Here is a 115,343-nt window from a genome sequence, read left to right on the forward strand (position 1 = left end):
TCGCCGCCCTGGCCGGCCTCTTCGTGCGCGGCGTACCGGTGGACTGGACGCCGTGCCACAGCGCCGCCCGCACCGTCGACCTGCCCACCTACGCCTTCCAACGCCGCTACTACTGGCCGGAGCTGCCGAAGCCCGCGAGCAGCGCGCCTGGCGAGTGGCGGTACCGGGAGAGCTGGCAGCCCGTCGCCACCCTGCCCACCGGCACGCTCGCCGGGGCGTGGCGCATCGTCGCCGACCCGGCGGACCCGACCGCGCAGCGGCTGCACGACCTGCTGACCCGACACGGTGCCACCCCGGAGATCGGCGTCGCCGCGCACCTCACCGACGAGCTGGCCGGCATCCTGCACGTACCCTCGCGCACCGGCGACCTCGACGCCACTGCCGACCTGCTCGCCCTGCTCCACGCGGCGACCACCGCCGGGACCACCGCGCCGATCTGGACCGTCACCACCGGGGCCGTCACCACCGGCACCGACGGCATCGCGCCCGACCCCGCCCAGGCCGCGATCTGGGGCCTCGGCCGGGTGGCCGCCCTCGAACACCCCGACACCTGGGGTGGCCTCGTCGACCTGGCCGGCGACGTCACCGACCAGCTCGTCGCGGTCCTGGCCGGCAGCACCGGCGAGGACCAGGTCGCGGTCCGCGCCGACGGCCTGCACGCCCGACGCATCGACCGCGCCCCCAGCACCGCCGCCGAACCCTGGCAACCGACCGGCACCGTCCTGGTCACCGGCGGCACCGGGGCGCTCGGCGCGCACGTCGCCCGCTGGGCCGCGCACAACGGCGCGGACCGGGTCGTCCTGGTCAGCCGCCGGGGCCCGGACGCGCCCGGCCTGGACGCGCTGACCGCCGACCTGGCCGGGACCGACTGCCAGCTCACCGCCGTCGCCTGCGACGTCACCGACCGCGCCGCCCTCGCCACCCTGATCGCGACGCTCCGCGCGGACGGCACCCCGGTCCGCTCGGTCGTGCACACCGCCGGTGTCGCCCACCTGACCCCACTGGCCGGTCTGGACCCCACCGAGATCGGTGACCTCGGCGCCGCGAAGGTGCTCGGTGCCCGGCACCTCGACGAACTCCTCGGCGACGACCTGGACGCCTTCGTGCTCTTCTCGTCGATCGCGGGCGTGTGGGGCAGCGGGGACCAGGGTGGATACGCCGCCGCGAACGCGTACCTCGACGCCCTCGCCGCCCGCCGGGCCGCCCGGGGCCGCCCCGCCACCGCGATCGCCTGGGGCCCGTGGGCCGGCGGCGGCATGGCCGACGCCGACGTCACCGCCCACCTCGCCCGGCGCGGCATCACGGCGATGAACCCGACCCGCGCCACCGCCGCGCTGGCCCACGCCGTCTCCACCGGCGACACCACGGTGGTGGTCGCCGACGTGGACTGGTCACGCTTCGGACCCGCCTTCAGGGTACGGCGGGACAGTCCTCTGCTCACGCCGTTGCTCACCGACGCCGAGGACGAGCCGCAGGCCACCGACCCGGCCGGCGATCTCCTGGCCGGCCGCACCGTCGAGGAGCGCCGGGCGCACCTGCTGCACCTGGTGCGCGCGGAGGCCGCCGCGGTCCTCGGCCACGAGTCCGCCGACGCCGTCCCCGCCGACCGCCCGTTCCGGGAACTCGGCTTCGACTCGCTGACCGCTGTCGAGCTGCGCAACCGCCTGGCCGCCGCGACCGGCCTGCGCCTGCCCACCACCGTCGCCTTCGACTACCCGTACGCCGCCGTGCTCGCCGCCGAACTGGACACCCTGCTGTCCGGCGCGGACCGCGCGGCGCACACCGTCGCACCGTCCGCCGGTGTCCCCGACGAGCCGATCGCCATCATCGGGATGGCCTGCCGCTACCCGGGCGGCGTCGGCTCACCGGAGGACCTGTGGCGTCTCGTCGAGTCTGGCACCGACGCGATCGCCGGGTTCCCCGCCGACCGTGGCTGGGACCTGGACGCCCTCTACGACCCGGATCCGGACCAGCCCGGCGCCTCGTACACCCGGGCCGGTGGGTTCGTCGCCGACGTGGCCGGCTTCGACGCGGCGTTCTTCGGCATCTCACCGCGCGAGGCGCTGGCCATGGACCCGCAGCAACGACTGCTGATGGAGACCGCGTGGGAGGCCGTCGAGCGGGCCGGTATCGACCCCGCCGGGCTGCGCGGCGAACCCGCCGGTGTCTTCGTCGGGGCGTCCTTCTCCGGCTACGGCACCGGCGACCAGATCGCCGACGGGGTCGAGGGGTACCGGCTCACCGGCACGGCGGCCAGCGTCACCTCCGGGCGGATCGCGTACACCCTCGGCTGGGAGGGCCCGGCCGTCACAGTGGACACCGCCTGCTCGTCGTCGCTGGTGGCGCTGCACCTGGCCGTCCGCTCGCTGCGCTCCGGCGAGTGCTCACTGGCCCTGGCCGGCGGCGTCACGGTGATGGCCAGCCCGGACGCGTTCGTGGAGTTCTCCCGCCAGCGGGGCCTGTCCGCCGACGGCCGCTGCAAGTCGTTCGCGGCGGGCGCGGACGGCACCGGCTGGTCCGAGGGCGCGGGCATCCTGCTGGTCGAACGGCTCTCCGACGCACTCCGCAAGGGCCACCGCGTCCTCGCCGTGGTGCGGGGCACCGCTGTCAACTCCGACGGCGCGTCGAACGGCCTGACCGCCCCCAACGGCCCCGCCCAGCAGCGGGTCATCCGGGCGGCACTGGCCGACGCCGGTCTCACCCCGACCGACGTGGACGCCGTCGAGGCGCACGGCACCGGCACCAGACTCGGCGACCCGATCGAGGCGCAGGCACTGCTCAGCGCGTACGGGCAGGACCGCCCGACCGGTCGGCCGCTGTGGCTCGGCTCGGTCAAGTCGAACATCGGGCACACCGTCGCGGCGGCCGGTGTCGCCGGGATCATCAAGATGGTCATGGCGATGCGGCACCGGGTGCTGCCCCGCACCCTGCACGTGGACGAACCCACCCCGCACGTCGACTGGGCCTCCGGGGCGGTGTCCCTGCTCACCGAGCCGCAGCCGTGGCCGGACGCGGACCGTCCGGCTCGTGCCGCCGTCTCCTCCTTCGGCATCAGCGGCACCAACGCCCACGCGATCCTGGAAGCGCCCCCGACGCCGGAGCCGCAGGTCGAGCCGCCGGCCGCGCTGCCGGCCGCGCTGCCGGTGCCGGTGCCGTGGACGCTCGCTGCCGCCGAACCGGGCGCGCTGAGCGCCCAGGCCGGGCGGCTGCTGCCGTACCTCGATGCGGACCCGGTCGACCTGGGCTACTCACTCACCCGGCGCAGCTCCCACCCGCACCGGGCGGTGGCGTTCGGGCCCGACGCCCTGGAAGCGCTCACCGAGGGCCGGACGGATGCCGGCCTGGTCACCGGCGACGTGGTCGACGGCAAGCTCGCCTTCGTGTTCTCCGGTCAGGGTTCGCAGCGCCGGGGCATGGGCTTGGACCTGGCGTCGTCGTTCCCGGTGTTCGCGGAGGCGTTCGACGGGGCGTGCGCCGAGTTGGACCGGTACCTGGATCGTCCGGTGCGGGAGGTGATCGCCGACGGCGGCGAGCTGGATCAGACGGTGTACACGCAGTCGGCGTTGTTCGCGGTCGAGGTGGCGTTGTTCCGGCTGGTGGAGTCGTTCGGTGTCAGGCCGGATTTCCTGGTGGGGCATTCGATTGGTGAGATCGCCGCGGCGCACGTGGCCGGGGTGTTGTCGCTTGCGGATGCGGCGAGGCTGGTGACGGCCCGGGGTCGGCTGATGCAGGCGTTGCCGGCCGGTGGGGTGATGGTGGCGGTGCGGGCGACCGAGGCGGAGGTGTTGCCGCTGTTGACCGGCGGGGTGAACATCGCGGCGATCAACGGCCCCCGGTCGGTGGTGCTGTCCGGCGTCGCGGACGAGGTCATGGCCGTGGCGGCCCGGTTCGAGAAGTCGAAGCGGTTGCGGGTGAGTCACGCGTTCCACTCGGTGTTGATGGAGCCGATGCTGGCCGAGTTCGCCGAGGTCGCGGAATCCCTTGCCTATGCGTCGCCGCGCCTCCCCGTGGTGTCGAACCTGAACGGGCAGATTGCCGAGATCCAGGACGCCGACTACTGGGTGCGGCACGTGCGGGAAGCGGTCCGGTTCGCCGACGGCATCACCACCCTGGAGGGTCTCGGCGTCGCCACCTTTGTGGAGGTCGGCCCGGACGGGGTGCTGTCCGCGATGGGCGCCGACTGCGTGAGCGACGCGGTGTTCGTACCCGTGCAGCGCGCTGACCGGGACCAACCTGCCACCCTGCTGACCGCCCTGGCGCAGGTCTTCGTGCGCGGCGTCGCGGTGGACTGGACGCCGTGCCTGACCGGCGGGCGACTGGTCGACCTGCCCACCTACCCCTTCCAACACCAGCGCTACTGGCCCGCCGCCACGGTGACCGGCAACGGCGACGCCGTCGACCACCCGCTGCTCGGCGGCATGCTCACCCTCGCCGGCGACAGCGACGAACGGATCTTCACCGGCCGCTGGTCGCGGACCGCCCTGCCGTGGCTCACCGACCACCAGGTCGCCGGTGACGTCGTCGTCCCCGGCACCGCGCTGCTCGAACTCGCCCTCGCCGCCGGCGTCGAGGTCGGCTGTGACCGCGTCGACGACCTCGTCCTGGCCGCCCCGCTGGTCCTCGGCGAGCAACCGGTCGAGGTCCAGGTCCGCACCCGCACCGGTGACGGCGCCGGCCGCCGCGCCGTCACCGTCCACGCCAGCCCCGACGGCACCCGGTGGACCACCCATGCCACCGGCACCCTCAGCACCGCCGGGAACGCCGACGACGCCCCGCCGACCACCTGGCCACCCGCCGGATCCGAGGCGATCGACACCAGCGGCCTCTACGACGCCCTGCGCCGCCGGGGTCTCGACTACGGCCCCGCGTTCCGGGGGCTGCGCCAGGCCTGGCTCGGCACCGACGGCGCCCTGCACGCCGAGGTGGAGCTACCAGCCACTGTGGACGGCGGCCGGTACGGCGTACACCCGGCGTTGCTGGACACCGCCCTGCACCCACTCGGCCTCGGCGTGCTGGGCGACGACGACGGTCAGGCCCGGGTGCCGTTCGCCTGGTCCGGCGTCACAGTGCGGGCTTCCGGCGCGATCACCGCCCGGGTGCGGCTGGCCGACGCCGGCACCGACGCCGTCAGCGTCCACCTCACCGACACCCTCGGGCGGACCCTGCTGACCGCCGACTCGTTGGTGCTGCGCCGCTACGCCGAGCGCAGCGCCGGCACCGACGGCCTGCATCACCTCGACTGGATCCCGGTCGAGGCGCCCGGCACGTCCGACGGCACCGGGACCGAGGTGCTGCGCGTACCCGCCACCGCCACCGACGACCCGGTCACCGCCACCCATGCCACCACCACCGCCGTCCTGACCGCGCTGCGCGACGCCGTCGAGCGGGACATCCGACTCGCTGTCGTCACCAGCGGCGCGGTCGCCAGCCGTCCCGGCGACCCGGTCACCGACCTGGCCGGCGCAGCCGTCTGGGGCCTGGTCCGCAGCGCCCAGACCGAGAACCCCGGCCGGTTCCTGCTCATCGACACCGACGGCGACGACCGCCTGGACGCTGTCCTCGCCACCGGCGAGGAGCAGATCGCCATCCGGGACGGCGCCCTGCGCGCACCCCGCCTGGCCCGGATCACCGAACCCGCCGACGGTCACGACTTCGGCACCGGCACCGTCCTGGTCACCGGCGCGTTCGGCACCCTCGGTCGACTACTCACCCGGCACCTGGTCACCCGGTACGGCGTCACCGACCTGCTGCTGCTCAGCCGCCGTGGCCCGGACGCCCCGGAGGCCGCCGACCTGACGGCGGAACTCGCCGCACTCGGTGCGACCAGCACCGTCCTGGCCTGCGACCTGGCCGACCGCGACGCTCTCGCCGCGGCCATCGACGGCGCGGGCAGCCTGACCGGAGTCCTGCACATCGCCGGGGTGATCGACGACGGTGTGGTCACCGCGCTCACCCCGGAACGCCTCGCCGCGGTACTCCGGCCGAAGGTCGACGCCGCCTGGCACCTGCACGACCTCACCGCCGGGCACCCGCTGACCGCGTTCGTGACGTTCTCCTCGGCCGCCGGCCTGCTCGGCAGCCCCGGACAGGCGAACTACGCGGCCGCGAACGCGTTCCTCGACGCCCTCGCCGACCTACGGCAGAGGGCCGGCCTGCCGGCGTCCTCGCTCGCCTGGGGGCCCTGGGCCGCCGGGATGGCCGCCGACCTGGACCCGGACGCGGTCCAGCGGCTCAGCCGGGGCGGACTCGCCCTGATCACACCCGAGGACGGCCTCGGCCTCTTCGACGCGGCCGGCCAACACACCACAGTCGTCCCCCTCCGGCTCGCCTCCGGGCGGGCCGCACCGGCCGCCGTCCACCCGCTGCTGCGCAACCTGATCCGGGCCACGCGGCGAGGCGCCGCGCGGGCCGCCACCGGCGACGCGTCCCTGGTCCAGCGACTCGCCGCCCTGCGCCCGGCCGACCAACGGGAAGCACTCCTCGACCTGGTCCGCACCCATGTCGCGAGCGTGCTGGGCCACGGTTCGGGGCAGGCGGTCGCCCCCGGCAAGGCGTTCCAGGAGACCGGCTTCGACTCGCTCGCCGCGGTCGAGCTCCGCAACGGCCTGAACGCCGCCACCGGCCTGCGGCTGCCGGCCACCCTCGTCTTCGACCACCCGACCCCGGCCGCCCTCGCCGCCCACCTGCACGAGACGCTGATCGGCACCGAACTGCCCGACAGCCCGGAGGTCACCGCCTCCGGTCACGCCGACGAGCCGATCGCCATCGTCGGCATGGCCTGCCGCTATCCCGGCGGGATCAGCTCACCCGAGGACCTGTGGCGACTCGTCGAGACCGGCAGCGACGCGATCGGCGACTTCCCCGCCGACCGCGGCTGGGACGTGGACCGCCTCTACCACGCCGACCCGGATCACCCCGGGACCTCGTACACCCGGTCCGGCGGGTTCCTCGCCGACGCCGCCGACTTCGACGCGCCGTTCTTCGGGCTCGGCCCGCGCGAGGCGCTCGCCACGGACCCTCAGCAACGACTGCTGCTGGAGACCTCGTGGGAGGCGTTCGAACGGGCCGGCATCGACCCGGCGACCGTACGCGGCAGCCGCACCGGCGTCTTCGCGGGCGTCATGTACCACGACTACGTGTCCCGCCTGGACCCCGACGGCGACGAGGTCGAAGGTCTGCTCGGCATCGGCAACGCGGGCAGCGTCATCTCCGGTCGGGTCGCGTACACCTTCGGGCTGGAAGGCCCGGCGGTCACGGTGGACACCGCCTGCTCGTCGTCGCTGGTGGCGCTGCACCTGGCCGTGCAGGCGATCCGCACCGGCGAGTGCACGATGGCGCTCGCCGGTGGCGTCACGGTGATGGCCACGCCGGGCACCTTCATCGAGTTCTCCCGCCAGCGCGGTCTCTCCGCCGACGGCCGCTGCAAGTCCTTCGGCGCGGGGGCGGACGGCACCGGCTGGTCCGAGGGCGTCGGCATGCTCGTCGTCGAACGCCTCTCCGACGCCCGCCGCAACGGCCACCCGATCCTCGCCGTCATCCGGGGCAGCGCCGTCAACTCCGACGGCGCGTCCAACGGTCTGACCGCCCCGAACGGGCCCGCCCAGCAGCGGGTGATCCGCGCTGCGCTGGCCAGCGCGGGCCTGAGCACCGCCGACGTCGACACCGTCGAGGCGCACGGCACCGGCACCGTGCTCGGCGACCCGATCGAGGCACAGGCGCTGCTCGCCACGTACGGTCAGGATCGCCCCGACGACCGGCCACTGTGGCTCGGCTCGATCAAGTCGAACATGGGCCACACCCAGGCCGCCGCCGGTGTCGCCGGCATCATCAAGATGATCGAGGCGATGCGGCACGGCGTCCTGCCCCGCACCCTGCACGCCGACGACCCGTCGCCGCACATCGACTGGTCGGCGGGCGCGGTCTCGCTGCTCACCGAGGAACGGCAGTGGACAGTGCCGGACCGCCCGCGTCGCGCCGCCGTCTCCTCGTTCGGCGTCTCCGGCACCAACGCCCACGTCATCCTGGAAGCCGCCCCCGAACCGGCTCCCGTACCCCGACACGCGGGCAGCGGACCGAGCGCCTGGCCGCTCACCGCGGCCACCACCGACGGTCTGCGCGACCAGGCGACCCGGCTGTCGACCCACCTGGAGACCCACCCCGGGCTGGACCCCGTCGACATCGGGCACACCCTCGCCACGCGCGGTGCCTTCCCGCACCGGGCGGTGGCGTTCGGGCCGGACGCCCTGAAAGCGCTCGCTGAGGGCCGGACGGATGCCAGCCTGGTCACCGGCGACGTGGTCGACGGCAAGCTCGCGTTCGTCTTCTCCGGCCAGGGTTCGCAGCGCCGGGGCATGGGCCTGGCGCTCTGCGACACGTTCCCGGTGTACGCGCAGGCGTTCGACGCGGCCTGCGCCGAGCTGGACCGGCACCTGGACCGGCCGGTCCGCGACGTGATCGCCGACGGCGACGGCCTGGACCAGACCGTCTACACCCAGGCGGGATTGTTCGCCGTCGAGGTGGCGATGTTCCGCCTGGTGGAGTCGTTCGGCGTCATCCCGGACTTCCTGGTCGGGCACTCGATCGGAGAGATCACCGCCGCACACGTCGCCGGGGTGCTCTCCTTGCCCGACGCGGCCAGACTGGTCACCGCCCGAGGCCGCCTCATGCAGGCACTCCCGACCGGTGGCGTCATGGTCGCCGTGCGGGCCACCGAGGCTGAGGTGCTTCCGTTGCTGACCGACGGGGTGTCCGTGGCGGCGATCAACGGACCTCGGTCGGTGGTGCTGTCCGGGGCGGCCGACGAGGTCAACGCGGTCGCGGCCCAGTTCGAGAAGTCGAAGCGGTTGCGGGTCAGTCACGCGTTCCACTCGGTGTTGATGGAGTCGATGCTGGAGGCTTTCACCGAGGTTGCCGAGACGCTGACCTACGGGTCGCCGCGCATCCCGATCGTGTCGAACGTGACCGGGCAGGTCGCGTCGACGCAGGACGCTGCGTACTGGTCGCGGCACGTGCGGGAGGCGGTTCGGTTCGCCGATGGCATCACCACCCTGGAGTCGTGGGGTGTGAGCACGTTCGTGGAGATCGGCCCGGACGGGGTGCTCTCCGCGATGGGCGCGGACTGCGTCGCCGACGCGGTGTTCGTACCCGTGCAACGATCTGACCGCGACCAGCCGAGCACCCTGCTCACCGCGCTCGCTCAGGTCTTCGTGCGCGGCGTCGCGGTGGACTGGACGCCGTGCTACCCCGGCGGGCGGCTGGTCGACCTGCCCACCTACGCCTTCCAGCACCGCCGCTACTGGCCGGCGGGCCCCGCCGCCGCACGCCGCGACCGCACCGGCCACCCCCTCTTCGACACCGCGATCACCCTCGCCGAGGCGAGCGGGGAACGCGTTCTCACCGGCCACTGGTCGGTCGCGACAGTGCCCTGGCTCGCCGACCACCGGGTCGACGGCGCACTCCTGGTCCCCGGCACCGCGCTGGTGGAAGCCGCCCTGGCGGCCGGAACCGGCGACCGGCTCGACGACCTGGTCCTCGCCGCCCCGCTCGTCCTGGACGAGGCAGGTGCCCAGATCCAGGTACGGGTCGGCCCGGCCACCGACGACGGCCACCGCCCGGTCACCATCCACGCCAGCACCGACGGCACGACCTGGACCGCCCACGCCAGCGGCACCCTCGCACCCCCCGACCCGACGCCGGTCGTCCCGGTGGGCCGCTCGGCAGCCGCCGCACCACTGGACGTGGACGGGCTCTACGACGAGCTGCTCCGGCGCGGCCTCGACTACGGGCCGGCGTTCCAGGGCGTCCGCACCGCCTGGCGCGACACCGACGGCACAGTGCACGCCGACGTCGTGCTCCCCGACGAGGTGAGCGCCGGCGGTTACGGCATCCACCCGGCCCTGCTCGACGCCGCCCTGCACACCCTCGGCCTCGACGACCAGACCGCCGACGGTGCCGCCACGGTGCCGTTCGCGTGGTCCGGCGTCACCATCCACCAGCCCGGCGTCACGGCAGCCCAGGTCCGGCTCAGCGTCGGCGACGCCGTCGGGGTCACGCTGGCCGACGCCGTCGGCGACCCGGTCGTCTCCGTGGCCGCCCTACGGCTGCGGGCGTACACGCCGCCGTCGGTGCTGCACCGCCTCGACTGGACGCCGGTCGACCTGCCCGCCACCGGCGACCCCGAGACCGTCATCCTGCGCATCCCGGCGGACGGCACCGACCCGGTCGCCGCCACCCGCACCGCTACCGCCCGCACCCTCACCGCCCTCCAGTCGGCGATCACCACCGACACCCGCCTCACAGTGGTCACCGCCGGAGCCGCCCACGGCGACATCACCCACCTCTCCGGAGCCGCCGTCTGGGGTCTCGTCCGTGCCGCCCAGTCGGAGCACCCCGGCCGGTTCACGCTCGTCGACGCCGAGCCCGGCACCGGCGAGGCGGAGATCCGTGCCGCGGCGACAGCCGAACAGTCCCAGCTCGCCATCGGTGTGGACGGCGTCGTCACCCCCGTCCTCACCCCCTACCCGGCCGGCAGCGACGCGACCACCGGGCTGGGCACCGGCACCGTGCTGGTCACCGGCGCCCTCGGTGGACTCGGCCGGGTCGTCGCCCGCCACCTGGTCACCCGGCACGGCGTCACCGACCTGGTGCTGCTCAGCCGGCAGGGCCCGGACGCGCCGGGCGCCGACACCCTCGTCCGTGACCTGGCCGCCGCCGGAGCCACCGCGACAGTGGTGGCCTGCGACGCCGCCGACCGCACCGCGCTGGCCGAGGTGCTCGACGGCCTCACCGACCTGACAGCTGTCGTCCACCTCGCCGGGATGCTCGACGACGGAGTGGTCACCGCGCTGACCGAGGAGCGCGTCGCCACCGTCCTGCGCCCCAAGGCCGAGGCCGCCTGGCACCTGCACGAGCTGACCCGGGACCGGCAGTTGACAGCGTTCGTGCTGTTCTCCTCGGCGGCCGGCGTCGTCGGCGGCCCGGGGCAGGGCAACTACGCGGCCGCCAACACGTTCCTCGACGCGCTCGCCGCGTACCGCAGAAGGGCCGGCCTGCCCGGCACCTCGCTTGCCTGGGGGCCGTGGGCCGCCGGCATGGCCGCCACCCTCACCGAGGCCGACCTAGCCCGGATGGCCCGCACCGGCGTCCTGCCGATGACCGAGGCGCAGGCCCTGACCGCGTTCGACCTGAGCGTCGGCGCCGCCGAGCCGGCCCTGGTGCCGCTGCGACTCGACCCGACGGCCACCCCGGCCAGTGTGCCGGCGGTGCTGCGCGGCCTGCTGCGGGAGGCGCCGAAGCGCCGCACCAGCCGGCGCGGACCCGACCGTACGCTCGCCGAGCAGATCGCCTCGACCGACCCGGCCGCCCGCAGCGAGGCGGTGCTGACCGTGGTCCTCACCCAGGTGGCCGCCACGATCGGCGACGGGGGAGCGCACACCGTCGACCCGGACCTGGAGTTCACCGGTCTCGGGTTCACCTCGCTCGCGGCGGTCGAACTGCGCAACGGCCTCAACGCCGCCACCGGGCTCAGCCTGCCGGCGACGCTCACCTTCGACTACCCGACGCCGCGCGCTCTCGCCGACCACCTGCTGAGCACGCTCGCCCCGGCCCGTACCCCACGGCTGCTCGACGAACTGGCCCGGCTGGAGCAGGCGTTCGCCGCCCTGCTGCCGGACGACGTCGCCGAACTGGCCGTACGGGACGGCGTCGCGGCCCGGCTGAAGGCGCTCACCGGCCAGTGGGCCGAGGTGACCGGGGCGGAAGCGCCGGTCACCGAAACGCTCGACGAAGCCAGCGACGACGAGCTGTTCGCGTTCATCGACCGCCGCCTCGGCGCGTCCTGACCGGCTCGCACACTCTCTCGGACAGGTGATCCCCATGGCGAACGAAGATCGGCTCCGCGAATATCTCAAGCGCGTCACCGCCGAACTGCACGAGACCAGCGAGCGGTTGCAGCAAGTCGAGGCGCGGCACCGCGAGCCGATCGCCATCATCGCCATGAGCTGCCGGTTCCCCGGCGGTGTCGACTCCCCGGAGTCGCTGTGGCAGCTCGTCGACTCGGGTGTCGACGCCATCGGGGAGTTCCCCGCCGAGCGGGGCTGGGAGGTGGAGAAGCTCTACCACCCCGACCCGGACCACCCCGGCACGTCGTACACCCGGCACGGGGGTTTCCTGCACGAGGCCGGTGACTTCGACGCCGCGTTCTTCGGCATCTCACCCCGGGAGGCGCTGGCCACCGACGCGCAGCAACGCCTGCTGCTGGAGACGTCCTGGGAGGCGTTCGAGCGGGCCGGCGTCGACCCGGCCACGCTCAAGGGCAGCCGGACCGGGGTCTTCACCGGCGTGATGTACCACGACTACGCCGCGCTCGTCGGCGAGCTGGGCGACTCTGCCGAGGGTTCGCTGGGCACCGGCAGCACCGGCAGCATCGCCTCCGGGCGGATCGCGTACACGTTCGGCCTCGAAGGCACCGCCGTCACGGTGGACACCGCCTGCTCGTCGTCACTGGTCGCGCTGCACCTGGCCGCCCAGGCGCTGCGGCAGGGAGAGTGCGACCTGGCGCTGGCCGGCGGCGTGACGGTGATGGCCACCCCCGGAGCGTTCCTGGCCTTCTCCCGCCAGCGGGGCCTCGCCCCGGACGGACGCTGCAAGCCGTTCTCCGACGACGCCGACGGGACCGGCTGGGGCGAGGGCGTCGGCATGCTGCTCGTCGAACGGCTCTCCGACGCCGTCCGCAACGGCCACCCGGTGCTCGCCGTGGTGCGGGGGAGCGCGGTCAACTCCGACGGCGCGTCGAACGGCCTGACCGCCCCGAACGGGCCGTCCCAGCAACGCGTCATCCGCGCCGCGCTGACCAACGCCGGCCTCACCACCGCCGACGTCGACGCCGTCGAGGCGCACGGCACCGGCACCACCCTGGGCGACCCGATCGAGGCGCAGGCGCTGCTCGCCACGTACGGCCAGGAGCGACCCGCCGACCAGCCACTGTGGCTCGGCTCCATCAAGTCCAACATCGGGCACACCCAGGCCGCCGCCGGCGTCGCCGGGATCATCAAGATGGTCATGGCGATGCGCCACGGCCGGATCCCGCGCAGCCTGCACGCCGACCAGCCGTCCACCCACGTCGACTGGACCGCTGGCGCGGTCCGTATCGCCGCCGACAACCAGCCGTGGCCGCAGCGCCCGGGACCACGACGCGCAGGTGTCTCCTCGTTCGGGGTGTCCGGGACGAACGCGCACGTCATCATCGAGGAACCGCCGGCCACGGAGGTGCCGCCCCGGATCGATGCCGTCGCGCCCGTCCAGGTGCCGTGGGTGATCTCCGCCCGGTCGCCGGAGGCGCTGCGCGGGCAGGCGGCTCGGCTGGCCGCGATGACGGACGTCGACCCGGTGGACGTCGGGTTCACCCTGGCCGCCCACCGCACGGCGCACGCGCACCGGGCGGTCGTCTTCGGCCCCGACGAACTGGCGGCGCTCGCCGCCGGTGAGCCCGGCCCGGTCACCGGTTCGGTGGTACGCGGAAAGACCGCTTTCGTCTTCTCCGGCCAGGGCTCGCAGCGCCCGGGCATGGGCCTGGACCTGGCGTCGTCGTTCCCGGTGTACGGCGAGGCGTTCGACGCCGCCTGCGCCGAGCTGGACCGGCACCTGGACCGGCCGGTCCGGGAGGTGATCGCCGACGGCGACGACCTGGACCAGACCGTCTACACCCAGGCGGCGTTGTTCGCCGTCGAGGTCGCCCTGTTCCGCCTGGTCGAGTCGTTCGGTGTGACAGCGGATTTCCTGGTCGGGCACTCGATCGGTGAGATCGCCGCCGCGCACGTCGCCGGGGTGCTCTCACTGCCGGACGCGGCCAGGCTGGTCACCGCACGGGGTCGCCTGATGCAGGCACTCCCGGCCGGCGGTGTGATGGTCGCGGTGCGGGCCGGCGAGGCCGAGGTGCTGCCGCTGCTCACCGACGGGGTGTCGGTCGCCGCGATCAACGGCCCGCGCTCGGTCGTGCTGTCCGGCGCCGCCGACGAGGTGACCGCAGTTGCGGCGCACTTCGAGAAGTCGAAGCGGCTGCGGGTCAGCCACGCGTTCCACTCGGTGCTGATGGAGCCGATGCTGGCCGAGTTCGCCGAGGTCGCGGAATCCCTTGCCTATGCGTCGCCGCGCGTCCCGGTGGTGTCCAACGTGACCGGGCAGGTTGCCGCAGTGCAGGACGCCGACTACTGGGTGCGGCACGTCCGTGAAGCGGTGCGCTTCGCCGACGGCATCACCACACTGGAGAGTCTCGGCGTCGCCACCTTTGTGGAGATCGGCCCGGACGGGGTGCTCTCCGCGATGGGCGCCGAGTGTGTCTCCGACGCGGTGTTCGTACCCGTGCAGAGATCTGACCGCGACCAACCTGCCACCCTGCTGACCGCCCTGGCGCAGGTCTTCGTGCGCGGCGTCGCCGTCGACTGGACGGCGTGCTACCCCGGCGCGCGCCGCGTCGACCTGCCCACCTACGCCTTCCACCACCAGCGGTACTGGCCGGTCGGCACCGGCACCCCCACCGGCGGCGGCACCGGCCATCCCATGCTGGACACCGCCATCACCCTGGCCGGCGCGGACGAACTCGTCGTCTCCGGCCGGTGGACCGTCGCCACCCACCAGTGGCTCGCCGACCACGCCCTCTCCGGGACCGTCGTCGTCCCCGGTGCCGCCCTCGTCGATCTCGCCCTGGCCGCCGGCGACCGGGTCGGCTGCGACCGCGTCGAGGAACTCACCACCGGCATCCCGCTCACCATCGGCAGCGACGCCGTGCACGTCCAGGTCCGGGTCGGCGCGCCGGACAGCGACGGGCGTCGCCCCGTCGGCATCCACGCCAGCCCGGACGCCGAAACGTGGACCGAGCACGCCCTCGGCGTCCTCATGCCGGGTATCGGCGCGGCGAACCCGCCGCCGAGCGCCTGGCCGCCGCCCGGCGCGACCGCCGTCGCCCTGGACGGCCTCTACGAGGCCTTCGCCGACCGCGGCCTGCGCTACGGCCCGACGTTCCGCGCGCTGCGCGCCGCGTGGCGCGACCACGAGCAGGTGTACGCGGAGATCACGCTCGACGAGCTTGTTCCGGTCGAGGGCTTCCCGCTGCACCCGGCGGTGCTCGACGCCGCCCTGCACGCCATCGGCGCCGCCGACCTGCTACCCGCCCACGCCGACGGGGCCAGCGTGCCGTTCAGTTGGTCCGGCGTCACCCTGCACGCGACCGGCGGCGCGGCGGTCCGGGCCCGCGTCCGCAGCCTCGACGCCGATTCCGTCCGGCTGGACCTGACCGACACCGCCGACCAGCCGGTACTCACCGTCGACCGCCTCGTCCTGCGTCCCCTCACCACTCCCACCACGGGCACCGGCGTCGACGCGCTGTTCCACCTCGGATGGCTCCCGCACACGCCGTCCGCCGCCCCCGTCACCGGCCCGGTCGTGATCCACCGAGTCGAACCCGCCGACGGCGACGTCGTCACCGGCACCCACCACCGCACCGCCGCCGTCCTGGAGACCCTCCAGTCCTGGCTGGCCGCCGGGCCGCAGGACGGTGAGCGGCTGGTCGTCGTCACCATCGGTGCGGTCGCCACGGCCGGCGAACCGGTCACCGACCCCGGGGCCGCCGCCGTCTGGGGACTCGTCCGGGCGGCCCAGTCCGAGCACCCCGACCGTTTCGTGCTGGTCGACGTCGACGGCACCGACGAGTCCGAGGCGGCGCTACCGAGCCTGCTCGCCAGCGGCGAGCCGCAGGCCGCGTTGCGCAACGGCGAACCGAGCACGCCACGGCTGACCCGGCCACCGGCCGGAACCCCGCCGCGCCCTCTCGGTCTGGCCGACGGCACGGTGCTGGTCACCGGCGCCACCGGTCAACTCGGCCGACTGGTGGCCCGCCATCTGGTCACCACCCACGGGGTACGCGACCTGCTGCTGCTGAGCCGCCGGGGCGCTGACGCGCCCGGCGCGGCGGACCTCCTGGCGGACCTCGCCGACCGGGGGGCGTCCGTGCGGATGGTCGCGGTGGACGTGGCCGACCGTGAGGCACTGGCCGCAGTGGTCGCCGGTGTTGCGGACCTGTCCGGAGTGGTGCACGCGGCCGGTGTGCTGGACGACGGGGTCCTCGCCGGGCTGAGCGCGGACCGTCTGTCGGCGGTGCTGCGGGCGAAGGTGGACGCGGGTTGGTATCTGCACGAGTTGACCCGGGATCGGCGGTTGTCGGCGTTCGTGGTGTTCTCGTCGGCGGCCGGGGTGTTCGGCAACGCCGGTCAGGGGGCGTACGCGGCGGGGAACGCGTTCCTGGACGCTCTGGCGCAGCACCGTCGGGGGCTCGGACTGCCGGCCGTCTCCCTGGCCTGGGGACCGTGGGCTGTCGGCATGGCCGCCGGCATCGACACCGCCGACCGGGAACGCCTCCTCCGGGGCGGCGCCCGCGAACTGACCGAGGACCAGGGTCTCGCGCTCTTCGACCGGGCAGCGGCCGAGGACGCCGCCGTCACCGTGCCCGTACGGCTCGACCTGCGCGCTGTCCGGGCGGCCGGGAGCGTCCCGGCGGTCCTGACACATCTGGTACGCGTCCGCCGTACCGCCGCCTCGGCTCCGCTGCGGGACCGACTCGCGAACCTCGGCCACGAGGCACGCCGCGCCGCCCTTCTCGACCTGGTGTCGTCGCGGGTGGCTGTGGTGCTGGGTCATCCGCAGGGGTGGTCGGTAGACGGTGCGCAGGCGTTCGGTGAGTTGGGGTTCGACTCGTTGACGGCTGTGGAGTTCCGCAACGGGCTGTCGGCGGCGACCGGGTTGCGGTTGTCGGCGACGACGGTGTTCGACTACCCGACCCCGGACGCGCTGGTCGAGCACCTGGTGGCCGAGCTGTCCGGGATGGTTGCGGCGGACACGGTGGTCGCGGCGGCCCACGCGGACGAGCCGATCGCCATCGTCGGCATGGCCTGCCGGTTCCCGGGTGGCGTGGACTCACCCGAAAGCCTCTGGCGGTTGATCGAGTCCGATGGTGAGGGGACAGGCGATTTCCCGACCGACCGCGGTTGGGACCTGGAGGCGCTGGCGCAGACGTCCCTGACCAGCCGGGGCGGTTTCCTGACCGAGGCCGCGGATTTCGACGCCGAGTTCTTCGGGATCTCCCCGCGTGAGGCCCTGGCCATGGACCCGCAACAGCGGTTGTTGTTGGAGACGAGTTGGGAGGCCCTGGAACGAGCCGGAATCGACCCACAATCGCTACGCGGTTCCGACACCGGTGTGTTCTCGGGATTGATGTACCACGACTACGCCGGCCTGGCCCAGCAGAGCCCCGACGGTCTTGCGGGTTTTTTGGGTACGGGTAATTCGGGGAGTGTGGTGTCGGGTCGGGTTTCGTATTCGTTTGGGTTTGAGGGTCCGGCGGTGACGGTGGATACGGCGTGTTCGTCGTCGTTGGTGGCGTTGCATTTGGCGGGTCAGGCGTTGCGGCGTGGTGAGTGTTCGTTGGCGTTGGCGGGTGGGGTGACGGTGATGGCGACGCCGTCGGCTTTTGTGGAGTTTTCGCGGCAGCGGGGGTTGTCGGTTGATGGTCGGTGTCGGTCGTTCGCGGAGTCTGCGGAGGGGACTGGTTGGTCTGAGGGTGTGGGTGTGGTGTTGGTGGAGCGGTTGTCGGATGCGGTGCGTAATGGGCATCGGGTTCTTGCGGTGGTGGCGGGGAGTGCGGTTAATCAGGATGGTGCGTCGAATGGTTTGACGGCGCCGAATGGTCCGTCGCAGCAGCGGGTGATTCGGTCGGCGTTGGCTGATGCCGGGCTCACGGGCGTTGACGTGGACGTGGTGGAGGCGCACGGCACGGCGACGGTGTTGGGTGATCCGATCGAGGCGCAGGCGCTCCTCGCCACCTATGGGCAGGATCGCCCTGGTCGGCCGTTGTGGTTGGGGTCGGTGAAATCCAACCTCGGGCACACGCAGGCCGCCGCCGGTGTCGCGGGGATCATCAAGATGGTGCAGGCGATGCGGCACGAGATCCTGCCGCGCACGTTGCATGTGGATGCGCCGACGTCGCAGGTGGACTGGTCGGCCGGTGAGGTGCGGTTGTTGACCGAGGCGCAGCCGTGGCTGGTGAACGGTCGCCCGCGCCGGGCTGGGGTGTCCTCGTTCGGCATCTCCGGCACCAACGCCCACGTCATCATCGAAGAACCACCGACCGTGCACACCCCCGCCGACGACAGGCCGGACGCCGCCGAGGTCGTGCCGTGGGTGTTGTCCGCCCGCTCACCGGAGGCGCTACGCGGGCAGGCCGCCCGACTGGCGTCGGTGGACGCCGACCCGCGCGACGTCGGCTTCTCGTTGACGTCGTCGCGGTCGACGCACGCCCACCGGGCAGTGGTGTTCGGGCACGACGAACTGGCGGCGCTCGCGGCCGGCGAACCCGGTCCCGTGGTCGGGTCGGTGGTGCGCGGCAAGACCGCGTTCGTGTTCTCCGGCCAGGGCTCGCAACGACCGGGCATGGGCCTGGACCTCCACGACACGTTCCCGGTGTACGCGCAGGCGTTCGACGCGGTCTGTGCCGAGCTGGACCGGCATCTGGACCGGCCGATCCGCGACGTCATCGCCCAGGGCGACGACCTCGACCAGACCGTCTACACCCAGGCGGCGTTGTTCGCCGTCGAGGTCGCGTTGTTCCGCCTGGTGGAGTCGTTCGGCGTCAGGCCCGATTTCCTGGTCGGGCACTCGATCGGTGAGATCGCCGCCGCGCACGTCGCCGGGGTGCTCTCCCTGCCCGATGCGGCGACGCTGGTCACCGCCCGGGGTCGGCTGATGCAGGCGCTCCCGGCCGGCGGGGTCATGATCGCCGTGCGGGCGACCGAGGCCGAGGTGCTGCCGCTGCTGACCGGTGGGGTGAACATCGCCGCGATCAACGGCCCCCGCTCGGTCGTGCTGTCGGGTGTCGCCGACGAGGTGACCGCAGTCGCGGCCCAGTTCGAGAAGTCGAAGCAGCTGCGGGTCAGCCACGCGTTCCACTCGGTGCTGATGGAGCCGATGCTGGCCGAGTTCGCCCGGGTCGCCGGCACGCTGAGCTACGAGTCGCCGCGCATCCCGGTGGTGTCCAACGTGACCGGGCAGGTCGCCGCAGTGCAGGACGCCGACTACTGGGTGCGGCACGTCCGCGAAGCCGTCCGCTTCGCCGACGGCATCACCACACTGGAAGGCCTCGGTGTCAGCACGTTCGTGGAGATCGGCCCGGACGGGGTGCTCTCCGCGATGGGCGCGGACTGCGTCAGCGACGCGGTGTTCGTACCCGTGCAGAGATCCGACCGCGACCAACCTGCCACCCTGCTGACCGCGCTGGCGCAGGCCTTCGTGCGCGGCGTCACCGTCGACTGGACGCCGTGCCTGACCGGCGGGCGGATGGTCGACCTTCCCACCTACGCCTTCCAGCACCGCCGCTACTGGCCCACGGCACCCGAGGCCGCCACCGACGCAGCCAGCATCGGGCTCGGGACCGTCGACCACCCGTTCTGGGCCGCCGTCGCCGACCTGCCCGAGCAGGACAGCCTCCTGCTCACCGGCCGGCTCTCCTCCCGCGCGCAGCCCTGGCTGGCCGACCACCTGATCGGCGGCACGCTACTGGTCCCCGGCGCCGCGCTGGTCGACCTCGCCCTGACCGCCGGCGAACACGTCGGCCTGAACCGCCTCGACGAACTCACCATCGAGGCCCCGATGGTCCTGCCGACCAGCGGCGGCACGCTGACCATCCGCGCCCTGGTCGGCCCGCTCACCGACGACGACCCGGCCACTCGACGGCGGGACATCACCCTCTACGCGCGCCCCGACGACACCGGTGAATGGCAGCGACACGCCACCGGCACCCTCACCGCAGTCACCGAAGCGGCGCAGACCCCCGGCCACTGGACACCGCAGGCGACCGAGGAGGTACCGGTCGACGGCGTCTACCCCGGCTTCGCCGAGGTCGGCTTCGACTACGGCCCGCACCTGCGCGGACTCCACCGGGCCTGGCGCCGCGACGGCGAACTACTCGCGGACGTGACCCTCGCCGACGACCTCACACTGGACGGCTTCCTCCTGCACCCCGCGCTCCTCGACGCGGCCCTGCACGGACTCGCCCTCGGCGTCCTCGACTCCGACACCAGCGGCCTCCCGTTCAGCTGGACCGGAGTGACAGTCCACGCCACCGGGGCACGCGCGGCCCGGGTGCGGATCAGCCCCGCCGGCGGCGACGCCGTCACCCTCGACCTGCGCGACGCCGAGAACCAGCCCGTCGCCACCGTGGACCGGCTCGTCCTGCGCCCCCACACGCCCACGACGAGCACGACGCTTCGCCCGTACCGGCTGGAGTGGACGCCGATCCCCCAACTGGACGTGCCCGCCGCCCTGCTCACCGACCACGCGGACCTGGCCGCGACGCTCGCCGCCGGCGACGTGCCGGCCGGCCCGGTCCTCTGGTACGCCGAGTCCGACCCCACCGCCGACCCGGTGACCGCCGCGCACACCGCCGCCGCCCGCACCCTGTCGGTGCTGCAGACCTGGTTGACCGACGACCGGCTCACCGGTGCGCGGCTGGTCATCGCGACCCGGCACGCCGTGCAGACCGGCGACGAACCGCTGACCGATCTCGCCGGCGCCACCGTGCACGGCTTGGTACGCAGCGCCCAGGCCGAACACCCGGACCGGTTCGTGCTCGTCGACATCGACGACGGACCCGGCTCGGTGGCGGTGCTCCCCGCCGCCGCCCACTGCGGCGAGCCACAACTGGCCATCCGCGGCGGCGTGGTCAGCGTCCCCCGACTCGTCCGACCCCCGGTCGAGGAAACCCGCCCGTTCACCTTCGGCACCGGAACGGTCCTGGTCACCGGGGCGCTCGGCACGCTCGGCCGACTCGTGGTCCGGCACCTGCTCACCGCCCACGGCGTACGCGACCTGCTGCTGGTCAGCCGCCGTGGCGCCGAAACCCCCGGAGCTGCCGAGTTCGTGGCGGAACTCGCCGACCTCGGGGCGTCCGCCCAACTGGTGGCCGTGGACGCCACCGACCGGGCAGCCCTCGCGCAGGTCGTCGCCGACACCCCGGACCTGTCCGGCGTGCTGCACCTGGCCGGCGTCCTCGACGACGGAGTCGTCAGCGGGCTGAGCGCGGACCGTCTGTCGGCGGTGCTGCGGGCGAAGGTGGACGCGGGTTGGTATCTGCACGAGTTGACCCGGGATCGGCGGTTGTCGGCGTTCGTGGTGTTCTCGTCGGCGGCCGGGGTGTTCGGCAACGCCGGTCAGGGGGCGTACGCGGCGGGGAACGCGTTCCTGGACGCTCTGGCGCAGCACCGTCGTGGGCTCGGACTGCCGGCCGTCTCCCTGGCCTGGGGGCTCTGGGCCGACGCCAGCGACCTGAGCGCCAACGCCGACCAACGCCGACTCGGCCGTGGCGGGGTGCTGCCGCTCACCGCCGAGCAGGGACTCGCCCTGTTCGACGCCGGCTGCGTGTCGCAACCGCCGGTCAGCGTGCCGATCCTCCTGGACCTCGCAGCGGTGGCCACCTCCGGCATCGTCCCCGCGCTGCTGCGGCACCTCGTCCGACCCGCGCGCCGGGTGGCCGCCGCCTCAACCGACCGGTCGTCGCTGCGGGCCCAGCTCGCCGACCTACCGCCGCACCAGCGACACGCCCACCTCCTCGACCTGGTGTCGTCGCGGGTGGCTGTGGTGCTGGGTCATCCGCAGGGGTGGTCGGTGGACGGTGCGCAGGCGTTCGGTGAGTTGGGGTTCGACTCGTTGACGGCTGTGGAGTTCCGCAACGGGCTGTCGGCGGCGACCGGGTTGCGGTTGTCGGCGACGACGGTGTTCGACTACCCGACCCCGGACGCGCTGGTCGACCATCTGGTGGCCGAGCTGACCGACGTGGCGGCGACGGAGACAGCTGTTCCGACCGGGCAGGCGGCGGACGAGCCGATCGCCATCGTCGGCATGGCCTGCCGGTTCCCGGGTGGCGTGGACTCACCCGAGGGCCTGTGGCGGCTGGTCGACTCCGAGGGCGACGGCATCGGCGACTTTCCCACCGACCGCGGGTGGGACCTGGAGGCCCTCTTCGACACCGACGAATCCCGGACGGACACCTCGTACACCCGCCGGGGCGGCTTCCTGACCGACGCCGCCGAATTCGACGCCGATTTCTTCGGGATCTCCCCGCGTGAGGCCCTGGCCATGGACCCGCAACAGCGGTTGTTGTTGGAGACGAGTTGGGAGGCCCTGGAACGAGCCGGAATCGACCCACAATCGCTACGCGGTTCCGACACCGGCGTCTTCGCCGGCCTGATGTACCACGACTACGGGCCATTCGCCCAGCAGAGCCCCGACGGTCTTGCGGGTTTTTTGGGTACGGGTAATTCGGGGAGTGTGGTGTCGGGTCGGGTTTCGTATTCGTTTGGGTTTGAGGGTCCGGCGGTGACGGTGGATACGGCGTGTTCGTCGTCGTTGGTGGCGTTGCATTTGGCGGGTCAGGCGTTGCGGCGTGGTGAGTGTTCGTTGGCGTTGGCGGGTGGGGTGACGGTGATGGCGACGCCGTCGGCTTTTGTGGAGTTTTCGCGGCAGCGGGGGTTGTCGGTTGATGGTCGGTGTCGGTCGTTCGCGGAGTCTGCGGAGGGGACTGGTTGGTCTGAGGGTGTGGGTGTGGTGTTGGTGGAGCGGTTGTCGGATGCGGTGCGTAATGGGCATCGGGTTCTTGCGGTGGTGGCGGGGAGTGCGGTTAATCAGGATGGTGCGTCGAATGGTTTGACGGCGCCGAATGGTCCGTCGCAGCAGCGGGTGATTCGGTCGGCGTTGGCTGATGCCGGGCTCACGGGCGTTGACGTGGACGTGGTGGAGGCGCACGGCACGGCGACGGTGTTGGGTGATCCGATCGAGGCGCAGGCGCTCCTCGCCACCTATGGGCAGGATCGCCCTGGTCGGCCGTTGTGGTTGGGGTCGGTGAAATCCAACCTCGGGCACACGCAGGCCGCCGCCGGTGTCGCGGGGATCATCAAGATGGTGCAGGCGATGCGGCACGAGATCCTGCCGCGCACGTTGCATGTGGATGCGCCGACGTCGCAGGTGGACTGGTCGGCCGGTGAGGTGCGGTTGTTGACCGAGGCGCAGCCGTGGCTGGTGAACGGTCGCCCGCGCCGGGCTGGGGTGTCCTCGTTCGGCATCTCCGGCACCAACGCCCACGTCATCATCGAAGAACCACCGACCGTGCACACCCCCGCCGACGACAGGCCGGACGCCGCCGAGGTCGTGCCGTGGGTGTTGTCCGCCCGCTCACCGGAGGCGCTACGCGGGCAGGCCGCCCGACTGGCGTCGGTGGACGCCGACCCGCGCGACGTCGGCTTCTCGTTGACGTCGTCGCGGTCGACGCACGCCCACCGGGCAGTGGTGTTCGGGCACGACGAACTGGCGGCGCTCGCGGCCGGCGAACCCGGTCCCGTGGTCGGGTCGGTGGTGCGCGGCAAGACCGCGTTCGTGTTCTCCGGCCAGGGCTCGCAACGACCGGGCATGGGCCTGGACCTCCACGACACGTTCCCGCGTTACGCCGAGGCGTTCGACGCGGCCTGCGCCGAGCTGGACCGGCACCTGGACCGGCCGATCCGCGACGTCATCGCCCAGGGCGACGACCTCGACCAGACCGTCTACACCCAGGCGGGATTGTTCGCCGTCGAGGTCGCGTTGTTCCGCCTGGTGGAGTCGTTCGGCGTCATCCCGGACTTCCTGGTCGGGCACTCGATCGGAGAGATCACCGCCGCACACGTGTCCGGGGTGCTCTCCCTGCCCGACGCGGCCAGACTGGTCACCGCCCGAGGCCGCCTCATGCAGGCACTCCCGACCGGTGGCGTCATGGTCGCCGTGCGGGCCACCGAGGCTGAGGTGCTTGCGTTGCTGACCGACGGGGTGTCCGTGGCGGCGATCAACGGACCCCGGTCGGTGGTGCTGTCCGGCACCGCGGACGAGGTCAACGCAGTCGCGGCCCAGTTCGAGAAGTCGAAGCGGTTGCGGGTCAGTCACGCGTTCCACTCGGTGTTGATGGAGTCGATGCTGGAGGCTTTCACCGAGGTTGCCGAGACGCTGACCTACGGGTCGCCGCGCATCCCGATCGTGTCGAACGTGACCGGGCAGGTCGCGTCGACGCAGGACGCTGCGTACTGGTCGCGGCACGTGCGGGAGGCGGTTCGGTTCGCCGATGGCATCACCGCCCTGGAGTCGTTGGGTGTGAGCACGTTCGTGGAGATCGGCCCGGACGGGGTGCTCTCCGCGATGGGCGCGGACTGTGTCTCCGACGCGGTGTTCGTACCCGTGCAGCGATCTGACCGCGACCAGCCGAGCACCCTGCTCACCGCGCTCGCTCAGGTCTTCGTGCGCGGCGTCGCGGTGGACTGGACGCCGTGCTACCCCGGCGGGCGGCTGGTCGACCTGCCCACCTACGCCTTCCACCACCAGCGTTACTGGCCGAGGCCCGGCACCCGGGCCACCAGCGCCACCGACGCCGCCTTCTGGGACGCCGTCGAACGTGCCGACCTCGACACCCTCACCCAGACCCTCAAGCTCGACGACAGCACCTCCCTCACCGCACTGCTCCCCGCCCTGGCCTCGTGGAGGCGCGACCACACCACCGCGCCACTGGGCCGCTACGGCATCGACTGGACCCCGCTACCGCAGGCGGGCACACCCAGCGGGACGTGGCTGATCGCCGAACCGGCCGGCGACACCCTCGTCTCGGACGCCCTGGCCACCACCGGCCTGGACGTGCGACGCGGCACGCCGGACGCGGAGACGATGCGGGACGTCACCGGTGTGGCCGTCGTGGTGGACGACCCCGCGCGGGCACTGCACGCCGTCCAGACCCACCGGTCGCTGACCACCGACATCCCACTCTGGCTGATCACGAGCGGCGCGGTGGCCGCCACCCCGCACGACCCGGCGCCCACCCCGTCCGCCGCCGCCGTCTGGGGCCTCGGCCGAGTCGCCGCCCTGGAAATCCCCCGCGCCTGGGGCGGCCTCGTCGACCTGCCCGCCGGCCGTGACCCGGTCGACGGGCGGGTGCTCGCCGCCGCCCTGTCCGGCTCCGCGGGCGAGGACCAGGTCGCCGTCCGCGCCGGGCTGCTCGCCCGGCGACTCGTCCCGTCGGCCGGCGCGGGGCGGCAGTGGCAGCCGCGCGGCACCGTCCTGATCACCGGCGGCACCGGTGCGCTCGGCGCGCACGGTGCCCGGTGGGCCGCCGGCCACGGCGCCGAGCACCTGGTCCTGCTCAGCCGCCGAGGTGAGGCCGCACCCGGTGCCGCCGAACTCCGCGACGAACTGACCGCCGCCGGGGCACGAGTCACGATCCACGCCGTCGACCTGGCCGACCGGGACGCCCTCGGTACGGTCGTCGCGGACCTGAACGCCGCCGGTGACCCGGTCACCGCGGTGCTGCACACCGCCGGCGTCGCCACCCGCGCCCCACTCGCGGAGCTGACCGCCGACGCCATCGCCGAGGTCACCACCGCCAAGGTGCTCGGTGCGACGCACCTGGACGACCTGTTCCGGGACACCCCGCTGGACGCCTTCGTGCTGTTCTCGTCGATCGCCGGTGTCTGGGGCAGCGGCGACCACGCCGCCTACGCCGCCGCCAACGCGGCGCTGGACGCCGTTGCCGAGCAGCGCCGGTCGCGTGGGCTCACCGCGACCTCGATCGGCTGGGGACCGTGGGCCGACGGGGGCATGGCCGCCGACAGCGCGGTGGACGAACAACTACGCCGGCGCGGCCTGCGCCCGATGGCCCCCGACCGGGCCCTGCGTGGGCTGCGGTCAGCGGTCGGCGACGACCGTACGAGCGTCGTCGTCGCCGACGTGGACTGGGCGACGTTCGCCCCGGCGTTCACCGCCGCCCGGCCCAGCCCACTGCTCGACGGTGTCCCGGAGGTCCACGCCCTCACCACCGAAACGGAGTCGACAGCCGACGACGGGTGGCGGGCCGGCCTGCTGGCGCTCGCCGGCACCGAACGGACCCACGCGGTGCTGGAGACCGTCCGGACCCACGTCGCGGAGGTCCTCCGGCTGGGGTCCTCGCACGCCGTCGACCCGGGCCGCTCGTTCACCGAGATCGGCTTCGACTCGCTGACCGGTGTCGAGCTGCGCAACCGGCTCGGCGCGGCCACCGGACTGCGGCTGCCCAGCACCCTGGTCTTCGACCATCCGACGCCGGAGGCGCTCGCCGCGTACCTGGAGGGCGAGGTCGTCGGGACCGCAGACCCGACCCCGGTCGCCGCCGTGACGGGTCGCACCGACGAGCCGATCGCGATCGTCGCGATGTCCTGCCGCTTCCCCGGCGGCATCGGCTCGCCCGAGGACCTGTGGCGATTGCTCGCCGACGGCGGCGACGCCATCGGCGGATTCCCCACCGACCGTGGATGGGACCTGGACGCCCTCTACGACCCGGACCCGGACGCCATCGGCACCACCTACGTACGCGAGGGCGGCTTCCTGACCGACGCCACCGAGTTCGACGCCGGGTTCTTCGGCATCTCGCCCCGCGAGGCGCTGGCCATGGACCCGCAGCAGCGGCTGCTGCTGGAGACGGCGTGGGAGGCGTTCGAACGCGGCGGCGTGCCGGCCGACGCGCTCCGCGGAAGCCAGACCGGTGTCTTCGTCGGCACCAACAACCTGGACTACGGTCCGCTGCTGACCGGTGAGCAGGAGGCCGCCGAAGGGTACGTCAGCACCGGCAACGCGGCGAGCGTCGTCTCCGGACGGATCTCCTACACCTTCGGGCTGGAAGGCCCGGCGGTCACGGTGGACACTGCCTGCTCGTCGTCCCTGGTCGCCCTGCACTGGGCGAGCCAGGCGCTGCGGCAGGGCGAGTGCGACCTCGCCCTGGCCGGTGGCGTGACGGTGATGTCCACGCCGGGCGCGTTCATCGAGTTCAGCCGCCAGCGGGGCCTGTCCGCCACCGCCCGCTGCCGGGCGTTCTCGGCCGACGCCGACGGGACGATCTGGGGTGAGGGCGTCGGCATGCTCCTCCTGGAACGCCTCAGCGACGCGGTCGCGAACGACCACCCGGTGCTCGCCGTGGTCCGGGGGAGCGCGGTGAACTCCGACGGCGCGTCGAACGGGCTGACCGCCCCGAACGGGCCGTCGCAGCAGCGGGTGATCCGCGCGGCGCTGGCCAACGCGGGCGTGTCCGCCGCCGACGTCGACGTGGTGGAGGCGCACGGCACCGGTACCAAACTGGGCGACCCGATCGAGGCCCAGGCGCTGCTCGCGACGTACGGGCGGGGCCGACCCGCCGACCAGCCGCTGTGGCTGGGATCGGTGAAGTCGAACCTCGGCCACACCCAGGCCGCCGCCGGTGTCGCCGGCATCATCAAGATGGTCGAGGCGATGCGGCACGAAACCCTGCCGCGTACGCTGCACGCCGACCAACCCAGCCCGCACGTGGACTGGACCACCGGTGCGGTGGCCCTGCTCACCGAGGAGCGGCAGTGGGCGCGGACCGGTGACCGGCCGCGTCGGGCGGGCATCTCGTCGTTCGGGTTCAGCGGCACTAACGCCCACGCCGTCCTGGAGGAGCCGCCGACCCGCAAGCCGTCCGTGCCTACCGAGCCCTCGCAGGCGCCCGTGTTGGCACTGCCGCTGTCGGCCCGTACCGGGCCCGCGCTCCGGGAGCAGGGCGCCCGGCTGCGGGAACGCCTCTCGGCGGGGGACGACCCGAGGGACCTGGTCCACTCGCTGACGACCACCCGCAGCCTCCTGGAGGAGCGCGCCGTGGTGGTCGGCACCGACACGGAAGCCCTGGTCGCCGGTCTCGACGCCCTGACCGCCGGCGCTGACCACCCCCGGGTGGTCACCGGCTCGGCGGTACGCGGGCGGACGGCCTTCGTCTTCTCCGGGCAGGGTTCCCAGCGGCCCGGCATGGGCCTGGCACTGGCCGACACGTTCCCGGTGTACGCGCAGGCGTTCGACGCGGCCTGTGCCGAACTCGACCGGCATCTGGACCAGCCGATCCGCGACGTCATCGCCGACGGCGACGACCTGGACCAGACCGTCTACACCCAGTCCGCGTTGTTCGCCGTCGAGGTCGCCCTGTTCCGTCTGGTCGAGTCGTTCGGCGTCATCCCGGACTTCCTGGTCGGGCATTCGATCGGTGAGATCGCCGCCGCGCACGTCGCCGGGGTGCTGTCCCTGCCCGATGCGGCGAGGCTGGTCACGGCCCGGGGTCGGCTGATGCAGGCGTTGCCGGCCGGTGGGGTGATGGTGGCGGTGCGGGCGACCGAGGCGGAGGTGTTGCCGCTGTTGACCGGCGGGGTGAACATCGCCGCGATCAACGGCCCCCGGTCGGTCGTGCTGTCCGGCATCGCGGACGAGGTCACCGCCGTGGCGGCCCGGTTCGAGAAGTCGAAGCGGCTGCGGGTCAGTCACGCGTTCCACTCGGTGCTGATGGAGCCGATGCTGGCCGAATTCGCCTCGGTGGCGGCGACGCTGACCTACGACTCACCGCGCATCCCCGTCGTGTCCAACCTGACCGGGCAGATCGCCGAGACGCAGGACGCCGCGTACTGGGTGCGGCACATCCGGGAAGCGGTCCGCTTCGCCGACGGCATCACCACACTGGAAGGCCTCGGTGTCAGCACGTTCGTGGAGATCGGCCCCGACGGGGTCCTCTGCGCCATGGGCGCGGACTGCGTCACCGACGCCGCCTTCGTCGCGGTGCAGCGCCCCGACCGCGACCAACCCACCACCCTCCTCACGGCACTGGCCAGCGCCTTCGTCCGCGGTGTCCCCGTCGACTGGGGACGACTGGCTCGGGGTGGCCGACGAGTCGACCTGCCCACCTACCCCTTCCAGCGCGTCCGGTTCTGGCCATCCCCGGTCGAACCGGTCACCGTCGACCCGGTGGACGGCGAGTTCTGGCAGGCCGTCGAGGACGGCGATCTCAGCCCGCTCGGCATCACCGGCGACAACGCCGATCTGCTGCCCGCCCTGACCGCCTGGCGTCACGAACGACGAGCCACCCGGGCCCGCGACTCGTGGCGCTACGAGGAGGCGTGGACCCCGACCGCCCAGACCACCACGACGATCGCCGGGACGTGGCTGGTGCTCGGCGACGACGCGTACCTCACGGCGGTCGCCGAAACCCTCGCCCGGCACGGCGCCGAGGTACGCGGCGTCCCGATCCTCGGCCCGGACCGGGCCGTCGTGGCCGACCAACTGCGCCTGGCCGCCGTCGGCGGCGGCCCGATCGCCGGTGCGGTCGCGGCCGGTGGCACGCCCGAGGCGGCGCTCGTCCTCGTCCAGGCCTACGCCGACGCCGCCGTCGACGCCCCGCTCTGGATGGTGACCACGGCGGCCGTCGCCACCGAGGCCGGTGAACCGGTCGACCCGTCCGCCGCGGCGGTGTGGGGCCTGGGCCGGGTCGCCGCCCTGGAACTGCCGAACCGCTGGGGCGGCCTCCTGGACGTGCCGGTGGACTGGACCGGCGACCATCTCGCCGCCGCGCTCGGCGGCGACGGCGAGGACCAGCTCGCCATCCGGGGTGACCGGGTGCTCGCCCGGCGTCTGCGGCACGCCAGCGCGCCCGTCGGAAGCTGGCGCCCGCGCGGCAAGGTCCTGGTCGTCGGCGACACCAGCGGCGACATCGCCCGGTGGGCGGCGGCCGAGGGCGCCGACCGGGTCATCGTCACCGAGAGCATCGCCGAGGCCGACGACGGCATCGTCACCGTCGAGTCCTGCGCCGGAGACGACCATGCCGCCCTGGCCGACCTGCTGGACCGCGTCCGCGCCGACGGCGTCGCCCTGACCGCCGTCGTCCTCGCCGACCGCTCGGAGCCCGCACCGGCACCCCTGACCGACACCACGCCCGACGCCTGGGACACCCCGGCGGTACGCCGGGCCCGGCACCTGACCGCCCTCATCGACGAGGACCTGGACGCGTTCGTCGTCTTCACCTCGGTGGCCGGCACCTGGGGCGGCGGCCTGCAGACCGCCGCGGCCGTGGCCGCCAGCACGCTGGAAGCGCTCGCCCAGCGGGCCGGGGCCACCGCGATCGCCTGGGGACCGTGGAGCGGAAGCGACGAACGTCTTCGCCGCCGCGGTCTGACCGCCCTTCCCCCGAATGCCGCCCTCGACGCGATGGCAGCCGCGGCGGGCACGACCGGCCGGGTCGTCCTCGCCGACGTCGACTGGCCCCGGTTCGCGCTCGCGTTCACCGGTACCCGGCCCAGCCGGCTGCTCACCGACCTGCCCGAGGTGCCCGTGTCGGCCGGCGAACAGCCGCCCGTCGGAGACGCCGGGGCCACCGCCGCGCTGCGCGACGAGTGGCGGCCCCTGACCGAACCGGAACAGCACCGCGCGGCTCTCGACCTGGTCCGCGGCACCGTCGCCGCCGTCCTGGGACACGGCACCCTGGAAGCCGTCCCGCCCACCCGGGCCTTCACGGAGCTGGGCTTCGACTCGCTCACCGCGGTCGAACTGCGCAACCGGCTCGGCCGGGTCACCGGCCTGAACCTGCCACCCACCGCCGCGTTCGACCACCCGACCGCGCAGGCCCTCGCCCGTCACATCCGGGACACCGTCATCGGCGACGGCCTGGACCTGACCGGCGGGCTCTTCGCCGAACTGGACCGCCTCGAAGCCGGCCTCGCCCTGTCCACACCGGACAGCACCACCCGGAGCCGGACCGTCCTGCGACTCCAAGCCTTCATCAACCGCCTCAACGACGTCGTCGAGCCGGTCACCGAGGAGGCACCCCCGCTCGAAGAGGCCAGTGACGAGGAACTGTTCGCCTTCATCCGCAGCGAACTCGGCCGCGCCTGACCGGGCCGGGCCAAGGAGGAACACTCATGACAGACGACTTCCCGGTTCCCGCCATCGAAGACTGGCAGCGGCTCACCCTGAGCGTGCTGCGCAAGTCCGGCAAGGCGGACGAGAACACCCAGGCGGGCGAGGCCGCGGACCTGCTGGCCACCACCACGTACGACGGCTTCCCACTGGCCCCGCTCTACACCTCGCACCACACCACGGTGCCGGACGGCCGGCCCGGGCAGGCGCCGTTCACCCGGGGCGGTGGAGTCGGCGGCAGGTGGGACGTGCGGACCGTGCACACCGACCCCGACCCGGTACGCACCGCGACGGCGGCCCGCGCCGACCTGCACGGCGGGGCGACCTCGCTGTGGCTGCGGGCGACGGCACCCGAGCAACTGGGCGAGCTGCTCGCCGGGATCCCCCTGGACCGTACCGGCATCGTGCTCGACGCCGGCACCGAGACCGACAAGGCCGCCGCCGCCCTGCTGGACGTGGCCAGCAGGCAGCACATCGAGCCCCGCGTGTTGCGGGGCAACCTCGGCGCCGACCCGTACGGGGCGTACGCGGCGACCGGCGTCGAACCGGAACTTCGGATCGCCGCGGAGCTGGCCGCCCAGTCGGTGACGGCGCACCCGGAATTGCGGGCGTTGACAGTCGACGCGACCACCTACCACGACGCGGGCGGCAGCGACGCCGAGGAGTTGGGTTGTGCGCTGGCCACCGGCGTCGCGTACCTGCGGGCGATGAGCGATCGGGGGATCCCGCTGACCAGGTCGCTGGCCCAGCTCGAGTTCCGGTACGCCGCGACCGCCGACCAGTTCGCCACGATCGCCAAGCTCCGGGCGGCCCGCCGACTCTGGCACCGGGTCACCGAGGTCGCCGGTGCCGAACGGCCGTCGGCGCAGCGGCAGCACGCGGTCACCTCGGCCGCGATGATGACCGCCCGGGATCCGTGGAGCAACCTGCTGCGGACCACGATCGCCTGCTTCGGCGCGGGCGTCGGCGGTGCCGGGGCGGTCACCATCCAGCCGTTCGACCTCGCCCTGGGGCGCCCCGACGAGACGGCCCAGCGGATCGCCCGCAACACCCAGATCATCCTGTTGGACGAGGCGCACCTGGATCGGGTCACCGACCCGGCCGGCGGATCCTGGTACGTGGAGTCACGCACCGAGGACCTGGCCCGCGCGGCCTGGGACTGGTTCACCACGATCGAGCGGGCCGGCGGCATCGGAACGGCGCTGCGCAGCGGTCTCGTCGCTGACCGGCTGGCTGCCACCTGGGAGCGCCGGACCACCCGGTTGGCCCGCCGGCAGGACGCGATCACCGGCGTCAGCGAGTTCCCCGACCTGGACGAGCAGGTCCCCGCCCGCCATGCCGGGTCACCCCCACCCGTCGGAGGCCTGCCCCGCCACCGGTACGCGCACCGCTTCGAGGAGTTGCGTCGCCGGGCCGATGGCGCGCCGACGCCGCCGCTGGTGCACCTGGTCGCGATCGGACGGACGTCCGACCACAACGCCCGGGTCACCTTCACCGCGAACCTGTTCGCCGCCGGCGGTATCCGCACCGTGACGACCGCCCCCGGCGACCCGGTCCCGCCCGGCGCGGTGGTCTGCCTCTGCTCGTCCGACCGGGTCTACGCCGAGCAGGCCGCGCCGATAGCGGCCGCGCTGCGGCAGGCCGGCGCGGCGACGGTCTGGCTGGCCGGGCGGCCCGGCGGGCATCCCGGCGTCGACGCCTACCTGTACGCCGGATGCGACGCCGTGCACGTGTTGGAGACCACCCTCGACGACCTCGGAGTGCCCCGATGATCCCCTCGTACGCCGACGTCGCGCTCGGCGCACCACCTGCGCCGAGCGGCCCGGCCGCGGAGCCGACCGACGTGTGGCAGACCCCGGAGGGGATCGGCGTCAAGCGGTTCTACACCGCCGACGACCTGGCCGGAGTGGACTTCCTCGACTCGCTGCCCGGCATCGCCCCGTTCGTGCGCGGCCCCTACCCGACGATGTACACCACCCGCCCGTGGACGGTCCGCCAGTACGCCGGCTTCTCCACCGCGCAGGAGTCCAACGCGTTCTACCGGCGCAACCTGGCCGGCGGGCAGAAGGGCCTGTCGGTCGCGTTCGACCTGGCCACCCACCGCGGCTACGACTCCGACCACCCCAGGGTCGCCGGTGACGTGGGCATGGCCGGGGTGGCGATCGACTCGATCCTCGACATGCGGGAGCTGTTCGCCGGCATCCCGCTGGACCGGATCAGCGTGTCGATGACCATGAACGGGGCGGTGCTGCCGATCCTCGCTCTCTACATCGTCACCGCCGAGGAGCAGGGAGTCACGCCCGAGCAGTTGGCGGGGACCATCCAGAACGACATCCTCAAGGAGTTCATGGTCCGCAACACCTACATCTATCCGCCGGAGCCGTCGATGCGGATCGTGGCGGACATCTTCGCCTACATCTCGCAGCGGATGCCCCGGTTCAACTCGATCTCGATCTCCGGCTACCACATGCACGAGGCCGGTGCGACCGCCGACCTGGAGTTGGCGTACACCCTCGCGGACGGGGCCGAGTACGTGCGTGCCGGCAAGACCGCCGGGCTGGACGTCGACGCGTTCGCTCCCCGGCTGTCGTTCTTCTGGGCGGTCGGTATGCACTTCTTCATGGAGGTGGCGAAGCTGCGGGCGGGCCGTCTGCTGTGGGCGCGGCTGCTGCGCGACGCCGGAGCGACCGACCCGAAGTCGTTGTCGCTGCGCACCCACTGTCAGACGTCCGGCTGGTCGTTGACCGCGCAGGACCCGTACAACAACGTGGTGCGGACCTGTGTCGAGGCGATGGCGGCCACCCAGGGCCACACGCAGTCGCTGCACACGAACGCCCTCGACGAGGCGTTGGCGTTGCCGACCGACTTCTCCGCCCGCATCGCCCGCAACACGCAGCTGTTGCTGCAGCAGGAGTCGGGCACCACCCAGGTGATCGACCCGTGGGGTGGCAGCGCCTACCTGGAGCGGCTCACCCACGACCTGGCCGAGCGCGCGTGGGGCCACATCCGGGAGGTCGAGCGGGCCGGCGGCATGGCCCGGGCCATCGAGCAGGGGTTGCCGAAGTTGCGGATCGAGGAGGCCGCCGCGCGTACCCAGGCCCGGATCGACTCGGGCCGCCAACCGGTGATTGGCGTGAACCGGCACCGGCCGGTCGTCGAGGACCCGATCGAGGTGCGCAAGGTGGACAACACGGCGGTCCGCGCCGAGCAGGTCGCCAAACTGCGCCGGCTGCGCGCCGAACGCGACCAGTCGGCCTGCGCCGCCGCCCTGGCCGCGCTCACCCGGGGCGCCACCGACCCGACGGCCAACCTGCTCGACCTGGCCGTCACCGCCGCCCGGGCCCACGCCACCGTCGGGGAGATCTCCACGGCCCTGGAGACGGCATACGGTCGGCACGTCGCCCACATCCGCACGACCAACGGGGTGTACCGCGACGAGGCGGGCGACGATCCCGGTGTCGCGCGGGCGCGTGCCGCAGCCGACGCGTTCGCCGAGCGGCGGGGGGTCCGCCCGCGCATCCTGGTCGCCAAGATGGGCCAGGACGGTCACGACCGCGGTCAGAAGGTCGTCGCCACGGCCTTCGCCGACCTGGGTTTCGACGTCGAGGTCGGCCCGCTGTTCCAGACCCCGGACGAGGTCGCCCGGCAGGCCGTCGACGCGGACGTGCACGTCGTCGGCGTCAACTCGCTCGCCGCCGGACACCTCACCCTGGTGCCCGCGCTGCGCGGGGCCCTGACCGCCCTGGGGCGTCCGGACATCATGATCGTGGTCGGTGGGGTGGTTCCGCCCGGTGACATCGCCGCGCTCCGCCGGGCCGGCGCCTCGGCCGTCTTCCCACCCGGCACGGTCCTCGCCGAGGCGGCGATGGACCTTCTGGAACGCCTGCTGCGCTGAGGTCACGCCCCGCCCGAGTACGCCGGTGGCCGCTCCCGCCCGGGAGCGGCCACCGCGCGTCGCGGCCGCGTCCACCTGCCGGGCGGGGCCGAGCGCGCGTCGCCAAGATCCGCGCAACCTCAGGGATCCTGCTGGCTCCCGCGTTGCGGAGGCAGCAACATCGGGGAAGTTGCTCGGATCTTCGGGCCGTCGCGGCGGCGAGCGGTGGCGGCGCGGGCGGCGGGGCGGCGCGGCGCGGGCGGCGGGGCGGGGCGGCGCGGCGGCGGGGCGGAGTTCAGCGGTGGGCGGCCAGGCGGCCGGTCGCGCGGGTCTTCGGGGCCACCGGGGCGAGCACCGTGATGGCGGTGACGACGAGGCCCTGCTCGGCCATCCACCGGCCGCTGAAGCCGCTGAGTCGCCGACCGTGCACCCACGGCCCGGTCACCAGCAGTGTGGCGGTGAACGTCCCGCTCAGCGGGTCGATGACGATGTTCGCGTCCTCGAAGTCGAGCCATCGCGCGGTCAGCGGGAACCAGGCCTTGTAGACCGACTCCTTGGCGCTGAACAACAGCCGGTCCCAGGCGACGCCGGGATGGTCCCGCAGCAGGACGGCGATGCGGTCCCGCTCCTCGGCCAGGGAGACGGCTTCGAGTACGCCGTTGGCCAGCGCCTCGTTGGGTTCGGCGTCGATGCCGACGGTGGTGACCTTCTCCTGCTCGGCGAGGACGGCGGCGCGGTAGCCGGCGCAGTGGGTGATGCTGCCGACCATCCCGAACGGCCACTGGGGCTCGCCCCGGGTGCCGGGCAGGACCGACGCGGGAGCGATCCCGATCCGTCGCATCGCCTGGCGGGCGCACCAGCGGGCAGTGGTGAACTCGCGGCGGCGCTTGTCCACCGCCTTGCGGACGACTGCCTCCTCCTCGGGGAAGAGCTCGGCGTCCGGCGGGTCCACGAACGTGTCGACGGCCGTCACGGCGCCGGGAAGAATGGACTCGATCATGGCTTCCTCCGCGCCGGAGAAACGGTTCCGGAGTCAGCGGCATCCGACCTGACGCAGTCGGGCGGCAGTGGCTGAATGCGGCTGACATTGGTCACGCTTCAACAGTATCGGCGCTGGTAGCCGCAGGGAACGAACGCTGCGGCTTTCACGGGCCGGGCTCGCCGGGCTAAGGGAGTGCCCTCGACGGCTAGGGGCCGGGCAGCGGGTGGGGGTCCGGTCGCGGGCCGCCGTGCCAGGGCTGCCGGCAGGGGTACGGCCCGCGATCCGCCCCGGGTCACTCGGCGATCTTGGTCCGGCCGGTCCAGGTGAACAACAGCGGGGAGCCGTCGCCGACGCGGCGCTCGAAGTGCTCGTAGCCGGCCAGGTAGGGCACCTTGATCTTCCCGTAGACGAGCTGCTCGACGCTGGCCACCATCGTGCGCGGAACGCCGTCCGGTCCACCCTGGAGGAACACCATCACGGGCTCGGATGTCGGTGCCATCGCCGGCCGGTCGAGCGTCAGATACTGCTGGGGCATCGGATCGTTCCTCTCCGCCAGGGAGCGTCGTTGCTCCCGAATCCAGCATGGTGGCGGCTCCGGCGTCGACACAGACCCCTAGTACCGCGGCGTGGCACGGGCGAGGTATCGCCAGGTGCGGAAGGTCGCGGTTCGTTCAGCTCTTCAGGCCGTGCTCGATCGCCTCGATGACGCGCGGTCGCAGGTCGGCCGTGCTGACGATGGCGTCGACCGAGCCGACCTGGACGGCACGTTGGATGCTGTGCACCCGGTCGAACTCGGCGGCCACCTCGCCCAACTTCTCCGCGCGGACCGACGAGCGCACCTCCGCGAGCCGGACGTTCAACGCCGTGCGCTGCGCGCCCGTCGCCCCCGCCACCTGCGCGTGGAGGTCCGCGACTCGCGGGTCCCGGGCGGTGCGGTCGTTCACCTCACCGGAGAAGACGACAGCCGCGGCCGGGGCGCCGCCGAGCACCGAGGCGAACGATCCCTCCAAGGCGAGGACTGTCATGTTCGGGTTCAGTGCCTTCGAGAAGACCACGAACGCCCCACCGTGGTAGCGGGAGATCACCGTGAAGACGATCGGCCCCTCGAAGTTGACGATCGCCCGGCCGATCTCGGCGCCGTACTCCAATTGGAGGTTGCGCATCGATTCGGGGGAGCCGTCGAAGCCGGACAGGTTGGCCAGGACGACGAGCGGCCGGTTGCCGGAGGCCGCGTTGATGGCCCGTGCCGTCTTCTTCGAGGAGCGGGGGAACAGCGTGCCCGCCGTGTAGGTGTCCGGGCCGTCGGTAGGCGGGAATCCGCGCCGGGGTACGGGCCGCGACTCGATGCCGATGAGGCAGACGGGATAGCCACCCACGTGTGCGTCCTGCACCACCGACGTGTCGGCGTCGGCCATCCCGGCCCAGCGTTCGAGGACGGGGTGGTCCTGGTCGGACAGGGCGCGCATGACCGTACGGATGTCGAAGGCCTTCTTACGGTCCGGGTTGTGGCCCGCCGAGAAGATCTGCCCGACGGTGGTGAAGTCGCTGCCGTCGACGGTGTGCGGGTAGTCCGACACATCCCGGTTCACCGGGTCGTCGGTGCCGGCCCGGCGAGGCCCGGTCTCCCCGGGTACGACGTAGCTGTGGTCGTAGTGCGCCATCAGCACGTCCCGGGCCGCCGGCAGGTCGGGCGCCCAGTACTGGGCCTGCCCGTTCGGGCCCATCACCCGGTCGTAGCCACCGATGCCGAAGTTGTCCTCGGCGGACACCCCACCGGAGAAGTCCAACGAGTGCTTCCCGGTGAGCACCATCGCGGAGTCCGGGGTCATCACCAGGATGCCCCTGGTGTGCATGAGCATCGTCGCCTCGGCGTTCCAGTACGGCTGGGCGCCCACGTTGATGCCGGCCACCACGATGTTGATCTCACCACCGGCCTGGGTGAACGTCACGACGCGCTTGAGCGCGGCGGCGACCCAGTCCATGTTCTCCGTCCCGGAACTCATCGAGATGCGGGCTCCGGCCGACAGCGCGAACCATTCGAGGGGCACCCGCATGGTCTCGGCCAGGTCGAGGGCGGCGATCACGCGGGCGCACTCCGGTTCGGAGAGCGCGCCCAGCGACTTCGTCGGATCGCCGAGCAGCACCACGCGGGTGATCCCCTCCGGGTACCGCTCGGTCGGGGTGGTCACCACGCCGGCGACGATGGCCGCCGAGTTCCTCCCCTTCGGCCGGTCGACCGGCACGAGCGTCCCGGACGGGTCGAGGTCGTACTCGGTGAAGCGGCCCAGCAGCCCGGTCAGCTCGTACGGGTAGGTGGTGCCGCGGCGTGCGGCACGCAGCACCTTCTGTCGGTAGTCGTCCAACGGTCGCACCGGTTCGGTGGACGGCGCGCCCACGTTCAGCCGTGCGCCATTGCCCGGATCAAGGGTGATCGTCACCGCCACGTCCTCGGCCGAGTGCGGCTGCCGGGCGATGAACTGCACCTCTTCCAGTCCGGCGCCGATGGTGGTGGGCAGGATCCGCTGGACCAGCGCGTTCAGTTCGTCGCGCGACAGGTTGGTGGGCGGCCAGACGTACATCATGATCCGGTTGGTGTCGAAGCGCTTGTCCTGCGGACGCCGCGCCTGGATGTCGCGGATCGCGTCCAGGGCCAGGGTGGTGGCCTCCTCCAGGGCGGGCAGCGCGACCAGCCGCCCGTCGGTTTCGCGCAGCGGGGTCAGGTCGCGGATCTGGCCCATGGCGATCAGCCGTTCGTCGGCCGGGTTGCTGTGCGCCACCGCCTTGAAGAGGTAGATCTCCTCGTCGGCCGAGGACAGCCGGGTCAGGTCGAAGTCGCGGAGCCGTTGCAGTTGCAGGCGCTGGGCGATCTGCGGGTGCAGGCCCCGGATCAGCCGGTCCTCGGTGAAGCCGGTCTCGCCGGGCCGGAAGGTGAAGTAGTGGTGCATGACCGCGCCGTTGGCGCTGGCCACGGTGGCGGTCACCCGCTCGACGGTCGAGGGCAGCGGCTGGTCCGCGAAGAGTTTCCCGAGCCGTTCCGCGATCGCGTCGTCGTCGTCGGGTTGGTCGCCCAACGCGACGTAGAGGTCGGCGACCAGCCGGGCCGGGGCGTCGGCGGCGAGCGCGGCGAGCGCGGCGAGGGTTTCCGGCAGCCGGGGGATGTCGGTGGCGCCCGCCACGACGTGGGTGGTGCCGTGCTCGGCGGTGATGAAGCCGCCCCGCGCGGTGACGGCCCGCAGTCCGCGGTTGCCGTAGTAGCGCCGGGTGAGCACCTCCAGCAGGGCGCCGTGCTCGGTGTGGCCCCGGCGTCGGATGCGCTGGCCGATGATCCGTACGAGGGGTTGCCGGCAGGAGACCATCCGTTGGACGCGTTCGGCCCGGTCCGGGGCGTCCGGGTGCTGGTCGAGGTGCCGCAGGTCGGCGCGGACCCCGGCGTAGTCCTCGGCGCGGGTGCGGCGCAGCAGCGGTTGGGCGTACCAGCGGAAGACCAGGCCCCGGGCGAGGTCGGCGACCACCGGGAAACGGACCTGGGTGGCCTCGACCAGTCGTTCGAGGACGATCCCTGCGGGTTCGCGCTGCTCACCGGCGGGTGCCGGTCCGGCGAGCAGGTGGCGCAGCACCTCGGAGACGACCGGGACCGCGGCGGCCATCCGCTGCTGGGCCAGGAAGATCCGGAAGACGGCGTCCTCCAGCTCCGGTGTCCGGTCGAGGCTGGTCACGCCGTAGTGGACGAGGACCCGTTGCAGGCGTGCCACGAACGTGGCGGAGACGCCGGCCCGTTCGACGTCGAGGCTCTGTAGGTAGCTGTGCAGGAACTCGCGCGGGGTGTGAACGGCGCTGCCCGGCTGGGCGTCAGAGGTCCGACGCGGCTTGTTACGGGCCAACTCCGCCAGGTTCGCGAAGATCGTCAGGAGGTCGAGCCAGGCCGTCGGCGGTTCGGTCCCCGGGGCCGGGTGGCTGATCTCGCCCGGGTCGACGTCGTAGCCGAGCAGGAGCGCGCGCAGATCGTCCAGGGCGTGTCTCGCCGATGTACCGGCCGGTGCCGTCGGGAGGTCGATCTCGACGGTCTCGACCGCACCCGGCGTCTCCTCGCCGGCGACGTCGGCAAGCGGTTCGAGGCGCATCAGGGGGGTGCCGGTCTCGACCTGGCTGCCGACCGAGACCGGGCACTCGCGTACCCGGGCCTTGAAGGGGGCCCGGAGTACGTTCTCCATCTTCATGCTCTCCAGCACCAGGATGGGTGCGCCCGCCTCGACCTCGTCACCGGCGGCGAGGGGAGTGGCGACGACGAGGGCGGGTGCGGGGGAGCGGACCACGCCGCCCTCGTCCCTGCTGACCCGGTGGGTGACGCCGTCGACCTCGACCGTGTGGATCGGCCCGTGGGTGGCGGTCACCAACCGGAAACGGCGTCCGTTGACCAGCATCTGCCCACGGTGCTCGTCGAACCGCTGCACCTGCACGTCCAGGTGGTGGACGTCGCCGCCCGCCGACAGGCCGACGCGGAACCGTTCCCGGTCCACCCGGGACACCGCGACCCGATAGCCGACGCCGCGCAGCTTGACGTCGAGCGGACGCCCGGTCTCGTGCCGCACCTGCGGTCGGCCTCCGTACGCGGTGGTGAACAGGCGTTGCCGGCTCACCTCCTCCTCGTCCTGGTACGCCTCGATGCCGGCCGCGGCGAGGGCGAGCGCCCAGTGCCGGTGGGTGACCAGGCGGCCCTCGGCACGGACCCGGTCGATCCAGCCGGTGTCGGCGGAGCCGTCGATCACCTCGGACTGGTCGAGCAGGTCCAGCACGAAGCTCTTGTTGGTGGCGCCGCCCTCGATGATGACGGTGGTCTCGGCCATGGCCCGGCGCAGACGACCGAGTGCTTCGTCGCGGTCCCGCCCGTACGCGATGATCTTGGCGATCATCGAGTCGAAGGCCGCCGGGATGCTGTCGCCCTCGCTGACACCGGTGTCCACCCGGATGCCCGGGCCGGCCGGCAGCGCGAGCCGCACGACCCGGCCGGGGGAGGGCGCGAAGTCGCGGTCCGGGTCCTCGGCGTTGAGCCGGGCCTCGATGGCGTGACCCGCCTCGACCGGCGTCGCACCGTCGAGGCGGCCGCCGCCGGCCACGTGCAGTTGGAGTTTGACCAGGTCGGTGCCGGTGGTGATCTCGGTGATCGGGTGCTCGACCTGCAGGCGCGTGTTGACCTCCAGGAACGCGAAGAGCTTCTGCGCCGGGTGGTACAGGAACTCGACGGTGCCAGCGCCCCGGTAGCCGACCGCCAGCGCGAGCCGTACCGCCGCCGCCTTGACCTCGGCCACCTGTTCCGCCGCCAGCACCGGCGAGGCGGACTCCTCGATGATCTTCTGGTTGCGACGCTGCACCGAGCAGTCCCGTACGCCGAGCGCCCAGGCGCCGCCCTGCCCGTCCGCGATCATCTGCACCTCGACGTGTCGGGCGCCGGTGACGAGGCGTTCCAGGAAGACGACGCCGGACCCGAAGGCCCGCAGCGCCTCCTGACTGGTCCGCTCGTAGGCGTCGGTGAGGTCCTTCGCCGAGTCGACCCGCCGGATGCCACGCCCGCCACCACCGGCGGTCGCCTTGAGCATCAGCGGATAGCCGATCTGTTCGCCAGCGCGAAGGGCGTCCTCCAGCGTGGCGACCTCGCCCCGGCTCCACGGGGCCACCGGCACCCCCACCTGCTCGGCGATCAGCTTCGAGCCGATCTTGTCGCCGAGCTTGCGCATCGCCTCCGCGCCGGGCCCCACGAACGTCACCCCGAGCCGCTCGCACAGCTCGGCGAACACCGGGTCCTCCGCGACGAATCCCCAGCCGACCCAGGCCGCGTCGGCGCCGGTCTCGACCAGGGCGCGCTCCAGCAGCGCGTGGTCGAGGTAGGGGCGGGTGGCCGCGGCGCCCAGCGGATAGGTCACGTCGGCCGCGCGGACGAAGGTAGCGGTCCGGTCCTCGTCGGTGTAGAGGGCGACCGTCTCGACCTGCTCACCCGACTCCGCGGACAGATCCCGTACGGCATGGATCAGCCGCATCGCGGCCTCGCCCCGATTGATGATCGCGATACGCCTGAACACCGGTCGACCCCTCCCCCGTCGTCTGCCGCTTCGACAGACGACGATTCCGAGTGACCCGCGCGCGTATCGCGGTACGGGCACGGCCGGACCGTAGCCCGCCTCCGGGGCCAGCGGACACCCCTAGCGCCTGTGTCGAAGCCCTTGGCCGGCCTGCGGCGGGCCCGGACGACGACCGGCTGCGTTGGATATTCGGCCGGATACAACACCGGTATCCGAACGAATATCCGCCTTGCCGGACCGCCGCCCGGACTCCGCCTCGGCTCGACCGAGGACTTCGACACAGCCCTAGCTTCGCCTCGCCCGGGAGGCCGCCCAGCGGGACGGCACCGAGGCGGCAGGGGTGTCGGGTGTGGTGGTGGAGCCGGCGCGGCCGGTCGTCTCCCGGTACGCCCCGGCGATCCCGGCCAGGCCGCGGCTCAGTTCCGAGCCGCGCACCCCGGCGTAGCCGACGACCAGCGCCGGCGGTCGGTCGTCGGCGCGCAGCGCGTAGAAGCGACCGCCTCGGACCAGTACCGAGCGACGCCGTGCCGCCCGCACCAGGGCCTCCTCGTCGCACCGCGCGGGCAGCACCAGGTACGCCTGCAACCCGTTGTGCCCTCCGAGCACTCTGCTGCCGGGCATCTCGCGGGCCACGAACTGGTGGACCGCCTGACGGCGCTTCTGGATGTCGGCCCCGAGTCGGCGAAGGTGCCGGTCGAAGGCGCCGGTGTCGATCAGCCGGGCCAGGGCGAGTTGCTCCAGGCTGGAGCACCCGATGTCCCAGCCGGCGCGGAGCCGCTCGATCGGCGCGGTGAGCGCCGCCGGGGTGGCCAGCCAGCCGAGGCGCAGCGCCGGCGCGAGGACCTTGCTGGCGCTGCCGGCGTAGATCACCCGGTCCGGGGCGAGGCTCTGCAGTGCCGGCATCCGATGCGCCGGGGCCACGAAGGCGGCGTCGAAGTCGTCCTCGACGATGTAGCCGTCGACCGCTTCGGCCCAGCCGACGAGCTGCTCCCGGCGTTGCGCACTGAGGGTGGCCCCGGTGGGGAACTGGCTGGCCGGGGTGACGAGCACGGCGCGTACCCCGCTCGCGGCCAGCGCGTCGACCCGGATGCCGTCGGCGTCCACCGGGAGGCCCACCGGGCGCAGGCCGGCGTCGGCGATGAACTCCCACTCGCCCGGGTGCCCCGGGTCCTCCACCCCGACGCTGTGGTGGCCCCGGTCGCGCAGCTGCCGGCAGAGCAGTGCGAGCCCCTGGGCGAACCCCGAGGTGATCATGAGGTGTTCGGGTCGGCTGCGGACGCCCCGCACCCGACCGAGGTAGCCGGCGAGGGTGTGCCGCACGACCGGGAGGCCCGACGGTGGGGCGTACCCCAGCTCGCGGTGGCCGGCCGAGGTGACCACCGCGCTGACCGCCCGGATCCAGTCCTGACGGGGGAAGGTGGAGCTGTGCAGGCCGCCGGTGCGCAGGTCCCAGACCGCCGTCGTCGCCGTGCGGTCGTCCAGTGTGAGCGCCGAGCCGCTGTCGGTTCGTGCCGTCGCCGCCACGGAGGTGCCTGAGCCGTGTTGTGAGACGAGGTACCCCTCGGCGCAGAGTTGTTCGTACGCCTCGACGACCACACTGCGGGACACCCCGAGGTCGACGGCGAGCTGCCGGCTCGACGGCAGCCGGGTGCCGGGACGAAGCGTGCCCTCCTCGATCTGTGTGCGAAATGCGTTACGGAGCCGCACTGCCAGCGTTTCACGCGATTGACCATCTATTGACAGGCTTAGATTCAGCGACAAGTGGTCCGCTCCGGCGTCGTTGAAGTGGTATGGACAGCATGATCCGTGCCTGAGGAAAGTGTTGGTCGGACGCGCAACCGCCCAGCTGTCGGCGAATCCGGGCGTACGTTCCGAGTATGTCCAATATGGACTTCGGCATCGTCGCCGGCCCCGGTGCAGGGGTGGTCGTGCGAGTCCTTTTGTGCTGGGGGGAAGAGTCCGACCTGCCGCGTCACCCGGCGGGGTCATCGCCAACGGGGGCGCGTGAATCGGGCTGCTCAGAGGGGGTTTCGCAGTGTCCTCATTGTCGGCCAAGACTGCCACGCGGCTCATTGGGTCGCATTCCGTGGCGGTGCGGCGTACGCCACCGACCAACTCAATTCCAATAGAAGTGACATCTGTCACACTGTCGCCAATCGATCCTTTGTCGCTCTACACGGCGCTCGCCGAAGTTCGTTCTTCGGACGATCTGTATCTCTTCGAAAGCCTGGACGGCCCGGCCCAGGACCGCCACGCTGCGGCCGTCGGCTGGGATGCTCTCGCCGAGCTGCGGTTCATCGCCGACCGGCTTGAGGTGATCTCCGCGGGGCCGCTCGGCGATGCCCTGGCGGCAGTGCTCACCGCCGTCCTGGGCGAACCGGTCCGGCACCGCGCCCAGCAACGGGTCTGGTCGGTCGCCGGGCCGTCCGAGGTGTGGGCCGGCGTCCGGGCCGTGCAACGGGCGTTCGCGGTGCGGACCACCGCGCCCACCGACAGCTTCGCCTTCGGCTTCCTCACCACCCTGGCGTACGAGGCCGCGCGGGACATGGACGAACTCTCCGTCGACCGGGTGGTCGACGACATCCCGCGCTGCACCCTCGTCCTGTTCCGGCACACCGTCTGGTGGGACCTGCGCGCCGGCACCGTGCGGCACCTCGCCGCCACCGGCCCGCACCTGCCGGAGGACACCACGGCCCCCCGGTTACCGGCCCTTCTCGCCGGGCTGCCCGACGTCGACCGGGAACTGCCGGCCGCCCCACCGCCCAGCCTGGTCCGGGACACCGTCGACGAGGAGACGTTCGCCGCCCGGGTCGAGCAGTGCCTGCGGCACATCCAGGTCGGGGACAGCTACCAGATCCAGATCGGCCACCGGATCGACGTGGAGACCACCCTCACCCCGCTGGAGGTCTACCGCCGGCTGCGACACCGCAACCCGTCGCCCTACATGTACCTCACGCCCTGGGCCGGCGGGACCGTCATCGGGGCGAGCCCGGAGCTGTTCCTCCGCATCGAACAGGGCCGGCTGGCGATGCGTCCGATCGCCGGCACCGCGGCCCGCAGCGCCGATCCGGAAACCGACCACCGGCTGGTGGCCGAGCTGGCGGCCAGCGAGAAGGAACGCGCCGAGCACGTCATGCTCGTCGACCTCTGCCGCAACGACATCGGTCGGGTCTGCGTGCCGGGCACGCTCAGCGTCGACGCGATGTTCGACGTCGAGCCGTTCGCGTACGTGCACCACCTCGTCTCCACCGTCTCCGGACAACTCGCCGACGACGCGGACGTCTGGGCGGCGATCTGCGCCGCCTTCCCCGCCGGCACCATGACCGGCGCGCCGAAGCTGCGGGCCATGGAGATCATCGACGGGCTGGAGGACGAACCCCGGGGTGTCTACGCCGGCTCGGTCGGCCTGGTCGACGTGCGCGGGTTCGCGGTGCTCGCACTCTGCATCCGCACCGCCGTGCACGACGGCCACCGCTACCGCACCCAGGCCTCCGCCGGGGTCGTGGCCGACTCCAACCCCGACGCCGAGTGGCGGGAGACGCTGGCCAAGATGAGCGCCACCTTCTGGGCCCTGACCGGTACGGAGCTGCTGCCGTGAAGGTCCTGCTCGTCGACGCGTACGACAGCTTCACCCACATCATCGACCAGTACCTGCGGACCCTCGGCGCGCGGACCGTGGTGGTCCGTTCCCGGTCGCGGAGCAGCGACGAGCTGGCCGCCCTGCGGCCGGACGCGGTGGTGCTCGGCCCCGGGCCGGGCCATCCCGCCGAGTCCGGGCACGTGGAGTTGGTGCACGCTTTCGCCGGCCGGGTTCCGCTGCTCGGTGTCTGCCTCGGTCACCAGGCGATCGGCCTCGCCTACGGCGGGTCGGTCGCCGTCGCCCGGCACCTGATGCACGGAAAGACGAGCGTGGTCGGCCACGACGGCCGGGGCGTCTTCGCCGGGGCGGCCGCCCCGCTCACCGTCACCCGCTACCACTCGCTCATCGTCGCGGACCCGGCGCCGCCGGCCTTGGAGGTCACCGCGCGGTCGTCCGACGACGGCTACGTGATGGGGGTACGACACCTGACCCTGCCGGTGGAGGGGGTGCAGTTCCACCCGGAGAGCGTGCTCACCGAGGACGGGCTACGCCTGTTCGACAACTTCCTGCGCGTCGCCGTGGCGCTGCCGGTGGCCGGATCGCCGGCGGCGGGAACGTCATGACCGACGACCAGTCGGCCCCCGTCGCCGTGGTCACCGGCGCGGCGGGCGGCATCGGCCGGGCCGTGACCGCCGCCCTGAGCGGGTCCGGGCACCGGGTGCTCGGCGTCGACGTCGAGCCGGCCGGCGACCCGGCGGCGTACGCCTCGCTGGTCGCCGACGTGGCCGTGCCGGAGCAGGTGGAGCAGCTCTTCGCGCGGATCCACGAGCGGTACGGCCAGCCGACCGTGCTGGTCAACAACGCCGGCGTCTACCACGCCCGGGACTTCCTCGACTACGACCCGAAGACGTACGCGCAGGTGCTCGACGTCAACCTGGGTGCCGCGTTCTTCTGCACCCAGGCGTTCGCCCGCACGCTGATCGCCGCCGGCCGCCCCGGCGCCGTGGTCAACGTCGCCTCGATCAGCGGGCAGTCCGGCAGCCCGGACGCGGCGTACGGGGCGTCGAAGGGTGCGTGCATCGCGCTCACGCGCAGCCTTGGCCGGGCGCTCGCCGAGCACCACATCCGGGTCAACGCGGTCGCCCCCGGCCTGGTCGACACCCCGATGGCCGCCCGGATCCCGGTCGTGCGTCGGGACGACTACCGCGCCCGGATCCCGGTCGGCCGGTTCGGCGTGCCGGCCGAGGTCGCCGCAGCCGTCGCCTGGTTGGCCGGCCCGGAGAGCAGCTATGTCACCGCGTCGGTTCTGGACGTCAACGGTGGCCTGCACTGACCTGCCTCACGGCCCGCCGCGACCGCACGGCAGCCGGCTCATTCCTGGAGAGGACCCGACCCATGTGGCTTCCGACCACCGGACCGGCGGCGGACTTCGCCGTCGACTACCTGGCTCTGCACACGGCGTTCTACGACCGCACCCTCGCCCCGGCCGACCTGGGGGCCTGGCGGGAACGGCAACTGCGCACGGTGCTCGACCAGGTGTCCACCGGCTCACCGTTCTACGCCCGTCACCTGGCCGACGTCGATCTGTCGACGATCACCCCGGCGACCCTCGACCGGCTGCCCTTCACGACCAAGACGCACCTGCGGCAGGAGATGCTCGACGTACTCAGCCGACCGCTGGCCGACGGGGTCTTCTTCTACGAGACGACCGGCACGACCGGCCGCGCGACGCCGTGCCCCCGCGACGGTCGGGAGGTGGTGGCCAGCAACGCCCACGTCACCGAGTCCTGGGCGTCGATCTTCCGCCACCACTTCGGCGACCACCCGCCCCGGATCGGGCTGATGGGCCCGACCGAGGTGCACTCCTTCGGCGACACCCTCGGTGACGTCGCCCGCAACGTCGGTTCGTTGAACGCGAAGATCTGGCCGTACTCGCCGGTGATCGGGTTCGCCAAGGCGTTGCAGCTGATGAAGGACCTCGAGCTGGAGGTGGTCTGCTGCACGCCGGGCGTGGCGATGATGCTGGCCAAGGCCGCCGAGCACTACGGCTACCGGCTGCGCGAGGACTTCGCGGTCAAACTGCTCTTCGTCACCGGCGAGATGTGCACCCCGGCGCTGGCCCGCAACCTGGAGTCCGTCTGGGGCGCGGACGTCTACAACATCCTGTACGGCTCGCAGGAGGCGTTCGTCATCGCCACCGCCTGCCGGAACAAGCGGATGCACCTCTCCCAGACCAACTACCTGATCGAGGTGGTCGACCCGGAGACCGGCACGTCGTACGGCTCGCGGGGCAGCGGAGAACTCACCGTCACCATGCTGATCGACGGCGTGAAGCCGCTGGTGCGGTACCGCACCGGCGACGCGGTGATCGTCGAGGCGTCGGACTGCGACTGTGAGATGGCCGGCGACCTGGTGCAGATCGTCGGCCGCACCCTGGACCGCATCGAGCTGGGCGGTCGACGTTTCACCGCCGGGCAGATCGAGATGGCGGTCCTGACCGGGGTCGTCGGCTCGGGTGGCTACCAGGTGGTGATCGACCACGACCCGGGCGCGGGCACCGACCGGCTGACGGTCCGGCTGGAGCTGCTCAAGGACCTCACCGACGACCCCGCCGGGGTGGCCGACGGGGTCCGGGAGCGGGCTGCCGCCGCGCTCGGCGTACCGGTCGAGGTGGAGCTGACCGACGGGCTGGACCCGATCGTCAGCACCGGTGCCTTCGTCAGTTGGAAGGCCGCCCGGATCGTCGACCGGCGAGTCGAGGTCGACCACGAGACCCGGGTGGCGCAGCGGATGGCGGGCAATCGTGGCTACACCACCTGAGACCGTCGCCGACGAGCGGGTGCCCGCGCTACCGGGGCCGCTCACCGACGCGTACGGGCGGCGCTGGCGCAGCGTGGTGGACCGGTGGGCGAGCCGGCCCGGCACGACACTGGCCACCCTCGGCCCGGCCGGGACGTCCAGTCACCTGACCGCGGCGTTCCTCGCCGAGCGGCACGGGCTGCGCATCGAGCTGTCCGACAGCTTCGACGCGGTGCTCGCCGCATTGGTCGAGCGGCGGGTCGACCAGGCCCTCGTGCCGAGCGCCTACCAGGGGCTCACCCGCTTCCACTGGCACCGCGACCTGCGGCTGGATGCCTACTTCGCGCAGGCGACGCCGGAGTACGGCATCGCCGCCCGGCCGGACCGCGAGCTGGACCCGGCCGGCGGTCAGCTCACTGTGGCCGCCCTGTGGGAGGTCCGGCGGATCTTCACCGACCTCGCGCCGCCGGCCCTGCGGGACCGCCCGGTGCGGTGGGTCGACGCCGACTCCACCCAGCACGCCGCCGAGATCCTCGCCGCCGACGGCGCCGACCTCGCGGTGACCAACGCGCCGGGGGTGCACCGCCACGCGCTGCGGTGGGTGGCCCTGCGGCCGGGCGCCGAGATCGTGTGGACCCTGTTCGGCCGCCGCTGAGACCAGACACCGAGAGAAACCGGAGTGACAGTCGTGTCCCGACGAACGTTGCTGCATCGCGCCACCGTCCAGGAAGGACTGGGCGTGGCCTCCCGACCGCACCACAGCGTGCTGCTCGACGGCGAGCGCATCGTCGCGGTGCTGCCCGAGGCGCAGGCACCCCTGCACGACCCGGACGTCAACGTCCTCGACCTCGGCGGCCGGACGGTCATGCCGGGGATGACGCTCGGCCACACCCACATCGCGTACCTGGACGTGCTCGACGGCCGGGAGATGCTGTTCAAGTACACGATTCCGGAGGTCACCCTCGGTGCCGCCGCCAACGCCGCCGCCATGCTCCGGCTGGGCTACACCGCCTTCGTCGGCGCCGGTTCGGTGTCCGGCATCGACATGGCGCTGCGCCGGGCCATCGACAGCGGAAAGCTGCCGGGTCCGCGGATCACTCCGTGCAGCCGGGACCTGATGGTGTCCGGCCCGCCGCAGCGGCGCAACCCGGGGGTCAAGCAACGCATCCCGAGCGACCTGATGCGGCTGGCCGACACCCCGGAAGAGCTCATCGAGTACGTCGACACCGAGGTCGCCCAGGGCGCGGAGATCATCAAGGTCTTCTCCACCGGAGACGACACCTTCCCCAACGGCCGGTCACACGAACTGCTGTTCACCGCCGAGGAGTTGGTGATCGCGGCCCGGGCCGCGCACGAGCGGGGAGTGAGGATCCGGGCGCACTCGCGTGGGTTGGACGGCATCCGCAACGCCATCGCCGCCGACGTCGACGTGATCGACCACGCCACGTACGCCGACGACGCCGCCCTGGAGGCGATCGCCGACCGCGGCATCTTCGTGGTGCCGAGCCTGCACCAGCCACACCGCCTGCTCACCGACGGGGTTCGGCACGGCAAGACCCCGGAGTACCTGGAGACGCTCGAGTTCCAGGCCGAGGTCGACAACACCCTGCGCATCCTGCCGCTGATGGTGCAGATGGGCATCCCGATCGTGGCCGGCGACGACTTCGGGTTCGCCTGGACCCCGCACGGCCGCTACGCCGAGGAGTTGGAGACGTACGTGACGATGGCCGGCATCCCCGCCCCGGTGGTGCTGACCTGGGCCACCGCCAACGGCGCGCGGTTGGCCGGTCGGGGCGACGAGGCGGGCACCGTGCAGCCGGGCCGGCTGGCCGACCTGGTGGTCACCGACGGGGACCCGGCCGAGGACATCACGGTGCTGGGCCGGCCGGAGGCGATCGAGATGGTGCTGCTCGGCGGTCGGGTGGTCGCCGGGGACGCCGCCCGTTACCGCGCCGGGCAGCCGATCGGGATGGCGTGATGCGCCGAGGCGTGCCCGTCGTCCCACTGCTGGCCGCCGGCGCGCCAACCCGTGCCGGCCGTTCCGACGATCAGCCACCGACCGCCGGATTGGCCTCACCGGATCACCCCGGATTGGCCACACCCGGTGGTCGGCCCGCTGCGTACGGTCGGACCGACAATCGGACCCGAACCCTACGAGGACCACGATGACCCAGCTCAGCGACGGTGTGGACACCCTCACCGTGCGCATCGACGACCGGGTGCTGACCGCAGTGCCGCACTACGTGCTCGGCGTGATCGCCGTGCCGGTGGTCGAGGTCGCTCCGGCGCCTCCCGCCGTGTCGACGCTTCTCACCGCCGCCGAGGACGCGCTGCACGCGGCCGGCCTGGACAAGGCCGGGGTGGCGGATCTGCCGGGCATCGCCGCGTGGCGGGAGGCGTACCGGGCGGTCGGGGTGAACCCCAACAGGTTTCCCTGTGCCGCCGAGTCGATCGCCCGGCGGGTCGCCAAGGGTGACCGGCTGCCCCGGATCAACGCCCTGGTCGATCTCTGCAACGCGGTGTCGCTCGGCGCGGCGCTGCCGGTCGCCTCGTGCGCGGTCGACGGCCTCGCCGACCTGGTCGTCCGGCCGGCCGACGGCACCGAAACGTACCTGCCGCTCGGCGCTCCCGAAGCCCCTGAGCAGCCCGAACCGGGTGAGGTCGTCTACGCCGACGCCGACGGGCGGGCCCACTCGCGGCGCTGGAACTGGCGGCAGGGCCACCTGGTCCGCACCGATCTGGGCCGGCACCGGCTGCTGCTCACCGTCGAGTCGGCCCACCCCGGTGGCCGGGCGGAGGTGGTGGACGCGCTCGCCCGGCTGGCCGGCGTCCTCGACGAACTGTCCGACGGCACGCGGCAGGAGGCGGTGCTCGACGCCACGGCGACCAGCGCCGTCCTGCGCACCGCCGGCCCGGTCGGCAGCGACAGTGGGAGCCGTTCGTGAACCGCGCGATCCTGGTGATCTACCGACCGGCCGCCGGCCGGTACGCGGCCCAGTTCCGCAGTGTGGTCGCCGCCGCCGCCGAGTTGGGCGTCGCCACCGTCGCGCTGCTGCCGACCGGGCAGCCGGCTTCCGAAGCGGCCGGGATGCCCTGCTACTTCACCGACCTCGACGACCGGGAGGCCGTTCGTGCCACGGTCACCGCGATCCTCGCCGCGCAGCCGGTGGAGCGCATCTTCCCGCTGTTCGAAGGCGACGTGCTCACCGCCGCCCACTGCCGGCGTGACCACGGCATCCCGGGTCTCGACCCAGAGCAGGCGCTGACCTTCCGAGACAAGAACGTCATGCACCGCAGGGCCGTCGAGGTGGGCGTGCCGGTGGCCCGCTCGTGCCGACCCGAGACGGTGGGCGCGGTCGCCGAGTTCGCCGCCGAGGTGGGCTGGCCGGTGGTGATCAAGCCGTACGCCGGCTGGGCCTGCGGCGACACGCACCGGGTGGACTCCGCCGACGACCTGGCCCGGGTGTGGCCGTTGGTCGCCGACGACCGCCACGACTACCGGGTGGAGGAGTACGTCCGGGGCGTCGAATACCACGTCGACTCGCTGCTGCGCGACGGTGAGGTGGTCTTCGACCAACTCTCCCGCTACACGTACTCGATCCTGGAGTTTCGCGACGAGCCCGGCGGCACGGTCTCCCGCAAGCACGACCTGACCCCGGCGGAGCGGCGCATCGTGGCCGCCAACGCCACCGTGCTGCGCGGCTTCGGGATGCGGACCGGTGTGGCGCACGTGGAGTTCTTCCTCCGCGACGACGGCGGGCTGGTCTTCGGCGAAGCGGCCGCCCGGGCCGGTGGCGGCTCGATCGTCCCCGCCATCCAGGCCGGGCGGGGGATCAACCTGGCCGGGGAGTGGTGCCGACTCGAACTGGACCCGGGGCACGTGCCGGCGGCCACCCTCGGCCCGGAGATCGGCACCGAATACCTCTGCTCCGACCGGTACGGCCGGATCACCGAGATCACCACAGCGGAGGATCTGCGGGCACTCGACTCGGTGCTCGACGCGGACGTGTGGAAGAGCGTCGGCGACGTGCTCGCCGTGCCGACCGCCTCCAACGACGTGCTCGGCTGGTACGTCTGCGAGGGCCGCGACTTCGACGACGTGCGCGCCCGGTTCAAGGTGATCCGGGACGCCTTCCAGGTGGTCACCGAGCCGGTCGGTGACGCGTGAGCTGGCTCGGCCGGTTCCGGGCGCTGCCGCGCCCGCTGCGGATGCTGGTCTACGCCTCCTTCATCAACCGGGCCGGCATGTTCGTCTTCCCGCTGCTCGCTGTCTACCTGGTGCAGAGTCGTCAGCTCAGCACCGGCGAGGCGGGTGTGCTGATCTCCGTCGGCAGCACCGGCCTGCTCGCCGGCAGCCTGCTCAGCGGCCCGGTGTGTGCTCGCGCCGGCCGACGCGCCGCGCTGGTGTCGAGCCTGCTGCTCAACGCGGTCGGCTACCTGGGTCTCGCCCTGCTCGACGGTCCCACCTGGACGTACGCGGCGCTGCTGTTCGTCGCGCTGGTCGGAATGGGGATGTTCGCCCCGGCGGCGAACACGCTGATCGCCGACCTGACCGAACCGGGCGAGCGGCCGTTCGCGTACACGGTCAGCTACCTCGCCAACAACCTCGGCATGGGGGTCGGCCCGCTGCTCGGCGGGATCGCGGCGGCCTACTCCTACCAGCTGATGTTCGCCGGGAACATCCTGCTCGGTCTGGTCGCGGCGACGACCATCTGGATGTTCGTACCGGCGGACACCCGGCGCGTGCCGGTGGCTTCACCGGTCGCCGGAACCCGTCGAGCCGGGCTGCGCCGCGACCTCGACGTGGCGGTGCTGGTGGTGGTCTCGTTCTGTTACGTCGCGCCGCTGATCGGCCTGGAATACACGCTGCCGCTCGCGGTCACCACAGTGCTGCACTCGTCGGTGGCGGTGGTCGGGGCGGTCTACACCATCAACAGCGTGGTCGTGGTCAGTACCAGTCTGCTGATCGAGAAGCGGATGAAGGCGTACTCGACCCGGACGCTGCTGATCGTCGCGGGCCTGCTGTGGTCCACCGGGATGGCCGTGCTGGTGTTCGCGTTCTCGCTGCCCGCCGTCCTGCTGTCCACAGTGGTCTGGACGTTGGGCGAGATCATCGCCTCGGTGGTGGTGCCCACCTACATCGCCGACCACGTCGAGGAGCACCGGGTCAGCGGTTTCATGGCCCTGAACGGTTTCGTGCTCAGCTCCGCCCGGCTGGTCGTGCCGATGGGCCTCGGCTTCGTCTGGCAGGCCGGTGGGCACCAGCCCGTCCTCCTCCTGCTCCTGCTGACCCCGGTGGTCGGCGTGGTCGCGTTCGCGGTGCTGCGGATGCGACCGGCTGCCCGGTCCGTGCCGTCACCTGCCGAGCCGGCCACCGCCAGTCCCTGACACCCACCCCTGGAAGAGGCCATGACCGCGACGAAGTTCGTGCTGCCCGAGAGTGACATCCCGACGACCTGGTACAACGTGGTCCCCGATCTGCCCAAGGGGCTACCCCCGATGCTGCACCCCGGCACCCGGGAGCCCATCACCCCGGCGGACCTCGAACCGCTCTTCGCCACCGGCATGGTCGAGCAGGAGTTCTCCACCGAGCGGGAGATCGACATCCCCGGGCCCGTGCTCGACATCTACCGGCAGTGGCGGCCCAGCCCACTGGTCCGGGCCCGTCGCCTGGAGCAGGCCCTCGGCACGCCGGCCCGGATCTACTTCAAGTACGAGGGGGTCAGCCCGGCCGGCAGCCACAAGCCGAACACCGCCGTCCCGCAGGCGTACTACAGCAAGCAGGACGGCGTGCAGCGGCTGACCACGGAGACCGGCGCCGGCCAGTGGGGCAGCTCGCTCTCGATGGCCTGTTCCTACTTCGGCCTCGACTGCGAGGTCTTCATGGTGCGGGTCAGCTACGACCAGAAGCCGTACCGGCGGGGCCTGATGGAGACGTTCGGAGCCTCGGTCACCCCGAGCCCGAGTGATCGCACCGGGGCGGGCCGGGCGGCGCTCGCCGCCGACCCGGACTCCAGCGGCAGCCTCGGCCTGGCCATCTCCGAGGCGGTGGAGGCGGCGATGAGCAGCGGCGGTGCGGCCAAGTACGCCCTCGGCTCGGTGCTCAACCTCGTGCTGATGCACCAGACGATCATCGGCCAGGAGGCGTTGCTCCAGTTGGCGATGGCCGACGACTACCCGGACATCGTGGTCGGCGCGGCCGGCGGCGGGTCCAACTTCGCCGGGCTGGCCCTGCCGTTCCTACGTCGGCAGTGGGGCGGTGGCCCGACGGTGCGGTTCGTCGCGGCCGAGCCGGCCTCCTGCCCGTCGCTGACCCAGGGCAGTTACGACTACGACTTCGGCGACACCGCCGGGCTCACCCCGCTGACCAAGATGCACACCCTGGGCCACGACTTCCACCCGCCGGCGATCCACGCCGGTGGGCTGCGCTACCACGGCATGGCCCCGATCGTGAGCGCGCTGCGGGAGATCGACCTGATCGAGGCGCGGGCGGTGCCGCAGACCGCCTGCTTCGAGGCCGGCGTGCTGTTCGCCCGCAGCGAGGGGATCGTGCCGGCACCCGAGTCCACCCACGCCGTGCGGGTCGCGGTGGACGAGGCGCTCCACTGCCGGGACACCGGCGAGTCGAAGGCGATCGTCTTCTCCCTCTCCGGACACGGCCACTTCGACATGCAGGCCTACATCGACTACTTCGCCGGAAAGCTGACGGACTGACCTCGCACAGGGGTGGGCGCGGTGCGGCGCCCAACCCGCGACGAGCACCGGGGGTGAAAGTGCACAGCGAAGCAGGGACCATCCTCGCCATCAACGGATCGGAACGGGTCGGCGGCAACACCGACCACGCCATCGCGTACGCGGGACGACTCATCGCCGAGCGGGGTGCCGTCCTGCGCACCATCCAGTTACGTGAGCACCGGATCTCGCCGTGCAGCCCGTGCGGCGACTGCAACAGCCGCACCCTGCCCTGCCAGCTGGACGACGACGTCCCCGCCCTGGTGGAGCAGATGACAGGCGCGGACGGGCTGATCTACGCGGCCCCGGTGCACGGCTTCGGCCTGGCCCACCTCATGCAGGTCTTCATCGAGCGCGCCGGCGTCGGCTACCTGCGCTTCACCCGTCCGCTGGCGGACAAGGTGGGCGGCATCATCGTCACCGGGCGGCGCTACAGCGACTCCTCAGTGCACAACCAGATCGTGAACAACCTGCTGCTCAACCGGATGATCCTGGTGGGCAGCGGGTTCCCCGTCCTGCTGCGCAACACCACCGGCACGCCCGGCCTGCACGACGCCGAGGGCGTCGACGCGCTGGAGCGGATGGTGCACCGGATGCTCGACATGGTGCAGCTGCTCAAACAGCACCAGCGGGTCGACGGCGCTCCGGTCCTTCCGCGGCGGGACCGCAACGAACGCGTACCGCGGCCCCGCCGCCACGATTCCGCCCCGACCAGAGGAGATATCGAGAATGTCCACTGAGCAGGTCGCCGCGCCGGTCGGCATCGACTTCCCGGCCACCGAGTGGGAGAGGTGGGACAAGCCGGGCGCCGAGGGGCGCGTCAAGATCTCGTACGTCGGGGGGCAGCGGCTGCGTCTGCTGGAACTGCCGCCCGGCTTCGACGAGCACCACTGGTGCCTGCGCGGGCACACCGGCTACGTCCTGCGGGGCGAGTTCACCATCCACTTCCGGGACCGGTCGGTGCCGTGCCGCCCCGGCATGGGGTTCGTGATCCCCGACGACGAGGAGCACCGGTCCCAGGGCAGCGACGCCGAGCCCACCGTCGTCTTCGTGGTCGACCAGGTTCCCCAGCCATGACCGACCAGCACTGGTTCGCGGCACCGGCCGGCTCCCCGCCGGCCGGTGCCGCCGACGGCCCGACCCGGATCGCCGAGCTGCGGGGCGTCATCGACCATCTCGACCAGCGGATCATCGCCCTGCTGGCCGAGCGTACCCGGGTGGTGCAGGAGCTGACCGCGCACAAGACGGACGAGGCGACAGTTCGATCACCCGACCGGGTGCGGCAGGTGCTCGACAGGGTGTCCGAACTGGCCGTGGGGAACGGCATGCCGCCCGAGGTGGCGGTCGGCACCTACCGTGCCCTCGTCGACGAGCTGACCCGGATGCAACTCGACATGCTGGCGGCCCGCCGTGCCGCCGCGTCGGCGGGGGAGGAGCGGTGAGCCGCTCACCCGTCGACCTGCGGCACGCCCTGGCCACCCTCGACCCGCTCCCCGGTGAGCTGGTCCGCGTCGCCACCGAGCTGCCGGCGCGGTTCGGCGTCTCCGCGCACTACGCCCGCTGGGCGGGCGCGCCCGCCGCCCCGCCCACCGGCGCCGGCCCGGCGGTGCTCTTCGACCGGGTACGCCCCGACCACGGTCCGACCCGAGCGGTGCTGATGGGCCTCTACGGCACCCGGCGTCGGGCGGCCGGGCTGCTCGGCTGCACACCGGCCGAGCTGCCGCACCGGCTGCTCGACGCGGTGGCCTCGCCCCGCCCGCCGGTGCCCGCACCCGACCCGGCCCGCTGGCCCCGCGAGACGCTGCCGGTGGACCTGACCGCGTTGCCGGTGCCGGTGCTCACCGACGAGGACGCCGGGCCCTACCTGACCCTCGGCGCGGTGCTCGCCACCGACCCGGACACCGGGGTCCGCAACCTGTCCGTGCACCGGATGTGCGTCCAGGGTCCGGACACGCTGACCATCTGGATGGTGCCCGGCCGGGACCTGGAACTCGCCTACCAGGCGGCGTTGCGTCGGGGGAGTCCGTTGCCGGTCGCCGTCCACCTCGGCCTGTGCCCGGCGGTGCTGCTCTCCTCCTGCTGCCCGACCTCGCTGGTGCCACCCGACCTCGACGAGCTGGCGGTGGCCGGTGCCCTCGCCGGGCAACCGGTGGAGCTGCTGCCCTGCCGCACCGTCGACACCGAGTTCATCGCGCACGCCGAGTACGTCATCGAGGGCGAGTTGCTGGCCGACCGGGCACCGGAGAGCCGGCACGGCACTGTCGCCACCCCGGAGTTCCTCGGCTACCAGGGCCGGGCGCATCCCGCGCTGCCGTTGATCCGGGTCACCGCGATCACCGCCCGGGAGAGCCCGATCCTGCAGGCCGTGTCCGGCCCCGGGCACGAACAGTCGGTGCTGCTCGGCTTCGGGATGGAGGCCGCGGTGCTGGACCTGTTGCGCCGCAGGGGCATGCCGGCGCTGGCGGCGCACTGCCACACGGCGGGCGGCGGTCAGCTCATGGTGGTGCTCCAGTGGCCGGCGAAGCGCGGCCCGGAGGACGACGTCGCGGTCCGCGTCGCCGCGGAGGCGGTGCTGGAGCAGTTCCGGATGGCCAAGCTGGTGCTGTGCGTGGACGACGACGTCGACATCGAGTCCGACCAGGACCTGTGGTGGGCGATGGTCACCCGCTTCCAGGCCGATCAGGACCTGCGGGTGCTTCCGGACCGGGAGGGCTTCCCGCTCGACCCGAGCCAGCACACCGGCTACTCCCCGTCGCTCTCGGCGGACGGGCGCACGGCGAAGGCGGTCTTCGACTGCACCGTCCCGTACGCCCAGCGGGAGCGGTTCGCCCGGCCCCGCTTCACCGAGCCGTCGATTCCCGCACCGCGGCGGCCAGCAGCGCCACGCCCTCGGTGATCCGGGCGGTGGGCAGCGCCGCGTACCCGATCAGGAAGGTCGGCTCGGTCGGTGGCCGGGTGACGAAGTAGCCCGAGGCCGGGTAGACCCGGACGTCGCGGGCGGCGGCGGCGCGCGCGATCGCCGCCTCGTCGGCGTCGGGCGCACCGCCCAGGGTCACCAGCACGTGCAGCCCGGCCGCCGTGCCGGAGATCCGCACACCCGCGCCGAAATGTTCGTAGAGCGCCTCGAGCAGCCGGGCGCGTCGCTGCCGGTAGAGGCGGTCCATCCGGCCGATGTGCCGGGCGTACGCGCCGGAGGAGATGAACTCGGCCAGTGCCTCCTGGGTCAGCGTCGGGGTCAGCCGGTCGGTGATCCACTTGACGCCGAGGAACGGCCGCACGAGGTGTGGTGGCAACACCGCGTACCCGATGCGCAGCGAGGGGAAGAGGGTCTTGCTGAAGCTGCCCACGTAGACCACGTCGGCGTTCTGCGGGTCGGCGGCCAGCGACGGAAGCCGCTCCTCGGCGAACGTGAACTCGTTGTGGTAGTCGTCCTCCAGCACCGTGGCGGCGTGTTCGCGGGCCCAGCGCAGCAGCGCTCGTCGCCGCCGCTCGGACATGATGAACCCGGTCGGGAACTGGTGCGACGGGGTCACGTAGATCAGGCGTACCCGGGACGGGTCGTGGCCGTGCGCGCGGACCTGGCGCTCGATGTCGTCGACCCGCAGGCCCTCCTCGTCGACGCCGACCGGCACCACGGCGGCCCGCGAGTAGCCGAAGATCTGCCGCAGCACGGTGTGGCTCGGGTCCTCGATGACCACCACGTCGTCCGGGCCGACGAGCAGCCGGACCAGGATGTCCATGGCCTGGGTGGCGCCGCTGGTCACCACCGTGTGTTCGCGGTTGGCGTCGAGTGCCCGACTGCGCCGCAGCAGGGCACTGATCTGGGTCCGCAGCGACGCCGCGCCCTCGGCCGGGCCGTAGCCCAGGGCGACGGCGTCGGCCCGACTCACCGCGTCGGCGAGCGACTGTCGCCACCGGGTCACCGGGAAGCTGGCCAGCGCCGGGGTGCCGTGCCGGAAGTCGTACGTACCGTCCGTCCGGTGCATCGGCGCTGGTTCCCAGGGCTTCCACAGGGGGCTGCCGGCGTCGGTGGGCAGCGGGGGCTCGGGCCACAGTGGTGAGCGGGCGGCGCGTTGGGTGGGTGGTGGCGTGTCGGTCAGCGCGCCGCTGACCCGGGTGCCGGATCCACGCCGTGAGGTGAGCACCCCGTTGGCGCGCAGCAGTTCGTAGGCCCGGGTCACCACGGTCCGGGAGACCCGGAGCTGGTGGGCCAGCTCACGGCTCGGCGGCACCGGATCACCGGGGCGCAGTCGACCGGTGCGCACGGACCCGCTGATCTGGTCGCAGAGCTGTTGCTGCAGCGGAACCGAACTGTCGCGGTCCAGTGCGACGAGAAGCTGGGACGAACTCACCTGCGCACGCACCCCCCGGATCGACGCTGGTGCCGAGTCTAGTCGCGCCACCTCCGGCCCCCTGTGGTCCACGCGGCGTGCCGCCGGGGCGGCGATCCGCGCCGGTCCGACAATCCGTCGCCGGGTCGGGGCGCTGGCCCCTCGCGGTCACCGGTCACGACAGCCGAGTTGGTCGCCGAGGTCGTTCGGGATGCCGAACGGGCTGCATTCCAGCGCACTGCCCTCGCCCAGCTTCTTCCACCCACCGCTGGTGTACTCGAACACCAGCAGGCCGTCGCCCTGCATGGTCGGGTCGACGGCGATCACCCCGGCGGTCGCCCACCGGTCTGCGCACTCGATGTGATCCGGGTTGATCCGGTGGGTGTCGCCCAGCCCTGACGCCCGGTGCAGGGTGGCCGCGCTTACCGGACAGGCAGCCCGGACGGTGGGTGTCGCGGGCGACGCGTTGCCGGTCGGCGACGCGGCCGAGGAGGCGGGCGCGACGCTGGGCGCGGGCGAGGTGGCGTTTCCGCTGGCCAGCGGAGCGGGCGAGGCGGTGGTGCAGGCCGCCAGGCCCGCCAGGACGGTGACGGGCACGAGGGCACGTAGCGCTGTCGGGGTCATCGGGTCCTCCAGTCCAGATGGATGGGTTTCCCGCTAGACGCCCTGCGGTCCGTTGTGGTTGCGGCCGACGGGTCAGCCCGAGTGTCGGCTTTTCGCGGCCGTACTGGTTGCCGGGAAGGCGTACCGTCGTGCCCGGCACCCGGCCGGCCCCGATCGTCACGGGTAGCGGGAGGTGTGGCGGAACAGGCCGAGCCGGTCCAGACCCACCAGGGCCAGGACGATCCCGGCCAGCAGCACCAACCACTGCTCGACCAGCGGGTAGAGCCGGACGACCCACCCTTGCGTCAAGGTCACGTCGTCGGTGCAGGTCACCTGGGCTGGCCCGGAGAACCACGGGTCGAGCCGGCGACCGTCGAGGTGCGGGCCCCGGTTGGGCCAGGACGGGACGTCGACCGTCCGCTCCGGCCCGCTCTCCGGAGTGACGGTGCAGGTGTGCGTGCCGCCGCGTACGGCGCTGGTGAGGTACGCCGCAGCGGTGCCGTCCCAGGTGTGGCTGGTGTCGACGGCACCGCTGCGGGCGTGACCCATCAGCGCCAGGCAGAGCGCCGCGAGCACGCCACCGAGCGCGACGAGCCCTCGGCCCAGCAGGGTGTTTGCCCGCTTCGACAGCGACCTCACCGCCACGGGCGCTCCTCGGACGACTCGTCGCCGTAGCCGGCCCAACCGCGGTCGGCGTGCGGCCGCTCGTCGGCGGGGTGGGACGTGCCCTCCTCGATCGCGGCGGAACGCGCGGCGGCGGCCAGGTCGTCCAGGTCGAGTCGTTCGGCCTGGGTACGGGCCCGGCTGAGGAAGCCCTGATAGTCACCGACGGTGAGCAGGTCGCGGGGACTGAGGTCGCCGTCGCGCAACTGTCGACCGATTTCCCGGCCGATCGGGTCAGGCCCGGAGGCCAACGACTCGTAGACCATCTGCCGTCGCCGGGCCTCGTCGCGCACGACAGCACCGTACGGGGTGCGGTCGACGGCGGCGAGGACGTCCGCCGGGGTGCTCGGGGTGTCGTTCACGTGGACAATCCTCTCCGAGGTGGGGTCAGCGGGGCAGCCCGTCGGGTGCCGGGGCCAGCACGGGCAACTCCCGCACGCTGGCCGCCATCCCGAAGTTGCCGACGGTGGCGGTGAAGGCGCTGGTCAGCGAGTCGGCGCGACCCACCAGATCCAATGCCTCCTTCAGGATGTCCCACATCTTGTATCCCTCGTACAGCGCTGCGGCTCCGAACGCGATGCCACCGACGACGGTCTCCGAGGTCGCGACGGCCGTGCTGGCGGTCACCGTGAAGATCATTGCAGCGTCGGCGAGGTCGGACAGCAGCGAGCCGAGAACCTTGCCGATCTCGAACATCGCCTCGGCTGTCTTGCGGTATTCGACGCCGAGCGCGCGCAGCGGGCCACCGGCGCTGTCGAGTTTGCGCGCCGAGTCGACCAGGTGCGCCTGGAAGGCGGTGGCCGCCTTGCCCTGCCAGTGCTGCTCGGCGCCGACGGCACCCCACCGGATGTTGTCGGCCATGCCGGCGAGGGCCGCGGCGAGACCGTCGAACACGTCCGCGCAGCCGCGCACCGCGGCCCAGTCACCCGCGACGGGTTTGACCAGCGACTCGTACGGGTCGTAGGCGCGGTCGCAGATGCCGAGCTTGGCGGCGAGCCAGGTGGCGCCCCAGATGGCGTCCCGGGTCAGCGACGTGGGGCTGGCCAGGTCCCACATCTGCGGCTCGAACTGGAACGCGTCGTCCTTGTTGTAGTCGGGCACCGGGCGCAGCAGCTGTTGCGGGTCGGCCCGGTCGGCGAACGGCGCGGGCAGGCTGGCGTCCCGGTAGAGGTCCGCGAACTCGGAGCGGTCCACCATCCAGGTGCGCCGGAATGCCTGGTCCAGCTTCTCGGCCGCCGCGGCGTCGGTGCGTTCGTAGTAGTCGAGCGACTGCCGCAGGGCCGTGCCGGTGTCGGCCGCCGTGTACTTCGCGATGTCCTCGACGAAGTCGCGAATGGCCAGCATGGCCGTCTCGTGCTTGCCGTTGATCCGGTTGATGAAGCCCGGCCCGTATTCCAGCGCGGTGTTGGCGTCGAAGTAGGTCAACCCGGAGCGGGCGTCCTCCCCGAGACGGTCGAACAACTGTGGAAGGCCGCGCAGCGCGGCCACGTCGACGTCGAAACCCATGAACAAGCCCCCGTGTACGCCGACCGGCAGCCCCCGCCGCCGGTCATCGGTGGGTACATCCTGCTGCAGCCGGCGACTCCGGTGGGGGCGCGGTGTCGAAGCCGGGGTGACCCGCTCAGGCGGTGCCCTCGGCGACGAGCCGTCCGTCGACGTAGGCCCTGACGTGTTGCGGCCGGAAACCCGCGAGGAACACTTTGCGCTCCTTCTCGATGAGCACCGCGTGTCGTTCGTCCTGCCCCACCACGAACTCGTACCGCTTGACCAGGTCGACTGACAGAACCCGCAGCTCCTGGTGGACCGGTCGACCGTCCACCAGGATCGACAGCCCGCCCCAGAACTTGTTGAACGAGAACGTCACCTCGTGCCGCTCGTGGACACCGACGTCGAAGTTGAGTTTCACCGACCCGATTCTGCCGTACGACCAGGGACGGCAGAGGCCCGCGAAGCGCAGCTGCGGGCGCCGGAGAATCCGCCCGGTGGGCGGTACATCCGATGTATGGGTACCTGCCCGTGTGGTCGGTGGTGTCTTCCAGTGACCCGGACGGGCTGGGCGACGCTGGTTTCCTTGCCGGCTTCCCGGCGATGTTGCATCGCTGCGCGGGACAGAGCGTGGCGTCTCGCTATGTATCGACCATTGCCGATTCTGTTGCGTCGGAGTAACCTTCGCGAAACACATCAGATGTCTGGCTGTCTCCGGGGCTGACCTCGGCCGGTCACTGCGGTCGCGGTCGATGCCAGCAAGCGGATCCCGACGACGGCTCCCATGGTTGTCCCGCTTCGGGTGGCCGGACCGGTCACCGTTTGGAGGATCGATGTCCGACCTGACTCGACGGCAGGCCATCAAGATCGGCGCAGCCGGTGCGGGTGGTGCTCTCCTGCCGCTGCCCTGGACCGCCGCGGCCCGCGCGGACGCGGTGGCACCGCCGCAGGTGCTGGCCGCCGGGGACCTCGCCCTCTGGTACGACGAGGGGGCCGGCACCGACTGGCTGCGCGCGCTGCCGATCGGCAACGGCCGGCTCGGCGCCATGGTCTTCGGCAACGTCGACACGGAGCGACTCCAACTCAACGAGGACACCGTCTGGGCCGGCGGCCCGCACGACCCCAGCAACCCACGGGGCGCGGGCGCGCTCGCGGAGATCCGGCGCCTGGTCAACGCCAACCAGTGGACCCAGGCCCAGGACCTGATCAACCAGACCATGATGGGCAACCCCGGCGGCCAACTGGCCTACCAGACCGTCGGCAACCTCCGACTCGCCTTCGGGTCCGCCAGCGGGGCGTCGCAGTACGACCGCACGTTGGACCTCACCACCGCCACCGTCACGACGTCGTACGTGCTGAACGGCGTTCGACACCAGCGCGAGGTGTTCGCCAGCGCGCCGGACCAGATCATCGCGATGCGGCTCACCGCCGACCGGAACAACTCGATCAGCTTCACCGCCACCTTCGACAGTCCACAGCGCACGTCGGTGTCCAGCCCGGACGGCACCACGATCGGCCTCGACGGCGTCTCCGGTAACCAGGAGGGCGTCACCGGCGCGGTACGTTTCCTCGCCCTGGCCAACGCCACCGTCACCGGAGGCAGTGTGTCCAGCTCCGGTGGCACCCTGCGGGTGACCAACGCCACGAGTGTGGTCCTGCTGATCTCCATCGGTTCCAGCTACGTCAACTACCGCAACGTCGGCGGCGACTACGCGGGCATCGCACGACAGCGCCTCGGCGCGGCGCGGGCCAACAGCTTCGACCAGTTGCGCAGCAGGCACCTCGCCGACTACCAGGCGCTCTTCAACCGGGTCACCCTGGACCTGGGCCGCACCTCGGCCGCGAACCAGACGACCGACGTGCGGATCGCCCAGCACAACAGTGTCAACGACCCGCAGTTCTCCGCGCTGTTGTTCCAGTTCGGCCGGTACCTGTTGATCTCCTCCTCGCGGCCCGGCACGCAGCCGGCCAACCTGCAGGGCATCTGGAACGACTCGCTGACCCCCTCGTGGGACTCCAAATACACGATCAACGCCAACCTGCCGATGAACTACTGGCCGGCCAACACGACGAACCTGGCCGAGTGCCACAACCCGGTGTTCGACATGGTCCGCGAGCTGTCGGTCGCCGGAGCGCGCACCGCTCAGGTGCAGTACAACGCGGGCGGCTGGGTCACCCACCACAACACCGACGCGTGGCGGGCCACCGCGGTGGTGGACGGCGCGTTCTGGGGCATGTGGCAGACCGGCGGCGCGTGGCTGTCCACCCTGATCTGGGACCACTACCTGTTCAACGGCGACGTCGAGTTCCTGCGGACGAACTATCCGGCCATGAAGGGCGCCGCGCAGTTCTTCCTGGACACCCTGGTGACCGAACCGACCCTCGGCTACCTGGTGACCAACCCGTCGAACTCGCCGGAGCTGAGCCACCACTCGAACGCCAGCGTGTGCGCCGGCCCCACCATGGACAACCAGATCCTGCGCGACCTCTTCGACGGCGTCGCGCGCGCGAGCGAGATCCTCAACGTGGACGGCACCTTCCGGGCCCAGGTCCGCGCCACCCGGGACCGGCTCCCCCCGATGAAGGTCGGCTCGCGCGGCAACATCATGGAGTGGCTCTACGACTGGGTGGAGACCGAGCCCAACCACCGGCACATCTCGCACCTGTACGGGCTGGCCCCCAGCAACCAGATCACCAAGCGCGGCACCCCACAGCTGTTCGAGGCGGCCCGGCGGACCCTGGCGCTGCGCGGCGACGACGGGACCGGCTGGTCGTTGGCCTGGAAAATCAACTTCTGGGCTCGGATGGAGGAGGGCAAGCGGGCGCACGACCTGATCCGCTACCTCGCCACCACCGCCCGGCTCGCGCCCAACATGTTCGACCTGCACCCGCCGTTCCAGATCGACGGCAACTTCGGTGCCACCGCGGGCATCGCCGAGATGCTGCTGCAGAGCCACGCCGGCGAGCTGCACATCCTGCCCGCCCTGCCGCCGGCCTGGCCGACCGGGAAGGTGACCGGCCTGCGCGGTCGCGGTGGACACACGGTCGGCATCACCTGGAGCAGCGGTCAGGCCACCGAGGTGCTCGTCCGACCGGACCGCGCCGGCACCCTCCGCCTGCGCGCCCGGATCCTGACCGGCACCGTCACGGTTGTCGACACCGCCGACGGCTCGGCGCCCCGGGTCACCCGGATCGAGTCGGATCTGATCGAGGTCACCGTGCAGGCCGGGCGCACCTACCGGGTCACCAGCACGGGCGTCGCCACGCCGACGTTGGAGCAGAGCTTCAGCAACCCCGGCATCACCAACGACAGCAACACCAACGTCGGCAACTTCGACGGTGGCGGAGCCAGCCTCTCCGCGCAGGCCCTCGCGCAGGCCGGGGCCAGCCCCGGCGCCACGATCAGCCGCAACGGGGTCACCTTCCGCTGGCCCAACGTCAGCCCCGGCACGGCCGACAACGCCATCGCCTCGGGCCAGACCATCGGCATCAGCGGCACCGGCAGCACGCTCGGCTTCCTGCTGACCGGCACGTACGGCGCGGTGTCCGGAACCGGGACGGTGGTGTACGCCGACGGCACCCGCCAGACGTTCACGCTGAGCTCGCCCGACTGGTACGGCGGGCCGCACTCCGGTGGGACCGCCGCCATCGTGTCCGCGTACCAGAACCGACCCAACAACGTTCGCCAGAACACCGCCGCCTGCATCTACTACGTCGGCGTGACGTTGCAGAGCAAGGCGGTGGCCCAGGTCGTCCTTCCCAACATCAGCGCGCGGCCGGCGACCAACGTACCGACCATGCACATCTTCGCCGTCGCGATCGGCGGCTGACCGGCAACGGGTCCCGGACGGCGGTGACCGTCGGTCACCGCCGTCCGGGCGGATGCGCCCGGCACGTACCGCAGCCACAGGTCGGAGCCGTGCGCGACGAGACCCGCCGACAGGAGGAGCCTGCGCAGTGGGCGGATGCCCGGCATGCGACGTCGGATACCGCGCGCGACGCGGATACCCGAGCGCGTGCGGCCCCGCCGGTGTTCTACTCGCTGAACTCTGTCACGGAGAGCGCCCTGTCCAGCCGGCCGGCGGCGAGGTCGTCGTGGCGGATCACGAAACTCCCGTGGTAGAACTCGTCGGCCAGGGGAAAGCGGGCGAGTGACAACCACTCGCTCGTCAGCCGGTGCTTCTCCTCCTCCACCTGGGAATACCACTTCGCCACCGGTATGACGATCTCGCCAGCCTTCTCGCGCCCCGCGAGGATCTGCTCGGCGATACTCGTGATCACCTCGTCGTCGGCATACCCGCCGATGTAGGCGCTGGCCAGCCCTTCGTTCGGCGGCCAGAGGTCGTCGGCCAGAGTGCGGAGTTCGTCCAGGTGCGGCAGGTCACGCTCCAGGTCGTGGTTCACCTGCTGCTGGAAGGGCGACAGGTCGTCCTCGTCCTCGTTCGTCCCGAACCAGTCGGGCAGCTGCGCGACGAGCGTGGCGACGACGTCGTACTGCTCGCCGACCATCTCGTGGTCGGTGGGTTGCTCGGCAACCTCGGTATCGGTGCCGGCGGGCACGTACACGACTCGCGCGTACCCCGGCTCCCTCGCCAGGTGGTCCTCCTCGGGGTCGAGAAAGAACAGCAGCGAGCCGTCCACCGGCAGGCCCGAGCCGTCGACTTCGGGCAGCGCCGCGCAGTCGACGGAGAAGATGAACGGCAACCGACTGGCCCCGGCGACCGGCCAGTCCATGCCCACCGGCAGCCGGGGCAACCCACCGAACTGCCCGACCGGAACCCCGCCCGAACCGCCGCCCAACCGGATCGACAGACGGAGGTGCGTGGTGAACCTGCCGATCTCATCGTCCGGGATGCCCACCTCGAGCGCTGCGGCACGGAACTTCCCCTGATGATCCATGGCCCAGCATGATGCCAGTTGCCGTCGCCCTGGCGTACCGGGAAGCGCACGGTCGGCTGGGCGAGGAAGATCGAGCATCGACGACGCGAGTCGTGACAGGATGGTCGGTATGTCTGCTCGCGCACTGAGCTTCGGGATGGTGGCGGAAGCATACGAACGGTACCGGCCCGGATATCCCGTCGAGCTTCTCGACCTGGTGATGAGCTATGCGGGTCGGCCGATTCGAACGGCCCTGGAGATCGGTGCGGGGACAGGCAAGGCGACACGGCTGTTCAGCCGACGGGAGGTCACGCTCACCGTGACCGAGCCGGACGGTGCCATGCTCGCCGAGCTGCGCAAGCACGTGCCGTCCCCCGTCCAGACGGTGCAGGCCGCCTTCGAGGACCTGCGACCGGGGGAGAGATACGACCTGGTGTACGCGGCCGCCGCGCTGCACTGGACGAAGGCGGAGGGCCGCTGGTCGCGCATGGCCGCGCTGGTGGAGCCGGGCGGCGTGTTCGCCTCGTTCGGCGCCCCGATCCAGCTGGCCGATCCGGCGGTGGCGGACGCGGTGCGTGCGGCCCGGGCGCCGTTCCTGGAGAGCGACGAGGTGCCGTCCCCCGACGGCACGCCCCCGGGGCACGCGATGCAGTGGCCGGGCACCGAGCTGCAACGGTCCGAGTGGTTCACCGACGTCCAGCAGGTGGTGATCGAGCGGCGTCTGACGATGAGCGCCGACGACTACGTCGGGCACCTGTCGACGATCTCGGCGTATCTCGAGCTGCCGACGCCGGAACAGGAGCAGGTCTTCCACCGGATCACGCAGGTCCTGCCCGAGACGGTCGACCTTGCCGCCGACATCATCGTCCATCTCGCCCGTCGGCGGCACGAGCAGTAGCGTCTCGACGCCGGCGGCTGCTCAGACCAGGAAGTTCTCCCGCATCCTCGCGCCCAGGTTGATCCCACCCACCGCGCGCGGGCCGGCCGGGTCGTGCACGCTGACGGTGTTGTTGCGGCGCATCAGCTCCCGCATCGCCGGCGGCAGCCGGGGCGGATCGTCCATGGCCGCGAGGATCTGCCCGGCGCTCAGGATCAGCCGGTCGGCCAGGGCGGCGGCGTCGGTGTCCACCCGCACCCGGCCGTACTCCCAGGCCGCGGTGGTGAGGTCGAGCACCTCGAACACGCGGGTCAGTAACGGGTTCGGGTCGGTCACCCGGTCGAGCCGCGGCGCCCGGCCGCCGACCACCGTGACAGCGGCGGCCACCTGCGCGTACGGGTGGAAGCCGCTCGGCAGGGCGAACAGTGGCCAGCGCAGGGCGTGTCCGGCCTCCACCCACAGCGGCCGGTAGTTACGACGGTGCACCAGGAGACGCCGGCCGGTCCGTCGGTGGATCTCGTGGGCCTGGGCCTGAAGGTCCACGTGGGCCTCGTCGGCGACCTGGCTCACGATTCGGGCTGCCACCACCAGGCCGTCGTCGCTGTCCAGCGCTGCGGTCAGCGCCGCGACCTGGTCCGGGAAACGCACCTGCGCGTGGGCACCGTAGCGGGACTGGACCTCGTGCAGCAGCGTCTGCTGTCGTCCCGGGTCGAGCTGGACCCGCCTACCGCCCAGCAACCGCCGGAGCCAACGCATGTCGCCTCGATTCAGCAGAGCCGTCGTGGACGGCGGCAATGCTAGTGCGTCGGCCCGCCCTGACGTTCCCAAGGGGGTTGATCGACGCCGTTGTCGGACACGGCGTTCACCGACGACGCGGCGCCACCAGCCCCGACTCGTACGCCCACACGACCAGTTGGGCCCGGTCGCGGCAGTGCAGCTTCGTCATCGCCCGGTTGACGTGTGTCTTGGCGGTCAACGGACTGATCACCATGCGCGCGGCGATCTCGTCGTTGGTCAACCCGCGGGCGACCAGCTCGACGATCTCCTGTTCCCGGGCGGTCAGCACGTCGCGTCCGGCCGCCGGCACGGCCGGCGGTGGGCCGGCCACGAACTCACTGATCAGTGTGCGGGTGACGGTCGGCGCGAGCAACGCATCACCGCGGGCGACGACGGTGACGGCGTGCAGCAGGTCGGCGGGGTCGGCGTCCTTGAGGAGAAAACCGCTGGCACCCGCGCGGAGGGCGGCGAAGACGTAGGAGTCGAGCCCGTAGTTGGTGAGGATCAGGACGCGGATCGCGGCAAGGTCGGGATCCGCGGCGATGCGCCGGGTGGCCTCGATGCCGTCGATCCCCGGCATCTGCACGTCCATCAGGACGACGTCCGGGCGCAGACACCGCGACAGGTGGACGGCCGAGCTGCCGTCGGTCGCCTCGCCGACGACCTCCAGGTGCTCCTCGGCGTCGAGCAGTGCCCGGAAACCGGCTCGCATCAGCGCCTGGTCGTCGACGATCAGCACCCGGATCATCGCCGTTCCTCCGCGCGGCGGGTGGTCATCGTGGGCCGTCCAGCGGGAAGGTGGCCCGTACCGTGAACCCGTGGTCGTCGCGCGCGGCGGTCCGCAGCGTGCCGCCCAGTGCGCTGACCCGCTCCCGCATGCCCCGCAGGCCCACCCCCGGGGTCAGGGGCTCGGCCGGAGACGCCTGGCCGTCGTCGGTGACCGCGACGGTCAGCTCCGCCGGTGCGTACTCCACCTGGACGTGCGCGGTCGCGGGGCCGGCGTGGCGGGCCACGTTGGTGAGGGCCTCCTGGATGACCCGGTAGCCGGCCTGGTCGACCTCGTCGGGCAGGTCCCAGCGCTGACCGGTGACGGTCACCTGCACCGGTACGCCGACCGCCCGGGTCCGCTCGGCCAGCTCGTCCACCCGGGCCAGCCCGACCCGGCCGCCGTCGGTGGGTGCGCGCAGGACGTCGAGGGTGGTGCGGAGTTCCCGCATCGCCGCACCGCTGGCCTCCTGGATCGCCAGCAGTGTGGCCGACGGCTCCTCGCCGTGCTTGCGGGCCAGGTGCACGGCGATTCCAGCCTGGACCTTGATCACGGAGATGCTGTGGGTCAGGGAGTCGTGCAGGTCGCGGGCGATGCGCAGGCGCTCCTCCCCGGCGCGCCGCAACGCCATCTCCTCGCGGGTGCGTTCGGCCTCGATCGCCCGCTGCTCGACCTGCTCCAGGTACGCCCGGCGCTGCCGGGCGACGAGCCCGGCGACGTTGGCCGCCACGAACCAGCCGAGCAGCAGGGCCGTTCGCTCGGCGACCAGTTGGCCCGGTCGGCCGGCCGGCGCCATCGCGATGTCGCGGGCCAGGAAGCCTCCGAGGAAGGCGAGGCTGGCCACGGCGGCGGCCCACCGGTGTCCCAGCCAGGCGGTGACGTAGACCGCGCCGAGAACGGGGAACGCGGCGGACACCCCCGGGTGCACCCGGAGGTGAACGGCCAGCATGGCGACGGTGACCACGCCCAGCGCCACCACCGGGTAACGCCGGCACGCCGCCAGGGCCGCCGCCATGGCCAGGACCAGGGCGACGTCGAGCACCTCGACCGTCGCGGCGTCCGGGGTGAGCACGGCGTTGCCGATCAGGAGGACGCCGAGGGCGAGACCGCCGAGGGCGTACGGGAGGTCACGGCGCATGGTCGCACTGTAGAACGGCCGTCGTCGGTGGAGCATCCCGCGCGCGTGGTAGCCGGGGCGTACCACGGACGCGGTATGAGCGGCGGGGCAAGTGTCTGCGGAGGCACGACGCTTTCCCGGCCCGTCGCCACGAGCATCGATCCCATGACGTACCGCTTCTTCACCCCCATGCCGACGAGAGCGGCCACCGGCCGCACGGCGGCCGTCTACCAACAGCTGCGCGACGACTTTCTCGGGCCGTTGCCGACCTTCCAGGCGCTGTCGGCCGTGCCGGAGGTGCTGGCCGCGACCTGGGCGCTGATGCGGGAGGCGCTGCTGGCCGGGGACGCGTCCCGGGTCGACCGTGAACTCGTCGCCGCGGCGGTGTCCCGCGCCAACCGCTGCCAGTTCTGCGTCGACGCTCACGTGCTGCTGCTGCACGCGTTGGGCGAACCGAAGCTCGCCGAGGCCGTCGCCCGGGGCGAGACGCCCCCCGAGCCGAGGCACGCCCAGCTCGTCCGCTGGGCGCAGGCGAGTCGCAGCCCCGGATCCGCCGACTGGACCAACCCGTACGGCCCGGAGGTCACCGGCACCCTGCTCGCCTTCCACTTCATCAACCGGGTCGTCTCCGCGTTGCTCGACCCCGATCTGCTCCCCGGCGGTCTGCAACGTTCCCCACTGGTGCGCTCGGTCGGGGGCCGGCTCTACGCCAGGGCGGCCCGGGAGCCGAAGGAGCCCGGCGGAAGCCTCCCGCTGCTCGACGTCGACGTGACGGCGGCACCCCCCGCCTGGGCGGGGGACAGCCCGGTGGGGGTCGCCTACGCGTCGTTGCGGAACGCCGCCACCGGGGGCGGGGAGCTGCTGGGCGACGTGGCACGCCAGACCGTCACGGCCACCGTGCGCTGGGAGGACGGCCGGTTCCCGGGTCGGCCCGCGGACTGGGCCGTCGACCTGGTCCGGGACGTGCCTGGCGAGGACCGCGTCGGGACGCGGATCGCGTTGCTGGCGGCGTTCGCACCCAGCGCGGTCAGCCAGGGTGACGTCGCACTCTGGCGGCTCTCCCACCCGGCCGACGCCGACCTCGTGCGGTTGGTCGCCTACGGGGCGATCACGGCCACCGATCATGTCGCCCGGGCACTCGCCTCGGCGCACCTCTAGGAGGTAACCCCCCGTGCGCAAGGCACTCGTCGTCATCACTGCGCTGTTGCTCGTCGCGTTCGCCCTGCAGTTCGTCTTCGCCGCCGTGGGCGGGTTCACGAAACCCACCGGCGACGACGCGTATGTGCTGCACAGCGTCAACGGCATGGTGGTCATCCCGATTCTTACCCTGCTCACCGCCCTGTTCGCCGCGCTGGCGAAGGCGCCGGGAAAGCTCATCGGACTGGCGATCCTGCCGATCGGCCTCGTCGTCCTCCAGCCGCTGATCGCCGTGTTGGCCGAGGCGTCCACCGACGCGTCGGGTGTCAGCACCCCGCTCGGCCTGACCATCGGTGGATTGCACGCGCTCAACGGAATCATCGCGGTGCACGTCGTGGTCGGCGTGCACCGGGGGGCGCGAAGGCTGGCCGGCCTGGTGCCGGCCGACGCCGGGGTGGCCGTCCGCGAAACGGAGCCGGCATGACCACCGGGTCGCTGCTCGTCGTCGACCTCGTGATCGCGGTCCTCGCGGCCGGTGCCTGGCTGGGTGGCGGCGCGGCGTCGGCCGCCCGACGTCGCCCGCTCGCGCTGGGGCTGGCGGCCGTCGCGCTGCTCGCCACGCTCGCCCGCGCGATCACGATCACCGCCCTCGCCCGCGCCGGTTGGTGGTTCGCCGCGGAGAAGGTCCTCATCGCCGCGCCCCTGTCGCTCGCGGCGGTGGGCGTCGCCGGCTCGCGGCTGCTGCGGGCCGCGGGTGACATCCGGGCCGTCGCGGTTCCGCTGCTCTTCGCCGGGTACGCCACCAGCAGCGCACTACTCGTGACGATCCTGCACGGCTACCCGGCGTCGGCGGGGGCGGGGCTGCTCGCGCTCGCCGGGGTCGTCGCGGCGACGGTGATCTCGGGACGTGCTCTCGGCGCGCGCCCGTCCCGGGCGGTGTCGCGGCGCGCCCTCGTGGTGGCCGTCGCGGCGCTGGTGACCGGAACCGGGCTGACCGTCGCCCCGGGCGGCGCGCCCGTCGTACCGCATGACCATGGTTTTTCGGCGGCCCGGATCGCCGACGAACCGACCCGGCGGTTCACCCTGACCGCCGGGACCGCCACGGTGGACGCGGGCGGTCGGAACGTCGCCGCCTGGGCGTTCAACGGGCAGGTACCCGGACCGGAGTTGACCGCCACCGTCGGCGACGTCGTGGAGGTGACGCTGCGCAACCGGGACATCGGACGTGGCGTCACAGTGCACTGGCACGGGTACGACGTACCGAACGACCAGGACGGGGTGCCCGGGGTGACGCAGGCGGCGGTGCGGCCCGGGCAGGAGTTCGTCTACCGGTTCCGTGCCGATCAGGCCGGAACGTACTGGTACCACACGCACTCGGCTTCCGATGTCGGCGTGCGGATGGGTCTCTACGGTGTGCTGGTGGTGCGACCGGGGCCGGCGACCGGCCTCGACGTCACGGTGCCGGTGCACACCCTGGCGGGCCGCCCGTTGCCCGCGCCGAGAGTGCAGCAGGTCGCGGCCGGCGCGCCGGTGCGGTTACGGCTGATCAACACCGACAGCACGACGCACCGGTACGCCCTGGCCGGGACCGCGTTCCGGGTGGCCGCGATCGACGGCGTCGACGTGCGGCGCCCGACGCCACTGGTCGAGACCGCCGTTCTGATCCCGGCGGGGGGCCGCTACGACGTGGTCTTCGACGCGCCGGCGAGCCCGGTGGCGCTGTTCGTCGACGGCCGGGCGGTGTACTCGACCGGCCCGGTGTCGACCGCGACCGGCGCCTGGCCGGTGTTCGATCCGCTCGGCTACGGCGCGACCGCTGAGGTGCCGTGGTCCCGGTTCGACAAGTCGTTCACCCTCGTTCTCGATCGGGGCATCGACCTGCGCAGACTGCTGCCGCGGTACGCCCACACCGTGAACGGCGCGGCCGACCCGGACATCCCACCCCAGGTCGTACGCCGTGGCGACGTGGTGCTGTTCACGATCGTCAACCGGTCGCAGGTCGTGCACCCGTGGCACCTGCACGGCCACCACGTGCTGGTGCTGAGCCGTGACGGAGAGCCGGCGGTCGGAAGCCCGCTGTGGCTGGACTCGTTCGACGTCCGTCCGGGTGAGGTGTGGAAGGTGGCGTTCCGGGCCGACAACCCGGGGATGTGGGCCAACCATTGCCACAACCTGGCGCACGCCGATGCCGGGATGACGCTGCATCTGATGTACTCGTGATCGCGGCTGCCGGTAGCTTTCTGGCATGACTACTGAGGACACCTTCCGTTCGGTGGCGATCGAGCGCACCAGCCTGGGCAACTACGTCGTGCGGAATGTCCGTGGCGGGTCGCTGTCGTTGGGCACCGGCGAGGACGGCAGTTTCACGCCGGTGGAACTGCTGCTGGCTGCCATCGGCGGCTGCACCGCGGTGGACGTGGACCACATCACCAGTCGTCGCGCCGAGCCGATCGAGTTCGCCGTCGCCGTCACGGGTGACAAGATCCGCGACGAGGCCGGCGGAAACCGGATGCGAAACCTGCGGGTCGAGTTCACCGTGACGTTCCCGGAGGGCGCGGACGGCGACCAGGCCCGTGCGGCGCTGCCCCGGTCGCTGCGGCAGTCGCACGATCGGTTGTGCACCGTCTCCCGCACCGTCGAGCTCGGCACTCCCGTCGTGATCGCCGAGGCGCCCGGGCCCACCGGAGACTGATCGTCGCTGACCACGGCTACTCAGGTCCGTGCGGTTCGTTCGGGCGAGGATGACGACATGCGTCGACTGCTGGTGCCACTGCTGATCGTCCTCGCCGCGGCGGTGGCGTGTGCCGACCCGAACGCCCGGCCGGGGCAGCCGGACGCGACGGTGGCGGAGCCGGTGCCCACCGAACTGCTGGCCGACGGCAGCGTCCCCTGGGCCGACCTGAAGATCACCGACGAGGACCTCAACGGCCGCCCCGCCGAGCCGAGGAGGCCGGCCAGCGGCAGTGAGCCGTGCCGTGCGCAGCAGCTGACCGGCCGGCTCACCAGCTGGACCCGGCCGGGCACCGGCGGTGAGAAGCCTCGCGGCTTCGACGCCGCCATCGGCAAGCTCATCGGCGAAGTGGACGTGCGGAACGCGTCGAAGAAGGAGTGCACGCTGCAGGGCGAGGTGCCCACCAGGATGCTCGTCGGCGGCCGCGAGGTCCCGATGCTCTACACCCATGGCATCGACGTGGAGGGCCGCTCCCGGGTGGTTGCCGTGCCGGCCGGTGGCCACGCGAGCCTGCGCGTGGACTGGTCCGGGCCGTTCTGCCAACCCCTCGGGCCGTTGGAGCTCGCGATCGAGCTGCCGCACGACGGGGGCACCCTGCGCGCGCCGGTCACCGCCGATGAGCGCCCGGGCTGTCCGCAGGGGGAGGGGGTCAACCCGAGCGCCCGGGCGACGTTGTCCGCCAGTGGGTTCACCGAGCCGGTGGCGGTGTCGGAGCCCCCGTCCTCGCCGCTCGACCAGCTCACCGTCGCCGTTCAGGGGCCGCCAACCGCCGCCGCCGGGTCGCGGGTCTCCTTCCGGGTGACGCTCGGCAACCCGACCGACGGTCCCCTCGCGTTGGACCCCTGCCCGGCCTACCTGATGGAACGGTTCTCGCTCGGCGACGCGACGAACGACGCGGTGAACTCGTCCCAGCTGTACCGGCTGAACTGCCGCCCCCGCACGCGGATCCCGGCCGGCGGCAGCGCGGTGTTCGAGATGGTCGCAGAGGTGCCGGCCTCGATGCGGGCTGGGCGCGAGCTGACGGTGACGTGGAAGTTCTATCTGCCGCACTACGTGCAGCGCGGCGGCCAGTTCGGGGTGCTCACCCTCACTGTCGGCTGAGGAGCGTCGTTCCGGGTCGGCCGCAGCGGGAAAGTCGACGGTCAGCGAGAAGCGGGCATAGATGTTGTTGATGGTATGGGAGCGCTCCCGTAACATACCCGACGCGGCCTGTTAACGCTCACAATCAGTCACTGAGCAGCGACCACCACCACCGGGTAGGCCGCCGTCCCGCGAGGAGGGTGCAATATGACCAGATCCAGAGCCACCAATGCCGGTCTGGTTGTGGCCGGCGTCGGTTTACTGGTGTCGTCGACAGTCGTCGCCGCGCTGCCGGCCGGCGCCGCGGCCGAGGGTTGTTCGGTGAACTACGCGGTGTCGTCGCAGTGGCAGGGCGGTTTCGGTGCCAACGTGGCGATCACCAACCTGGGTGATCCGCTGACCAGTTGGACGTTGACGTGGTCCTACGGCGCCGGGCAGACGGTGACGCAGGCGTGGAACACCACGTTGACGCAGAGCGGGTCGGCGGTGACGGCGAGGAACGTGAGCTACAACGGCGCGGTCCCGACCAACGGCTCGGTGTCGTTCGGTTTCAACGGCTCGTGGACGGGCAGCAACCCGGCGCCGACGAGCTTCGCTCTCAACGGTGTCACATGTACCGGTGGCACGACGCCGACCACGCCGCCGCCGACGACTCCGCCGCCCACCGACCCGCCGCCGACGACTCCGCCGCCGACCAACACCTGTGACCTGCCGTCGTCGTACCGGTGGTCGTCGACTGGTGCGTTGGCGCAGCCGAGGTCGGGTTGGGTGTCGTTGAAGGACTTCACCGTCGCCCCGTACAACGGTCAGCAGCTCGTGTACGCCACCACGCACGACTTCGGGACCAGGTGGGGTTCGATGAACTTCGGCCTGTTCACGAACTACTCGCAGATGGCTTCGGCCAGTCAGAACGCGATGAATTCGGGGACTGTCGCGCCGTCGTTGTTCTATTTCGCGCCGCGTAACATCTGGGTGTTGGCGTATCAGTGGGGTGGGCCGGCGTTCTCGTACCGGACCTCGACTGATCCGACGAACCCGAATGGTTGGTCGTCGCCGCAGACGTTGTTCAGTGGCAGTATCTCCAACTCGGGTACCGGTCCGATCGATCAGGCGGTGATCGGTGACGACCAGAACATGTATCTGTTCTTCGCCGGGGACAACGGTCGGATCTACCGGGCGAGCATGCCGATCGGGAACTTCCCGGGCAGCTTCGGGTCGAACTACACGACGATCATGACCGACACCACGAACAACCTGTTCGAGGCGGTGCAGGTGTACAAGCTGCAGGGGTTGAACAAGTACCTGATGATCGTGGAGGCGATCGGGTCGCAGGGCCGGTACTTCCGGTCGTTCACGGCGAGCAGCCTGGGTGGGTCGTGGACGCCGCAGGCCACCAGTGAGAGCAACCCGTTCGCGGGCAAGGCCAACAGTGGTGCGACCTGGACCAACGACATCAGCCACGGTGAGCTGCTGCGCACCAGCGCGGACCAGACGATGACCGTGAACGCCTGCAATCTGCAACTGCTCTACCAGGGTCGTTCCCCCAGCTCCGGCGGTGACTACGGTCTGTTGCCGTACCGGCCGGGTCTGTTGACCCTGCAGCGCTGAGCCGGGCCTGGTGACAGTGCGACGCTGATCCGTGGAAGGCGGGCCCGCGACGGACACTCCGTCGCGGGCCCACCCGAGCCGCGCCCAAGGCCGAGCCGGCCACCGAGCCGGAATCGACACGCGGTGTCCAGGCGGCCGCACGGGGGGCGAGTTTGGGATGATGCGCCGGTCGATCCACCTGCATCACCCGACTCGAAGGGACCCACGATGGCGAAGGTCATCTCCACGTTGTTCATCGCGGCCGACGGCGTGGCGGAAATCGATCCCGACTGGCACTTCCCGTACTTCGACGAGAACATGGGGCGCGCGGTCACCGAGGACTACGAAGCCGCCGACGTGCTGCTGATCGGCCGCGAGACCTACGACAGCTTCGCCGGCGCCTGGCCCGACCGCGAGGCCGCCGGTGGGGAGGACGCGCCGTTCGCCAAGCAGATCGGGGACCTCCGCAAGGTCGTCGTCTCGCGCCAGGCGTTGGACTTCTCCTGGCGCAACTCCGAGTTGATCCAGGGCGACCTCGTCGACGCCGTCACCGCGCTCAAGACCGATGCCGGTGTCCGCGGCATCCTCATTCCCGGTTCGATCTCGGTGGTGCAGCAACTGCTCGCCGCGGGGCTGGTCGACGAGTTGCGCCTGCTGGTGCACCCGGTTGCGGCCCGCAAGGGCCGCAAACTGTTCGACGAGGGCGATCCGGCGTACCACCTGCGCGTGGTGGCGACGGAGGCGTTCCCGACGGGTGTGCTGCGCGTGATCTACGCGCCGGCCGATGCCCCGACCCCGGCCGGCTACGACGACGTCAAGGGCCAGGTGCCCGAAGGAACTAGCTAGGCCGAGTGTGAGCGACTCAGTCGTCGCTCATGTCGGGCTTGCTCGCGGTCGTCGTGAGGGCGAGCGCGTCCAGGAAGTCGTCGAAGGCGCGGTCGGCGCGTGGTGTGTCGCCGGTGGCCTCGATGTCCGTTATGAGGCCGCGGATCACGGCCAGCACGAGGGTGGCGAGCTCGGGGCGGCCGATAGTGCGCAGGCCGTCCTCGAGCGGCTGCAGCCAGTCGGTAGTGGCCTCGCGCCGGAAGTTCGGCCACAACTGCTGTTCGGCGTCCTGGCGGAGTCTACCGAACATGCTGAGGTAGGGACGCCGCTCGGGGCCGGTCATGGCCTGCCACATGCGGCGCAGTGTGGTCAGGTAAGGCTCGTCCGACCTGGGGGTCAACAGGTCGCCGTAGAACTCGCGTTGACGCTGCCGCGCCCGGCGCAGGGTCTCGCGCAGCAGCGCGTCGCGCGTCCCGAAGTGGTAGATCAGCATTCGGGAGGAAACGCCCGACGCCTTCACGAACGGTTCGAGACGGTCGGGGAGGCCGTGGGCGAGCGCGTGGTCGACGCAGGCGTCGAGGATGCGGTCGCGGATCTCGGGTTGTTGGTGACGTCCCACCACCATACTTTTTCACGTAACTGGCGGTACGTCTAACGTTGATCCCAGCCGAAGAAGGAGGCAGAGATGCGAGTGGTATTCGTGCACGGTGCGTGTGTCCGGGACGGCGCCTGGTGGTGGCACCCGACCGCCGAAGCACTGCGCGAGCGTGGCATCAGCAGCGTCGCGCCGTCGTTGCCGAGCTGCGGTGAGGGCGACCGGCCCGCCGGTCCGAACGGTCCCGGCCTGCCGGAGGACGTCGCGGCGGTGCGGGCGGTGCTGGCCGCCGGCGATGAGCCGACGGTGGTCGTGGGACACAGCTATGGCGGGATCGTCGCGGCCGAGGCCGCCGCGGGCGTCGCAGCGATGAGGCACATGGTTTTCGTGTCGAGCTACCTGCCCGAGCCGGGCGAGTCGCTGTCCACCTTCGGGGCTCCGGAACCGCCGCCGTTCCTCGACTTCGACCCCGAGGGCGGCACATTCGGCGCGGTACCGCAGTTGTTCGCCGACACCTTCATGCAGGACTGCCCGCCCGACATCGTCCGCGAGGGTGCGGCTCGCCTGATCCGGCAGACGGTCGCCGTAACCCAGCAGCCGGTGCGGCAGGTGGCGTGGCACGACCTGCCCACAACGTACGTGGTGTGCGCCGAGGATCGCGGCACTCCCGCGTCGGCGCAGCGCGAGTTCGCCCGCCGCGCCGACAAGGTCGTCGAACTGCCGACAGGCCACCACCCGTTCCTGTCCAAGCCGCAGGCCGTCGCCGACATCGTGACCGGGCTTTCATGACCAGGGCGCCGCAGCTGGTGCGGCGCATGTACGCCGCCTACAACCGCCGCGACGCCGACGGCCTGCTCGCCCTGCTGACCGACGACGTCGACTGGCCGGACGGTGATGCCAGACTGCACGGCAAGGATGCGCTCCGCCGCTACTGGCTTGAGCAGTGGACCCGGGTCCACACCCACGACGAGCCCAGCGAGCCGGTCGAGCTGGGTGAAGGGCGCATCGCGGTCCGTGTCGACCAGACGGTCCGTACGCCGGACGGGTCGCCCGTATCGACGGCGCGCTTCGTCCATCTGTTCCGGATCCGGGATGGACTGGTCGCCCGAATGGACATCGAAACAGCTTAGGGAGCGACTCGTCCGGGGCGCTCCCGCCTGCCCTCCCTGAACGTGGCCGGCCGGCCGGTCGGAGCGGGGCAGGTCGGTGAGGTTGGCCAGTCCTTCGTCGGCGAACCTGCCAACCAGGCCAACTGCGTAGCTGTTGGCTACGCCCTCCTTCACCGGTAAGGCAGCCGCCATGAGCAGTCCGACCTGCTGGGACGTGGCGGGGGTGAGGTCCACCGTAGACGCAACCGCCGTACTGGCCCGTGCGTGCTGCGGCGTCCAACGCGCTCTGGATGGACGACGTCGCGTTCCCGCTGCTGTGCAGGCACGGCATGCGGGTGGAGTGGAACCGACAGCAGTCCCGGCGGATCAGGGTCACCGGTGCCCCGGTGGTACGCGCGGTTGGGCTGAACGCCACTGGGCCAGCCCACATCGCGACCCCTAGTTTAGTGAGGCCCATCTATATTGACGTTCGGCGTTGGTGAGGACAGGATCTCGGCACCACCACCACCGTAATCCCTTCTGGGAGTCGCCATGACCCGTCCTCGCCTGCCCCTCCTGCGGGCAGCCACCCGGCTGGCCGCACTGGCCCTGGCCACCGCCGGTGTGCTGCTCACCGTCGCCACCCCTGCCAATGCGGCCGTGCCCACCGGCCGTTACGTCGCGCTGGGCGACTCGTACACCGCCGGCCCGCTGATCCCCACCCAGGTCGACCTCAACTGCCTGCGGTCCAACCGCAACTACCCCTCGCTGGTGGCCGCTGCCGCCGGCTCGTCGTCGTTCGCCGACGTGAGCTGTTCCGGAGCCACCACTGACGACATCCTCTTCGGCGGCAGCGGTCAGTTGGGCACCGCGCTGCCACCGCAGCTGAACGCGGTCACGTCGAACACGGCGCTGGTGACGGTGCAGATCGGCGGTAACGACATCGGGTTCTCCGGCATCATCGGCGACTGCGCCGAGGCGAGCTTCAGCAGCCCGCTCGGGTCGCCGTGCAAGAACCGCTACACCGCCGGTGGCGTCGACCAGTTGCAGGCGAGGATCGCCGCCGCCACGCCGAAGGTGACCGCCGTGCTCCAGGCGGTCCGCCGGGCCGCGCCGAGCGCGCGGGTCGTGGTGCTGGGATACCCGGCGATCCTGCCGGACAGCGGGTACGGCTGCTGGCCCGTCGTCCCGATCGCCTACCAGGACGTGCCGTACCTGCGCGGCATCGAGAAGTCGCTGAACGCGATGCTGGCCAGCGCCGCGAGTGCGAACGGGGCAACCTACTCCGACGTCTACACCCCGTCGATCGGCCGTGACGCGTGCAAGGGCAGCGGCACCCGCTGGGTCGAGGGGCTGGTGCCGCAGAACTCGGCCGCGCCGTTCCACCCGAACGCCCGGGGTGAACAGGGCATGGCCACCGCTCTGCTCGCCACGTTGAACAACTGACCCCTCCGTGATCGGTTGAGCCGGCCCCGGCGGAAGCGGCGGGGCCGGCTCGCGGGTGGTCCGACGCTCTCCGCACGCGGCGTCGACCTCGTGCGCCGGGAGGTCGAACGCCCGCCGACGGTCTCCCCGGGCGCTCGCGCTCCTCGCGGTGCGGACGTCTCACCCAGGCCGGCGTGGCGGTGCCCAGCCACGTCGGTGCAGCCGTTCGATGCCGTCGAGGAGCAGGTCCAACGCGAACTCGAACTCGAACTGGTCGTCGCAGCCCTGCCCGAGGACGGACGCGTCGTCGTGCGACGCCGCCAGGGCGATTTCTGCGACGTGCGGGAACCTGGCCGCGATCTCCGGTGGTAGGGCCGTCGGCGGGGCCGGGTCGGCCCGGCCGGACCGACCGGCGCGTCGGTCGGCGTCGAAGAGTTCCTGACTGAAGCCGAGGATCCGGCTGCCCATCGCGTGCATCACGTGATGGGTGAGATCGACGGAGAATCCGCCGGCCCGGAACGTCCCGATCATGGAGTCGAGGTAGGCCAGGAGGGCTGGCGTCGCCATGTTCCGCGACTCGATCGCCAGCGGTGCCCACGGATGCCGCTGCAGCACCTCCCGCGCCGAGAGGATGCGCCCGCGGATCGCACGCTTCCAGTCGACGCCGGGCTCGGGCGCGCCGATCTCGCCGACGACCACGTCGATCATGCCGTCGAGCAGTTCGTCCTTGTTGGCCACGTGCTTGTAGAGCGCCATCGGCACGACGCCGAGGTCCTGAGCGAGGTTGCGCATGCTGAGGGACTCGATGCCGGCCTCGTCGGCGAGCGCGACGGCGGCGCGTAGGACCCGGTCCCTGCTCAGCGGCGTGCGGGGCAGCGTCTCCGCCTGCTCGACCATCTCGCTCCTCGTCGTCCGTGGACAACCGAAACCCTAATCCCCTTGACCGGTGTACGGCGTACACCTATCGTTGTGGGTGTCGGTGTACGCCGTACACCAGGGGAGGAGTGAAGCCATGAAGGCGATCGTCCAGGACCGGTACGGGCCATCCGAAACGCTCAGCCTCGCGGATGTGGACACGCCGGTGCCCGCCCCCGACGAGGTGCTCGTGCGGGTCGAGGCCGCCGCGCTCAACGCGTACGACTGGCACGTCATGCGGGGCGATCCGCGGGTGGCCCGCCTGGCGCTGGGGCGGTCCCGGCCCCGGGCGCGTATCCGTGGGCGGGACTTCGCCGGGCGGGTCGAGGCCGTCGGTTCCCGCGTTCGGGAGATCCACCCGGGCGACGCCGTCTTCGGCGATCTCGGCGAGGCCAACGGCGCGTTCGCGGAGTACGTGTGCGTATCCGAGAACCTGGTCACGGCGAAGCCGGCGAACCTGACCCCGCAGCAGGCCGCCGCCCTGCCGTTGGCCGGCGTCACCGCGCTCATGGGCCTGGACGCCGGGCAGGTCCGGCCCGGCCACCGCGTCCTGGTCAACGGCGCCTCCGGTGGGGTCGGCACTCTCGCCGTCCAGCTGGCCACGGTGCTCGGCGCGACAGTGACCGCCGTCTGCAGCACCCGCAACGTCGACCTGGTCCGTTCCCTCGGTGCCGAGCACGTCGTCGACTACACCCGTGACGACTTCGCCCGCGACGCCCGCCGCTACGAGATGGTGTTCGACCTGGTCGGCAACCGTTCCCTGCGGGCGCTGCGGCGGGTGCTGACCCCGACCGGGACGCTGGTGCTCTCCGGCGGAGGCGTGTTCCGCGGCGGCAGCCTCATCGGGCCGATCGGCCTGATCGCGCGCGGGCGGCTGCTGGCGCCCTTCGTCCGGCACCGCATCGTCGTCCTCACTGCCGTGCCCGGTCGGCGGCACCTCGACACGCTGCGCGCGTACGCCGAAACCGGCCGTCTCACCCCGGTCATCGACCGGAGTTATCCCCTGCACGAGGTACCGAAGGCGATGCGGTACCTCGAAGACGAGCACGCCCGGGCCAAGGTCGTCATCACCGTCTGACCTGCCACGACGGCCCGCTCCGCCACCGAGCGGCGGCCCGATCCGGCATCGCGGTGCTTGAGATCGCGGAAACCGGGGTACCGAAAGTGTCATGCCGAATGTGGGGCAAGTCGTCGGAGACCGGTACCGTCTGGTCGAGAGCATCGCCAGCGGTGGGATGGGTGACGTCTGGCGGGCGGTCGACGAGACCCTGGACCGCTGCGTCGCGGTCAAGATGCTGCAGAGTCGACTGGTCGCCGACGCCGGCTTCGGCGAGCGGTTCCGGCGCGAGGCTCGGGCGATGGCGGCCCTGCGGCACCCCGGCGTCGCCCAGGTCTACGACTACGGTGAGGTCTCCGAGCCCGACGCGCTCGCGTACATCGTGATGGAGTGTGTCCAGGGGCAGCCCCTGTCGGAGCGGATCGCCGAGGTCGGTCGGCTGGGCGTGGCCGAGACCATGTCGATCGCCGCGCAGACCGCTGGTGCGCTGCAGGCCGCCCACGACGCCGGCGTCGTGCACCGCGACGTGAAGCCCAGCAACCTGGTCATCGAGCCGGACGGGCACGTCGTGCTCGTCGACTTCGGTGTCGCGGTGACGCAGGAGGCGGCGAGCCTGACCGGTACGAACCAGGTGGTCGGCACCGCCCTCTATATGGCGCCGGAGCAGGTCACCAGGAATGAGACCACGCCGGCGATCGACATCTACGCGCTGGGCGCCGTCGTCTACCACTGCCTCGCCGGCAGGCCTCCGCACCAGGGTGAGAACGCTGTCGCGGTGGCTCTGCGGCATCTCCAAGAGGAGCCACCACCCCTGCCTGCGGACGTCCCGGAGGCGGTGCGGCGGTTGGTCGACACCGCGATGGCGAAGCAGCCCGCTCATCGCTTCCCGACGGCGGCGGCCATGGCCACGGCCGCGCAGACACTCGCGGATTCGTCCGACCAGTCGCTGCCGACCGTCGTCGCGGCATCGGGGACCGCCGTCACGGCACCGCTCGGAGCGCCGATCCAGCGCACCGACGTCCCGCGGCCGGTCGTCGGCAGCGTGGCGAAGCGGTCGGGCGTCCCCGGGCCTAAGGGTCTCGCGGTGCTGCTCGGGTCGATGGTCGCCGCGGCCGCCGTCCTGGTGTTCGCCGATCCCACCGGGATGATGCCGGGCCGGACCGGTCAACCGTCGACCCCGCCAGCGGTGTCGCCGCCGGCCCCGTCGCAACGCGACCCGGGTCCGGGCGGCGGCGGCGGTGACCCGGCCAACAGCGATTCCGCGGGCCTGCCGGTCCGGGCCACCGGCTCGCCGACCCCGACGCCCAGCGGCTCGGCCGGTCCGGGGACCGTCGACCAGTCGACGCCGCCCGGTGAGAGCACCGAGGGTGGGGCAACGCCCACTCCGTCCGAGAGCGCCCCGACCGACCCGACGGCGGCTCCGACGGGTGGGACGACGGCGGCACCGACCGAGTCGTCCTCCGAGGAGCCCGCGGAGCCCGAGGAGGAGCCCGCGGCGCCCGAGGAGGAGCCCGCGGAGCCCGAGGAGCCCGAGGAGGAGGCGGCGGCGGACCCGACGCGGACACCGCCGACGCCGGAGTCGGCAGCCGAGACGTCAGCGGTACCGCAGGTCTAGCAGCGGTGTGTCGAGGGCGACTGCGGTGGCTGGCGCCATCGGGCAGGATCGTCGCATGGTGAGCATCAGCCAGGAGTCCCCTGACGAGACCGCGCTGCGGCTGCGGCAGGTCATCGCGGCTGCGGAACTGGTCATCTTCGATGGTGAGTGGTCGTTTCGTGAGGCGCCGCTGAGTCAACCACCGGCCTTGACGGTTGACCTGCTTGCCGTGGTGCGCGACGAGGACCGGTGGTGCTGGCTTGCGCCAGCTGGCGGCGCCACCGACGGTGAACGCTTCACGGTGTTCTCGTTCCACTTCCCGCCCGGAATGGACAACAGCGGGTTCGTCGGATGGCTGGCCACGGAGTTTAAACGCCGGCTGGGCACCGGGGTGTTCGTCATCTGTGGCCACAACAGCGACCGCGCTGGCATTTACGACTACTGGGGCTGCCCGGCGCAGGTCCGCGCCGAGGCTGTACAGGTCCTTGGCGAGCTGCGCGCCGGTCGGTAGAACCTCCAGGCCACGGCGAACGGAGGCGTGCAGCGTCATCGATTACGGGCGACGATCTGGGTCCCGCCGCGCGGACCCCGCATCGACGACTCTGGCGTGGCGGCCGAGACCGCCACGCCAGAGGTGTGACTTCAGCAGTCGCGCACCGTCAGCTGGTACGACAGCTGACCGTCGGCCAGGTCCAGTTGCCGTTGGCCATGACCGTGATGCCGAAGTTGTTGCCGTTGCCGTTCGGCCTGGCCGTCACCGTGCCGCTGGTGCCGCTGACGGAGGCGTTCCAACTGTTCTGGATGCTCTGGCCGCCGTTGAGACCGAGGCTGACCACCCAGTTGTTGGTGCCGCTGACCGCGACGTTCAGGTTGAACCGGTCACCCCACTGCTGACCGGCCGAGAGCGTCGCGTTGCAGTTGCCGGTGCCCGGGTTGCCGGTGGTGGGCGGGGTGGTCGGGTTGCCGCCGCCGCCCTCCCAGACGGTGATGTCGGAGCTGCCTTGGCTCTGGTAGCCCTCGGTGGCCATGATCTGGTACGCGTGGTTGCTGCCCAGGTTCAGGCCGGCGCGGGCCCAGGCGTCGAAGTGGTTGGCCGTGGTGATGGTGCCACTCGAACGCTTCTGCTGGCGGACGCTCCAGTACTGGTAGAACGTCTGGTTGCCGTCGATCGACGGGGCGTTGACCCGCTGGCTGCGGAGGATGTCGTAGGTGCCGCCGTCGGTGGTGACCGTACCCAGTCGCTGCGCGCCGCTGCTCGGGTTGTAGCTACCGAAGTTCTCCACCACGTAGTACTCGATGAGCGGGTTGCGCGTCCACCCGTACAGGGCGAGGTAGGTGTTGTTGTTGCCCGGGTTGTAGCTGCCCGAGTAGCTGACCGTCCGTCGGTTACCGGTGGCCCAGCCCTTGCCGCCGACCCAGTTGTTGGTGCTCCGGTCCCAGCTGCTGGAGTAGCGACCGTCGGCGCGCAGCGTCATGCTGGCGTTGCCGCTGTCCTTCCAGAACGAGAAGTAGTACCCGTTGTGGGTGCCGGTGAGGTTCGAGGTGAGCGTGCGGTCCGCCTCGGCGTACGCGTTGGTGGCCGTCATCGTGCCGGCCACGGCCAGGACGGCGGCGCACGCGGCGCCGAGGAGCAGCCGCAGGCGGCCGCGCCTGGAAGGTGCGATGGGAATCTGACTGGTGTCGCTCATGGACGTGTTTCCTCCTCGTGACGGCTGGCGGGGGCCAGCAATGCGGCACGTCTCGGCAGGCTGCCGGTGGCTCGGTGACGGCCACTGTCGTCGTGCCGCGCTGTGGTGGTTGGTCGGTCGTCCTGCACGACGACCGGAGGAAGGTGGCGCGGTGACTGCCATCGACGGTGATTGAGCGCCGTCGATGGCGACCGTATTAACCTGGTCGTCGCCTTGTCAACAATTTCCGGAAACATGGCGGTAGGGCCGCGACGGCGCGTGAGCCCTCGCCGGGCGGTGTCTATCCAGGTCAGAGTCGATCGGCCTCGCTCAAGCTCCGCTGCGGGTCGTGGTGGCCGCTCTGGGCGCGATAATGTCCCGCCGATAACTTCCGGACTCTTTCCGGACCGCAATCATCCGATGACCGCCACGGTTCGGGGAGCGGGGCGTCGGTCAGCGGGGCGGCAGGGCGTTGAGCCGGGCGGCCTGGCGGGTCAGATGGTCGCGCTCGGCGAGGTTGGGGGCCAGCCGGGCCGCCTCGGCGTACCACCGGGCCGCCGTCGCGACGTTGCCGTCGCGTTCGTGCAGGTACGCCCCCACCGCCCGGTAGCGCGGCAGGGACTCGTCCAGCGCCGCGAGCGCCGCGAGACCGGCACGCGCGCCGTCGGCCTCCCCGACGGCCACCGCGCGGTTGAGCCGGACGATCGGACTGTCGGTCAGGCGCGCCAGTTCGTCGTACCACTCGACGATCTGCACCCAGTCGGTCTCCTCGGCGGTGGGAGCGTCGGCGTGCAGTGCCGCGATGGCGGCCTGGGCCTGGAACTCGCCCAGCCGGTCGCGGGCGAGGGCCGCCTGGAGGATCGCGACGCCCTCGGCGATCGACGCGGTGTCCCATCGGCCGCGGTCCTGTCCGGCCAGGGGCACCAGGCTTCCGTCGGGCCCGCTCCGGGCTGCGCGCCGGGCATGGTGGAGCAGCATGAGGGCGAGCAGCCCGGCCACCTCGGGGTGGTCGATCGCCGCCCTGAGCTGCCGGGTGAGCCGAATGGCCTCGGCGGCGAGGTCGACGTCGCCGGAGTAGCCCTCGTTGAAGACCAGGTAGAGAACGCGCAGCACGGTCGCGACGTCGCCCGGCTGGTCGAACCGCACCCCGGAGACGGTGCGTTTCGCCCGGCTGATCCGTTGCGCCATGGTCGCCTCGGGGACGAGGTAGGCGTGCGCGATCTGGCGGGTGGTCAGGCCACCGACGGCGCGCAGCGTGAGTGCGACCGCCGACGACGGCGTCAACGACGGGTGGGCGCACAGGAAGTAGAGCCACAGCGTGTCGTCGACCGCCGACGCGGGTCCCGGCGGCGGCTCCTCCTCCACGGCGTCCTCGCGTCGGCGGCGCGCCGCGTCCGCTCGGGTCGTGTCGAGGAAGCGGCGCCAGGCCACGGTGACCAGCCAGCCCATCGGGTCGCGAGGTGGGTCGGCCGGCCAGACGCGCACCGCCTCGACCAGCGCGTCCTGCACGGCGTCCTCGGCCGCCGCGAAGTCGACTCCGCGGCGGACGAGGATGCCGAGCACGCTCGGGGTGAGGCCCCGGAGCAGGGACTCGTTCACTCCGTGATGGTGGGGGGCTCGGTCAGGAACGGGCGCAGCTCGAGCCACTCGTGGATCGGCTTGCCGCCCGCCCCTGGGGCAGCCGACAGCTCCCCGGCCAGCTCGACGGCGCGTTCGTAGCTGTCGACGTCGATCACCATCCAGCCGGCGATCAGATCCTTGGTCTCGGCGAACGGACCGTCGGTCACCGGCGGGCGGCCCTCGCCGTCGTACCGGACGAACGTCCCGGTGGGGGCGAGTGCCTGACCGTCGACGAACTCGCCGGTCTCCTCGAGTCGTGCCGCGAAGTCGCGCATGTACTGCATGTGAGCCGAGACCTCTGCCGGCGCCCACTGGTCCATGGGCACGTCGTTGACCGCCTCGGGGGCGCCGCGGTAGTGCTTGAGCAGCAGGTACTTGGCCATGGTGATTCTCCTCGACACTGGTGTGCGACCGTCGTGGTCGCGTTCACCCCGGGGACGAAGCCAGGTGTCGGTTCTCGACATGGCCGTCCAGATTATTTCTACTATCGCGGAGGACCTGGGTGAATCCTTCGCCACAGCGGCGCGCGGACCCGGGCAAAACTTGATTCGTTCCAGAAAAGTGGGCTAGTGTTCGGCGGGTGATGTCCGACTTCGAGGCGCAACTGCGGGCCGCCTCGCTGCGGGTGACCCGGCCCCGACTGGCGGTGCTCGCGGCGTTGCGCGACCACCCGCACGTCGGCACCGACGCCGTGATCGCGCTGGTGCGGGCGGATCATCCGACGGTCTCCCACCAAGCGGTGTACGACGTGCTGCGTGTGCTCACCGACGCTGGTCTGGTGCGGCGTATCCAGCCGGCCGGTGCGACCGCCCGCTACGAGTCCCGGGTCGCGGACAACCACCACCATGTCGTCTGCCGCTCCTGTGGCGTGATCGCCGACGTCGACTGCGCCGTCGGTCACGCCCCCTGCCTCACCGCCCCCGTCGACCACGGTTTCGTGATCGACGAGGCGGAGGTCGTCTACTGGGGCGTCTGCCCCGACTGCGCGACCGACCGTACGCCCCAGAGATCCGCAAGCTCGGAAGGAAGTACATGAGCGACACCCAGGACAACGTCCCCACCAGTGCGCAGGGCGTGGACCAGAAGGCAGCGGCCGGCTGCCCGGTGGCGCACGACTCGGTGACCGCGCACGGCAGCGAGAGCGAGAACCCGGCGATCGACTCGCCGACCCCGAAGACCGGCGGTCGTCCGCGCACCAACCGGGACTGGTGGCCCAACCAGCTCGACCTCTCGGTGTTGCACGCCCACTCGTCCAAGGGCAACCCGCTGGGGGAGGACTTCAGCTACGCCAAGGAGTTCGCCAAGCTCGACGTCGAGGCCCTCAAGCGGGACATCGTCGAGGTGCTCACCACCTCGCAGGACTGGTGGCCGGCCGACTTCGGCCACTACGGCGGCCTGATGATCCGGATGAGCTGGCACGCCGCCGGCACGTACCGCATCGAGGACGGCCGCGGTGGCGCCGGCGACGGTGGTCAGCGCTTCGCCCCGCTGAACAGCTGGCCGGACAACGCCAACCTCGACAAGGCTCGTCGGCTGCTCTGGCCGGTCAAGCAGAAGTACGGCCAGAAGATCTCCTGGGCCGACCTGCTCGTGCTGGCCGGCAACGTCGCCCTGGAGTCGATGGGCTTCAAGACCTTCGGCTTCGGCTTCGGCCGTGAGGACGTGTGGGAGCCCGAGGAGATCTTCTGGGGTCCGGAGGACACCTGGCTCGGCGACGAGCGCTACGCCTCCGAGAAGGAGATGGCGGCCGGCGTCGGCTCGACCGAGATGGGTCTCATCTACGTCAACCCGGAGGGCCCCCGCGGCAACGCGGACCCGGCTGCCGCGGCGCACTTCATCCGGGAGACCTTCGGCCGGATGGCGATGAACGACGAGGAGACCGTCGCCCTCATCGCCGGTGGTCACACCTTCGGCAAGACCCACGGTGCCGGCGTCGCCGACAACCACGTGGGCCCGGAGCCGGAGGGTGCCCCGCTGGAGGCGCAGGGCCTGGGCTGGCTGAGCACGCACGGCAGCGGCAAGGGCGCCGACACGATCACCAGCGGTCTCGAGGTGACCTGGACCGACGTGCCGACGCAGTGGAGCAACCGCTTCTTCGAGATCCTGTTCGGCTACGAGTGGGAGCTCACCACGAGCCCCGGCGGCGCCAAGCAGTGGGTCGCCAAGGACGCCGCGGAGATCATCCCGGACCCGTTCGACGCGTCGAAGAAGTACAAGCCCACGATGCTCACGACCGACCTGTCGCTGCGCGTCGACCCGGCGTACGAGAAGATCTCGCGTCGCTTCCTGGAGAACCCGGACCAGTTCGCGTTGGCGTTCGCCAAGGCGTGGTACAAGCTGTTGCACCGCGACATGGGCCCGGTCGCGCGCTTCCTCGGTCCGTGGGTGGCCGAGCCGCAGCTGTGGCAGGACCCGGTGCCGGCCGTCGACCACGAGCTGGTGGGTGACGCCGACGTCGCCGCGCTCAAGGCGAAGGTCCTCCAGTCCGGTCTGACGATCGCCCAGCTGGTCTCCACCGCCTGGGCGTCCGCCGCGAGCTTCCGGCACACCGACAAGCGCGGCGGCGCGAACGGCGCACGGATCCGTCTCGAGCCGCAGCGCAACTGGGAGGTCAACCAGCCCGAGCAGCTGGCGACCGTCCTGGGCGTCCTGGAGGGCATCCAGCGGGAGTTCAACGAGGCCGGCGGAGCGAAGATCTCGCTGGCCGACCTCATCGTGCTGGCCGGTTCGGCCGCCGTCGAGAAGGCGGCGCTTGACGCCGGCGTCGAGGTGACGGTGCCGTTCCACCCGGGCCGCACGGACGCGACCCAGGAGCAGACCGACACCGAGTCCTTCCGCGTCATGGAGCCGCGCGCCGACGGTTTCCGCAACTACCTGCGTCCGGGTGAGAAGACCCAGCCGGAGGTGCTGCTGGTCGACCGCGCGTACATGCTCAACCTGACCGCGCCGGAGATGACCGTCCTCGTCGGCGGTCTGCGCTCGCTCGGTGCCAACACCGGCGGCGCCCAGCACGGTGTTCTCACCGACCGGCCGGGTGTGCTCAGCAACGACTTCTTCGCGAACCTGCTGTCCCCGGGCACCCGGTGGAGCGCGTCGAAGTCCGACGAGCACGTGTACGAGATCCGCGATCTGGCCACCGACGAGGTGAAGTGGACCGCCACCGCGGTCGACCTCATCTTCGGTTCCAACTCGCAGCTGCGTGCCCTCGCCGAGGTCTACGCCAGCCAGGACGCCCGTGACAAGTTCGTGGCGGACTTCGTGGCCGCCTGGACCAAGGTCATGGAGCTCGACCGGTTCGACATCGCCTGACAGCTCGACACGACGAGCCCCGGCCGATCCTTCAGTGGATTGGCCGGGGCTCGTCGCCTGCACGGCTGTGGTCAGTTGCACGCGGGTCGACCGGGTCATGGGTGGCGGAACTGATACCCCCGGGGGTATGTTCGGACGGAGGAGGCGTCGATGAAACTGCGACCAGAGATGACGTCGGATGCGCTGACCAGGCTCAAGCGGGCTCGAGGGCAGCTCAACGCGGTTATCGAGATGATGGAGAGCGGTCAGGATTGTCGTGAGGCGCTGACCCAGCTCGCCGCGGTGTCAAAGGCGATCGACCGAGCGGGTTTCAAGATTATCGCCTCGGGGATGCGGCACTGCGGTGCGGCGCGCGACCGTGGCGAAGAGCCCGAGATGACCGAGGAGGAGCTGGAGAAGCTCTTCCTGGCCCTCGCCTGAGGCGGCACTAGGCCACCCACGCCGTAGCCGCGGCGTGGGTGGGTGGCAGCGTGCACGTGGAGAAGTTGGCAGCGGTGTGCCCTATGCATACCCCCGGGGGTATGAGCGTTTTGTGAAACTTGAAGGAGTGGACATGTCAGTTCAGGTCTCCATCGTCGAGACGTCATCCCTCGGCGATCGCAGCTACCTCGCCTCCGACGGGCGCGTGGCGATCGTGGTCGACCCGCAGCGCGACATCGACCGCGTGATGTACCTCGCCGGGGCGCTGGGCGTCCGCATCACCCACGTCGTGGAAACGCACATCCACAACGACTACGTCTCCGGAGGGCTGGAACTCGCCCGGATCACCGGCGCCCACTATCTGGTGGCTGCGGCCGACGAGGTCGGCTTCGAGCGGACCCCCGTCTCGGACGGCGACCAGGTGGCCGTCTCCGAATCGCTACGGCTGCGGGTGCTCGCCACGCCGGGTCACACCTTCCACCACCTGTCGTACGTGTTGGATGAGGCCATCGACGGCGAGTGGCGGCCGGCCGGTGTCTTCACCGGCGGATCACTGCTGTTCGGCACGACGGGCCGCACCGACCTGCTCGGCAAGCAGTACGCCCACGAATTGGCCCACCACCAGCACGCCTCGGCGAAGCGGCTGGCGGATCTGCTGCCCGACGGGGCTGAGGTGTGGCCGACGCACGGTTTCGGCAGCTTCTGCTCAGCCAGTCAGTCGGACGCCCCGGAGTCGACCATCGGCCGGGAGAAGGCGAAGAACCAGGTCCTGAGGCTGGCCGCGGACGACTTCGTCACGGAGACCCTCGCCGGTCTCGACGCCTACCCCGCGTACTACGCCCACATGGGCGTGGCGAATCTGGCCGGACCGGCCCCGGTCGACCTCACCCCGGTGAGCCGCGCCGACGCCGCGGAACTGCGCGAGCGGATGGCCGACGGGCAGTGGGTGGTGGACCTGAGGCACCGCAAGGCGTACGCGGCCCTGCACCTGGCCGGCACGGTCAGCCTCGGACTGGACGGCCCGATGTCCACCTGGCTCGGTTGGCTGATCGACTGGGGGATGCCGATCACCCTGCTCGCCGAGACCCCGGGACAGGTCGCCGATGCCCAGCGTGAGCTGGTCCGGATCGGCATCGACCGCCCGGCCGCGCAGGTCACCGGCGAGGTGGAGCGGTGGGCAGCCGAGCCCGGTCAGCTACGGGAGCTACGGATATCCGACTTCGTGGCCCTCGCTGCGGCCCGCGCCGGGCATGTTCCTGCCGGCCTCCCTGCCGCAGACGTGGTCCTCGACGTGCGAATGACCAACGAGTGGCGGACCGGCCACATCGACGGCGCCCTGCACATCCCGCTGCCTGAACTGCCCACGCGACTGGCCGACGTGCCGGTCGGCGCCGTCTGGGTGCACTGCGGCTCCGGCTACCGGGCCACCGCGGCGGCGTCGCTGCTGGCGAACGCCGGCCGCGAGGTGGTCGTCATCGACGACACGTTCGACCAGGCCGAACGCGCCGGCGTGGCAATGGCCACCGGCACCTGATCCGAACAGGACGGACCACCGGCCGACGCCATCGAGGTGTCGGCCGGATACCCCCTGCCAGGTGTGTTGCGACCTGCCCGTGAAAGAGGAGAAATGAGCCCTTCCGAGACCGCCCGCCCCACCACCGTCGATGCCACCGGGCTGCGGGAGCTGATCGACTCCGGTCACGCGCCGCGCCTGCTGGACGTGCGTACCCCGGCGGAGTTCGAGACGTCGCACATCCCCGGCTCCTACAACGTGCCACTCGACCTGCTCAAGGAGCACCGCGAAGAGCTGCGCCACCACCTGGACGAGGACGTCGTGCTGGTCTGTCGCTCCGGCGCCCGCGCCACTCAGGCCGAGCAGACCCTGGCCGGGGTCGGCCTGCCGAACCTGAAGGTCCTCGACGGCGGCATCATGGCCTGGCAGGCGGCCAACGCGCCGATCAGGCGGGGTGCTCCCCGGTGGGACCTCGAACGCCAGGTCCGCCTCGTCGCCGGCTCGGTCGTGCTGGTCAGCGTCCTCGGCTCGGTGTTCGTGCCGCAGCTCAAGTGGGTGGCCGGATTCGTCGGCGCCGGCCTCACCTTCGCCGCTGTCACCAACACCTGCGCCATGGGCATGGTGCTCGGCAAACTGCCGTACAACCGGGGCGCCAACTGTGACCTGGACACCATCGTCGGCCAGTTGGGCGGCAGCATCGGTGAACGCGCATGACACCGAACCTGGCGCTGACCATCGGACTGGCCGTGCTGATCGGTGTCAGCCTCGGGCTGCTCGGCGGCGGCGGATCGATCCTCGCCGTGCCGCTGCTGGTCTACGTCGCCGACCTGCCCGCCAAGGAAGCCATCGCGACCTCGCTGCTCGTTGTCGGCGCCACCAGCGTGGTGGGCGTCCTTCCGCACGCTCGCGCCAACCGGGTGCGCTGGCGTACCGGCCTGATCTTCGGCGTCGCCGGCATGCTCGGTGCCTACGTCGGCGGACGCCTGGCCGGGTTCATTCCGGCGGGGTTCCTGCTCACCGGGTTCGCCGTGATGATGCTGGCCACCGCTGTCTCGATGATTCGCGGTCGGCGCGACGCCGCGGGCCGGGCAGTGCCACACGAACTGGCGGTGCCGCGGGTGATCCTCGACGGTCTGGTGGTCGGACTGGTGACCGGCCTGGTCGGTGCTGGCGGCGGCTTCCTGGTGGTGCCCGCCCTGGCCCTGCTCGGTGGACTGCCGATGCCGGTCGCGGTCGGAACCTCGCTGGTGGTCATCGCGATGAAGTCGTTCGCCGGCCTGGCCGGCTACCTGTCCAGCGTCAGCATCGACTGGAACCTCGCGGTAGCGGTCACCGTCGCTGCCATCGTCGGCAGCGTTGCCGGTGGGCGGCTCGCCGGTCGGATCCCCGCGGACGTCCTGCGCAAGTCGTTCGGCTGGTTCGTCGTGGTGATGGGCGTCCTCGTCCTCGTCCAGCAACTGCCCATGGAACTGCGGACCAATCCGCTGCTGTGGACCGGCGTCGGTGTCGCCGCGTCGATCTCCGTCGCGCTGACCCTGCTGAGGGGCCGGAGCAAGGTGCGCAAGCAGGGTGAGCCGGCCACCGGCTGAGGTCTCGCCCGGGTGCCATCACGGTCCACCGCGATGTCATCTGGATGACATTCCCTGTCTAACGAATCCCATGTATGAATTTTTTGTCTAGTTGATCAGCTGGCGAACGGGCCCGTTCGTGGCAAGGTGTTGATCTGCCCGGGTGGCGGGCGCGCACCTAGTCACGCAGGGAGTCATCGTGGCCCATACCGACCTGCAGGCCGGGGAAGCGGACCAGCACGCCGGAACCCCTGCGATACCCCGGCAGCGGTTGGTCCCGGCCCGGCAGTCCCGAGTGGGCGTCACCGACACCGGCACCGCCTGGCGTCCACTGCGGATCGCGATGATCGGGCAGAAGGGGGTGCCGGCGACCTACGGCGGGATCGAACGACACGTGGAGGAGATGGCCAGCCGGCTCGCCGGCTACGGGCACGAGGTCACTGTCTACTGCCGCCGGAGCTACGGCGAGACACCCGCCGACGACTACCGGGGCGTACGGCTGCGCCAGACCCACACGATCGCGAGCAAGCACCTCGACGCCATCGTGCACGCGGCGACCTCGACCATGGCGGCGATGACCGCACGGCCCGACATCGTGCACTACCACGGGCTCGGACCGGCCCTGGTCGCCCCGCTCCCGCGCGCCCTGTCCCGGGCGCGCGTGGTGCTCACCGTGCACGGGCTGGACAACCAGCGGGGCAAGTGGGGGCTCGCCGCACGGACGGTGCTGGGCAGCGCCCACTGGTTCAGCGGGTACGTCCCGCATCAGCGGGTGGCGGTCTCGCAGGGGCTCGCCGCCCACTACGACACCCGGTTCGGCCGCCCGACGACCTACATCCCGAACGGCGTGAACCCGGCCCGACCGGCGCGGACCCGCCAGATCCAGGACCGGTTCGGGCTGACCCCTGGCGGCTACCTGCTGCTGGTCGGTCGGCTGGTGCCGGAGAAGGCCGCCGACCTGTTGATCAGGGCCTTCCGTCGCACCAAGACCCCGATGCGCCTGGCGATCGTCGGCGGTTCGTCGTTCACCGACGACTTCGTGGACCGGCTGCGCCGGGAAGCCGGGGCGGACGACCGGATCGTCTTCACCGGCTTCGCCTACGGCGACCTGCTCGCCGAGCTCTACTCCGGCGCTGCCGGCTTCGTGCAACCGTCCCGGTTGGAGGGACTGCCGTTGACGTTGCTGGAGGCGGCCGCGTACGGGCTGCCGGTGGTCGCGAGCGACATCTCGCCGCACGTCGAGGTGCTGAAGTCCGACGCCGCCGGAGGGCGGTTGTTCCGCGACGGCGACGAGGACGACCTGGTCCGGGTGCTGACGTCGCTGCTCGCCGACCTGCCGGGGGAACGTGTCGGTGCCATGGCGCTGCGTGAGCGGGTCACCGGGAGGTACAGCTGGGACACCGCCGCCCGCGAGTTGGAGCTGCTCTACCTCCGGCTGGCTCCGGAGCCGGGCCGACGGTCCCGGGCCCGACTCGCGGGGCCCGTCGACTGACCGTGCGGCGTTCGCCGGGATACTGCCGGATCGGCCCCCCGGGGGACGGAGCAGTCGGTGCAACGGCCACTTCTGCCGTCGAGGTGACCGGACTAGATTGAACCGATCTTGTGCCGGGAGGACATCGGTGGGCCGCGCCCGGCAGCGGCCGGGCAGTGTCGATTCGGTTCAGTGGGATCAGTGGAACAACACACGCAGAAGGTCACTCCGCTCATGACCAAGCGGCTCGACCCGACCCGCCTGCTCACCGGCGGCGCGGCGCTGGCCGCCGCGGTCGTGGCGGTGGTCGCGGGAGTCTCGATGGCGGCCGGTGACCGGAGGGGCATGGTGCTGCCGCTCGCGGCGGTCGCGGGCGTCGCGGTGGCCGTCCTCGCGCTGACCCGCTTCTCCGGGTACGTGCTGCTGATGCTCGCGGTCCGCTCCTGCGTCGACCTGTTCAAGCTCACCGGCCCGAGCGCCGGCCAGGCCGACTCCGCCGGAACCGCCCGGGCGGTGGACCCGTCCACCCTGCTCGCGGTGCTGTTCCTCCTCGCCGCCGGGCTCTGGCTGGCCGCGCAGCTCAGCCGGCACGGGCGGTTGCGCGGCTCGCCGCTGGGCTGGGCCATGCTGCTCGTCGGCGCCAGCAGCGTGGTCAGCGCCCTCGGCGCGACCCGGCCGGCGAACAGCCTGCTGGAGGCACTGCGGATCCTCACCGTGGTGGTGATGTTCGTGGTGCTGGAACAGCTCATGCCGGACACCGCGGCGATCCGTCGGGTCCTGCTCGCCTGCTACGTCTCGTTGGTGCTGGCGCTCGGCTACACCGTCGTCCTGTCGTTGCTCGGCAGCCCGCCGGCCGAGGTGAAGGGCGACTTCACCCGGATCAGTGGCACGTTCAGCCAGTCGACCACGTTCGGTCGCTACCTGATGTTCATGGTGATCTTCGGGTTCGCGGTGTACCGCTTCCTGGGCCGCCGGCTGCGGGTGACGCTCGGCGTACTGCTCGGGCTCTCACTGCTGTTCCTGTTGCTGACCAACACCCGCAGCGCGCTGCTCGGCGCGGCGATCGGCCTGGTCGTGGTCGCGGTGCTGCACCGTAGCAAGCGGATGCTGGTCACCCTCTGCGTGGTGGCGGTCGCCGGGGTGGCCCTGGTGCCCGCCGTCGGCGAGCGGTTCGCCCAACTCGGCAGCTCACGCGCTGTCGGTGGGGACCCGACCGGGAACACCCTGGCGTGGCGGATCGGCTACTGGACCGAGATCGTCACGCTGGCCGACCGCAACCCGGTCACCGGCATCGGCCCGAACATGACGCAGCGCGAGACCGACGAGGCGAAGAAGCCGCACAACGACTTCCTGCGGGCGTACGTCGAGACCGGGCTGCTCGGTCTCGGGGCGTACCTGATGATGCTTTTCGCCTTCCTGCGCACCGCCCGCAGGGCGCTGCGGCGGGCGCCTCCGGGCAGCTTCGAGCGGGGCGTCGCGGTCGGTTTCGCCGGTTGTGCCGTCGCGTTCGTGGCGGTCAGCGCCGCGTCCAACGTCATTTCCAATGTGGTTACGCTCTGGTATTTCGTCGCGTTCGCCGCGGCGGCCAGTGCGATCGCCCGCCACCCGGCTCCGAACCTGGCCGGCGAGCAGCCGCGAAGCACGTCTGTCCCGGTCTGAGTGAACGACAGCATTGGGGAAAAAGTGGAGATCGTCGACTACCTGCGGGTCGCCCGGCGGCGCCTCTGGGTACTCGTGGGGGTGCCGCTGCTCGCCACCGGCGCGGCGGCCGGCATCGTCCTGCTCGCGCCACAGCAGCACAGCGGCACCGCCTACGTGGCGGCACCGGCGTTGGTGGGCGGGGCGGCCGGGACGCAGTACACCGGCACGCAGGCGGCGAACCAGTTCGTCGCGGCCTTCGGCGCGGCGGTCACCTCACCCCGGGTCCTCGCCGACGTGGCGACTGGCACCGGGGTGACGCCGGAGCGGCTGCGCGACGGCCTCGCCGTCACCCAGGTCGGCGCGAGCAGCCAACTGGAGGTGACGTACACCGCCGGGGACCGGACGACCGTCGCGCCGGTGCTGAGCGCGACCACCACCCGCGCGCTCGCCTTCCTGTTCTCCTCCCAGGTCGGGATCGCCACCAGCGAGGTCGAGGCGGCCAACGCCGACGTCACCGCGGCCACCAAGGCGATCGGCGAGTGGGAGAAGGCCAACAAGGTCTCCCAGCCGGACCGGATCTACCAGGCGACCCTGAGCGAGCTGACCAGCCTGCGGCAGCAGCAGCTCTCCATGCAGGCGGTCGGCAACAGCCGGGGTGCGGACGCGGCGGCTGCCGCGATCACCGCGGCGCAGAGGAAGCTCGACGAGCTGGGGCCGAAACTCCCCGACTACCAGGCACTGCTCGCCCAGCGGGACGCGGCGACCGGCGCGCTGTCCCAGGCGCGGGAGGGGTTGCAGGCGGCCCGGGCCCAGGCCCAGGCCGCCGACCCGAAGCAGGTCACCAGCATCGGCGAGGCGCACGAGGTGAGCCGGATGTCCGAACTGGTGCGTACCGCAGTGCCGGTGGGCGGTGCCGGTCTGCTGCTCGGGGTGCTGTTGGTGGGTGTCCTCGAACTGCTCTCGCGGGCACGCCTGACCGGTCGCCCGACAACCGCGCCGGCCGTGAGCGACCCGCCGCCGGCCGAGCCGCCGGTGCCGGCACAGACGCCGGCCGAGCCGCCGGTGCCGGCACAGACGCCGGCCGAGCCGCCGGTGCCGGCACAGACCGTGCCCGCGGCACGGCGGTGACCGCCCGGGAACGGGCCGCCAGATGCGCGGCGAGCTGACCGGCCGGCCACCGGCCCCGCCGGAGGCCGGCGACCAACAGGTACGCGGCATGGCCCGCGGCGGCATGCTGAACCTGGCGAGCGCGGTGCTCAGCCAGGTGGCGCTCTTCCTGGTCATGCTGTTGCTGGCCCGCGTGCTGGGGGTCCGCGAGCTGGGCCGGTACGCCCAGGTCTACGCCGTGCTGTCGTTGCTCGGGCTGCTCTCGCTCTCCGGTTTCCGCGCCGGGCTGACCCGGTTCGTGGCGGTGCACCTCGCCGACGACGATCCGGCCGCGCTGCGGGGCGCGATCCGCCTCGGGATCGGCATCTCGGTCGTGGCGTCCACTGTCATCGCTGTCGGTCTGGCGGTCGGTGCACCGTGGCTCGCCGGGGCACTGCACGACCCGCAGCTCACCACCGGGCTGCGGCTGGTCGCGCTGTGCCTGCCCGCCTCGACCGTCTGCGAGGCCGCGCTCGCGGCCACCCGGGGTTGGCGCACCCAACGGGCCTACGCGCTCATCGGCCAGGTCTACGAGCCGGCGGCCCGGCTGGTGCTCACCGCGGTGGCGCTCATCGTGGGGGCGGGCCTGACCGGCGCGATCTGGGCGCTGGTCGTGGCGAGTTGGAGCGCTGCCGCGTTCGCTCTCGTGGCGCTCGCCCGGATGGTCCGCCGGGTGCCGGCCGCCCGGCCCGCGTACCGGCCGGCAGAGCTGTTCCGCTTCTCCACGGTCAGCTGGGTCTCCTCGCTCTCCTCGACCGGGCTGATCTGGGTGGACGCGTTGCTGCTGGGGTTCTTCGACTACGGCGCCGACGCGATCGGCGTCTACCACGTGGCGACCCGGCTGGTCACGATCGCGGTGTTCGTGCTGGCACCGGTCAACGCCTCGTTCGGCCCGCACCTGGCGCACCTCTACCACCAGGGTCGGCTGGACGAGGTCCGCCGGATCTACCGGGTCGCCACCGGCTGGGTGCTGCGACTGTCGCTGCCGGCGTTCGTGGCGTTGCTGGTCTTCCCGGAACAGTTGCTGCGTCTGGTCGGTGGGCCTGGTCTGGCCGGCGGCGCGGCGGTGACCGTCGTGCTGGCGCTCGGCCAACTCGTCAACGCCGCCACCGGGCCGTGCGGGACGCTGCTGAACATGTCCGGCCGGGTCTCGGTCAACATGGTGGACAACCTCGCCGCCCTGCTGCTCAACGTCCTGCTCAACCTGTGGCTCATCCCGGCCTACGGGATCCTCGGCGCGGCGGTGGCCTGGGCGGTCTCGTTGGCGGCGGTGAACGTCGCCCGGGTCTGGCAGGTGCGCGCGCAGGTGAACACCGTGCCGGTGACGGCGGGCATGGTCAAGGGGCTGGTCGCGGCGATGGTCGCGTTGGCCGTCGGGTTCGGTGTGCGGTGGTTGGTCGAGGGCTGGGTCACGCAGCTCACGGTCGGTCTGACCGCGATCGCGGGGGCGTACTGCGCCGGGGTGCTCGCCCTGGGGCTCAGCCGGGAGGACGTCATGGTGTTGCGTTCGGTGACCCGCCGGGGCGGCCGCCGCGCCGCCGCCGCGCCCGCCCCCGCCGCCGAGGTCGGCTCGTGAGCGCCTCCGGTCGGCGGCAGGTCACCGACCACCTGCGGCGCGGCGTTCGCGCGACCCGGGCGTGGGGGCGGGCGGTACGGCCCGGCGAGCCCCGCCCGCTGCCCGACTTCCTGGTGATCGGTGGTCAACGCTGCGGCACCACCTCGCTGTACCACCACCTCGCCGCGCATCCCCGGGTACGGGTGGCCAGCGGCAAGGAGTTGCAGTACTTCAGCGTCCACCATGGTCGGGGCGCGCGCTGGTACCGGGGGCACTTCCCACGCCTCGCTCCGGACCAGCGCACGTTCGAGGCGAGCCCCTACTACCTGTTCCACCCGAGCGTGCCGCAGCGGGTCGCGGCGACCCTGCCGCAGGCCCGCTTCGTCGCCCTGCTGCGTGATCCGGTGCAGCGGGCCTACTCGCACTATTTGCACACCCGCTCGTACGGCCTGGAGCCGCTGAGCTTCGTCGACGCGCTCGACGCCGAGGAGGAGCGGCTGGCCCGGGCGACGCGCGGTGGCCCGAACACCCGTGCCGCCCACCGGGCGTTGCGCAACCACTCGTACGCCGCCCGGGGCCGCTACGCCGAGCAGTTGGAACGGTGGTTCGCACACGTGCCCCGGGACCGCATCCACGTGGCCCGCACGGAGGACCTGCACGCCGACCCGGCGCGCACGTACGGCGCGATCCTGGACTTCCTCGACCTGCCGGCCTTCACACCCGAGGCGTTCACCCGGCACACCCGTCGGGTCGACGAGGGCGCCTCCCAGCTCACCCCGGAGCTACGGGACCGGCTGGCCGGGTACTTCGCGCCGTACAACGCCGACCTGGCCGCCCTGCTCGACTGGCCCGACCCCTGGCCCGGCTAGCGCACGGCGGCGAGGATCCGGTCGACCGGCTGGTCGGCGCGTAGCAGCACGGGGACGTCTGTCACTGTGGTGCCACCCCCGGCCGTCCGCAGCGGTGCACCCACCGCACCGGTCTGCCTACCCGGTGCCGCCGGCACTGTCACCGGTGCGTTCGACGCCGACCAGAGCACCAGAGTGCTCGACCCACCGCGGACGAAGGCGACCCCGTGCAGCTTGTCGGCCACCGAGGCCGGCAGGGGGGTGACGGTGGCGTCCCGGGCCGCGTCGGCCAGGCTCGCCAGCATCCGGCCGGCTTCGCGTTCGGTGCCGTCCGGGTCGAGCAGGCCGTAGCGGACCTCGCTGCCGGCCGCGTTGTTCGGGTTGTACGCCAACGGCAACCAGCTGATCTCGCCGATCCCACCGGCGGCCAGCAGGGTGACCGTCTTGACCATCTCGGCGGCCCGGCTGGCCGGGTCGCCGTCGCCGTCGCGCCAGAACTGGCCGACCTCCCACGCCTGGATCGGCGTGCCGGCCGGTGTCGTCGCGCGCAGGTAGTCCAGCAGCGGCGCGACCCCGCTGAAGTGTTCGTAGAAGTGCACCTGCCGGACGTCCACGGTGCGGTCGGCCAACAACGACTCGGTGGCGGCCAGGAACCGCAGGCTGCGGCTGTTGGTGTCGGTGCCGAGCGCCCTGCGCAGCTGCGCCTCCCCGGTCACCGCCGGGATCTGCTGGCCCCTGGTGCCGACCCGCCGTTGGAAGTACGCCTGGTAGGCGGCGACCGCTTCGGGCCCCCGACCGGCACGCACCAGCCGGTCGGCGACACCCATGCCGTACGCGACGCTGCTGATGCCGGAGTCGACCACCAGCGCCTGCGGGTCGGTCGCGCGGATCGTCTCGGCGGCGGCCTTGACCAGCCGCACGTAGTCCTCGGGGCTGCCGGCCCAGTAACTCGGCGCGTTGACCTCGTTCTCGATCGCGTACTCCCGCACCCCGTACGGGCCGTAGCGTTGCACCACCGAGCGGACGAACCGTTGGTACGCGGCGAGGTCGGTGGGCATCGCCGACTCGGTCTTGTTCGCTGCTCCCCGGGTGTGGCGCGCGGTGCCACCGGTCGCCCAGCACACCCCGGTACGGATCTTCAGGTGCACTGTGATGCCCAACTCCCGGCTGCGGGAGGCGATCTCGTCCAAACCGGCCCAGTCCAGCTGCCCGGAGGTCCGTTCGATCTCGCACCAGGAGATCTCCTCATAGGTCGCTGACCCGGAGATCCGCCGCAGGTACGGCGCGAACTGCTGGTAGCGCGACCAGTCCCAGTGCGCGCCGAACGGGTTGCTGACGGCGGTGGCGGGGCGGCCCGGCGCGGGCGCGCCGGACGGGGCGCCGACGCTCGCTGGGGCCGCCGGTGGGCCGTCGTCGGCGGTGCAGCCGGTGGTGACCAGGAGCGCGGCGGCGAGGGCGGCGGCGAACGCGCCCAACCGGCGGGAGCGGTTCACCGGTAGCCGAGGGCGCGCAGGGTCGGACCGGAGAAGATCCAGACCAACAGGCGGAGGAACGGGTCGAGTTCGCGCCGGTAGGTGCCCACCCGGGAGCCGTAGATCGGGTCGGTGACGCTCGCGGCGGCTCGCCGTCTCTCCGCCTCGGTGGTGTACTTCTGTGCCACGTCGTGCTGCTTGCTGTCGTAGTCGAGGATGCCGTCCTCCCAGGGTTCGCCGAGGAACTCGAAGAGGCCGCGCATCGTCTTCTCCGGCTCGGTCACCGCCTGCTCGTAGCGCAGCTCGTAGTAGCGGTCCGGGGGCAGGGTGGCGCCGACCCTCCGGGCGGCGCGGATGTAGCGCGGCCACTTCACCACGCACTTGACGGCGGACCAGTAGCCGAACCGTTTGCGGTGCGAGACCACGACGTCGCGACCGTCGCGGATCAGGTGCACGATCTGGGCGTCCGGGAAGACCTCGGTGACGAAGTCGAGCGACATCGCGTACAGCGGGGTCTTGTCGGCCCACCTGGTCTTGCCCCGCGCGGCGGCGTAGTCGGCGTGGACGCCGCCGAAGAAGTCCCGGATCCGGCGCAGCCAGTCCTCGCGGGGGAAGCCGAAGCGGGCCAGGCGTTCCCAGTCCCGCCCGACGATCCGTCGCAGGTCGGGCAGGAACCGGGTCTCCGGGCCGCAGCTGATGTTGGAGTGGGAGTCCAGGACGAGGCGCACCATCGTCGTGCCGGAGCGTTGACAGCCGACCAGGAAGATCGGCGCGGTACGGGTAGCGGGTTCAGCCACGGTCGGCCGCCTTCGTCTGGGAACGGGCGTCGGTCGCGCAACTGCCGAGCCGGTCGGTCAGCTCGTCGCAGAGAGCCCGGACGCGCCTGTCGATCGGCAACGGCCGGTGGCCTGCCGCACCGGCGTCGTGGGACCGGCGCGGGGCGATGTGCGCGTGCAACTCCGGCCGGTAGGGGAAGTCGAGGAACGCGCAGAGCCGCCGCAGTTGCGCCTCCGGCTCCACGACCAGCGCGTCGTAGTCGCAGAGCAGCACGTCGGCGCGCTGGTCCAGGCCGAGGTGGAATACCAGCGAGTTGCGGACGTACCAGAAGAGGGCCGCGCCGCTGTGCGGGTCCAACCGAAGCGGGTCGTGCGCCCGGATCAGCTCGACGGCGTCCGCGTCGAGGCGCTGCCCCTGCCACCGCCGGCCGATGCTGCCGTCGGCGATCGCCCGCAGGGCTCGCAGGTTGGCGTCGCCGAACTTGGCTACCTCGGAGCGGGCCCGGTCGTCGACGTCGCGGTAGACCCAGAGCGCGCGCCCGGGCGGCAACCCCGGCAGGGCCAGCAACTCGTCCACGCGGTGGCTCTCGCAGAGCGGCTTGACCAGGACGTACGCGTGCCGACTGCGCTGGATCACGCTGGTCAGCACCGCGTCCGGGCGGAGCTGGAACCGGCGGAAGAGGGTGCTGTCGTTCTCGTTGCGGACCTCGACCTCTCCGGCCGCGTCCAGGCCACGGACCAGCATGTTCGTGCCGGATCGTTGCAGACCGACCAGGTAGACCGGCAGCGCCGAGCCGGGTGCCCGGCCGGCCCGCCGCCGCCAGCGTCGTTTCGCCAGGGCGGTGCGGACCCGCTCGACCGGGTCGAGGCGGTCCTCCTCGATCAGCCGCCCGATCCCCTCGGTGCGCGCCCACCGCAGATGCCGCCGGATCCGGCGCGCCGTGTACGCGACTGTGGAGACCTCGTCGTCGGCTGCCACGGGTCCTCCTCGGTCGGGCGCCGGTCCGGCGCAGTGGGAAACGGGGACGACCGGCGGCGCAGCCAGGCTATCGGGAGATCATGGCGGGAGGCCAGGCCGCGGGCCGCACGGGCACACGAAGATCAACCGTTCAGGTACATGCCATAGGTGAACTGGACTCGCGGACCTGCCCTGAATACGGTGGGCCCTGGCCGGGGCGGGCAGACCCCGGTCGCCACCCCGGGCCCGGTTCGCCCGATCGACGTGAGCAGGCCGAGTCGATGCGCGTGCTGCATGTGAACAAGTTCCTCTACCGCCGTGGCGGCGCGGAGGGTTACCTGCTCGACCTCGCGGATCTGCAGCGGGCGGCGGGGGACACGGTCGCCTACTTCGGCATGAGCCATCCGGAGAACGAGTCGCCGCTGCCGTACGCGCGGTGGTTTCCGACCGAAGTGGAGCTGGAGCCGGCGCCGAGCGGGCTACGGCCACGCGCGATGGCCGCCGGCCGGATGCTGTGGTCACCGACGAGCCGCCGAGGGCTGGCCCGGGTCATCGACGACTTTCGGCCGGACGTGCTGCACCTGCACAACATCTACCACCAGCTCTCCCCGTCGGTGCTCGCCGCCGCCCGGTCGGCCGGTGTGCCGTGCGTGCTGACCCTGCACGACTACAAGCTCGCCTGCCCGAGCTACCAACTGCTGGACCGGGGCCGTCCCTGCCAGGCCTGCGTCACCGGTGGCCCGATGCGGGCGGCCCGTCGCCGCTGCAAGGACGGATCGTTGTCGCGCAGCGGCCTGCTCGCGGTCGAGTCCTGGTTGCACCGACAGTTCGACGCGTACGACCCGGTGCAGGTCTTCGTCAGCCCGAGCGAGTTCCTGGCCGACGTGATGCGCCGCGCCGGCGTGTACCCGGACCGGCTGCGGGTGGTGAACCACTTCGTCGACCTGAGCGGCATCGCCGCCAAGGAGACGGCCGGCGGCGGTGTCGTCTTCGCCGGCCGGCTGGCCGCGGAGAAGGGTGTCGACGTGTTGGTCGAGGCGGTCGCCGCACTGCCGGACGGGGTCACTGTGGACATCGCCGGGGACGGTCCGGCGCGAGCCGACCTGGAGGCGCTCGCCGCGCGCCGGGCGCCTGGCCGGATCCGCTTCCACGGCCGCCTGGACAAGCCACGCCTGCACGAGCTGATCCGGTCGGCGGCGGTGGTCGCCGTCCCCTCACGGTGGCACGAGAACCAGCCCATGGCGGTGCTGGAGGCGTTCGCCTGCGGTGTCCCGGTGGTCGCCACCGACCTCGGTGGGCTCCCCGAACTGGTCGACCCCACGGTGGACGGCAGCATCGTCGGGGCGGACCGACCCACGGACCTCGCCGACGCGCTGAACGTGCTGCTGGCCGACCCCGAACGGGCGTACCGGATGGGGCAGGCCGGACGGGCGAAGGTCGCCCGACAGTTCGCCCCCGACCGGCACCTGGCCCGGATCCGCGCGCTCTACGCGGAGGCCGCCGAGGCGCTGCCGGCGCGGCGGACCGGCCGGGCGGCGGCCGGTGGGGGAGCGGCCCGGTGAACCCGATCCGGGTGCTCTACCTCGCCGGCAGCGGTCGCAGCGGCAGCACGCTGATCACCAACGTCCTGGGGCAGGTGCCGGGCTTCTTCGCCGCTGGGGAGCTGCGCTACCTGTGGCGGCGCGGCATCCTGGAGAACCGGCTCTGCGGCTGCGGGTCGCCACTGGCCGACTGTCCGCTCTGGACGCGCGTCCGCGCCGACCTGGCCGGGGCCGACCCGGCCGGGATCGCCGCCCGGTTGGCCGGGCGGCTGCGGCTGCGCGGGCTGCCCGCACTGCTGCGCCGCCAGCGCCGGGGGCAGCCGCCGGTCGCGGGGCATGCCGACGACACCCACCTGGCCCGGCTGTACGCCTCGATCGCCGAAAACGCCCTCGCCGACCGGCCCGGCGGGGTCATCGTCGACTCCTCGAAGCTGCCTCCGTACGGCGCTCTGCTCGGTGCCCTGCCCGGCATCGACCTGTACGTCCTGCACGTGGTGCGGGACCCGCGGGCGGCCGCGTATTCCTGGCGTCGGCGGCGCCCGTTGGACGGGCGTGCCGACGACCGGTTGATGAGCCGACCACCGGTCTGGAAAGCCGCCCTGCTCTGGCTGGTCTGGAACACCGCCACCGTACGACTGTGGGGCCGTAGGCCGCTGGACGGCCGCTACCTGCGGGTGCGGTACGAGGACTTCGTCGCCGACCCGGCCGGCACCACCGCACGGATCGTCCGGTTCGTCGGCGCGACAGCGGACGACCTGCCCTTCCCGACCCCGGACACGGTGCGACTGGCACCCACCCACTCGGTGGCCGGCAATCCGTCGCGGCACCGGACCGGCCTGGTCCCCGTGGTCGCCGACACCGAGTGGCTGACCGGTCTCTCCACCCGCGCGTACGCGGTGGTGACCGGGCTGACCGGGCTGGCCCTGTCCCGGTTCGGCTACCCGCTGCGCCGCCGGACGGCCACACCTCCCGCCGGCACGTCCCGTCCGGACCCCGTCCTTCCCTCGTCACCCGCTACCCGGCAGGAAGGCTGAACGATGCTCTCACTGGTGGTGGGCACCGGTCGCTGCGGCTCGACCCTGGTCCAGGAACTGCTCTCCCGGCATCCCGAGGTCGGCTTCGTCTCCGGCCTGGACGACAAGCTCGCCCGGCTGAACCTCAAGGGCCGGTTCAACGGGCCGCTCTACCGGCGGTCGGCGCCGCGCCCGGCGGGGATGACCTCGCTGCGACACAGCCGACGGTTGCTGGAGCGGGGCCGGCTGCGGGTGGCGCCGTCGGAGGCGTACCACCTACTCGACCGGCAGGTGCTCGGCGGCTTCTCCCGCCCGTGCCGGGACCTGGTCGCCGAGGACCTGACGCCGTTCGTGGCCCGGCGGCTGCGCGCGTTCTTCGACGAGCGGATCGCCCGGCAGGGATGCCGGCAGCTGGTGCAGCACGTCACCGGGTGGCCGCGGACCGGCCTGTTGCACGCCGGGTACCCGGACCTGCGGGTCGTCAACGTGGTGCGCGACGGCCGGGCGGTGGCCAACTCCTGGCTCCAGATGGGCTGGTGGGACGGCTGGCGGGGTCCGGACAACTGGATCTACGGCCCGCTCCCGTCGGACCTGCGGGAGGAGTGGTTCGAGTCGGGGAGGTCCTTCCAGGTGCTCGCCGCGCTGGGCTGGAAGATGCTGATGGAGGCGTTCGCGCAGGCCCGGCTGCGTCACCCCGCCGACCAGTGGCTCGACGTGCGCTACGAGGACCTGGTCGAGCGCCCCCGTGAGCAGGTCGGCCGGATGCTCGGCTTCCTCGGGCTGCCCTGGTCCACCGCCTTCGAGAAGGGCTTCTCCCGGTACGACTTCACAGTGGGCCGGGCCGAGGCGTACCGAGACGAACTCAGCCCGGCACAGCTCGCCGCGATCGAACGGGTGCTGGAGAAGCCGCTGGCCGAGTGGGGGTACCCGGTCTAGGCGTGCATGGCCGTCGAGTAGACGAACGTGCGGGACGTGGCGAGCCGCCTTGCCGGCGTGTGTTGCCCCGCCCACCAGGCGGCCCTGCTGGACGTCACCACGCGGCAGGCGGCCGAAGCGGCCACCGTCTGGTCGGTCGCGGCGACCCAGCTCGACCAGATCAACGTCGACGCCGGCCACGGCCACCAGCACGTGTTCCTGGACACAGACCCCCCCGCAGGGGCCGTCACTCCGGACGGCGCCGCCGAGGGCACCGGCGGCTGAGGACCGTTACGGCACGTCTGTCGGGTTTGCCGACGGCGGTGGCCTGCCCCACCGGTTCGACGGCCACGGCGTGATCTTGGGGCGCCTCGCCGGATCGGGTACGGTCGCTAATCGCAAAGTCTATGAACCAGATTGGCTTTCTCTGCGATGGAAGCCGAACCGGAGGGACACAGCCGTGAGGTTCCCAAGCGCCGTGCGTCAGGCCGGTCTCGTCGTGGCGATCGCCGCCCTCGCGGTGACCGCCGGGTGCGCCAAGAAGGACGACAGCGAGGTCCAGGCGAGCGGGGTCAAGCTGGTCACGGCCGGCAAGCTGACCGTCTGCACGCACCTGCCGTACCCGCCGTTCCAGTCGAAGGACGCCAGCGGCAAGGTCAGCGGCTTCGACGTCGAGATCATGGACCTGGTGGCCAAGGAGTTGGGTGTCGAGCAGACCATCGTCGACACCCCGTTCGAGGGGATCAAGTCGGGTCAGGACCTGAACACCGGCAAGTGCGACGCCGCCGCCGCCGGCATGACGATCACCGACGAGCGCAAGAAGGTGCTGGACTTCTCCGACCCGTACTTCGACGCCACCCAGGCGTTGCTGACGAAGACCGGCAAGGCGTACAAGTCGCTCGACGACCTCAAGGGCAAGAAGCTCGGCGTCCAGGCGGCTACCACGGGTCGTGACTACGCCAAGAAGTTCGAGACGGAGAAGGGCCTGCAACTCGTCGAGTTCGAGGACCTCGCCGCCCTCCAGCAGGCCCTCGCCAACGGCCAGGTCGAGGCCGCCGTCAACGACCTGCCGGTCTGGACCGAGTACCTGAAGAAGAACCCGGGCGGGTTCGAGGTGACCGCCGAGTTCGACACCGGCGAGCAGTACGGCTTCCCCGTGAAGAAGGACGCCAACCCGGAGCTGCTCAAGAAGATCAACGAGGTGCTGGCCAAGGCCAAGCAGGACGGCACGTACGACACGATCTACGAGAAGTGGATCGGCAAGCGGCCGAGCGCCTGATCGCACGCGTAGTGCCGCAGGGCGCGCGTCCCGCGCGCCCTCCGTGTCGGTGACTCCGGGAAGGCAACGAGCCAACGTGAAGCTGCGACGCCGCCAGCGGGAGCGGCTGTCCCTCGGGATCCAGTACCTGGTCTTCATCGCCGTCATCGCCGCGGTGGCCTTCGCCGCGGACTGGGGCCGGTTGGCCGACGCGTTCTTCCGCGTCGACATCATCACGTCGATGTTCCCGACGATCATCACCGTCGCGCTGCGCAACACCGTCCTCTACACGCTGGGCGCGTTCGCCTTCGGCCTGGTGTTCGGCACCGTCCTCGCGCTGATGAGGCTGTCCCGGGTGGCGCCGTACCGCTGGGTGGCGACCGCGTACATCGAGCTGTTCCGGGGTCTGCCCGCGCTGCTGGTGCTCTTCCTCGTCGGCTACGGCATCCCGATCGCCTTCCCGGAGCGGGAGATCCCGGGTGGCGTGTTCGGTTCCATCGCGATCGGCCTCGGGTTGACCGCCGCGGCCTACATGGCCGAGACGATCCGCGCCGGCATCCAGGCCGTCCCCAAGGGGCAGATGGAGGCGGCGCGCACCCTCGGCATGTCCCACTTCACCGCGATGCGCACGATCGTCATCCCGCAGGCGTTCCGGATCGTCATCCCGCCGCTGACCAACGAGCTCATCCTGCTCACCAAGGACTCGTCGCTGGCCTACGTGCTGGGCGTGACGGCGCAGACCATCGAGATCACCAAGTTCGGTCGGGACATGCTCAACGACCGGGTGAACGCCACCCCGCTCCTGGTGGCCGGCCTCGCCTACCTGGTCATCACCCTGCCGCTGTCGCAGGTGGTCCGTCGCCTCGAACTCCGCTACGCCAAGGCTCGGTGACCCGCATGACGACCACGCCGTCCCGCCCCGCCGTCGAGATCCGCGACCTGCACAAGTCCTTCGGGACGCTCGAGGTGCTCAAGGGCATCGACTTCGAGGTCGGCCAGGGCGAGGTGGTCTGCGTCATCGGCCCGTCCGGGTCCGGCAAGTCGACGCTGCTGCGCTGCGTCGACCTGTTGGAGGAGCCGACGGCTGGCCGGATCTGGGTGAACGGGGTCGAGATGACCGATCCGGACGTCGAGATCGACGCGGCACGCCGCAGCATCGGCATGGTCTTCCAGTCGTTCAACCTGTTTCCGCACCTGACCGTGTTGAAGAACCTCACCGTCGCCCAGCGTCGCGTGCTGCGGCGCGGCCGCGCCGAGGCCGAGCGGGTCGCTCGGCTCAACCTGGAACGGGTCGGGCTGACCGACAAGGCCGACGCGTTCCCGGCGCAACTCTCCGGCGGGCAGCAGCAGCGGGCCGCGATCGCCCGGTCGTTGTCGATGGAGCCGAAGCTGATGCTCTTCGACGAGCCGACCTCCGCGCTCGACCCGGAGCTGGTCGGGGACGTGCTCACCGTCATGCGCAAGCTGGCCGAGGACGGCATGACGATGATGGTGGTGACGCACGAGATGGCGTTCGCCCGCGACGTCGCCGACCGGGTCGTCTTCATGGACGGTGGGGTGGTGGTCGAGCAGGGGCCGCCGCAGGAGGTGCTCGGCGCCCCGAAGCACGAACGGACCCGCGCGTTCCTCTCCCGGGTCCTCGACCCGACCCGGGTCGCCCAGCTCGGTCCGACCGACGAGTCACCCGAGCCGCCGGAAACCCCCGCCCTGCCGGCCGACGACCGCCACAACCTCTGACGACAGCTCCCGTACGTCCTCTTCGCCGGGTTGCCTCATCGATGGCAGCCCGGCGTCGAACTGTGCGTGTCAGCTTCATGTCAATCGACTGTCGTCGTGATGTCAAGGTAATCTTCTTGCAATCAGACCTGTACTTTCGTCGATGGATTACATAAGTTGCTGTCATCCACCGAAAGTTCTGAGTCTTCCGAGCCAAGTTCGCGACGAGCCTCACCCTCAGTCGTGCTACCGCCCCCGTGCTCGGGTCGATGCACCCTGCCCTCGTCGCGTCTTCGCCCGGTTGGGAACGGAGACCCATGGACGATCACGCTGGTGGCCCTCACCGCCACCTGTCCCGCAGATCGCTGATCGCCAGCGGAGCGCTCGCCGCCGGAGCGCTGGGCGCGTCCGCCCCGGCGATCGGCGCCGCGTTCGGCGGCAGCCCCGCCCGGGCTGCCGCCGGCGTCACCAAGAAGATCACCATCTACGCCGAGCAGTTGCCGGGCAACCTGTTCGGCTACGGCCTGGCGCCCGGCCAGGCCACCGTCCCCGGGCCGGTCCTGGAGATGTACGAGGGTGACACCCTGGAGATCACCCTGGTCAACACCACCAGCCAGCGGCTGTCCATCCATCCGCACGGGGTGGACTACAGCACCGAGTCCGACGGCAGCCCGTTCAACGACTCGTTCAACAACCCGGGTGAGACGCGGACGTACGTCTGGCGCTCGCACGAGATGGTGGCCGCCTCGGGCCGGCGGTACATGCCGGGCAGCGCCGGCTACTGGCACTACCACGATCACGCGATGGGCACCGACCACGGCACCGCCGGTGTCGCCAAGGGCCTGTACGGGGCGCTGATCGTCCGCCGGCGCGGCGACATCCTGCCGTCGAAGCAGTTCACCGCGGTGTTCCACGACATGATGATCAACAACAGGATGGCCCCGGCGACCCCGATGTTCGAGGCGAACCTGGGCGAGCGCGTCGAGTGGATCGCCATCGGGCACGGCAACCTGTTCCACACCTTCCACCTGCACGCCCACCGCTGGGCGGACAACCGCACCGGAATGCTGGAGGGGCCGAGCGACCCCAGCCTGGTGGTCGACAACAAGGACCTCAACCCGGGCAGCTCGTTCGGCTTCCAGGTGCTGGCCGGAGAGGGCGTCGGACCCGGGGCGTGGATGTACCACTGCCACGTGCAGACGCACTCCGACGGCGGCATGGCCGGGATCTTCCTGGTGCGCAACGCCGACGGCAGCATGCCACCGGGCGCCGAAGAGGCGATCCACCGGTTCCAGGGCCACACCCACACGCACGGAAGCTGACCGAAAGTGGGGACGGGGATGACCAGGACGATACGACGAACCCTCGCCGCGGTAGCGGCCTTCGCGACACTGATTCCCGCGACGACGGCAGCAGCCGCGCCGCGACCGGCAGCCGCCCCGCAGGCGGCGCAACCACAGAGGACAGCGGTCCTCGTGTTCCACGGGCCGGTGGCCGAGCAACAGGACCCGGTGTCCCGCGCGGTGGACACCATCAAGCAGCTTGGTGCCGGTCATGACATCGATGTCACGGCCACCACGGACCTCGGCGTGTTCACCGCGGCCGGGCTGTCCGCGTACCGCAGCGTGGTCTTCCTCTCCGCGACGGGCGCCGCGCTCAACCGCGACCAGGAGTCGGCGCTGCAGAGCTACATGAAGGCCGGCGGCGGCTTCGTCGGCATCGCCGACGCCGCCCGCGCCCAGGTCGACTCGACCTGGTTCACCGGCCTGATCGGCACCCGCCCGGCCGGCGCCATCCCGGTCGCCGAGCCGGTGGCCCGGGTGACCGCCAGCGGCGAGAACGCGCCGAACGAGACCAAGGAGAAGCTGACCGACGGCGACGCCAACACCAAGTGGCTGGTCCGCACCCCGACCGGTTGGGTGGCCTACGAGCTGGCCGCCGCCAAGCGGGTGACCGGGTACGCGTTGACGTCGGCGAACGACTCCTCCGGCCGCGACCCGAAGGACTGGACCCTGCAGGGCTCCACCGACGGCCAGAGCTGGACCGACCTGGACCGGCGCACCGGCCAGAGCTTCCCCGACCGGTTCCAGACCCGCCGGTTCGACATCGCCACCCCGCAGGAGTTCACCCGCTACCGCCTGAACATCACCGCGAACAGCGGCGAACCGCTGACCCAGTTGGCCGACCTGCGCCTGTTCACCGGCAGCACCACCGCCCCGGAGCCGCCCGCGGTGAACCGCGCGGTGGTCAACATCCTGGACCGCAAACACCCGGCCACGGCGTCGCTGCCGCTGACCATCACCCGCTCCGACCGCTGGGAGAACTGGGACCCGAACCCGATCGGCACCGTGCACACCCTCGCCCAGGTGGAGGAGCGGCACTACAACGCGGGGGCGGCTGCCAACGGCCCGTTCCACCCGATCTCCTGGTGCCGGGACTACGACGGCGGCCGGTCGTTCTACACCGGCATGGGCCACACCGAGGGCAGCTACGGTGAGGAGGCGTTCCGCACCCACCTCACCGGGGCGCTGAACTGGACCACCGGCCGTGTCCGCGGCGACTGCCAGGCCACCATCGCCGCGAACTACAAGGTGGAGCGGCTCACCGCCGCCAACCAGACCGGTCAGCTGGACCAGATCGGCGAACCGCACGGGCTCACCATCGCACCCGACGGCACGGTCTTCTACGTCGGCAAGGCGGCCTGCCCGAGCGGCCCGATCGCGGACTGGAACAACCCGAACGTCGGCAAGGGCTGCGGCACCATCCACTCGTGGGACCCGCGGACCAAGCAGGTCAAGCTGCTCACCACCCTGGAGGTGATGGGCAACCGGGGCAGCGGCTCCGAGCTGGTGAAGAACGAGGAGGGCCTGCTCGGCATCGTGCCCGACCCGGCGTTCGCCGAGAACGGCTGGCTCTACGTCTACTGGATGCCGCACGACTCGGTCGACCGGGTGAAGCGGGTCGGGCAGCGCACCGTCTCCCGGTTCACCTACGACCGGCAGGCGCAGACCGTCGACCAGAGCACCCGCAAGGACCTGCTCCAGTTCCCGGTGCAGATCCACAGCTGCTGCCACGCCGGTGGTGGCATGGCGTTCGACGCCAAGGGCAACCTCTACGTCGGCTCCGGCGACAACAACTCCTCCGAGGGGTCCCAGGGCTACTCCGGCAACAACTGGACCCAGGAGTACGAGGGCATCTCGTTCCAGGACGCCCGCCGCACCTCGGGTAACACCAACGACCTCGCCGGAAAGATCATCCGGATCCACCCGGAGCCGGACGGCACGTACACCATTCCGGAGGGCAACCTGTTCCCGCCGGGCACCGAGAAGACTCGCCCGGAGATCTACGTGATGGGCGTGCGCAACATCGCCCGCCTGCAGATCGACCCGGTGCACCAGTGGCTGACCGCCGGCTGGGTCGGCCCGGACGCCTCGTCGCCCAGCCCCACGCTGGGCCCGGCGAAATACGAGACCGCCACCATCATCACCTCCGCCGGTAACCAGGGCTGGCCGTACTGCATGGGCAACCGGCAGCCGTACCGGGACCGCAGCAGCACCGACGCGACGGTGCTGACCGGTTGGTACGACTGCGACAACCTGAAGAACGAGTCGCCCCGCAACACCGGACTGGTGGACATCCCGGCCGCCCGGGACAACATGATCTGGTACTCGCCGGACGGCGGCGGCCCGGTGTTCCCGACGCGCACCGACGGCAGCGGGCTGCCGACCTACGTCGCGGCCGACGCCACCTACACCCAGCCGTACCTGCGCGGCGGCGGGCAGGCCATCATGTCCGGCCCGACGTACCACCGCAGCCTCGTCGACACCACAAGTGGCGTGGCGTGGCCGGCGCACTGGGACGGCAAGTGGTTCATCGGCGACCAGTCGAACGCGGCCAACCGGGTCGCGGTGACCGTCGACCCGGCCGGCGTGCCGCAGGCCGCCCCACCGGTGTACGCGGAGTCGCTGCGGGCCATCATCCCGGGCGGCAACGGGGACGCACGGCTGCAGAGCTGGATGGACGCCAAGTTCGGCCCGGACGGCGCGCTCTACCTGCTGGACTACGGCGGCGGGTTCTTCAGCCTGCACCCCAACCAGAAGCTGATCCGGATCACCTACACCGGTGGCGCACCCACCCCCGTACCGGCGGCGAACTCGGTCGCCGTGCAGAACAAGCCCCTGACCATCGCCTTCGACGGTGCCCGCTCCGGCGGTGTCAGCCACCGGTGGGAGTTCGGCGACGGTGCCACGTCGACCGAGGCGAACCCGCGGCACACGTACGCCGAGGTCGGCACCTACACCGCGAAGCTGACCGTCACGTACGCCGACGGTGAGACAGCGACGGTGCAGACCGTGGTCACGGTGGGCTGCGCGGTGCCGGACGAGCGGCAGAACGTGTGGCTCGGCGACACCGACACCGGCGTGCCCAGTCGTACGGTCGGGCAGGGCTGCACGGCCAACGACCTGATCGACGACGAGAGCACGTGGGCCGACCACGACGGTTTCGTCCGGCACGTCAAGGCGGTAACCCAGGCGTTGCAGGACG

The 115,343-nt window shown here is 71.9% G+C and carries 75 protein-coding genes (2 of these 75 only partly in view); 53 read left to right on the forward strand and 22 right to left on the reverse strand.

Translation table 11 applies throughout. The features are described from left to right. The 4 genes in view from O7614_RS14450 to scpA are tightly spaced (at most 34 nt apart) and all read left to right on the forward strand, a layout consistent with a single transcriptional unit that may run on beyond the window. Positions 1–11,840, forward strand: partial view of a type I polyketide synthase gene (locus O7614_RS14450; RefSeq protein WP_278138964.1) — the 3' portion only. The gene continues 2,521 nt to the left of window position 1, outside the view; 11,840 of the gene's 14,361 nt are visible here — the last part of the coding sequence; its start codon lies off the left edge, out of view; the stop codon is at positions 11,838–11,840. 34 nt (positions 11,841–11,874) lie between these two features. Beyond that, complete coding sequence (locus tag O7614_RS14455; protein ID WP_278138965.1) at positions 11,875–30,795, forward strand: type I polyketide synthase; 18,921 nt, start codon at positions 11,875–11,877, stop codon at positions 30,793–30,795. Positions 30,796–30,821: 26 nt separating this feature from the next. After that, complete coding sequence (locus O7614_RS14460; protein ID WP_278138966.1) at positions 30,822–32,591, forward strand: methylmalonyl-CoA mutase subunit beta; 1,770 nt, start codon at positions 30,822–30,824, stop codon at positions 32,589–32,591. After that, positions 32,588–34,714, forward strand: a complete 2,127-nt coding sequence (gene scpA, locus O7614_RS14465) for a methylmalonyl-CoA mutase (protein WP_278138967.1) — start codon at positions 32,588–32,590, stop codon at positions 34,712–34,714. Before O7614_RS14460 ends, scpA begins: the two co-directional genes overlap by 4 nt. Before the next feature lie 274 nt (positions 34,715–34,988). Here scpA and O7614_RS14470 read toward each other — a convergent pair whose 3' ends face one another. From O7614_RS14470 to O7614_RS14485, 4 genes are all read right to left on the reverse strand, one after another. Further along, on the reverse strand, positions 34,989–35,693 hold the full coding sequence (locus O7614_RS14470) for a 4'-phosphopantetheinyl transferase superfamily protein (RefSeq protein WP_278138968.1): 705 nt from the start codon (positions 35,691–35,693) through the stop codon (positions 34,989–34,991). A 274-nt stretch (positions 35,694–35,967) separates the two neighbouring features. After that, a complete protein-coding gene (locus tag O7614_RS14475; protein ID WP_278138969.1) occupies positions 35,968–36,210 on the reverse strand; it encodes a DUF5988 family protein in 243 nt (80 codons plus the stop codon). A 136-nt stretch (positions 36,211–36,346) separates the two neighbouring features. After that, positions 36,347–41,749, reverse strand: coding sequence for a carboxyl transferase domain-containing protein (locus O7614_RS14480; protein ID WP_278138970.1), 5,403 nt, complete (start codon positions 41,747–41,749; stop codon positions 36,347–36,349). Positions 41,750–42,034: 285 nt separating this feature from the next. Beyond that, complete coding sequence (locus tag O7614_RS14485; protein ID WP_278138971.1) at positions 42,035–43,456, reverse strand: PLP-dependent aminotransferase family protein; 1,422 nt, start codon at positions 43,454–43,456, stop codon at positions 42,035–42,037. Between the two features lie 457 nt (positions 43,457–43,913). Here O7614_RS14485 and O7614_RS14490 point away from each other — a divergent pair, with 457 nt between their 5' ends. The 14 genes from O7614_RS14490 to O7614_RS14555 all read left to right on the forward strand — a co-directional run bounded on the left by O7614_RS14490 (position 43,914) and on the right by O7614_RS14555 (position 57,756). After that, positions 43,914–45,347, forward strand: coding sequence for an anthranilate synthase component I family protein (locus O7614_RS14490; RefSeq protein WP_278138972.1), 1,434 nt, complete (start codon positions 43,914–43,916; stop codon positions 45,345–45,347). After that, positions 45,344–45,952, forward strand: a complete 609-nt coding sequence (locus O7614_RS14495; RefSeq protein ID WP_278138973.1) for an aminodeoxychorismate/anthranilate synthase component II — start codon at positions 45,344–45,346, stop codon at positions 45,950–45,952. Before O7614_RS14490 ends, O7614_RS14495 begins: the two co-directional genes overlap by 4 nt. After that, positions 45,949–46,662 carry an SDR family oxidoreductase gene (locus O7614_RS14500; protein WP_278138974.1) on the forward strand — a complete coding sequence of 238 codons (714 nt, stop codon included), beginning with the start codon at positions 45,949–45,951 and terminating at the stop codon, positions 46,660–46,662. Before O7614_RS14495 ends, O7614_RS14500 begins: the two co-directional genes overlap by 4 nt. Before the next feature lie 62 nt (positions 46,663–46,724). Continuing rightward, positions 46,725–48,149, forward strand: a complete 1,425-nt coding sequence (locus O7614_RS14505) for a phenylacetate--CoA ligase family protein (RefSeq protein ID WP_278138975.1) — start codon at positions 46,725–46,727, stop codon at positions 48,147–48,149. Further along, complete coding sequence (locus O7614_RS14510; protein WP_278138976.1) at positions 48,133–48,783, forward strand: prephenate dehydratase; 651 nt, start codon at positions 48,133–48,135, stop codon at positions 48,781–48,783. Before O7614_RS14505 ends, O7614_RS14510 begins: the two co-directional genes overlap by 17 nt. An 84-nt stretch (positions 48,784–48,867) precedes the next feature. Then, on the forward strand, positions 48,868–50,106 hold the full coding sequence (locus O7614_RS14515; RefSeq protein WP_278138978.1) for an amidohydrolase family protein: 1,239 nt from the start codon (positions 48,868–48,870) through the stop codon (positions 50,104–50,106). A 187-nt stretch (positions 50,107–50,293) separates the two neighbouring features. Continuing rightward, positions 50,294–51,073 (forward strand): phenylalanine--tRNA ligase beta subunit-related protein, encoded by a 780-nt coding sequence (locus O7614_RS14520; protein ID WP_278138979.1) that lies wholly within the window; start codon positions 50,294–50,296, stop codon positions 51,071–51,073. Then, entirely contained in the window at positions 51,070–52,296 is a 1,227-nt protein-coding gene (locus O7614_RS14525; RefSeq protein WP_278138980.1) for an ATP-grasp domain-containing protein, read from the forward strand. The genes O7614_RS14520 and O7614_RS14525 overlap by 4 nt, the downstream gene beginning before the upstream one ends. Continuing rightward, a complete protein-coding gene (locus O7614_RS14530) occupies positions 52,293–53,516 on the forward strand; it encodes an MFS transporter (RefSeq protein ID WP_278138981.1) in 1,224 nt (407 codons plus the stop codon). The genes O7614_RS14525 and O7614_RS14530 overlap by 4 nt, the downstream gene beginning before the upstream one ends. Before the next feature lie 21 nt (positions 53,517–53,537). Continuing rightward, on the forward strand, positions 53,538–54,842 hold the full coding sequence (locus O7614_RS14535) for a TrpB-like pyridoxal phosphate-dependent enzyme (RefSeq protein WP_278138982.1): 1,305 nt from the start codon (positions 53,538–53,540) through the stop codon (positions 54,840–54,842). A 59-nt stretch (positions 54,843–54,901) separates the two neighbouring features. Continuing rightward, positions 54,902–55,600, forward strand: coding sequence for a flavodoxin family protein (locus tag O7614_RS14540; RefSeq protein ID WP_278138983.1), 699 nt, complete (start codon positions 54,902–54,904; stop codon positions 55,598–55,600). Further along, positions 55,590–55,937, forward strand: a complete 348-nt coding sequence (locus tag O7614_RS14545) for a cupin domain-containing protein (RefSeq protein ID WP_238644781.1) — start codon at positions 55,590–55,592, stop codon at positions 55,935–55,937. Before O7614_RS14540 ends, O7614_RS14545 begins: the two co-directional genes overlap by 11 nt. Further along, positions 55,934–56,302, forward strand: a complete 369-nt coding sequence (locus tag O7614_RS14550; RefSeq protein WP_278138984.1) for a chorismate mutase — start codon at positions 55,934–55,936, stop codon at positions 56,300–56,302. Before O7614_RS14545 ends, O7614_RS14550 begins: the two co-directional genes overlap by 4 nt. Further along, complete coding sequence (locus O7614_RS14555; RefSeq protein ID WP_278138985.1) at positions 56,299–57,756, forward strand: UbiD family decarboxylase; 1,458 nt, start codon at positions 56,299–56,301, stop codon at positions 57,754–57,756. Before O7614_RS14550 ends, O7614_RS14555 begins: the two co-directional genes overlap by 4 nt. Here the strand turns inward: O7614_RS14555 and O7614_RS14560 are convergent. The 6 genes from O7614_RS14560 to O7614_RS14585 form a co-directional block, all read right to left on the reverse strand. Then, entirely contained in the window at positions 57,701–59,212 is a 1,512-nt protein-coding gene (locus O7614_RS14560; protein WP_278138986.1) for a PLP-dependent aminotransferase family protein, read from the reverse strand. The genes O7614_RS14555 and O7614_RS14560 overlap by 56 nt on opposite strands. 147 nt (positions 59,213–59,359) lie before the next feature. After that, a complete protein-coding gene (locus tag O7614_RS14565) occupies positions 59,360–59,815 on the reverse strand; it encodes a hypothetical protein (RefSeq protein WP_278138987.1) in 456 nt (151 codons plus the stop codon). Positions 59,816–59,971: 156 nt separating this feature from the next. Then, the gene (locus O7614_RS14570) at positions 59,972–60,439 is read right to left on the reverse strand and encodes a hypothetical protein (RefSeq protein WP_278138988.1); all 468 of its coding nucleotides are present in this window, start codon (positions 60,437–60,439) and stop codon (positions 59,972–59,974) included. After that, positions 60,430–60,819, reverse strand: coding sequence for a hypothetical protein (locus O7614_RS14575; protein WP_278138989.1), 390 nt, complete (start codon positions 60,817–60,819; stop codon positions 60,430–60,432). Before O7614_RS14575 ends, O7614_RS14570 begins: the two co-directional genes overlap by 10 nt. Before the next feature lie 25 nt (positions 60,820–60,844). Beyond that, positions 60,845–61,963: a hypothetical protein gene (locus O7614_RS14580; RefSeq protein ID WP_278138990.1), complete on the reverse strand. Its 1,119-nt coding sequence runs from the start codon at positions 61,961–61,963 to the stop codon at positions 60,845–60,847. Between the two features lie 115 nt (positions 61,964–62,078). Further along, positions 62,079–62,363 carry a hypothetical protein gene (locus O7614_RS14585; RefSeq protein WP_278138991.1) on the reverse strand — a complete coding sequence of 95 codons (285 nt, stop codon included), beginning with the start codon at positions 62,361–62,363 and terminating at the stop codon, positions 62,079–62,081. 412 nt (positions 62,364–62,775) lie between these two features. On the opposite strand from O7614_RS14585, the gene O7614_RS14590 reads away from it, so the two are divergent. Continuing rightward, positions 62,776–65,772: a glycoside hydrolase family 95 protein gene (locus O7614_RS14590; RefSeq protein WP_278138992.1), complete on the forward strand. Its 2,997-nt coding sequence runs from the start codon at positions 62,776–62,778 to the stop codon at positions 65,770–65,772. A gap of 205 nt (positions 65,773–65,977) precedes the next feature. On the opposite strand, the gene O7614_RS14595 is transcribed toward O7614_RS14590, so the two are convergent. Beyond that, on the reverse strand, positions 65,978–66,841 hold the full coding sequence (locus tag O7614_RS14595; protein WP_278138993.1) for a DUF1963 domain-containing protein: 864 nt from the start codon (positions 66,839–66,841) through the stop codon (positions 65,978–65,980). Positions 66,842–66,950: 109 nt separating this feature from the next. On the opposite strand from O7614_RS14595, the gene O7614_RS14600 reads away from it, so the two are divergent. Further along, positions 66,951–67,718: a class I SAM-dependent methyltransferase gene (locus tag O7614_RS14600; RefSeq protein ID WP_278138994.1), complete on the forward strand. Its 768-nt coding sequence runs from the start codon at positions 66,951–66,953 to the stop codon at positions 67,716–67,718. Positions 67,719–67,739: 21 nt separating this feature from the next. On the opposite strand, the gene O7614_RS14605 is transcribed toward O7614_RS14600, so the two are convergent. The 3 genes from O7614_RS14605 to O7614_RS14615 form a co-directional block, all read right to left on the reverse strand. Then, positions 67,740–68,453, reverse strand: a complete 714-nt coding sequence (locus tag O7614_RS14605) for a hypothetical protein (RefSeq protein WP_278138995.1) — start codon at positions 68,451–68,453, stop codon at positions 67,740–67,742. A gap of 106 nt (positions 68,454–68,559) precedes the next feature. After that, positions 68,560–69,222 carry a response regulator transcription factor gene (locus O7614_RS14610; protein WP_278138996.1) on the reverse strand — a complete coding sequence of 221 codons (663 nt, stop codon included), beginning with the start codon at positions 69,220–69,222 and terminating at the stop codon, positions 68,560–68,562. A gap of 25 nt (positions 69,223–69,247) precedes the next feature. Continuing rightward, the gene (locus O7614_RS14615) at positions 69,248–70,378 is read right to left on the reverse strand and encodes a sensor histidine kinase (protein WP_278138997.1); all 1,131 of its coding nucleotides are present in this window, start codon (positions 70,376–70,378) and stop codon (positions 69,248–69,250) included. A 144-nt stretch (positions 70,379–70,522) separates the two neighbouring features. Here O7614_RS14615 and O7614_RS14620 point away from each other — a divergent pair, with 144 nt between their 5' ends. The 7 genes from O7614_RS14620 to O7614_RS14650 all read left to right on the forward strand — a co-directional run bounded on the left by O7614_RS14620 (position 70,523) and on the right by O7614_RS14650 (position 77,738). Next, complete coding sequence (locus O7614_RS14620; protein WP_278138998.1) at positions 70,523–71,515, forward strand: carboxymuconolactone decarboxylase family protein; 993 nt, start codon at positions 70,523–70,525, stop codon at positions 71,513–71,515. Positions 71,516–71,528: 13 nt separating this feature from the next. After that, positions 71,529–71,978: a DUF6220 domain-containing protein gene (locus O7614_RS14625; protein WP_278138999.1), complete on the forward strand. Its 450-nt coding sequence runs from the start codon at positions 71,529–71,531 to the stop codon at positions 71,976–71,978. After that, on the forward strand, positions 71,975–73,714 hold the full coding sequence (locus O7614_RS14630; RefSeq protein WP_278139000.1) for a multicopper oxidase family protein: 1,740 nt from the start codon (positions 71,975–71,977) through the stop codon (positions 73,712–73,714). Before O7614_RS14625 ends, O7614_RS14630 begins: the two co-directional genes overlap by 4 nt. A 25-nt stretch (positions 73,715–73,739) precedes the next feature. Next, positions 73,740–74,186: an OsmC family protein gene (locus O7614_RS14635; protein ID WP_278139001.1), complete on the forward strand. Its 447-nt coding sequence runs from the start codon at positions 73,740–73,742 to the stop codon at positions 74,184–74,186. 57 nt (positions 74,187–74,243) lie between these two features. Then, positions 74,244–75,326, forward strand: a complete 1,083-nt coding sequence (locus O7614_RS14640; protein WP_278139002.1) for a hypothetical protein — start codon at positions 74,244–74,246, stop codon at positions 75,324–75,326. A 186-nt stretch (positions 75,327–75,512) separates the two neighbouring features. Further along, complete coding sequence (locus O7614_RS14645; protein WP_278139003.1) at positions 75,513–76,913, forward strand: non-reducing end alpha-L-arabinofuranosidase family hydrolase; 1,401 nt, start codon at positions 75,513–75,515, stop codon at positions 76,911–76,913. Positions 76,914–77,120: 207 nt separating this feature from the next. Then, positions 77,121–77,738 (forward strand): dihydrofolate reductase family protein, encoded by a 618-nt coding sequence (locus O7614_RS14650; protein WP_278139004.1) that lies wholly within the window; start codon positions 77,121–77,123, stop codon positions 77,736–77,738. Between the two features lie 16 nt (positions 77,739–77,754). Here the strand turns inward: O7614_RS14650 and O7614_RS14655 are convergent, their stop codons facing one another. After that, positions 77,755–78,342, reverse strand: a complete 588-nt coding sequence (locus tag O7614_RS14655; protein WP_278139005.1) for a TetR/AcrR family transcriptional regulator — start codon at positions 78,340–78,342, stop codon at positions 77,755–77,757. Positions 78,343–78,402: 60 nt separating this feature from the next. On the opposite strand from O7614_RS14655, the gene O7614_RS14660 reads away from it, so the two are divergent. From O7614_RS14660 to O7614_RS14670, 3 genes are all read left to right on the forward strand, one after another. After that, positions 78,403–79,101, forward strand: coding sequence for an alpha/beta hydrolase (locus O7614_RS14660; RefSeq protein ID WP_278139006.1), 699 nt, complete (start codon positions 78,403–78,405; stop codon positions 79,099–79,101). Next, positions 79,098–79,442, forward strand: a complete 345-nt coding sequence (locus O7614_RS14665; RefSeq protein ID WP_278139007.1) for a nuclear transport factor 2 family protein — start codon at positions 79,098–79,100, stop codon at positions 79,440–79,442. The genes O7614_RS14660 and O7614_RS14665 overlap by 4 nt, the downstream gene beginning before the upstream one ends. Positions 79,443–79,952: 510 nt before the next feature. Beyond that, a complete protein-coding gene (locus O7614_RS14670; protein WP_278139008.1) occupies positions 79,953–80,846 on the forward strand; it encodes an SGNH/GDSL hydrolase family protein in 894 nt (297 codons plus the stop codon). A gap of 159 nt (positions 80,847–81,005) precedes the next feature. Here the strand turns inward: O7614_RS14670 and O7614_RS14675 are convergent, their stop codons facing one another. Further along, positions 81,006–81,722, reverse strand: a complete 717-nt coding sequence (locus O7614_RS14675) for a TetR/AcrR family transcriptional regulator C-terminal domain-containing protein (protein WP_278139009.1) — start codon at positions 81,720–81,722, stop codon at positions 81,006–81,008. Between the two features lie 115 nt (positions 81,723–81,837). Between O7614_RS14675 and O7614_RS14680 the strand changes: the two genes are divergently transcribed. The 3 genes from O7614_RS14680 (at position 81,838) to O7614_RS14690 (ending at position 84,902) form a co-directional block, all read left to right on the forward strand. Further along, positions 81,838–82,818, forward strand: coding sequence for an NAD(P)-dependent alcohol dehydrogenase (locus tag O7614_RS14680; RefSeq protein ID WP_278139010.1), 981 nt, complete (start codon positions 81,838–81,840; stop codon positions 82,816–82,818). Between the two features lie 91 nt (positions 82,819–82,909). Continuing rightward, positions 82,910–84,412, forward strand: a complete 1,503-nt coding sequence (locus O7614_RS14685; protein ID WP_278139011.1) for a serine/threonine-protein kinase — start codon at positions 82,910–82,912, stop codon at positions 84,410–84,412. 55 nt (positions 84,413–84,467) lie between these two features. Next, positions 84,468–84,902, forward strand: coding sequence for a DUF6196 family protein (locus O7614_RS14690; RefSeq protein ID WP_278139012.1), 435 nt, complete (start codon positions 84,468–84,470; stop codon positions 84,900–84,902). Positions 84,903–85,050: 148 nt separating this feature from the next. On the opposite strand, the gene O7614_RS14695 is transcribed toward O7614_RS14690, so the two are convergent. The 3 genes from O7614_RS14695 to O7614_RS14705 all read right to left on the reverse strand — a co-directional run bounded on the left by O7614_RS14695 (position 85,051) and on the right by O7614_RS14705 (position 88,061). Continuing rightward, the gene (locus tag O7614_RS14695) at positions 85,051–86,079 is read right to left on the reverse strand and encodes a glycoside hydrolase family 11 protein (protein WP_278139013.1); all 1,029 of its coding nucleotides are present in this window, start codon (positions 86,077–86,079) and stop codon (positions 85,051–85,053) included. Positions 86,080–86,511: 432 nt separating this feature from the next. Beyond that, the gene (locus O7614_RS14700; RefSeq protein ID WP_278139014.1) at positions 86,512–87,657 is read right to left on the reverse strand and encodes a DUF6596 domain-containing protein; all 1,146 of its coding nucleotides are present in this window, start codon (positions 87,655–87,657) and stop codon (positions 86,512–86,514) included. After that, complete coding sequence (locus O7614_RS14705; RefSeq protein WP_278139015.1) at positions 87,654–88,061, reverse strand: YciI family protein; 408 nt, start codon at positions 88,059–88,061, stop codon at positions 87,654–87,656. Before O7614_RS14705 ends, O7614_RS14700 begins: the two co-directional genes overlap by 4 nt. Positions 88,062–88,258: 197 nt before the next feature. On the opposite strand from O7614_RS14705, the gene O7614_RS14710 reads away from it, so the two are divergent. From O7614_RS14710 to O7614_RS14760, 11 genes are all read left to right on the forward strand, one after another. Beyond that, on the forward strand, positions 88,259–88,714 hold the full coding sequence (locus O7614_RS14710; RefSeq protein WP_278139016.1) for a Fur family transcriptional regulator: 456 nt from the start codon (positions 88,259–88,261) through the stop codon (positions 88,712–88,714). Continuing rightward, the gene (katG, locus tag O7614_RS14715) at positions 88,711–90,987 is read left to right on the forward strand and encodes a catalase/peroxidase HPI (RefSeq protein WP_278139017.1); all 2,277 of its coding nucleotides are present in this window, start codon (positions 88,711–88,713) and stop codon (positions 90,985–90,987) included. The genes O7614_RS14710 and katG overlap by 4 nt, the downstream gene beginning before the upstream one ends. A gap of 150 nt (positions 90,988–91,137) precedes the next feature. Continuing rightward, complete coding sequence (locus O7614_RS14720; RefSeq protein ID WP_124858664.1) at positions 91,138–91,407, forward strand: metal-sensitive transcriptional regulator; 270 nt, start codon at positions 91,138–91,140, stop codon at positions 91,405–91,407. A gap of 133 nt (positions 91,408–91,540) precedes the next feature. Continuing rightward, positions 91,541–92,941 carry an MBL fold metallo-hydrolase gene (locus tag O7614_RS14725; RefSeq protein WP_278139018.1) on the forward strand — a complete coding sequence of 467 codons (1,401 nt, stop codon included), beginning with the start codon at positions 91,541–91,543 and terminating at the stop codon, positions 92,939–92,941. A gap of 93 nt (positions 92,942–93,034) precedes the next feature. Further along, positions 93,035–93,634, forward strand: coding sequence for a rhodanese-like domain-containing protein (locus O7614_RS14730; protein WP_278139019.1), 600 nt, complete (start codon positions 93,035–93,037; stop codon positions 93,632–93,634). Then, positions 93,631–94,509 (forward strand): sulfite exporter TauE/SafE family protein, encoded by an 879-nt coding sequence (locus O7614_RS14735; protein WP_347404351.1) that lies wholly within the window; start codon positions 93,631–93,633, stop codon positions 94,507–94,509. Before O7614_RS14730 ends, O7614_RS14735 begins: the two co-directional genes overlap by 4 nt. A 178-nt stretch (positions 94,510–94,687) precedes the next feature. Next, entirely contained in the window at positions 94,688–95,980 is a 1,293-nt protein-coding gene (locus O7614_RS14740; protein WP_278139020.1) for a glycosyltransferase family 4 protein, read from the forward strand. A gap of 213 nt (positions 95,981–96,193) precedes the next feature. Then, the gene (locus O7614_RS14745) at positions 96,194–97,618 is read left to right on the forward strand and encodes an O-antigen ligase family protein (protein WP_278139021.1); all 1,425 of its coding nucleotides are present in this window, start codon (positions 96,194–96,196) and stop codon (positions 97,616–97,618) included. A gap of 24 nt (positions 97,619–97,642) precedes the next feature. Then, entirely contained in the window at positions 97,643–98,728 is a 1,086-nt protein-coding gene (locus O7614_RS14750; protein WP_278139022.1) for a hypothetical protein, read from the forward strand. 22 nt (positions 98,729–98,750) lie between these two features. Next, positions 98,751–100,322 carry a flippase gene (locus O7614_RS14755; RefSeq protein WP_278139023.1) on the forward strand — a complete coding sequence of 524 codons (1,572 nt, stop codon included), beginning with the start codon at positions 98,751–98,753 and terminating at the stop codon, positions 100,320–100,322. After that, positions 100,319–101,170 (forward strand): sulfotransferase, encoded by an 852-nt coding sequence (locus tag O7614_RS14760; protein WP_278139024.1) that lies wholly within the window; start codon positions 100,319–100,321, stop codon positions 101,168–101,170. The genes O7614_RS14755 and O7614_RS14760 overlap by 4 nt, the downstream gene beginning before the upstream one ends. On the opposite strand, the gene O7614_RS14765 is transcribed toward O7614_RS14760, so the two are convergent. Genes O7614_RS14765 through O7614_RS14775 form a run of 3 tightly spaced genes read right to left on the reverse strand, consistent with a single transcriptional unit; the run spans position 101,167 to position 104,376 of the window. After that, positions 101,167–102,642 carry a hypothetical protein gene (locus tag O7614_RS14765; protein ID WP_278139025.1) on the reverse strand — a complete coding sequence of 492 codons (1,476 nt, stop codon included), beginning with the start codon at positions 102,640–102,642 and terminating at the stop codon, positions 101,167–101,169. The genes O7614_RS14760 and O7614_RS14765 overlap by 4 nt on opposite strands. Continuing rightward, the gene (locus O7614_RS14770; RefSeq protein WP_278139026.1) at positions 102,639–103,418 is read right to left on the reverse strand and encodes a sulfotransferase; all 780 of its coding nucleotides are present in this window, start codon (positions 103,416–103,418) and stop codon (positions 102,639–102,641) included. The genes O7614_RS14765 and O7614_RS14770 overlap by 4 nt, the downstream gene beginning before the upstream one ends. Beyond that, positions 103,411–104,376, reverse strand: coding sequence for a hypothetical protein (locus O7614_RS14775; protein WP_278139027.1), 966 nt, complete (start codon positions 104,374–104,376; stop codon positions 103,411–103,413). The genes O7614_RS14770 and O7614_RS14775 overlap by 8 nt, the downstream gene beginning before the upstream one ends. A 260-nt stretch (positions 104,377–104,636) precedes the next feature. Between O7614_RS14775 and O7614_RS14780 the strand changes: the two genes are divergently transcribed. The 9 genes from O7614_RS14780 to O7614_RS14820 form a co-directional block, all read left to right on the forward strand. Then, positions 104,637–105,917 (forward strand): glycosyltransferase family 4 protein, encoded by a 1,281-nt coding sequence (locus tag O7614_RS14780; protein WP_278139028.1) that lies wholly within the window; start codon positions 104,637–104,639, stop codon positions 105,915–105,917. Then, positions 105,914–106,930: a sulfotransferase gene (locus O7614_RS14785; RefSeq protein WP_278139029.1), complete on the forward strand. Its 1,017-nt coding sequence runs from the start codon at positions 105,914–105,916 to the stop codon at positions 106,928–106,930. Before O7614_RS14780 ends, O7614_RS14785 begins: the two co-directional genes overlap by 4 nt. Positions 106,931–106,933: 3 nt before the next feature. Then, positions 106,934–107,845: a sulfotransferase gene (locus O7614_RS14790; RefSeq protein WP_278139030.1), complete on the forward strand. Its 912-nt coding sequence runs from the start codon at positions 106,934–106,936 to the stop codon at positions 107,843–107,845. A gap of 36 nt (positions 107,846–107,881) precedes the next feature. Beyond that, entirely contained in the window at positions 107,882–108,109 is a 228-nt protein-coding gene (locus tag O7614_RS14795; protein ID WP_278139031.1) for a hypothetical protein, read from the forward strand. A gap of 175 nt (positions 108,110–108,284) precedes the next feature. Further along, entirely contained in the window at positions 108,285–109,103 is an 819-nt protein-coding gene (locus O7614_RS14800) for a basic amino acid ABC transporter substrate-binding protein (protein WP_278139032.1), read from the forward strand. 76 nt (positions 109,104–109,179) lie between these two features. Beyond that, entirely contained in the window at positions 109,180–109,974 is a 795-nt protein-coding gene (locus O7614_RS14805) for an amino acid ABC transporter permease (RefSeq protein WP_278139033.1), read from the forward strand. A 5-nt stretch (positions 109,975–109,979) separates the two neighbouring features. Beyond that, positions 109,980–110,819, forward strand: a complete 840-nt coding sequence (locus tag O7614_RS14810) for an amino acid ABC transporter ATP-binding protein (protein ID WP_278139034.1) — start codon at positions 109,980–109,982, stop codon at positions 110,817–110,819. Between the two features lie 296 nt (positions 110,820–111,115). Continuing rightward, positions 111,116–112,120 carry a multicopper oxidase domain-containing protein gene (locus tag O7614_RS14815; protein WP_278139035.1) on the forward strand — a complete coding sequence of 335 codons (1,005 nt, stop codon included), beginning with the start codon at positions 111,116–111,118 and terminating at the stop codon, positions 112,118–112,120. Positions 112,121–112,273: 153 nt separating this feature from the next. Continuing rightward, positions 112,274–115,343, forward strand: the 5' portion of a protein-coding gene (locus tag O7614_RS14820; protein ID WP_278139036.1) for a ThuA domain-containing protein. It continues 731 nt past the right edge of the window; 3,070 of the gene's 3,801 nt are visible here — the first part of the coding sequence; the start codon lies at positions 112,274–112,276; its stop codon lies beyond the right edge, outside the window.

The sequence above is a fragment of the Micromonospora sp. WMMD961 genome, from assembly GCF_029626145.1.
Lineage (GTDB): Bacteria > Actinomycetota > Actinomycetes > Mycobacteriales > Micromonosporaceae > Micromonospora.

Bases quoted from the DNA above. Each gene is read 5' to 3' on its own strand.
- O7614_RS14475 (WP_278138969.1), bottom strand. From the start codon at position 36,210: ATGCCCCAGCAGTATCTGACGCTCGACCGGCCGGCGATGGCACCGACA.
- O7614_RS14460 (WP_278138966.1), top strand. From the start codon at position 30,822: ATGACAGACGACTTCCCGGTTCCCGCCATCGAAGACTGGCAGCGGCTC.
- O7614_RS14470 (WP_278138968.1), bottom strand. From the start codon at position 35,693: ATGATCGAGTCCATTCTTCCCGGCGCCGTGACGGCCGTCGACACGTTC.
- O7614_RS14520 (WP_278138979.1), top strand. From the start codon at position 50,294: ATGACCCAGCTCAGCGACGGTGTGGACACCCTCACCGTGCGCATCGAC.
- O7614_RS14620 (WP_278138998.1), top strand. From the start codon at position 70,523: ATGACGTACCGCTTCTTCACCCCCATGCCGACGAGAGCGGCCACCGGC.
- O7614_RS14645 (WP_278139003.1), top strand. From the start codon at position 75,513: ATGACCAGATCCAGAGCCACCAATGCCGGTCTGGTTGTGGCCGGCGTC.
- O7614_RS14705 (WP_278139015.1), bottom strand. From the start codon at position 88,061: ATGGCCAAGTACCTGCTGCTCAAGCACTACCGCGGCGCCCCCGAGGCG.
- O7614_RS14745 (WP_278139021.1), top strand. From the start codon at position 96,194: ATGACCAAGCGGCTCGACCCGACCCGCCTGCTCACCGGCGGCGCGGCG.
- O7614_RS14680 (WP_278139010.1), top strand. From the start codon at position 81,838: ATGAAGGCGATCGTCCAGGACCGGTACGGGCCATCCGAAACGCTCAGC.
- O7614_RS14755 (WP_278139023.1), top strand. From the start codon at position 98,751: ATGCGCGGCGAGCTGACCGGCCGGCCACCGGCCCCGCCGGAGGCCGGC.
- O7614_RS14735 (WP_347404351.1), top strand. From the start codon at position 93,631: ATGACACCGAACCTGGCGCTGACCATCGGACTGGCCGTGCTGATCGGT.
- O7614_RS14815 (WP_278139035.1), top strand. From the start codon at position 111,116: ATGGACGATCACGCTGGTGGCCCTCACCGCCACCTGTCCCGCAGATCG.
- O7614_RS14695 (WP_278139013.1), bottom strand. From the start codon at position 86,079: ATGAGCGACACCAGTCAGATTCCCATCGCACCTTCCAGGCGCGGCCGC.
- O7614_RS14455 (WP_278138965.1), top strand. From the start codon at position 11,875: ATGGCGAACGAAGATCGGCTCCGCGAATATCTCAAGCGCGTCACCGCC.
- O7614_RS14690 (WP_278139012.1), top strand. From the start codon at position 84,468: ATGGTGAGCATCAGCCAGGAGTCCCCTGACGAGACCGCGCTGCGGCTG.
- O7614_RS14615 (WP_278138997.1), bottom strand. From the start codon at position 70,378: ATGCGCCGTGACCTCCCGTACGCCCTCGGCGGTCTCGCCCTCGGCGTC.
- O7614_RS14610 (WP_278138996.1), bottom strand. From the start codon at position 69,222: ATGATCCGGGTGCTGATCGTCGACGACCAGGCGCTGATGCGAGCCGGT.
- O7614_RS14590 (WP_278138992.1), top strand. From the start codon at position 62,776: ATGTCCGACCTGACTCGACGGCAGGCCATCAAGATCGGCGCAGCCGGT.
- O7614_RS14595 (WP_278138993.1), bottom strand. From the start codon at position 66,841: ATGGATCATCAGGGGAAGTTCCGTGCCGCAGCGCTCGAGGTGGGCATC.
- O7614_RS14640 (WP_278139002.1), top strand. From the start codon at position 74,244: ATGCGTCGACTGCTGGTGCCACTGCTGATCGTCCTCGCCGCGGCGGTG.
- katG (WP_278139017.1), top strand. From the start codon at position 88,711: ATGAGCGACACCCAGGACAACGTCCCCACCAGTGCGCAGGGCGTGGAC.
- O7614_RS14780 (WP_278139028.1), top strand. From the start codon at position 104,637: ATGCGCGTGCTGCATGTGAACAAGTTCCTCTACCGCCGTGGCGGCGCG.
- O7614_RS14580 (WP_278138990.1), bottom strand. From the start codon at position 61,963: ATGGGTTTCGACGTCGACGTGGCCGCGCTGCGCGGCCTTCCACAGTTG.
- O7614_RS14790 (WP_278139030.1), top strand. From the start codon at position 106,934: ATGCTCTCACTGGTGGTGGGCACCGGTCGCTGCGGCTCGACCCTGGTC.
- O7614_RS14730 (WP_278139019.1), top strand. From the start codon at position 93,035: ATGAGCCCTTCCGAGACCGCCCGCCCCACCACCGTCGATGCCACCGGG.
- O7614_RS14655 (WP_278139005.1), bottom strand. From the start codon at position 78,342: ATGGTGGTGGGACGTCACCAACAACCCGAGATCCGCGACCGCATCCTC.
- O7614_RS14725 (WP_278139018.1), top strand. From the start codon at position 91,541: ATGTCAGTTCAGGTCTCCATCGTCGAGACGTCATCCCTCGGCGATCGC.
- O7614_RS14720 (WP_124858664.1), top strand. From the start codon at position 91,138: ATGAAACTGCGACCAGAGATGACGTCGGATGCGCTGACCAGGCTCAAG.
- O7614_RS14535 (WP_278138982.1), top strand. From the start codon at position 53,538: ATGACCGCGACGAAGTTCGTGCTGCCCGAGAGTGACATCCCGACGACC.
- O7614_RS14665 (WP_278139007.1), top strand. From the start codon at position 79,098: ATGACCAGGGCGCCGCAGCTGGTGCGGCGCATGTACGCCGCCTACAAC.
- O7614_RS14630 (WP_278139000.1), top strand. From the start codon at position 71,975: ATGACCACCGGGTCGCTGCTCGTCGTCGACCTCGTGATCGCGGTCCTC.
- O7614_RS14605 (WP_278138995.1), bottom strand. From the start codon at position 68,453: ATGCGTTGGCTCCGGCGGTTGCTGGGCGGTAGGCGGGTCCAGCTCGAC.
- O7614_RS14635 (WP_278139001.1), top strand. From the start codon at position 73,740: ATGACTACTGAGGACACCTTCCGTTCGGTGGCGATCGAGCGCACCAGC.
- O7614_RS14505 (WP_278138975.1), top strand. From the start codon at position 46,725: ATGTGGCTTCCGACCACCGGACCGGCGGCGGACTTCGCCGTCGACTAC.
- O7614_RS14685 (WP_278139011.1), top strand. From the start codon at position 82,910: ATGCCGAATGTGGGGCAAGTCGTCGGAGACCGGTACCGTCTGGTCGAG.
- O7614_RS14565 (WP_278138987.1), bottom strand. From the start codon at position 59,815: ATGACCCCGACAGCGCTACGTGCCCTCGTGCCCGTCACCGTCCTGGCG.
- scpA (WP_278138967.1), top strand. From the start codon at position 32,588: ATGATCCCCTCGTACGCCGACGTCGCGCTCGGCGCACCACCTGCGCCG.
- O7614_RS14650 (WP_278139004.1), top strand. From the start codon at position 77,121: ATGGCGAAGGTCATCTCCACGTTGTTCATCGCGGCCGACGGCGTGGCG.
- O7614_RS14600 (WP_278138994.1), top strand. From the start codon at position 66,951: ATGTCTGCTCGCGCACTGAGCTTCGGGATGGTGGCGGAAGCATACGAA.
- O7614_RS14810 (WP_278139034.1), top strand. From the start codon at position 109,980: ATGACGACCACGCCGTCCCGCCCCGCCGTCGAGATCCGCGACCTGCAC.
- O7614_RS14500 (WP_278138974.1), top strand. From the start codon at position 45,949: ATGACCGACGACCAGTCGGCCCCCGTCGCCGTGGTCACCGGCGCGGCG.
- O7614_RS14670 (WP_278139008.1), top strand. From the start codon at position 79,953: ATGACCCGTCCTCGCCTGCCCCTCCTGCGGGCAGCCACCCGGCTGGCC.
- O7614_RS14675 (WP_278139009.1), bottom strand. From the start codon at position 81,722: ATGGTCGAGCAGGCGGAGACGCTGCCCCGCACGCCGCTGAGCAGGGAC.
- O7614_RS14550 (WP_278138984.1), top strand. From the start codon at position 55,934: ATGACCGACCAGCACTGGTTCGCGGCACCGGCCGGCTCCCCGCCGGCC.
- O7614_RS14660 (WP_278139006.1), top strand. From the start codon at position 78,403: ATGCGAGTGGTATTCGTGCACGGTGCGTGTGTCCGGGACGGCGCCTGG.
- O7614_RS14545 (WP_238644781.1), top strand. From the start codon at position 55,590: ATGTCCACTGAGCAGGTCGCCGCGCCGGTCGGCATCGACTTCCCGGCC.